Genomic DNA, 113288 nt, shown 5'->3' on the forward strand with positions numbered 1-113288 from the left:
CTTTCCGAGCCTGCCAGATGCCACTGAAAACTTTACGCCGAAGGCTCTAGAACGCCACTTTCAGCGATTTCACAAGTACAGTTCAAACGCCCGTTGAAAAATCCCCGGCGCCGGGGCGGACCCAGCAAAAGCGTTTGGTGATAAGCTCGCGCACCATGAATACCTACAGCTCCCGCCCCGTTGTCCTCTGTCTCTCCGGCCACGACCCCAGTGGCGGTGCCGGCTTGCAGGCAGATATCGAAGCCCTGATTGCGCAAGGCTGTCATGCCGCTCCGGCCGTGACCGCCCTGACCGTTCAGGATACCGTCAATGTCACTGACTTCCGTGTCCTCGACCGCGAGTGGGTACTGGCCCAGGCCAATGCCGTGCTTGCCGATTCGACCGTAGCGGCGGTCAAGCTGGGCATGCTCGGCTCGACCGAAATGGTCGATACCGTGGTCGAACTGCTCAGTGCCCACCCGCACCTGCCGCTGGTCTGCGACCCGGTCCTGCGCGCTGGCGGCGGTGGCCGCCTGGGCAAGGATGAAGTCGGCTACGCCATGCGCGAACGCCTGCTGCCGCTGGCAACCATTGCTACCCCCAACCTTCCCGAAGCGCGCATCCTGGCCGAGCTGCCCGACGGCAGCGCCGATGAATGCGCCGAAAAACTCCTGCCGTTTGTCAGACACCTGCTGATCACCGGCGGTCACGGTGACGAACACGAAATCCACAACCGCCTGTACAGCCGCGACGGCCAGCGTCATACCTGGACCTGCCAGCGCCTGCCCGGCAGCTACCACGGTTCCGGCTGCACCCTGGCCAGCGCCCTGGCCGGCCGCCTGGCCCTTGGCGAGCAACTGCAAAGCGCGGTGCGTTCGGCCCTGGACTACACCTGGCGGACCCTGCGCGACGCCGAGCAACTGGGCAAAGGCCAGTACGTGCCGCGCCGCCTGCCCCTGGATTTCTGTTCCTGATCTTCGCTTGAGGTCTACACCATGAAGTTACGCGGCCTGTATGCCATCACTGACAGCCAGTTGCTGGCCGGCAAGTTCCTGCCCTATGTCGAAGCGGCGCTTGAAGGCGGCGTGACCTTGCTGCAGTACCGTGACAAAAGCCAGGACGAGTCCCGTCGGCTGCGCGAAGCCGAAGCCCTGGCCGAGCTTTGCGCACGCTACAAGACCCAACTGATCATCAACGACGATGCCGAGCTGGCCGCGCGCCTGGGTGTCGGTGTGCACCTGGGCCAGACCGATGGCCCGCTGACGCCAGCGCGCACCCTGCTCGGCCGCGAAGCGATCATCGGCTCGACCTGCCATGCCCAGCTTGAGCTGGCCGAACAGGCCGCCCGCGAAGGCGCCAGCTACGTCGCCTTTGGCCGCTTCTTCAACTCGGTGACCAAGCCGGGCGTGCCCGCCGCCGACATCGCCTTGCTGGAACAAGCGCGCACCCGCATCAAGCTGCCGATCTGCGTGATCGGCGGCATCACCCTCGACAACGCCGCCCCGCTGGTCGCCCACGGCGCCGACCTGCTGGCGGTGATTCACGGCCTGTTCGGCGCCGACAGCACGCAGGAAGTCACCCGCCGTGCACGCGCCTTCAACGCCCTGTTCGCTTCTGCCTGATTGAGAGAGCCCATCATGTCTCGTTCCGAAACCCTGTTTGCCAACGCCCAGAAACACATCCCCGGTGGCGTCAACTCGCCGGTGCGGGCGTTCAAGAGCGTTGGCGGCACGCCACTGTTCTTCAAGCATGCCGCTGGCGCCTATGTCACCGATGAAGATGACAAACGCTACGTCGACTACGTTGGTTCCTGGGGCCCGATGATCCTTGGCCACAGCCACCCGGACGTGCTCGACTCGGTGCGCAAGCAGCTGGAACACGGCTTGTCTTACGGCGCGCCAACCGCCATGGAAACCGAAATGGCTGACCTGGTCTGCTCGATCGTGCCCTCGATGGAAATGGTCCGCATGGTCAGCTCCGGCACCGAAGCGACCATGAGCGCCATCCGTCTGGCCCGTGGCTACACCGGCCGCGACAGCATCATCAAGTTCGAAGGCTGCTACCACGGCCACTCCGACAGCCTGCTGGTCAAAGCCGGCTCCGGCCTGTTGACCCAGGGCGTGCCAAGCTCGGCCGGCGTGCCGGCAGCCTTTGCCAAACACACCCTGACCCTGCCGTTCAACGACATCGACGCGGTCGAGAAGATGCTCGCCGAAGTCGGCCAGGAGGTTGCCTGCATCATCGTCGAGCCGGTAGCCGGCAACATGAACTGCGTACCGCCGGCGCCGGGCTTCCTCGAAGGCCTGCGCACACTGTGCGACAAGCACGGCGTGGTGCTGATTTTCGACGAAGTGATGACCGGTTTTCGCGTCGCCCTGGGTGGCGCCCAGGCGCACTACGGCGTTACCCCGGACCTGTCGACCTTCGGCAAGATCGTCGGCGGCGGCATGCCGGTGGGCTGCTTCGGCGGCAAGCGCAAGATCATGGAACAGATCGCGCCGCTGGGCCCGGTCTACCAGGCCGGCACCCTGTCGGGCAACCCGCTGGCCATGGCCGCCGGCCTGACCACCCTCAAGCTGATCAGCCGCCCGGGCTTTCATGACGAGCTGAGCGCCTTCACCAGCCGCCTGCTCGATGGCCTGCAACAGCGCGCCGATGCTGCTGGCATCCCGTTCGTCACCACCCAGGCCGGTGGCATGTTCGGCCTGTACTTCAGTGGCGCCGACGATATCGTTACTTTCGATGACGTCATGGCCAGCGATGCCGAGCGCTTCAAGCGCTTCTTCCACCTGATGCTCGAAGGTGGCGTGTACCTGGCGCCAAGCGCCTTCGAAGCCGGCTTTACCTCGATCGCCCACGGTGACACCGAGCTGCAGATCACCCTGGATGCGGCTGAGAAGGCGTTTGCCAAGCTGTAATTCAGTGGACCATCGCGGGGCAATCGTGCGCCTGCAGGCGCACGATTGCCCCGCGATGGGGCCTTGCAAAGCAGAAAATCGAGTAAAGACTTTGTAAGGTAGGCGCTGCTTATCCCATAATGTGCCACCAGACACTTTGGCCGCAGCTTTGCAGAGGTATGTCGATCCCCATGAACCGCACCGGCCGCGCCCTCGCCCTGGGCTGCCTGTTGCTTCTTCAGCCCCTGCTGGCCACGGCAGGCGGTAACTCGTTGCTGATTCCGGCAACGGGCCGCTGCACCCTCGATTCCCAGCCCGAAGACCTGCCGCAAGCCCTCGCCGCCTGCCAGGACGCGGCAAAGTCCGGGGATGCCCAGGCCCAGTACGAGTTGGGTGAGTTCTACTACGAGGGCACCAACACCCCGCGCGACCTCAACCAGGCCCTGAGCTACTTCGAGCAAGCCTCGCTGCAAGGCCACGCCGAGGCGCAATACCGCCTGGGCAGCATGTTCTACAAGGGTGAAGGTGTGGCGGCCAACAATGTGCAGGCCTACATCGTGCTGAAGATGGCGGCGGTCAACGGCGCCGAAGATGCCCTGGACATGGCCGACGAGGTGTCTGCGAAGATGCCCCGCGATGAACTGGAAGTCGCCACCCAGGTACTGGGGCAGATTTTCCGCAAGTACCTGCTGGAGCTGCAGACCGCCGAAGGCCGCACGCCCTTCTCGCCGCTGCCCTGATCCCCGCTTACTTTTCCGGCATTGGCATCGGGAATGGCATTACATTGCCAGTACCGCGTGCTTCGCTGATCTTCGGCGTGCCCAGACGCTCCACCTCGTCGATACGCACGATCGAATGCATCGGCACAAAGCTGCGCACCACGCCTTCGAACTGGGCCTTGAGCTTTTCTTCGCTCGGGTCGACCACCACCTGGGTGCGCTCGCCAAAGACAAACTCCTCGACCTCAAGGAAGCCCCACAGATCGCTTTGGTAGATCTGTTTGGCGTACATCTCGTACACCTGGCCCTGGTTGAGAAAGATCACTTTGTAGATCGGAGCTTCGCGTTTGGTCATTTTGGGCGGGGACAATCAAGGGTGGTAAAGAAGTCGCAAACTATAACATAGGCACCGGGCCGACAACGCTAGGATCCACGGCGCCGGCCCCTTATAATGTGCGGTTCTTCGAATTACCAGATGATCTCCCATGGCCAAGAAGCTTTACATCGAAACCCACGGTTGCCAGATGAACGAGTACGACAGCTCGCGCATGGTCGATCTGCTGGGTGAACATCAAGCCCTTGAAGTCACGGCCCGCGCCGAAGACGCCGACGTCATCCTGCTCAACACCTGCTCGATCCGCGAGCGTGCCCAGGACCGGGTGTACTCCCAGCTGGGCCGCTGGCGTGAACTCAAGGACCTCAAACCGGACATGGTCATCGCCGTCGGCGGCTGCGTGGCCAGCCAGGAAGGCGAGTCGATCCGCAAGCGCGCGCCCTATGTCGACGTGGTCTTCGGCCCGCAGACCCTGCACCGCCTGCCGGAGATGATCGACGCCGCACGCACCACGCGCCTGCCGCAGGTCGATGTGTCGTTCCCGGAGATCGAAAAATTCGACCACCTGCCCGAGCCACGCATCGACGGCCCCACCGCCTATGTCTCAGTGATGGAAGGCTGCAGCAAGTACTGCACCTTCTGCGTGGTGCCCTACACCCGCGGCGAGGAAGTCAGCCGGCCGTTCGACGACGTGCTGGCCGAGGTCATCCACCTGGCCGAGAACGGCGTGCGTGAAGTCACCCTGCTGGGGCAGAACGTCAACGGCTACCGCGGCCAGACCCACGACGGCCGCCTTGCCGACCTTGCCGAGCTGATCCGCGTGGTCGCCGCCGTCGATGGCATCGAGCGCATCCGCTACACCACCTCGCACCCGCTGGAATTTTCCGACAGCCTGATCCAGGCCCACGCCGAGGTGCCGGAGCTGGTCAAGCACCTGCACCTGCCGGTGCAATCGGGCTCCGACCGGGTGCTGGCGGCGATGAAGCGCAACCACACCGTCCTCGAGTACAAGTCCAAGCTGCGCAAGCTCAAGGCGGCGGTACCGGGCATCTGCATCAGCTCGGACTTCATTGTCGGCTTCCCCGGCGAAACCGAGAAAGACTTCGAGCAGACCATGAAGCTGGTGGCCGACGTCGGTTTCGATTTTTCCTACTCGTTCGTCTACAGCCAGCGCCCGGGCACCCCGGCCTCGGACTTGCCGGACGAAACCCCGGAAGAACTGAAAAAAGAGCGCCTCAAGGCCCTGCAGCACCGCCTCGACACCCAGGGCTTCGAGATCAGCCGACAAATGGTCGGTACGGTCCAGCGCATTCTGGTCACCGACTACTCGCGCCGCGATCCTGGCCAGTTGCAGGGGCGTACCGAGAATAATCGTATCGTCAACTTTCGCTGCGACAATCCCAAGCTGATCGGCCAGTTCGTCGATATCCATATCGACGACGCGCGCCCACACTCGCTGTTCGGCTCGCTGGCCCACTGAGCTGTCCTGCCGGGCCTGGTTACAGGCCCGGCGACCCTTGATCGTTTCAGCGCTTTCGCCCTGCAGCGGCTAGGGTTATCCTTGAGACCATATCCTTTGCCGTTGGGCGGCTGAAAAACGACCTTGAACGCACCTATCGAACCACATCGTTTCATCCTCGAGCCTTTCGAGGCCCATCGCTTCGCCAACCTGTGCGGGCAGTTCGACGAGCATTTGCGCCTGATCGAACAGCGCCTGGCCATCGAAATCCGCAACCGCGGCAATCAGTTTGAACTGATCGGCGAACCCAAGCACACCTCCTCTGCCGAGCAACTGCTGCGCCGCCTCTATCGCGAGGCCAAGGCCACCGAGCTGTCGCCGGAAATGGTCCACCTGTACCTGCAGGAATCGGCCGTCGAAGAGCTGGAGAACCCGGCCGTCAACGAAGTCAGTGTTTCCTTGCGCACGCGCAAGGGCATGATTCGTCCGCGCGGGCTGAACCAGCAGCGCTACGTGAAGGAAATCCTCGGCAACGACATCAACTTCGGCATCGGCCCGGCCGGTACCGGCAAGACCTACCTGGCCGTGGCCTGCGCGGTTGATGCCCTGGAGCGTGAACAGGTGCGACGCATCCTGCTGGTGCGTCCGGCGGTCGAAGCGGGTGAAAAACTCGGCTTCCTGCCCGGCGACCTGGCACAGAAGATCGACCCGTACCTGCGCCCGCTGTATGACGCGCTGTACGAGATGCTCGGCTTTGAACACGTGGCCAAGCTGATCGAACGCCAGGTGATCGAGATCGCGCCGCTGGCCTACATGCGCGGGCGCACCCTGAACAACAGCTTCATCATCCTCGACGAAAGCCAGAACACCACGGTCGAGCAGATGAAGATGTTCCTCACCCGCATTGGGTTCGGTTCCACCGCGGTGATCACCGGTGACATCACCCAGGTCGACCTGCCGCGTGGCACCAAGTCGGGCCTGGCCCATGTCATCGAGGTGCTCAAGGGCGTGCCGGGCATCAGCTTTACGCACTTCCAGCCCAAGGACGTGGTCCGCCACCCGTTGGTGCAGCGCATTGTCGAGGCCTACGAGCGCTTCGACAGCCAGCAGCAGAACCCGACCGAAGGCAAACACCGCGATGCTTGAGCTCGATCTGCAGCTGGCAAGCGATGCGAACCACCCGACCGAAGATCAATTCCGCCAATGGTGCGAGCTGGCCCTGCGCCAGCGCACGGCCGACTCGGAAATGACCATCCGTCTGGTCGATGAAGCCGAAGGCCGCGAACTGAATCACACCTGGCGGCACAAAGACTACGCCACCAACGTGCTGTCGTTCCCGGCCGATGTGCCTGACGAGTTGCTCGACATTCCGCTGCTCGGCGACCTGGTGATCTGCATCGCCGTGGTCGAACGCGAGGCTGTCGAACAGGGCAAGGCGCTCGAGGCCCACTGGGCGCACCTGGTCATCCATGGCTGCCTGCACCTGCTGGGCTACGACCACATCGACGACGATGAGGCCGAGGAAATGGAAGCACTGGAACGAACGTTGCTTGCTGAACTGGGTCATCCGGACCCGTACGCCGACGACGAACACGACGACAATTCAACACTGATATCTGCAAAGGATCACGAGTAACCGCCATGAGCGAAGATCGATCGAGCAACGGGCAAAAGTCCTGGCTGGGCAAACTGACCCAGGCTTTTGCCCACGAGCCGAAAAACCGTCAGGAGCTGCTTGAGCTGCTGCGCGAAGCCCATCAGAACAAGCTGCTCGACAGCGAGGCGCTGACCATTGTCGAGGGCGCCATCCAGGTCGCCGACCTGCAGGTGCGCGACATCATGGTGCCGCGCTCGCAGATGATGAGCATCAAGGCGACCCAGTCGCCGCGTGAGTTCCTGCCGGCGGTGATCGACGCCGCCCACTCGCGCTACCCGGTGGTCGGCGAAAGCCACGATGACGTGCTCGGCGTGCTGCTGGCCAAAGACCTGCTGCCGTTGATCCTCAAGGAGAACGGCGACAGCGTCAACATCAAGGACCTGCTGCGCCCGGCCACCTTCGTGCCCGAGTCCAAGCGCCTGAACGTGCTGCTGCGCGAGTTTCGCGCCAACCACAACCACATGGCCATCGTCATCGACGAGTACGGCGGCGTGGCGGGCCTGGTGACCATCGAAGACGTCCTCGAGCAAATCGTCGGCGACATCGAAGACGAGCATGACGTCGAGGAAGACAGCTACATCAAGCCGCTGCCCAGCGGCGACTTCCTGATCAAGGCGCTGACGCCGATCGAGAACTTCAACGAGTTCTTCGACAGCCAGTTCTCCGACGACGAGTTCGACACCGTCGGCGGCCTGGTGATGAGCGCCTTCGGCCACCTGCCCAAGCGTAACGAGACCACCGAGATCGGCCCGTACCGTTTCCGTATTCTCAACGCCGACAGCCGCCGGATTCACCTGCTGCGTCTGACCCCTATCACCCGTTAAGGACAACCATGCGCTGGATCACCCGCCCCGGCTGGCCCGGTAACCTGCTGGCCGTGGCGGCCGGTGCAATCACCACCCTGGCCCTGGCGCCGTTCGACATCTGGCCGCTGGCATTGCTTGCGGCCGGCCTGTTCTACCTCGGCCTGCGCGAGCTCAGCCCGCGCCAGGCCCTGGGCCGCGGCTGGTGCTTCGGCTTTGGCCTGTACGCCGCCGGCACCAGCTGGATCTACGTCAGCATCAATACCTACGGCGGCGCCACGCCGCTGCTGGCCACCGGGCTGTTGCTGGCGTTCTTTGCCGCCATTGCCTGGTTCTTCGCCCTGCCCGCCTGGCTCTGGGCGCGCTGGCTACGGCGCAACGAGGCGCCGTTGGCCGATGCTCTGTGCTTCGCCGCCTTATGGGTCGGCCAGGAGGCGTTCCGCGGCTGGTTCCTTACCGGTTTCCCCTGGCTGTACTCCGGTTACAGCCAGCTCGACGGCCCGCTGTCGGGCCTGGCGCCGCTGGGCGGCATGTGGCTGATCTCGTTCTGCCTGGCGCTGTGCGCGGCGCTGCTGTGCAACCTGCCACGCCTGCGCGCGCGCACGTCGTTTCTGGCAGTGGCCGTGGTCTTGCTGCTGGCGCCCTGGGCCATCGGCCTGGCGCTGAAAAACCATGCCTGGACCAGCCCGGCGGGCAAGCCGCTGACCGTTGCTGCGCTGCAAGGCAACGTCGAGCAAGAAATGAAGTGGAACCCCGAACACGTCAACGCTCAACTGGCCCTGTACCGCGACATGAGCTTCAGTTCCAAGCCGGTCGACCTGCTGGTGTGGCCGGAAACCGCGGTGCCGATCCTCAAGGACCAGGCCCAGGGCTACCTGGACATGATGGGCAACTTCGCCGCCGAGCGTAATACCGCCTTGATCACCGGGGTTCCGGTACGTGAAGTGGTGCACGAGCAACGCCGCTATTACAACGGCATCACTGTCACCGGCGAAGGCGATGGCACCTACCTCAAGCAAAAACTGGTGCCATTTGGCGAGTACGTGCCGCTGCAGGACATGCTCCGTGGCCTGATCGCCTTCTTTGACCTGCCAATGTCGGACTTCGCCCGTGGCCCGGCCGATCAGCCACTGTTGCAGGCCAAGGGCTATCAAATCGCGCCGTACATCTGCTACGAAGTGGTTTATCCGGAGTTTGCCGCAAGCCTGGCGGCCCGCAGCGATATCCTCCTGACCATCAGCAACGACACCTGGTTCGGCACCTCGATCGGCCCCCTGCAGCATCTGCAAATGGCGCAGATGCGCGCCCTGGAAGCCGGCCGCTGGATGATCCGCGCCACCAACAACGGTGTCACCGGCCTGATCGACCCGTTCGGGCGCATCACCGCACAGATCCCGCAGTTCGAGCGTGGCATCCTCTATGGCGAAGTGGTGCCGATGCAGCAACTCACCCCGTACCTGCAGTGGCGCTCCTGGCCATTGGTGATTCTCTGCGCGCTGCTGCTGGGCTGGGCCCTGCTGGCCAGCCGGATCGCCAAGACCGTCTAGTAGAACAGCTTGTAGCCGAGCAGGCCGACTGCCTCATTGAGCAGTTGGCCGCTCTGCCACAACGACTTGCCTTCCGGCAGCCAGCCACCGAAGGGCCGGGCATGGTCACGACCCAGAAAGCCCACCGGTGCCGGCACCACGACAAACCCCGCCTGCTCGAAGCTCCAGCGTGAACGCTGCATGTGCCAGGCCTGGGTCACCACCACTACGCGCTTGATCCCCAGAGGCTGCAACAACTCGGCACTCATCTGCGCGTTTTCCCAGGTGGTACGGCTGCGTTCTTCCTTCCAGCGTACGCTCACGCCCAGATCGCGTTGCAACGAGTCGGCCATCAGCTGTGCTTCGCTGGGCGGCGTACCGTAATGCAGACCGCCGCTGGTCAATACTGGCAACCCCGAGGCCTTGGCCAGCTGCGCGGCGTAACGCATGCGCTCCATGGCCACGCCCGTGGGCTGGTCCTGCGAGTCCCAGGCAGGGTCGCCGCGCTCGCGCCCGGCCCCGAGGATGACGATGGCATCGGCCTGTTGCGCAAGCCCCACCCACTGGCTGCGGGCCAGTGCCGGCTCGCTTTCCAGTTGCCGGGCAGCCTGCTCCACCACGATCGGCAGGCTCATCAGCCACAAGCCGCCCAGGCCCAGGACAAAGCACAGGGTCGACAGCCGCGGCCAGGAATTGCGTAGCCACCAGGCAGCAATCAGCAAAAGAAACAGGATGCCGGGCGGCATGATCATTTGTTTGATGAGATAGCGAATGGGCACAGGACACCTCCTTGGAGGTGCGCAGCCTAAGAGGAACGGCACCTGGCAACAATAGTCAGGTGCCGCTCCGGGAAGTTTTTGCTGCAGTGGCGCACTCCGCCTTGCGCCGGAAAAACCCGAACAGCTACTTGAAATGCAGCGTCCTGGACTTCGCTGTGGTAGCGGAGCGCTTGTCCTTGAGCCAGACAACTCTGGCCGCAGGTGGCGTCTCCACGTGTGGCAATGCGCCGACGCGTCCATGCCCGCCCTCCGGAAGGGATTCCAGATAGGCCTTGATCACTTCGAATTCAGCGCGGCTCAAACCACGCAACTCCAATTCAGCAGGCACTTCATCGCGTAATCGAACGGAGGTTCTGGCGACCTCGAGGGCCAGGCCCAGACGATCGATCAGCCGTTCGTAAAGCTCCGGTTTGGTTACTTGTTGCTGCGACTCTCCCATCCGTTCACCTCATTGAAGATAAATATATCTCCCCCCACACATGAGCTTAGCGTTACTCGCAAAAGCAGCCGGACGCCGCGACCAACGGCCCGCCGCGCCAAAGGCGGTGCAATCAGGGTTTCCCTCGGTGGACAGGGGTCATGTATGCTAGGGCGTTCACCATACTTGACACCGGATTGCCGATGCAGCGGTTTGATCGCTGCCTGGATAAGGTCTCCCATTTCTCAGCGCAAAGTAGCCATGCACGAACTCTATCAGCCCCGCGAAATCGAAGCCGCCGCCCAGTCTTACTGGGATGAGCGAAAGTCTTTTGAAGTCAGTGAACAGCCAGGCAAGGACACGTACTACTGCCTATCGATGTTCCCGTACCCAAGCGGCAAGCTACATATGGGCCACGTGCGCAACTACACCATCGGTGACGTGATCGCCCGTTACCAGCGCATGCTCGGCAAGAACGTCCTGCAGCCAATGGGCTGGGACGCCTTCGGCATGCCGGCGGAAAACGCCGCGATGAAGAACAACGTCGCCCCGGCCAAGTGGACCTACGAAAACATCGACTACATGAAGACCCAGCTCAAGAGCCTGGGCCTGGCATTCGACTGGTCGCGTGAAGTCACCACTTGCAAGCCGGACTACTACCGCTGGGAACAGTGGCTGTTCACCCGCCTGTTCGAAAAAGGCGTGATCTACCGCAAGAACGGTACCGTGAACTGGGACCCGGCCGACCAGACCGTGCTCGCCAACGAGCAGGTCATCGACGGTCGCGGCTGGCGTTCGGGCGCGCTGATCGAGAAGCGCGAAATCCCGATGTACTACTTCAAGATCACCGACTACGCCGACGAGCTGCTGGAAAGCCTCGACGAGTTGCCGGGCTGGCCTGAGCAGGTCAAGACCATGCAGCGCAACTGGATCGGCAAGTCCCGCGGCATGGAAGTGCAGTTCCCCTACGACCAGGCCAGCATCGGCCACGCCGGGGTGCTGAAAGTCTTCACCACCCGTCCGGACACCCTGATGGGCGCCACCTACGTGGCCGTTGCCGCCGAGCACCCGCTGGCCACCCAGGCCGCCCAGGGCAACCCCGAGCTGCAAGCCTTCATCGATGAATGCAAGAGCGGCAGCGTCGCTGAAGCCGACATCGCCACCCAGGAGAAAAAGGGCCTGGCCACCTCGCTGTTCGTCGAGCACCCGCTGACCGGCGAGAAGTTGCCGGTGTGGGTCGCCAACTACGTGCTGATGCACTACGGCGATGGCGCAGTAATGGCGGTACCGGCACACGACGAGCGCGATTTCGAGTTCGCCCACAAGTACAACCTGCCAGTGAAGGCCGTGGTGCGCACCAGTGCCGGCGATGAAGTCGGCAACGAGTGGCTGGCCGCCTATGGCGAGCACGGCCAGCTGATCAATTCCGGCGAATTCGACGGCCTGGACTTCGCCGGCGCGTTCGACGCCATCGAAGTGGCGCTGATCAAGAAAGAGCTGGGCAAATCCCGCACCCAGTTCCGCCTGCGCGACTGGGGCATCAGCCGCCAGCGCTACTGGGGCTGCCCGATCCCGATTATCCACTGCCCGTCCTGTGGCGATGTGCCGGTACCGGAAGAGCAACTGCCGGTCATCCTGCCAGAAAACGTCGTGCCCGATGGCGCCGGCTCGCCGCTGGCGCGCATGCCCGAGTTCTACGAGTGCAGCTGTCCGAAATGCGGCACCGCGGCGAAGCGTGAAACCGACACCATGGACACCTTCGTCGAGTCGTCGTGGTACTTCGCCCGCTACGCCTCGCCAAACTACGAAGGCGGCATGGTCGACCCGAAAGCAGCCAACCACTGGCTGCCGGTCGACCAGTACATCGGCGGTATCGAACACGCGATCCTGCACCTGCTGTACGCGCGCTTCTTCCACAAGCTGATGCGCGACGAAGGCCTGGTCACCTCCAACGAGCCGTTCAAGAACCTGCTGACCCAGGGCATGGTCGTTGCCGAAACCTACTACCGCGTTGCCAGCAACGGCGGCAAGGACTGGTTCAACCCGGCCGACGTCGAGATCGAGCGCGACGCCAAGGCCAAGATCATCGGCGCCACGCTGAAAACCGACGGCCTGCCGGTCGAGATCGGCGGCACCGAGAAGATGTCCAAGTCCAAGAACAACGGCGTTGACCCGCAGGCGATGATCGAAGCCTACGGCGCCGACACCTGCCGCCTGTTCATGATGTTCGCCTCGCCGCCGGACATGAGCCTGGAATGGTCCGACTCCGGTGTCGAAGGTGCCAACCGCTTCCTGCGCCGCGTCTGGCGCCTGGCCCAGGCCCACGTGGCCCAGGGCCTGCCGGGCAAGCTGGATGTCGCCAGCCTCGATGACGGGCAAAAAGTGATCCGCCGCGCCATCCACGCAGCCATCAAGCAGGCCAGCACCGATGTCGGCCAGCACCACAAGTTCAACACCGCCATCGCCCAGGTGATGACCGTGATGAACGTACTGGAGAAAGCCCCGCAAGCCAGCGAACAGGACCGCGCCCTGCTGCAGGAAGGCCTGGAAGCTGTAACCTTGCTGCTGGCGCCGATTACCCCGCACATCAGCCACGAGCTGTGGCAGCGCCTGGGCCACCAGGACGCAGTGATCGATGCGGCCTGGCCGGTACTGGACGAGGGCGCCCTGGTCCAGGACAGCATCGTCCTGGTCATCCAGGTCAACGGCAAGCTGCGTGGCCAGATCGAAATGCCGGCCGCCGCCAGCCGTGAAGAAGTCGAAGCCGCCGCGCGCAGCAACGAGAACGTGCTGCGCTTCACCGAAGGCCTGAGCATCCGCAAGGTCATCGTGGTACCGGGCAAGCTGGTCAACATCGTCGCCAACTGACAGGAAAAGCCGGCCCGCCACAGCGCGGGCCGGCGCACAGAATCGGCCCACAAGGGAGCTACAACATGATCAAACGCAATCTGCTGGTAATGGGCCTGGCCGTTATGCTCAGCGCCTGCGGTTTCCAGCTGCGCGGTACCGGCAACACGGAACTGGCGATCAAGGAACTGGACCTGAGCGCGCGTAACGCCTACGGCGATACCGTGCTGCAGTTGCGCCAGGCATTGCAAAGCAACGGCGTCAATGTCCACGCCGGCGCGCCTTACAAGCTGGTGCTGACCAACGAACAAGAGTCCCAGCGTGCGGCAACCTACGCCGGTTCCGGGCGCTCGGCCGAGTACGAACTGACCACCGTGCTGAGCTACAGCATCGAAGGTCACAACGACACCAACCTGCTCAACGACAAGCTCGAAGTGCGCAAGATCTACGTGCATGACGGCAACAACATCACCGGTTCCGACCAGGAAGCCAACCAGACCCGCAAGGAAATGCGCCGCGACCTGGTGCAGAACATGCTCGTACGCCTGCAACTGCTGACCCCGAGCCAGCTTGAAGGCCTGCAACAAAAGGCTGACGAACGCGCGCAAGCCGAAGCCGACGCCCTGGAAGCTGCCCGCCGTGCCCAGGACGAAACGCCTCAGCAGTCGCCGCTGCAACTGCCGCGCAACTGAGACTGAACGGGGCACTTCGGTGCCCCGTCTGCCATCATGAAACTCACTCCCGCCCAGCTCAACAAACACCTGCAAGGCAGCCTCGCGCCGGTTTACGTGATCAGCGGCGATGACCCGCTGCTGTGCCAGGAAGCGGCCGACGCCGTGCGTGCCGCGGCGCGCCAGCAAGGCTTCGATGAACGCCAGGTGTTCAGCGCCGACGCCAACTTCGACTGGGGCACCCTGCTCCAGGCCGGGGCCAGCCTGTCGCTGTTCGCCCAGCGCCGCCTGCTCGAGCTGCGCCTGCCCTCCGGCAAGCCTGGCGACAAGGGCGCGGCAGCACTGATCGAGTACTGCGCCAAGCCTGCCGAAGACAACCTGCTGCTGATCAGCCTGCCCAAGCTCGATGGCAGTGCGCAGAAGACCAAGTGGGGCAAGGCCTTGATCGAAGGCCAGCACGTCCAGTTCGTGCAGATCTGGCCGGTAGACAGCCACCAGTTGCCGCAATGGATCAGCCAGCGCCTGTCCCAGGCCGGGCTGAGCGCCCAGCGCGACGCGGTTGACCTGATCGCCGCCCGGGTTGAAGGCAACCTGCTGGCAGCAGCCCAGGAGATCGAGAAGCTCAAGCTGCTGGCCGAAGGCAATCAGATCACGGTTGAAACGGTCCAGGCGGCAGTAGCCGACAGTGCCCGTTTCGATGTGTTCGGCCTGGTCGATGCGATCCTCAATGGCGAGGCAGCCCATGCTTTGCGCATGCTTGAGGGCTTGCGCGGCGAAGGGGTCGAGCCACCGGTGATTCTCTGGGCCCTGGCCCGGGAACTGCGCCTGCTGGCCGGGCTTGCCCAGCAGTTCAGCCAGGGCGTGCCGCTGGACAAGGCCTTCAGCCAGGCCCGGCCGCCGGTCTGGGACAAGCGCAAGCCGCTGATGAGCAAAGCCCTGCAACGCCATTCGGCGCAGCGCTGGAGCCAGTTGCTGCAGGATGCCCAGCGCATCGATGCGCAGATCAAGGGCCAGGCCCAGGGTTCGCCGTGGACCAGCCTGGCGCGCCTGTCGTTGTTGATGGCGGGGCAGCGCCTGGCTTTGCCGGCGGAGTGAAATGTATCGCGGGGCAAGCCCGCTCCTACCGATTTGTGTGGGAGCGGGCTTGCCCCGCGATAACTTCACACCTATATTGCGCCCCACACCCACCCTGCAGGACTCCCTGTCATGAGCAAAAAACCCGCAAAGCCCGGGCCCAACAAGGCCAAATCCATCGTCGCCCAGCCCTTGTTCCGCAGCCGCCAGGAACGCGCCGGCAAAGGCAAAGGCAGCTACCGCCGCGAAGCCTTCCAATCGAGAGATTGGGAGGCTTCTTACTTTTTGGCCGCATAAAGGCAAGAATCCGGCAGGCATGGTATGGTCGGCACCTGACCTGAAATACCTGGACCTGTGCATGCCCCTTTGTCTTTCCCGTCGCTGGCAACCTCGCCAGCTGATTGCCGCCTCCAGCCTCATCCTGCTTGTCGCCTGCGCGGAGAAACCCACCGCCGCCGATGCGCTGCCGCTGGCCCCTGCCCAACCGGCTCCAGTCGTCACCCTGCCCACCCCTGCCGTCGACACGCTCAGCGAGATCCAGCCGCTGCAAAGCTTCGCCCAATGGCAGGCGGGATTCCGCCAGCAAGCCCTGCAAGCGGGTATCAATGCCAGCACCTTCGACCGCGCATTCCTCGGTGTCACACCCGACATGGACGTGATCAAGGCCGACCGCAGCCAGCCTGAGTTTACCCGGCCGGTATGGGAGTACCTCGATGGTGCGCTGTCGCCACTGCGGGTACGCAACGGCAAAGGCCTGCTGGAAAAACATGCCGAGTTGCTGAGCCAGATCGAACAACGCTACGGCGTCGACCGCAATGTGCTGGTGTCGGTGTGGGGAATGGAGAGCAACTTTGGCCAGTTCCAGGGCAACAAATCGGTTATCCGCTCTCTCGCCACCCTGGCCTATGAAGGCCGCCGCCCGGCATTCGCCCAGGCGCAGTTGATCGCGGCGCTGCAAATCCTGCAAAACGGTGATATCCAGCCCGACGCCATGAAGGGCTCGTGGGCCGGGGCCATGGGCCAGACCCAGTTCATCCCCACCACCTACAACACCCATGCCGTGGATTTTGACGGCGACGGCCGCCGGGATATCTGGAACAGCTCGGCTGACGCCCTGGCCTCGACTGCGCATTACCTGCAGAGCTCCGGCTGGAAACGCGGCGAACCCTGGGGTTTTGAGGTGCAGCTGGCGCCTGGCTTCGACTACTGGCTGGCCGATGGCAGCCAGCGCAAGCCGGTATCGGAATGGCTGCAGATGGGCCTGAAACTGCCCGCCGGCGTACGTTTGCCAGCCGGCAGCGAGCAGCTGTCCGCCGCCCTGCTGTTGCCGGCCGGTTATCGCGGCCCGGCATTCCTGGTACTGGACAACTTCCGCGCGATCCTCAAGTACAACAACTCGTCGTCCTACGCCATGGCCGTCGGCCTGCTCGGCCAGCGCTTCGATGGCTCGGGCTACATTGCCGGCTCATGGCCCAAGGATGACCTGCCACTGAGCCGCAGCGAGCGTGTCGAGCTGCAGACCCTGCTCAGTGCCCGCAACTACGACGCCGGCGCCGCCGACGGTATCATCGGCGCCAACACCCGCAAGGCCATCCGCAGCGCCCAGCAGGCGCTGGGCTGGCCGGCTGATGGCTATCCGACGCACAAGCTGCTCGATAGCTTGCGTCAGCGCTGAAGCACCTCGCGGGGCAGGTCACTCTGACCTGCTCCGCGATGGCGCTCAAACAAATCCTGCTCCAGTCGCAAACACTTGCCATCGGCATCCAGGCACACCCTGGCCCCCATCGGCAACGTCAGGTTCGGGTCGCAATGACCACTGCGCCAGCCGGCCAGCACCGGCACCTGCAGCGGTGCAAAGAACTGGCGCAGCAAGGGCGCCAGCGCCTCTAGTGCAATCCCGGCAAAATCCCCGACCAGCACGCCACGAATCCCTTCGAGCTTGCCCGCCAGACGCAATTGCGTCAGCAGGCGGTCGACCCGGTACAGCGGCTCGTTGACGTCTTCGATAAACAGAATACCGCCATCACAGTGGAGTTCTGCCGGGGTGCCCAGGGTCGCGCACAACAACGACAGATTACCCCCCAGTAAAGGCCCGCTGGCAGTGCCTGGCAGGATGGTGGTCAATGGCCAGGCCTGAGGGTGCTCAAGACGGTCACCGGCGCCCAGCTGGCCGCGCAGCTGCTCGAACAGCGAAGAGAGTGTCGGCTCCTGCTTGTTGCCCAGCAGCTCCGACTTGAGCATGGCACCATGGAAAGACACAAACCCGGCATGACGGGCAATCGCCGTGTGCAGCGCGGTAATGTCGCTGTAGCCGACCAACGGCTTGGGATGCCGGCGCAGCAAGTCGAAATCGATGTTTTCCAGTAGGCGCATACTGCCGTAGCCACCGCGCAGGCAGATGATGGCATCGACATCCTTAGCAGCAAATGCACTGTGCAGGTCCTGCAGGCGCTGCGCATCGCTACCGGCCAGATAACCCTCGGCGGCGGTAACTCCCGGGTAGATCCGGCAGCGATAGCCGCGCGCCTCGAACCACTGGTTGACCTTGAGCGTATCGACCTGGGCGGGACCTGCCGGGGCGATGATTGCGATCAGCCCGCCAGCGGGCAAGGCCATGGGCAACGGCTGGGCGTGAGACAGCACATCGGCCTGATGGGTGAAGGGAAGGTTCATCCAGACGACTCCTTGTGTGGACAGGTCGGCAAACAAAAATGCCGATGTCGCTTTGCAGCAGACATCGGCATCGAGACAACCAGGCTGTCGATCAGAGCTTGATCTTGGCCTCATGCGCCTGCTGGTCGGCATGGTACGAAGAACGCACCAGCGGACCGGAAGCAACGTTCTTGAAGCCCATCTTGTAACCTTCTTCGGCGAACCAGGCAAAGGTGTCCGGGTGCACGAAACGCTGCACCGGCAAGTGGCTGCGCGACGGCTGCAGGTACTGGCCGAGGGTCAGCATGTCGATGTTGTGCTCGCGCATGCGATGCATCACTTCGATCACTTCTTCATCGGTTTCGCCAAGGCCCAGCATCAGCCCGGACTTGGTCGGTACGTGCGGCACCAGTTCCTTGAACTTCTGCAGCAAGGTCAGCGACCACTGGTAGTCCGAACCCGGACGCGCGGCCTTGTACAGGCGCGGTACGGTTTCGAGGTTGTGGTTGAACACATCCGGCGGGGTTTCGGCGGTAATCGCCAGGGCCACATCCATGCGCCCGCGGTAGTCCGGCACCAGGGTCTCGAGCTGCACACCCGGCGACAGCGCGCGGATCTCACGGATACAGTCGGCAAAATGCTGGGCACCACCGTCGCGCAGGTCGTCGCGGTCCACCGAGGTGATCACCACGTACTTCAGGCGCAGGTCGGCAATGGCCACGGCGAGGTTCTTCGGCTCGTCGACGTCCAAGGGCTTCGGCCGGCCATGGCCGACGTCGCAGAACGGGCAGCGACGGGTGCAGATGTCACCCATGATCATGAAGGTCGCGGTGCCGCCCGAGAAGCACTCGCCCAGGTTCGGGCAGGAGGCTTCTTCGCAGACGCTGTGCAGCTTGTGCTTGCGCAGCAGTTGCTTGATGCGGTCGACTTCCGGCGAAACCGGGATACGCACGCGAATCCAGTCAGGCTTCTTTGGCAGCTCGTCAGTGGGGATGATCTTTACCGGGATACGCGCGACTTTTTCCGCGCCACGCAGTTTGACACCCGCCTCGACCTTCGGCCGAGGCGCTGGCGTCACGCTTTGCACTGGTTCTTGCACAACAGTAGTCATATTCAGAAGATTCCGCCCGTAAGGGTCGTCTGCTCAGCATAGTCGAGGTGCTTGACCAGCTGCCCGCGCAGCCTTGCCCTTACCTCAGAGAGTTCGATCGAGCCTGCCTGGTCGCGCAGCTGGGTCATGGCCAGCCCCGCATACCCGCAGGGGTTAATCCGGCGGAATGGCGCCAGGTCCATGTCCACGTTCAAGGCAAGGCCGTGGAACGAACAGCCATTGCGAATCCGCAGGCCGAGCGAGGCGATCTTCGCCCCGTCGACATAAACGCCTGGGGCATCGGCCTTGGCCGCCGCCTCGACGTTGTAACTGGCCAGCAACTCGATCAGGCAGCGCTCGATGCGGCTGACCAGATCGCGCACGCCAAAACCCAGGCGGCGTACATCCAGCAGCAAGTACGCCACCAGCTGACCCGGGCCGTGATAGGTCACCTGGCCGCCGCGATCGGTCTGCACCACCGGGATGTCACCCGGTACCAGCAGATGCTCGGCCTTGCCGGCCTGGCCCTGGGTGAACACCGCCGGGTGTTCAACCAGCCATACCTCATCCGCGGTACCCGGGCCACGCTGGTCGGTAAACCGACGCATGGCCTCCAGCACCGGCTCGTAAGGCAGCAGGCCGAGGTCGCGAAAGCCGAGACACGCGGGCATCAGAGCACCATTTTCACGATTCCGGTCGCGCGCAGGGCGCTGTTGATATCGTGCAGCTGGTCTTCACCCGTGGCGATGATGTGCAGTTGCACCGTGGTGTACTTGCCTTCCTTGCTCTGACGTTCAGCCAGGGTACTCATGTCGACCGTGGCGTACTTCTTGAGGATCTCGATCACCGTGTCCTTGAAATTGACCACGGTGTCGCCGATGACCTTGATCGGGTAATCGGCGCAGGGGAATTCGATTTTGTGCGACTTGTCAGCTTCGGTCATAGCAGTAACGGCCTCGTAAGCCGTGGCAACAACAACGCCCCCGCATGAGTGGCGGGGGCGTGGCAGGTCACGATATCAGTTGAACAACCCGTAGAAGAATAGCCGAATGCTATCCCACACACGACGGAAGAAACCACCTTCCTCAACGCCATCCAGCGCGATCAGGTCGGCACTGTGGACAACCTTGTCATCCAGTTTGACTTCCACTTTACCGATCACGTCACCTTTGTTGATCGGAGCGATCAATTGCGGGTTCATGGTCATGCTTGCGGCCAGCTTTTTCAATTGGCCTTTAGGCAAAGTCATGGTCAGGTCTTCGGCGAGACCGGCTTTGACCTGATTGGTTGCGCCCTTCCAGACCGGTGCCTGGGCAAGCTCGGTACCCTTCTGGTAGAAGGTCTGGGTTTCGAAGAAGCGGAAGCCGTAGGTCAGCAGCTTCTGGGTTTCGGCCGCACGCGATTGCTCGCTGTTGGTACCGAAGACCACGGCGATCAGGCGCATGCCGTCACGTACTGCCGAAGACACCATGCAGTAGCCGGCTTCGTCGGTGTGGCCGGTTTTCAGGCCGTCGACGGTCTTGTCGCGCCACAGCAGCAGGTTGCGGTTAGGCTGCTTGATGTTGTTCCAGAAGAACTCTTTCTGCGAGTAGATCGCATAGTGAGCCGGGTCTTCGTGGATGATCGCGCGCGCCAGCACTGCCATGTCGTGGGCCGACGAGTAGTGCTCGGGGTTCGGCAGGCCGGTCGGGTTCATGAAGTGGCTGTTGCTCATGCCCAGGTCGCCGGCGGTCTTGTTCATCATGTCGGCGAAGGCGTCTTCGCTGCCGGCGATGTGCTCGGCGAGGGCGACGCTGGCGTCGTTACCCGACTGGATGATGATGCCGTGCAGCAGGTCGCTGACGCTGACCTGGGTGCCGACCTTGATGAACATCCGCGAACCGCCGGTGCGCCAGGCGTTTTCGCTGACGGTGACCGGGTCGTTTTCGCCGATCTGCCCGCGGCGGATATCCAGGGTCGCGATGTAGGCGGTCATCAGCTTGGTCAGGCTCGCCGGAGGCAGACGCTGGTCACCATTGTTCTCGACCAGGATGTTGCCGCTGGAGGCTTCCATGAGCACGTAGGACTTGGCAGCCAGTTGCGGCGGCGACGGCATCATTTGCTCTGCCGCGAAGGCGGCGGGGGCAATCATCAGCGGTACAAGCAGGCAAAGGCGTTTGGCAAAGCTGGTTATGTTCATCCGTCTCTCGAAATGGCTAATGGGCTCATGCCCTCATGGGCAAAACGTTTACAGGCGCATGGCCTGACGGGCAAAACCGCCATTGTACATGGCGGCTGCGCCCGGCTGCATGACAAACCGATCAGTCCCCCCGATCAGTCTGCCGTGACGACTTTGGGCTGCCCCAGATTGGCCAGGCGCACGCTGTCCTGCATCTGCTGGGCTTCACCCTGGCTGTTGATCGGCCCCAGGCGGACCCGGTGCAGGGTCTGCTGGTTGCGCACGATCGAACTGATGAACACCGGTGCGCTGACCATGCTGCTGAGCTTGGAGCGCAGCAGTTCGGCGGCATCGGGGTTGGCAAAAGCGCCGACCTGCAAGTAAAGACCATTGCTGGCCATCGTGTTGTTGCTGGCGACTTGCAGGGGTACGACCGCAGCGGCGTGCTGCTGCGGCGGTGGCGTCCATTGCTCGACCGTGCCGGTGCTGGCCGGCAGCGCCTGGGTCTGGGCCACTTGCGGCTGGTCGAGGACCATCGGCGCCGGCTGGCCGCGCTGGGCCCACCATTGTTTCGGGTCGATGCCTTCGACGCGCACCCGCGCGGTGCCGGTCTCGGCATAGCCGAGCTTCTTCGCCGCCGCGTACGACAGGTCGATGATGCGGTCGGAATAGAACGGCCCGCGGTCGTTGACCCGCAGGATCACGCTGCGCTGGTTGTCGAGGTTGGTAACCTTGACGTAGGCCGGCAGCGGCAGGGTCTTGTGCGCCGCGCTCATACCGTAGAGGTCATAGACCTCGCCGTTGGCGGTGTTCTGGCCGTGGAACTTGGTGCCGTACCAGGATGCCGTGCCCTCGGCGCGGTAGTTGCGCGAGTCGGGGATCGGGAAGTAGGTCTTGCCCAGCACGGTGTAGGGGTTGGCCTTGTAGTTGCCGGTGTGCACAGTCGGGGTCGCGTCGGGGATCTTCGAGACGTCGACGTCCCACCAGGGCGCGCCGTCCTTGTGGGCCCGGTTGATGTCCAGGCCGGGCTTGGCCCGCACGACATTGGCATTACCCTGGGTGGAGGTGCTCGGGCGGCTGCTCGAACAGCTCACCAGCACCAGGCCCAGGGCCGCGCAACCCAGCAGTTTCAGCGATGTAGCGGAGAACATTACGCGCATTACTTGGCGCCCCGTGCTTGAACCAGCAGGTCCGAGAGCTGATGCACTGCCATGGCATACATCACGCTGCGGTTATAGCGAGTGATCGCGTAGAAGTTTTTCAGGCCCAGCCAGTATTCCGGGCCGTTGTCACCTTCGAGCCGGAAGGCGGTGACCGGCAGATCATCGCGCAGCGCATCATGACTCGACCAGCCCAGTGCCCGCAACTCACCGACCGTCTTGACCGCGTCGATGCCCGGGCTCAGGCCTTCGTCGACGCGTTCGCCACGCACCGTGGCGCGGCTGACCACCTGTTCGCCGGCTACCCAGCCATGACGCTTGAAGTAGCTGGCAACGCTGCCGATGGCATCGTCCGGGTTGTTCCAGATATTGATGTGGCCGTCGCCGTCAAAATCCACGGCGTAGGCGCGAAAGCTGCTCGGCATAAACTGCGGCAAGCCCATGGCCCCGGCGTAGGAGCCCTTGAGGGTCAGTGGGTCAACCTGCTCTTCACGGGCCAGCAACAGGTACTCGCGCAGCTCCTTGCGGAAGAATTCGGCACGCGGCGGATAATCGAAGCCCAGGGTCGACAGCGCATCAATCACCCGGTAATTGCCGGTGTTGCGGCCAAAGAAGGTTTCAACGCCGATGATCGAGACGATCACCTGGGCCGGCACGCCGTATTCCTGTTCGGCGCGGGCCAGGGTGGCCTCATGCTGGCGCCAGAAGTCGACGCCGCGGGCGACCCGGGCGTCGGTGAGGAACATTGGCCGGTAGTCTTTCCAGGGTTTTACCCGTTCAGCCGGGCGCGAGATCGCGTCAAGGATCGACTGCTTGCGCTGAACCTCGCGAAACACCCCCATTAGTTGCTCACCGGCAAAACCGTAGTCGCGGGTCATTTCGCCGACGAACTCGGCTACCTGGGGCGAGCCGTCGTAGTCGCCGGCAGCAGCGCCTTGCGCTCCGCCGAGCAAACCTACAAAGCCGACCCAGGGCGCACAACGAGCCGCCCAGCCACGCATTGCTTGCATGTAATTCTTCACCTTATTCAAACCTGCGCAATCCATTTGCGATGCGTATGGATCGACATTAAAACCCCAAACGCTGACAGCAGCGTCACCAACGAAGTTCCGCCATAACTAATGAAGGGCAGCGGCACCCCCACCACGGGCAACAAGCCGCTGACCATACCGATATTGACGAACACATAAACAAAGAAGGTCATGGTCAGGCTGCCGGCCAGCAACTTGCCGTAGAGCGTCTGGGCCTGGGCGGTAATCACCAGGCCGCGGCCGATCAGCAGCAGGTAGATCAAAAGCAGCGCGCAGATGCCGACCAGGCCGAACTCCTCGCCAAGCACGGCGATGATGAAGTCGGTGTGGCTTTCCGGGAGAAAGTCCAGGTGCGACTGGGTGCCCAGCAGCCAGCCCTTGCCGAACACCCCGCCCGAGCCGATCGCCGCTTTCGACTGGATGATGTTCCAGCCGGTGCCCAGCGGATCGCTTTCCGGGTCGAGAAAGGTCAGTACCCGCTGTTTCTGGTAGTCGTGCATGACGAAGAACCACATCGCCACCGCCACCGGCACTGCCGCCGCCACCACGCTGAGGATCCAGCGCCAGCGCAGGCCGCCCATGAACAGCACGAAGGCGCCGGAGGCGAGGATCAGCAAGGCGGTACCCAGGTCTGGCTGGCGCACGATGAGGATGAACGGCAGGCCGATCAGGATCAGGCTGATCACCACGTGCTTCAAATGCGGCGGCAGCGAGCGCTTGGCCAGGTACCAGGCGATGGTCGCCGGCATGATGATCTTCATGAACTCCGAGGGCTGGAAGCGGATCACCCCGGGAATGTTGATCCAGCGCGTGGCGCCCATGGCGTTGTGGCCCATAACGTCGACCACCACCAGCAGGATCACCCCGACCACATAGGCAAGGGGCACCCAGCGCGCCATGAAACGTGGTTCGAGCTGGGCAATGACGAACATCGACACCAGGCCGATGCCGAACGAACTGGCTTGCTTGAGCAGCAGGTCCCAGTTCTTGCCGCTGGCCGAATAGAGCACGAACAGGCTGCCGGCAGCCAGGGTCAGCAGCAGGATCAGCAACGGGCCGTCGACATGGATGCGCTGCAGGAAGCTTGCGCGACGACGCATTACGTCCTCGCTGGAAAGCATGCGATCGAAATTGTTCTTCACTGGGCCGATTCCTGAACGACGGTGGCGGGAGCGAACTCGGATTTGAGCCGGCCATGCTCGTCGAGCAACCAGGCGTCCATTACCTGACGCATCACCGGCGCCGCGACGCGGCCACCCGCTTCGCCGTTTTCGATCATCACCGAAACCACGATCTTCGGGTTCTCTGCCGGGGCGAAGCCGACGAACAGGGCGTGGTCGCGGTGGCGTTCCTGAACCTTGTTGCGGTCGTACTTCTCGCCCTGCTTGATCGCTACCACCTGGGCGGTACCACTCTTGCCGGCAATCCGGTACTGGGCACCGGCGGCGGCGGCGCGGGCGGTACCGCGGGCGTTGTGCATCACCTGCTCCATGCCATGGGTGACCCTGGCCCAGTCGGACTTGTCACGCAAGACGATGTCTTCCATCGGGTTCTCGTCCACCGGTGGCTGGCCTTCGATGGTCTTGGCCAGGTGCGGACGGTTCCACTTGCCCTTGCTGGCGATCAGGGCGATGGCCTGGGCCATCTGCAGCGGCGTGGTCTGCATGTAGCCCTGGCCGATACCGAGGATCAGCGTCTCGCCCGGGAACCAGGCCTGGCGGCGGGTGGCGCGCTTCCATTCGCGAGTCGGCATCAGGCCGGCGGACTCCTCGAACATGTCGAGGGAGACTTTCTGCCCGAGGCCGAACTTGTTCATGTAGCTGGACAGACGGTCGATGCCCATCTTGTGCGCCAGGTCGTAGAAGTAGGTGTCGTTGGAGCGCATGATCGCCAGGTCGAGGTCGACCCAGCCGTCGCCGCTGCGGTTCCAGTTGCGGTACTTGTGGTCATAGTTGGGCAGTTGGTAGAAGCCCGGGTCGAACACCCGGCTGCTGGCGGTGACCACGCCACTGTCGAGGCCGGCGATGGCCACTGCCGGCTTGATGGTCGAACCCGGCGGGTACAGGCCACGCAGCACGCGGTTGAACAGCGGTCGGTCGATCGAATCGCGCAGCTCGGCATAGGCCTTGAAGCTGATGCCGGTGACGAACGGGTTGGGGTCAAAGCTTGGCTGGCTGACCATCGCCAGTACTTCGCCGGTATTTGGGTCGAGTGCGACAATGGCGCCGCGGCGCCCGCCCAGCGCGGCCTCGGCAGCTTCCTGCAGCTTGATGTCGAGGCTCAGGACGATGTCTTTGCCGGGGATCGGGTCGGTGCGCTTGAGCACCCGCAATACCCGGCCACGGGCGTTGGTCTCAACCTCTTCGTAACCCACCTGGCCGTGCAGTTCCGGCTCGTAGAAGCGCTCGATGCCGGTCTTGCCGATATGGTGGGTGCCGCTGTAGTTGACCGGGTCGAGGGTCTTCAGCTCTTTCTCGTTGATCCGCCCGACATAACCGACCGAGTGAGCAAAGTGCGCTCCCTGCGGGTAATGGCGCACCAGTTGGGCGACCACCTCGACGCCGGGCAGGCGGAACTGGTTTACCGCAACCCGGGCGATCTGCTCTTCGGTCAATTCGAACAGGATCGGCACCGGCTCGAACGGCCGGCGGCCCTGGCGCATGCGCTTTTCAAACAGGGTGCGGTCGTCCGGGGTCAGCTCGAGCACCTCGACGATCACATCGAGTACCTGCTGCCAGTCGCCGGAGCGCTCACGGGTCATGGTCAGGCTGAAGCTTGGCCGGTTATCGGCGACGATCACCCCGTTGCGGTCGAAGATCAGCCCGCGAGTCGGCGGAATCGGCTGCACATGCACCCGGTTATTTTCCGACAGGGTCGAGTGATAGTCGTACTGGATCACCTGCAGGTAATACAGGCGGGCGATCAACACGCAAATCAGCAGGACGATCGCCACTGCACCGACCACGACGCGGCTACGCACCAGACGGGCGTCTTTCTCGTGATCCTTGAGGCGAATCGGCTGCGACATTGAAAAGGCTTAAGGCTTATTTGTGGTAGGGGTGCCCGGACAATACGGTCCAGGCGCGGTACAGCTGTTCGCCGATCAGTATCCTTACCAACGGGTGGGGCAGTGTCAGCGGCGACAGCGACCAGCGCTGCTCGGCCCGCGCACAGACTTCCGGCGCCAGCCCTTCGGGGCCGCCGACCATGAAGTTGACGGTACGCGAATCCAGCCGCCAGCGGTCCAGCTCGACCGCCAGTTGCTCGGTACTCCAGGGCTTGCCATGGACCTCCAGGGTGACAATCCGTTCCCCTGGCTGGACCTTGGCAAGCATGGCCTCACCCTCCTGACGGATCAGGCGGGCGACGTCGGCATTCTTGCCCCGGGTATTGAGCGGTATTTCCACCAGCTCCAGCGACAGCTCCGCGGGCAGGCGCTTGGCATATTCATGCCAACCGTCCTCGACCCACTTGGGCATGCGCGAGCCGACCGCGATCAGACGCAGACGCACGAGCCTTCCTTATTCCCGATCTTTCAGCTTGTCTGCAAAGTCGTGGGTGTTTTCCGGGCTGTGGTGCTTGCCATCGGCGGCACGGCTCTGCTCGGCACCCATCCACAGACGCTCAAGGTCGTAGAACTGACGGGCAGCGGCAGTCATCATGTGGACGATGACATCATTCAGGTCCAGCAGTACCCAGTCGCTGTCGCCCTTGCCTTCTTCGCCCAACGGCTGCACGCCCTTGGCCTTGACCTGCTCACGGACCTTTTCCAGCATCGCGCTGATCTGGCGGTTGGAGGTACCGGTGGCGATGATCATGTAGTCGGTCAGGCTGTGCTTTTCTTTTACGTCGATAACCTGGATGTCCTGGGCCTTGACGTCTTCCAGGGCGGACTTGGTCAGTTCGACCAGCTCTTCGGCGCTGACGTTGTGTTTTTGCTTGGTCATATAAAACTCATTCAACTCAATAGTATGAGGCGCTTCTCAGCACCCTCAGTTCGGCGCACGGTAAAGGTTGTGCGCATCGATGTAGGCCAGTACTGCGTCCGGCACCAGAAACCGCACCGACTTGCCGCTGGCCAGCAGCTGTCGGATCTGCGTGGCTGACACCGCAAGCGGCGTCTGCCAGACGAATGCAATATTCCCGGCAGGCCCTTCAAGGGCCTGCGGATCACTGACCGAACGTGCGGCCAGCAGGTTGCGCAAGGCATCCGGCGGCTCGACGTCGGCATCCGGGCGTTGCAGCACCAGGATGTGACAGTGTTGCAGCAATTCTTCCCAACGGTGCCAACTGGGCAGGCCGCAGAACGCGTCCCAGCCCAGCAGCAGAAACAGTTGCTCCGAGGCGGCCATTTCAGCACGCATCAGTTCCAGCGTTTCGATGGTGTACGACGGCTTGTCACGGGCCAGTTCGCGGGCATCGACCGACAGCGTAGGCACGCCCTGAACCGCGCACTGGACCATCGCCAGCCGGTCCTGGGCCGACACTTGCGGCGTATCACGGTGCGGCGGGCGGGCGTTGGGCATCAGCCGCAGCTCGTCGAGCGCCAGCACTTCGGCGACCTCCAGCGCACTGCGCAGGTGTCCGATGTGCACCGGGTCGAAAGTCCCGCCGAGCACGCCGATGCGCCGGGCGGGCGACATCGTCGAGACTGGGGCGAGCGGTTTGCGCTCGGCCAAGTCAGAGCGACTCCTGTCCGCGCAGCTGACCGTCGCCGATCACCACGTATTTTTCGCAGGTCAGGCCTTCCAGGCCAACCGGGCCTCGGGCGTGCAGCTTGTCGGTGGAAATCCCGATCTCCGCGCCCAGACCGTACTCGAAACCGTCGGCAAAGCAGGTCGGGGTGTTGATCATTACCGACGACGAATCGACCTCGGCCATGAACTGGCGAGCCTGCGCCTGGTGTTCGGTGACGATCGAATCGGTATGGTGCGAGCCATAGCGATTGATGTGTTCGATGGCCTGGTCCAGACCGTCCACTACGCGGATCGACAGAATCGCCGCGAGGTATTCGGTGTTCCAGTCCGTTTCGGTCGCCGGCAGCGCCTCGATGATTTTCAGCGTGCGCTCACAACCGCGCAATTCGACGCCTTTTTCCCGAAATTGTCGGGCCATTTCCGGCAGGAACTCGGCCGCGACCGACTGATCGACCAGCAGGGTTTCCATCGCCCCGCAGATGCCGTAGCGGTAGGTCTTGGCGTTGAAGGCGATGCGCCGGGCCTTGTCCAGCTCGGCGTGCTCAGCCACATAGACGTGGCAGATACCATCGAGGTGCTTGATCACCGGCACGCGCGCGTCGCGGCTGATGCGCTCGATCAGGCCCTTGCCGCCACGCGGCACGATGACGTCGACGAACTCCGGCATGCTGATCAATGCGCCGACCGCCTCGCGATCGGTGGTTTCGACCACTTGCACCACCGCCGCCGGCAAGCCGGCCTCGGCCAGGCCGCGCTGGATGCAGGCGGCAATGGCACGGTTTGAGTGGATGGCTTCGGAGCCGCCGCGCAGGATGGTGGCGTTGCCCGACTTCAGGCACAGGCTGGCAGCGTCGATGGTCACGTTCGGACGCGATTCGTAAATGATGCCGATCACCCCCAGCGGCACGCGCATCTTGCCGACCTGGATACCCGATGGCCGGTAGCTCATGTCGCGGATCGCGCCGACCGGGTCCGGCAGGCTGGCCACCTGGCGCAGGCCGACGATCATGCCGTCGATGCGTGCCGGGGTCAGCGCCAGGCGCTCGAGCATGGCCGCTTCCAGGCCATTGGCGCGGCCAGCAGCGAGGTCCAGCTCGTTGGCGGCGGTCAGCTCGGCGCGGGCAGCGTCCAGGGCGTTGGCGGCGGCTTGCAGGGCGCGGTTCTTTTGCGCAGTGCTGGCACGGCCGATCACGCGCGACGCCGCGCGGGCAGCGCGACCCAGGCGGGTCATGTAGTCAAGAACGGACTCAGTCATGGGCTCAGTGGTCTTGGCGAAGGGGAAAATCGGATGATTATAACTGTCGTGTGGCCCCACGCCCAGCGGTGACAGGCGGATGGTCGAAAAGAGTGCCGGCCCCTCGCTTCATAATGGCCATTCAGGGTTGGTTAAGACAGAAATTGCTATCATCGCCCACCTGTCCACCCGCGAACCTGCCCGCATGCCAGACTCCGCCCCCTGCCCGCCCAAGGCCCTGCCCGACAGCTTCTTCGACCGCGACGCTGGCGTATTGGCCAGGGCCCTGCTGGGCAAGGTCATCCGCCACCGCCACGGTCCGTACTGGCTGGCGGCACGGATTATCGAGACCGAGGCCTACTACCTCAGCGACAAGGGCAGCCACGCTTCGCTCGGCTACACCGAAAAACGCCGGGCGCTGTTTCTCGACGGCGGGCACATCTACATGTATTACGCCCGCGGCGGCGACTCGCTGAACTTCAGCGCCCACGGGCCGGGCAATGCGGTGTTGATCAAATCGGCCTACCCCTTCGTCGATGCCTTGTCGGATGACAACAGCCTGGCACAGATGCAACTGAACAACCCTGACGCCAGCGGCCAGGCGCGCCCGCCCGAACGCCTGTGCGCCGGCCAGACCCTGCTGTGCAAGGCCCTGGGCCTGAAAGTGCCGCACTGGGACGGCAAACGCTTTGATGCCGAGCAGCTGTTTGTCGAGGACTGCGGTATCAAAGTGAAACAAATTATCCAGACCACCCGCTTGGGGATTCCCCACGGCCGCGATGAACATCTGCCCTACCGTTTCGTCGACGCCGACTTTGCCCGCCATTGCACACGGAACCCGCTGCGCCGGGGCCAAGTCGAAGGCCGGGACTACTTTTTACTGACACAAGGAAACTGACACGATGGGCCCATGGCTCGACAGCCTGACCACCTGGCTCAGCGCCAACCCGCAGTGGCTGGGATTAGCGATTTTTCTGGTGGCCTGCGTGGAATGCCTGGCGATTGCCGGGATTATCGTCCCCGGCACCGTTTTGCTGTTCGCCGTCGCGGTACTGGCCGGCAGCGGTGCCTTGAGCCTGGGCGAAACCCTGTTGCTGGGCTTTGCCGGTGGTTTGCTCGGCGACGCGATCTCCTACACCTTAGGCCGGCGCTTTCACCAGAACATCCGCCGCTTGCCGCTGCTGCGCCACCATCCGGAATGGATCGGCAGCGCCGAAACCTACTTTCAGCGCTATGGTATCGCCAGCCTGCTAGTCGGGCGCTTCATCGGCCCGCTGCGGCCGATGCTGCCCATGGTCGCCGGCATGTTCGACATGCCGCTGCCGCGTTTTATCGCCGTCAGCCTGCTGGCCGGGGCCGGTTGGGCAGTGGCTTACCTGCTGCCGGGCTGGGCAACCGGCGCGGCCATGCGCCTGCCGTTGCCGGAAGGCTTCTGGCCACAGGCTGGGGTAGTGATGGGCGGCCTGGCGGTGCTGGTCGGCCTGAGCATCAACAGCAGCCTGCGCAGCATGCGCCGCGGCACCCGGCTGATTGCCGGGATGAGCTTGCTGGCCCTGACCGGGCTGTTTCTCGGCTGGCCATACCTGACCCAGTTCGACCAGGGCCTGATGACCCTGATCCAGGAGAACCGCAGCCGCGCCATCGACGGCACGGTGGTGCTGATCACCCGCCTCGGCGATTTCCGAACCCAGTTCTTCCTCGGCGGCCTGCTCACCGGCCTGTTATTGCTGGCCCGCCAGTGGCGCCCGGCGATTTTCGCCGGCAGCACCCTGATCGGCACGGCCCTGGCCAATGGCAGCCTCAAGTGGCTGTTTGCCCGGGCGCGCCCGGAGGTACTCACTGATCCGCTGACCACCTACAGCATGCCCAGCGGCCACAGCTCGGCGTCGTTTGCGTTCTTCCTGGTACTGGCGGTGCTGGCCGGGCGCGGGCAGCCGCCGCGCATGCGCCTGACCTGGATCATGCTGGGCTGCATTCCCGCGCTGGCGATCGCGCTGTCACGGGTGTACCTGGGGGCGCACTGGCCGACCGACATCCTCGCCGGCGCCATGCTCGCCTGCTGCGTGTGCGCTACCAGCCTGACCCTGACCCAATACCGGCAACCGCTCACCGCCCTGCCGCTACGGGTCTGGTGGCTGATCCTGCCGGCCTGCGTCGCCCTGCTGGCGTTCTTCGCCCTGCACTCGCTGCCGCACGCCTTGCTGCGCTACCAGTACTGAGGCATCAGGCGAACAGCTCGCCTTGCAGCCGGTCAAGCAGCGCCTGGATAGCCTCCAGGCGCTTGTGCGGTGAGTCGATGGCCAGCAGGTCGAGTTTGTCTTCATCAACGAACGGCAGCAGGTAGGCGAGCTGGTTGGCCAGGGCCTGCTGGCCGTGGACCGTCACCGGCATGCCCAGCGCCTCGACCATCGGGTGCTCGCCCAGGGCTTGCAGCAGCGCCAGCAAGTCGTGATGGTCATCTTCCAGCGGCTCGTCGGCAAGCTCCGGCAGCCACGACACATCAGCGACCAGCAACTGGTCCTTCTGCACCTCGAACGGCCCGACACGAAAGCGCCGGGTGCCTTCGACCCGAATCCCCAGCAGGCCGTTGTCCTGCTGCTGAAAATCGCGAATCAGCGCCTCGCAGCCAACCTGCGAGAAACCGCTGGGCGCAGCGCCAACCTGCTCGCCCTCAAGGATGCACACCACGCCAAAACCGCCGCCCTGCTTCATGATGCGACCGATCATGTCCAGGTAACGCGCCTCGAAGATCTGCAGATCGAGAAAGCAGCCCGGGAACAGCACGGTATTGAGCGGAAACAGGGGTAACGTCATTGCAACTCCTCAAGCAACCAGGCTAACCGCCAGTGGCAGGAATACCGCCGTGGCAACCCCCATCAGGCTCATCGCCAGGGCCGCGAAGGCCCCGCATTCTTCACTTTCCTGCAGCGCTACCGAAGTACCAACCGCATGCGCAGTCACGCCTAAAGCCATGCCGCGCGCTTCAGGGCTGTGCACACCACAACGCGACAGCAGCGCCGGGCCGAAAATCGCCCCGATCACCCCGGTGATCAACACGAACACCGCCGCCAGCGCGGCCACGCCGCCAATCTGCTCGGCCACCAGCATGGCAATCGGCGAGGTCACCGATTTTGGCGCCATGGTCATCAGGATCATGTGCTCGGCGCCAAACCACCAGCCCAGCAACAGGCAGGCGCCGGTGGCGAACACCCCTCCGATTACCAGCGTAGTAAAGGTCGGCCAGAACAGCTGGCGAATGCGCCGCAGGTTGAGATAGAGCGGCACCGCCAGGGCCACGGTCGCCGGGCCCAGGAGGATGTTCATGATCTCGGTGCTTTTGCGATATTCGCTGTAAGTCAGGCCACAGCCCAGCAGTACGCCAATGACTACCAGCATCGACACCAGCACCGGCTGCAGGAAGATCCAGCGGGTTTTCTCGTAGGCCGCCAGCACCAGCTGGTAGGCGCCCAGGGTGATGCCGATGCCAAACAGCGGATGGTGAATGACGGCGTTGACGGCGCCGCTCCAGTCCAGGCTCATGGCTGCTCCTCATGGCTGCCCTGGCGGGCCATCAGCTTGTGCATCAGCACGCCGACGAACACCAGGGTGAGCAGCGCCGACAGCACCAGGGCGCCGACGATGGCCCAGAAGTCGGCGGCGATATCTGCGGCATAGACCATTACCCCCACCGCCGGCGGCACCAGCAGCAGTGGCAAGTAGCGCAGCAGGCTGTTGGCCGCCTCGCTCAGGGGCGCGCCCACCTCGCCACGCAGCATCAGGTACACCAGCAGCAACAGCAGGCCGATGATCGGCCCGGGGAGGATCGGCACCACCAGGTGATTGATCGCCGTTCCGAGCAACTGGAACAGCACCAGCCAGGTCAAACCACGCAACAGCATAAGCATCTCCTTGAGGCCTGGCGGCCATTATAAGCACGCTAACGACCGGGCTATAAGCCGATCTTCGCCGACTTGACCACTTCCTGCAGGCGTGCTGATCTTAGACTTTCGAATCTGCCGAAGTCATAACAAAACCAAAGACAATCTGGAGAGTCACAATGCCCTATGTACCTGTTGCAGAGCTTTCGCAGTACGTTGGAAAGGAACTGGGACGTTCCGAATGGCTGACCATCGATCAACAGCGCATCAACCTGTTTGCCGAGGCGACCGGCGACTTTCAGTTCATCCATGTCGACCCGGACAAGGCGGCAAAAACGCCATTTGGCAGCACCATCGCTCACGGTTTTCTCACCCTGTCGCTGATCCCCAAGTTGATGGAAGGCATTCTGGTTGTGCCTGAAGGCCTGAAAATGGCCGTCAACTATGGCCTGGACAGCGTGCGTTTCATCCAGCCGGTGAAAGTCGACAGCAAGGTGCGGCTCAAGGTCGATCTGGCCGAGGTGACCGAGAAGAAACCCGGACAGTGGCTGCTCAAGGTCACCGCCACCCTGGAAATCGAAGGCCAGGAAAAACCTGCCTACATCGCCGAACCGCTGTCGCTCTGCTTCATCTGAGCCAGGCACTGGGTGAAACCGTCCTGGCGACTGTTTCACCCCCCGCGTTCTACGGCATACTCGGGGCCTCACTTGTCCGGACCCCGCCATGCGCCCACTCGTTCCCCTTGCCCTGACCCTGCTACTGGCCGCTTGCGGTGACGGCGAACCCCTGTCGCCGCCCGATGCGCGCCTGCCCGATGGCGGCCGCTATCGGGGCGAGGTGGTCGACGGCCTGCTGCAAGGTGCCGGGCGCATCGACTACCCCAACGGCAGTTGGTACAAGGGCAACTTCCTCAATGGCCAGTGGCATGGCCAGGGTGAATGGCATGGTAGCAATGGCGAGGTCTACCGCGGCGGGTTCCAGCAGGGCCTGTTCCACGGCCTGGGCACCCTGAAAACACCGGGCAGCAGCTACACCGGTGGGTTCAAGCTCGGCCGCCGCGACGGCGAAGGCACCCTCAAGGAACCCGGCCTGCTTTACCGTGGCCAGTTCAAGGACGACCAGTACCACGGCGCCGGCCATCTCGAACTGGCTGACGGCAGCCAGTACCAGGGCCTGTTCGCCCGCGGCAAACCCAATGGCGAAGGCATCCGCAGCGACGCCAGCGGCAACCAGTTCAGCGGCCGTTTCGTCAACGGCCAGCTCGAAGGCAGCGGTACCTTCAACAGCGCCGAAGGCGACCAGTACATCGGTGCCTTCCATGACAACCGCCTGGAAGGCCGCGGCCGTTACGAAAACACTGATGGTGACGTGTGGATCGGCCAGTTCAAGGACGGCTCGCTCAGCGGCAAGGGCGAGCTGATCGGCAGCGACGGCAGCCACTACAAGGGTTATTTTCGCGACTGGCGGTTTTCCGGTAACGGGCGCCTGCAGTTGCCGGACGGCAGTGTCTATGTCGGCGGCTTCGAGAACGACACCTACCAGGGCAACGGCCGCCTGACCCTGCTCGACGGGCGCAATGAAAGCGGCCAGTGGCTCAATGGCCAGCGCGTGCGCGACGAGCACGGCAAACTGCTGCCCGACCCGCTGGAACTGGCGCTGCTCAACCAGGGCGGCCTGCTCGACCAAGCGCTGGCCAAGGTGCCGGCCTCGACCCCGGACATCGAACTCTACAGCCTGGCCCTGGGGGGCGATGGCAAACAGAGCGTGTTCCTGCGCGAGGCCGATTACGTCAGCAACATGCTCAAGAGCCGCTTTGGCGCGGTCGGCCAGATCAGCCTGGTCAACCACCGCGACCACCTCAGCGACCGGCCCATGGCCACCCGCGAGAACCTTGCCCGCGCCGTGCGCACCCTGGCCGAACGCAGCGGCCCGGAAGACCTGGTGTTCATCTACCTGACCAGCCACGGCAGCCACGAGCACGAACTGGTACTCGACCAGCCGCGCCTGCAACTGGCAGACCTGCCCGCCGATGCCCTGGCCACGACCCTGGCGCCCTTGAAAGACCGCGACAAGATCATTGTCATCTCGGCCTGTTATTCAGGTGGCTATATCGCCCCGCTCAAAGACGAGCGGACCCTGATCATGACCGCCTCGCGCGCCGACCGGGTGTCGTTCGGCTGCTCCGAAGAAGCCGACTTCACCTACTTTGGCGACGCCCTGTTCGCCCAGGCCCTGAACCAGACCGACGACCTGCAGCAGGCCTTCGAGCGGGCCAGCGCCAGCGTCTCCGAGCGCGAGGCCATTGAAGGCTTCGATGCCTCCGAGCCGCAGATCTGGGCACCCAAGGGCGTACTCGATCACTGGCAGCGCCTGCGCCAGCAACAAGCGCGCAAAGCCTTGCAAAGTGATGCGGGCAAGCAACAGGCCGAGCATGCAAAAAATGCTGGCAACCACTAAGCTGACTGTATCAAGGGAGAGACATCATGTACTTGACGCCTCAGCACATCCTGCTTGCCGGAGCCACCGGTCTTACCGGTGAACACTTACTTGATCGGCTGCTCAACGAGCCCACCGTCAGCCGCGTATTGGCCCCCACCCGTCGCCCACTGGCCGAACACCCGCACCTGGAAAACCCGGTGGGTGACCCGGCGGTGTTCCTCCCGCAACTGGCAGGTCGCGTCGACATCGCCTTCTGCTGCCTGGGCACCACGATCAAGCAGGCAGGGTCCGAGCCGGCCTTTCGCGCGGTCGACCTGGACATGGTCGTCGCCTTCGGCAAGCGCGCCCGGGAGATGGGCGCGCGGCACCTGCTGGTGGTCAGCGCCCTGGGCGCCGACCGCAGATCGCCGATCTTCTACAACCGGGTCAAAGGCGAAATGGAGGCCGCATTGAAGGCCCAGGACTGGCCGCAACTGACCATCGCCCGGCCTTCGCTGCTGCTGGGTGACCGCATCGAACCGCGGATGTCGGAACGCTTGGCCGGGCCGCTGTCGAAGCTGATCCCGGGCAAGTACCGGGGCATCGAGGCCTGCCAACTGGCCAGGGCGCTGTGGCGTTTGGCGCTGGAAGAGCAGGACGGGATCCGGATTGTCGAGTCGGATGAATTGCGCCGGTTGGGCAAGTAGCAATCGCGGGGCAAGCCCGCTCCCACAGAGTGTGTGGGAGCGGGCTTGCCCCGCGATCAGGCCAGCCGCTACAACCCGCCCGTCGCCTGAAAGCCAATCCCCAGCGCGGTCAATACCGACAGCGGTAGCAGCACGGTATCAAGCAAGGCACTGCCCGGCAGGTCCAGCCCGGGATACTTCGGCGCCTCGGCGCCAAAGCGGTCAATGGCGCAACAACCGCCCTGCAACGCATACAGATCCAGGCGCGTACCGGCATATACCACCGGCGCCCCCGGTTTGGCCGCATCCAGGGTGCGCACGCTGGCGCAACCGCTAGCCATCACGCACAGCAGCATCACGCCCAGCAGGCGCTTCATTCATCCGCGCCCAGATGATGCTCGCCCCAACGCGGCAGCATGTCCTGGGGAATGTTCAGCAGGTTGAGGATCCGTGCGACAACAAAGTCGATCAGGTCGTCGATGGTTTGCGGCTGATGATAAAAGCCCGGCGCCGCCGGCAGGATCACCGCGCCCATGTTCGACAGCTTGAGCATGTTCTCCAGGTGGATGGTCGAGAACGGTGCCTCACGCGGCACCAGGATCAACTGCCGACGCTCCTTCAGGGTCACGTCTGCAGCCCGCTCGATCAGATTGTTGCAGGCGCCGGTGGCAATCGCCGACAAGGTCCCGGTCGAGCACGGCACCACCACCATCGCCGCCGGCGCGCCAGAGCCCGAGGCGACCGGCGACATCCAGTCTTCCTTGCCATACACGCGGATCTGCCCGGCGGCAGCGCCGGTGTACTCGGTGAGGAAGGCTTGCATGGCTTGCGGTTTGGCCGGCAGCAACACATCAGTCTCGGTGGCCATCACCAGTTGCGCGGCCTTGGAGATCAGAAAATGCACCTCGCGGTCTTCGCGCACCAGGCAATCGAGCAGGCGCAGCCCATACTGCGCCCCCGAAGCCCCGGTCATGGCCAGGGTGATGCGTTCCGGCCCGCTCATTTCAGCGCCTCGGCCAGCTTGCCGTGCAGGCCGCCGAAGCCGCCATTGCTCATGATCACCACCTGAGTGCCGGGCTTGGCCTGGCTCTTGACCCGTTCGATGATCGCTTCAAGGCTGTCGGCCACCACAGCCGGCACCTTGCATTCGGCGGCGGTGGCGGCCAGGTCCCAGCCCAGGTTCGGCGGTGCGTACCAGATCACCTGGTCGGCATCGTTGACGCTCTCGGGCAGGCCATCGCGGTGGGCGCCGAGCTTCATCGAGTTGGAGCGCGGCTCGATCACGGCAATCAGCGGAGCATCGCCGATGCGTTTGCGCAAGCCATCGAGGGTGGTGGCGATAGCGGTCGGGTGGTGAGCGAAGTCGTCATAGATGGTCACGCCCTGTACTTCAGCGACCTTTTCCATCCGCCGCTTGACGCTCTTGAACGCGCACAATGCGGCAATACCCATGGCCGGTACCACGCCGACATGACGTGCAGCCGCCAAAGTAGCCAGGGCGTTGGCGACGTTGTGCTGGCCGGTCAGCTCCCACTCGACCACGCCCTGGGTTTCGCCTTCGAAGCTGACTTCGAAACGCGAACCGTCGGCGCTGAGCAGTTTGACCTGCCACTGCCCGCCTTCACCGGTGGTCTGCACCGGCGTCCAGCAGCCCATCTTGATCACGCGCTCAAGGGCCGGCTCGGTGGTCGGATGGATCACCAGGCCTTCGCTTGGAATGGTTCGCACCAAGTGGTGGAACTGTCGCTCGATGGCGGCCAGGTCAGGGAAGATATCCGCATGATCGAACTCAAGGTTATTGAGGATCGCGGTACGGGGACGGTAGTGCACGAACTTCGAGCGCTTGTCGAAGAAGGCGCTGTCATATTCGTCGGCCTCGACCACGAAGAACGGCGTGCCGCCCAGGCGCGCCGAGACCGAGAAATTCTGCGGCACGCCGCCGATCAGGAAGCCCGGGCTCATGCCGGCGTGCTCCAGCACCCAGGCAAGCATGCTGCTGGTGGTGGTCTTGCCATGGGTGCCGGCAACCGCCAGCACCCAGCGGCCTTGCAGCACGTGGTCGGCCAGCCACTGCGGGCCCGACACGTAGGGCAGGCCCTTGTTCAGTACGTACTCGACTGCCGGGTTGCCCCGCGACAGGGCGTTGCCGATCACCACCAGGTCGGGCGCCGGGTCCAGTTGGGCGGCGTCATAGCCCTGGGTCAGTTCGATGCCCTGGGCTTCAAGCTGGGTGCTCATCGGTGGGTAGACGTTGGCATCGGAGCCGGTGACCCGATGTCCAAGCTCCTTGGCCAGCACGGCCAGCGAACCCATGAAAGTGCCGCAAATACCGAGAATATGAATGTGCATGATCGACCTCGCAAAACGTCGAGGCAGGGTAGCCTAGGGCGCGACAAATCGCATCCTGTGTTTCGCTCAGGCGTCCCGGGCGATGCCGTGTTTGCGAAGTTTTCGATACAAGGTATTACGGCTAACCCCCAACTGCGCGGCGACATGGGTCATGTGCCAGCGCTGCTGCTCCAGCACTGCCAGCAAGGCGTTGCGCTCGGCGCTGTCCAGCAGCGGCGCGGGGTTATCCACAGGTGAGGAGCTTTTGATAAGTGCCGGCGGCTGGCGAACGACCGCCGGCAGGTCGGCAAACTCGATGTGCCCCTCTTCGCTCAGCGCCACCAAGGTACGCAGGACGTTGCGCAGCTGGCGCACGTTGCCCGGCCAGGCGAAATCGAGCAACGCCCGGCGCGCCGCAGGGTCGAGGCTTACGCTTTGCTCACCGGCCTCTTCGGCCAGGATGAAGTCGAGCAACTGCGACTTGTCGCTGCGCTCGCGCAAGGCCGGCAGATCGATTTCCAGGCCGTTGAGACGGTAGTAAAGGTCTTCGCGGAAACTGCCATCCTCGACCCGCTCGAGCAAGTTGCGGTGGCTGGCGCTGATGATGCGCACGTTGACGGCCTGCGGTTCGCCGCCGATGGGCACCACCATGCGGTCTTCCAGCACCCGGAGCAAACGGGTCTGCAGGGCCAGCGGCATGTCGCCGATCTCGTCGAGCAATAGCGTGCCACCGTCGGCCTGCTGCAGCTTGCCGCGCATGCCCTCTTTGCGCGCCCCGGTAAAACTGCCGCCGCGATAGCCGAACAACTCGCTCTCGATCAGGCTCTCGGGGATCGACGCACAGTTAAGCGCAACAAACGCCTTGCTGCTGCGTTGGCTGGCCTGGTGCACGGCTTTGGCGAAGGCCTCCTTGCCGCAGCCGGTCTCGCCGCGCAGCAGCAATGGCACATCGCGTTCGAACACACGAACGGCCCGGCGAAAATCGTTCTGCAGGGCCGGATCGACCAGGCAGATACCACCGGGCTGCGAGGTTTTCGCCGGGGCAACAAACGGCGCCGCTGCCGGCGGCAGCGAACGCACCTGGCCGCGCAGACTGGCGAACAATACCCGGCCATCGCGGGTGCGTAATGGCCAACTGGTGTTGGCCTGGGCAGTGGCGCGGCTGAACAACTCATCCTGCGCACAATCGAAGAACATATCCACAGGCTTGCCGAGCACACCGCCACGGATGGTGCCCAGCAGGTTCAAGGCGCTCTGGTTGACCGCGCAGATCCGCCCGTCGCCATCAAAGGCCAGCAGCCCTTCGCTGAACATCCCTACCGATTCGGCCTGCAGATGAAAGCGCAGGAGGAACTGGTTATCGAAATAGCGCAAAAAGTAGCTGCTCTCGATCATCTTCGCCGAGAGGTTGACCAGCGCCATGGTGTGAAACTGGCTCTGGCGCGAAACATCAGCGCGGGCAGACGAGACATCGAGCACCGCCAGCAACTCGCCGTGCGGGTCGAACACCGGGCTGGCCGAGCAGGTCAGGCCGGTATGACGGCCACGAAAGTGCTCATCCTGGTGGATGGTTACCGCCTGGCGCTCGACCAGGCAGGTGCCGATGCCGTTGGTACCTTCACGTGCCTCGCTCCAGTCGGCACCCAGCCACAGCCCGGCGCGCTCGAAGATGCGCCGTTCGGTAGGCGCGGTGACGCAATTGAGGATGACCCCGCGGGCATCGGTGAGCAGCACCGCATGGCCGGCACCGGACAGCTGCTGGTGCAGGCTGTTCATCTCGTTGCCGGCGATCTGCAGTACCTGCTGCAAGCGCTCGCGGCTTTCCAGCACGCGGCCGTGCTCGAGCACGGTCGGGGCCATGCTCTGGGCCGGATCCAGGTGATAGTCCTCAAGGCAACGCAGCCAGGAACGGGCAATCGACGGATCGCTGCCGGGGCCCTGTGCCAGGGCCTTGCCCTGGGTCACGGTGAGGACTTGCCGGGCATGCCGGCTAAGGTGATTGCTCTGCACTTTTTATTGTTCTCCGCAGACGAGATAAGCCCAGCATCCTCCACCCGTCGGCGCAATGCAATGCTGGCTTGACCGCTGGGTCACGCTTTGTGTCAGCAACGGTACAAAGTGTCACCCAGGCTGTACCGGCGCTGCTACAGCGCCCTTCCTGCACCTGCGTAAAAACCTGCCAAGCCCTTGATTTAACTGGGGTCGACCACACTGGCCCAACCCTTGCTCTATGCTTTACATCCTCCCCAACAAGCACAATAGCCAGGAGAAACATCATGCGTTATGCACATCCCGGTACCGAAGGCGCCAAGGTTTCCTTCAAGAGCCGTTACGGGAACTACATCGGTGGCGAGTTCGTTGCCCCAGTCAAAGGCCAGTACTTCGAAAACACCTCGCCGGTGAACGGCCAGCTGATCGCCGAATTCCCCCGCTCGACTGCCGAAGACATCGAAAAAGCCCTGGATGCCGCCCACGCCGCCGCTGATGCCTGGGGCACAACCTCGGTGCAGGCACGTTCGCTGATCCTGCTGAAAATCGCCGACCGTATCGAACAGAACCTCGAACTGCTGGCCATCACCGAAACCTGGGACAACGGCAAGGCCATCCGCGAAACCCTCAACGCTGACATCCCGCTGGCTGCCGACCATTTCCGCTACTTCGCCGGTTGCCTGCGCGCCCAGGAAGGCAGCGCCGCCGAAATCGACGGCAACACCGTTGCCTACCACATCCATGAACCATTGGGTGTGGTCGGCCAGATCATCCCGTGGAACTTCCCGATCCTGATGGCCGCGTGGAAACTCGCCCCGGCCCTGGCCGCCGGCAACTGCGTGGTACTCAAGCCGGCCGAGCAAACCCCGCTGGGCATCAGCGTACTGCTGGAGGTGATCGGCGACCTGCTGCCGCCTGGCGTGCTCAACGTGGTGCAAGGCTATGGCCGCGAAGCCGGTGAAGCCCTGGCCACCAGCAAGCGCATCGCCAAGATCGCCTTTACCGGCTCTACCCCGGTCGGTTCGCACATCATGAAATGCGCCGCCGAAAACATTATTCCGTCGACCGTCGAACTGGGCGGCAAGTCGCCGAACATCTTCTTCGAAGACATCATGCAGGCCGAGCAGAGCTTCATCGAGAAAGCCGCCGAAGGCCTGGTGCTGGCATTCTTCAACCAGGGCGAAGTGTGCACCTGCCCATCGCGAGCACTGGTGCAGGAGTCGATCTACCCGGCGTTCATGCAAGAGGTGATGAAGAAGATCAAGCAGATCAAGCGCGGCGACCCGCTGGACACCGACACCATGGTCGGCGCCCAGGCCTCCGAGCAACAGTTCGACAAGATCCTCTCGTACCTGGAAATCGCCGAGAAGGAAGGCGCCGAACTGCTCACCGGCGGCAAGGTGGAAAAACTCGAAGGCAGCCTGTCGACCGGCTATTACATCCAGCCGACCCTGCTCAAGGGCACCAACCAGATGCGCGTGTTCCAGGAAGAAATCTTTGGCCCGGTGGTGAGCATCACCACCTTCAAGGACGAAGCCGAAGCCCTGGCGATTGCCAACGACACCGAGTTCGGCCTCGGCGCCGGAGTCTGGACCCGCGACATCAACCGCGCCTACCGCATGGGCCGCGGCATCAAGGCCGGTCGCGTCTGGACCAACTGCTACCACCTGTACCCGGCCCACGCCGCGTTCGGTGGCTACAAAAAGTCCGGCGTCGGCCGTGAAACCCACAAGATGATGCTCGATCACTACCAGCAAACCAAAAACCTGCTGGTCAGCTACGACATCAACCCGCTGGGCTTCTTCTAAACGAGATACAGCGCGGCTTCGAACCCGGGCCGCGCTGGCTCGCTTCCTGCAAGACCATCACCAGACAAACCGGCACCCGCCGGTATTGATAAAAACAACAGGTGAATCCTATGCCAAGCGATCATACCGGCAGCGTGCCGGCAGGCTCTTCTGTCGACTTCGAAAAAGTCGGCTCCGACTATTTCCAACAACGTGAACTGAAAAAGGGCGCCGCCGGCTGGGTATTGCTGGTGGGCCTGGGCGTTGCCTACGTGATTTCCGGCGACTATGCCGGCTGGAACTTCGGCCTGGCCCAGGGTGGCTGGGGCGGCATGTTCCTCGCCACCTTGCTGATGGCGACCATGTACCTGTGCATGTGCTTCTCGCTGGCCGAGCTGTCGTCGATGATCCCTACCGCCGGTGGTGGCTACGGTTTTGCCCGCAGCGCCTTCGGGCCCTGGGGCGGGTTTCTCACCGGCACGGCGATCCTCATCGAATACGCGATTGCCCCGGCGGCCATTGCCGTGTTCATCGGCGCCTACTGCCAGTCGCTGTTCGGCATCGGCGGCTGGATGATCTACCTGGCCTTCTACATCATCTTCATCGGCATCCACATTTTTGGGGTCGGTGAAGCGCTCAAGCTGATGTTCATCATCACCGCCGTGGCCGCCATTGCCCTGGGCGTGTTCCTGGTGGCGATGGTGCCGCACTTCGACGTCAACAACCTGTTCGATATTGCCCAGACCGACGCCGTCGGCGCCAGCAGCTTCCTGCCGTTCGGCTATGTCGGGGTATGGGCGGCGATCCCTTACGCGATCTGGTTCTTCCTCGCCGTCGAAGGTGTGCCGCTGGCTGCCGAAGAAACCAAGAACCCCAAGCGCGACCTGCCCCGCGGCCTGATCGGCGCCATGCTGGTGCTGCTGGCCTTTGCCCTGCTGATCCTGGTGGTCGGACCGGGTGGTGCCGGTGCCGAGGCGCTCAAAGCCTCCGGTAACCCGTTGGTGGAGGCGCTGTCGAAAGCCTACGGCGGTTCGACCTGGATGGGCGGTTTCGTCAACCTGGTGGGCCTGGCCGGCCTGATCGCCAGCTTTTTCTCGATTATCTACGCCTATTCGCGGCAGATTTTTGCTTTGTCGCGTGCCGGCTACTTGCCACGCAAGCTCTCGGAAACCAATAAGAGCAAAGCGCCGGTACTGGCCCTGGTGATCCCCGGGATCATCGGCTTTGGCCTGTCGCTGACCGGCCAGGGCGACCTGCTGATCCTGGTCGCGGTGTTCGGCGCTACGCTGTCTTATGTACTGATGATGGCCGCGCACATCACCCTGCGCATCCGTCGGCCGAAAATGGAGCGGCCGTATCGCACCCCGGGCGGCATCTTCACTTCGGGCGTGGCCCTGGTGCTGGCCTGCATCGCGGTGGTGGCGGGCTTTCTGGTCGACCCACGGGTAGTGATTGGCGCCGCGGCGATTTATGCGGTATTGATTGCCTACTTTGCTTTCTACAGCCGGCACCACCTGGTCGCCGGGACCCCGGAAGAAGAATTCGCCGCGATCCAGAAGGCCGAAGAGGCCCTGCACTGATCAACGCCACCTACGCCGCAGGCCAGCCCTGCGGCGTTCTGGAGAGTCTGTATGGCAAGTTTTGTTCACACGGCAGGCAACCAGACCTACCGTTTCGACAGCCTCAAGGAAGTCATGGCCAAGGCCAGCCCGGCGCGTTCGGGTGACTTTCTCGCCGGTGTCGCCGCCAGCAACGACGGCGAACGGGTGGCGGCGCAGATGGCCCTGGCCGACATCCCGCTCAAGCATTTTCTGACTGAAGCGCTGATCCCCTACGAAGACGATGAAGTCACCCGGCTGATCATCGACACCCATGATGCCAATGCCTTTGCCGCCGTCAGCCACCTGACCGTCGGCGGGCTGCGTGACTGGCTACTCAGCGAAGCCGCCGATGAAGACAGCCTGCGTGCCCTGGCCCCGGGGCTGACCCCGGAAATGGCTGCGGCCGTGTCGAAAATCATGCGCGTGCAGGACCTGGTGCTGGTGGCGCAGAAGATCCGCGTGGTCACCCGCTTTCGCGGCACCATGGGCCTGCGCGGGCGGCTTTCGACCCGCCTGCAGCCCAACCACCCGACCGACGAGCCGGCCGGGATTGCCGCGAGCATTCTCGACGGCCTGCTCTACGGCAACGGCGATGCAATGATCGGCATCAACCCGGCCACCGACAGCATTGCCTCGATCTGCGCCCTGCTGGAGATGCTCGACGCCATCATCCAGCGCTATGACATCCCCACCCAGGCCTGTGTGCTGACCCACGTGACCACCTCGATCGAGGCGATCAACCGCGGCGTGCCGCTGGACCTGGTGTTCCAGTCGATTGCCGGCACCGAAGCGGCCAACGCCAGCTTCGGCATCAACCTCAATGTGCTCAAGGAGGGTTACGACGCAGGTCTGAGCCTCAACCGCGGCACCCTCGGGCAGAACCTGATGTACTTCGAGACCGGCCAGGGCAGCGCCCTCTCGGCCAACGCCCACCATGGCGTCGACCAGCAGACCTGCGAAACCCGCGCCTACGCCGTGGCCCGTCACTTCAAGCCGTTTCTGGTCAACACCGTGGTCGGCTTCATCGGCCCGGAGTACCTGTACAACGGCAAGCAGATCATTCGCGCCGGGCTTGAAGACCACTTCTGCGGCAAGTTGCTGGGCGTGCCCATGGGCTGCGACATCTGCTACACCAACCATGCCGAAGCCGACCAGGACGACATGGACATGCTCCTGACCCTGCTGGGTGTGGCCGGTATCAACTTCATCATGGGCATCCCCGGCTCCGACGACATCATGCTCAACTACCAGACCACTTCATTCCATGATGCGCTCTACGCCCGCCAGACCCTGGGCCTCAAGCCTGCGCCGGAGTTCGAAAGCTGGCTGGCGCGCATGGGTATCTTCACCCAGGCCGACGGCCGGGTGCGTTTCGGTGACAACCTGCCACCGGCCTTCCGCCAGGCCCTGGCGCAACTGGGATAAGCGAGTCGACTATGGCCAATACTCCCCAACACGACAACAGCGCCAATCCCTGGCTGGAACTGCGCCGCCTGACCCCGGCGCGCATCGCCCTGGGCCGCACCGGCACCAGCCTGCCGACCGGCGCCCAGCTGGACTTTCAGTTCGCCCACGCCCAGGCCCGCGACGCCGTGCACCTGGCCTTCGACCATGCCGGCCTGCGCCAGCAATTGAGCGAGCGCGGACGTGAAAGCCTGCTGCTGCACAGCGCCGCCGCCGATCGTCACAGCTACCTGCAACGCCCCGATCTGGGGCGCCGCCTGCACGAAGATTCAGCACAACGGCTGCGCGAACACGCCCAGGCCAACCCCGGCGGCGTCGATTTGGCCATCGTCGTTGCCGACGGCCTCTCGGCCCTGGCCGTGCATCGCCATACCCTGCCGTTTCTCGCCCGCCTGGAAGAACAGAGCGCCGCCGACGGCTGGTCGACCTCTCCGGTGGTGTTGGTCGAACAAGGCCGGGTGGCGGTGGCCGATGAAGTGGGCGAGCTGCTCGGGGCGAAAATGACCGTGATCCTGATCGGCGAACGCCCGGGCTTGAGCTCGCCGGACAGCCTCGGGCTGTACTTCACCTACAACCCCAAGGTCGGCCTCACCGACGCCTACCGCAACTGCATCTCCAACGTGCGCCTGGAAGGCCTGAGCTACGGCATGGCCGCCCACCGCCTGCTGTACCTGATGCGCGAGGCCTGTCGGCGGCAGTTGTCGGGGGTCAATCTGAAGGATGAAGCCCAGGTGCAAACCCTTGAGTCAGACACCGATACGCCGAAAAGCGGAAATTTCCTGTTGAGTAAACCTTGAGATCGTAGATTGCGCTTTCTAATTGCTTTCAGGCAGCATCTGCCAAGGCTGCCGGCGATTCGCCGCAAACTCCCATGGACCCTGAGGCCTGCTTATGCGAATCATCAAAGCAACCCTGGAACATCTGGACCTGCTTGCCCCGCTGTTCGTCAAATACCGCGAGTTCTACGGCCAGCTGCCCTACCCGGATTCCTCGCGCTCGTTCCTGAAAAAACGCCTGGAACGTGGCGAGTCGACCATCTACCTGGCCCTGCCGGACGATGACGACAGCAAACTGATGGGCTTTTGCCAGCTCTACCCGAGCTTCTCGTCGCTGTCGCTCAAGCGCGTGTGGATCCTCAACGACATCTACGTCGCCGAAGACTCCCGACGCATGCTGGTGGCCGACCACCTGATGCGCGAAGCCAAGAAGCTGGCCAAGGAAACCAACGCCGTGCGCCTGCGGGTATCGACCAGCAGCGACAACGAAGTGGCGATGAAAACCTACGAGTCCATCGGTTTTCACGAAGACACCGAGTTCAAGAGCTACATCCTGCCTATCAACTCGGACTGATCCGGGCGCAACGGCAGGCGCGACGCCTGCCGTTCACATTCATTCGACATCCGCCGCTACAAACTGCGCAGGCACAATCTGTTCGTGGCCGTATAATGCGCCTCTTCATTGTGTGTGAAACTTTACCCATCTTCCGGGTAGCGACCGTCCGCATTCGCACTGCCAGCCATCGCAAGCCCGTCGCCCGGGTCAAGAACACAAGGTGCTGTACATGGATTTCAACCCGCTGGACCTTATTCTGCATCTCGACGCTTACCTGGACCTGTTGGTCAACAACTACGGCCCGTGGATCTACGCGATCCTGTTCCTGGTGATCTTTTGCGAGACCGGTCTGGTGGTCATGCCGTTCCTGCCGGGTGACTCCCTGCTGTTCATCGCCGGCGCCGTGGCCGCAGGCGGCGGTATGGACCCGGTGCTGCTCGGCGGCCTGCTGATGGCGGCGGCAATCCTGGGCGACAGCACCAATTACGTGATTGGCCGAACAGCAGGCGAACGCTTGTTCCGCAACCCCAACTCGAAGATCTTCCGCCGCGACTACCTGCAGCAGACCCACGACTTTTATGAGCGTCATGGCGGCAAGACCGTGACCCTGGCGCGCTTCCTGCCGATCCTGCGCACCTTTGCGCCGTTCGTCGCCGGCATCGCCAAAATGCACTACCCGCGTTTCGTCGGTTTCAGCGTCGCCGGCACCGTGCTCTGGGTAGGCGGCCTGGTCACCCTCGGCTACTTCTTCGGCAACGTGCCGTTCATCAAGCAGAACCTGTCGCTGATGATCGTCGCCATCATCCTGCTGTCGCTGGTGCCGATGATCATCGGCATCGTGCGCAGCCGCATGGGCCGCAACGAAGCCAAGGTTCACTAAGCCCGGTTTATGTGGTCGCTGAGCGCCTGGCGCCGTCGCCGCACCCTGGCCCGACACCCGCTCGACCCGCAGCGCTGGCAGCGGGTGCGCGAGCGCCTGCCGATGCTCGATGGCCTGAGCGAAGAAGAAGACCAATGGCTGCGTGAAGCCTGCGTATTGTTCCTCGATCACAAGCACCTGACCGCCCTGCCCGGGGTAGAGCTGGACGGCGAGCAGCGGCTGTTTCTTGCCGCCCAGGCGCAACTGCCGCTGCTGCACCTGGGCGAGCTGAACTGGTACCAGGGTTTTCACGAAATCATCCTCTACCCCGACGACTTCGTAAGCCCCCAGCGCCATCGCGACGCCAGCGGCATCGAGCACGAATGGGACGGCGAGCACAGCGGCGAAGCCTGGCAGCAGGGCCCGGTGATCCTGGCCTGGCCTGGCGTGCTGGCCAGTGGCGGCTGGGAAGGCTACAACCTGGTGATCCACGAACTGGCGCACAAGCTCGACATGCTCAATGGCGATGCCAACGGCCTGCCGCCGCTGCACAGTGACCTGCGCGTCAGCGACTGGGCCCAGGTCATGCAAGCGGCCTTTGACGACCTCAACGCCCAGCTCGACCGCAACCCCGACGCCGAAACCGCCATCGACCCCTATGCCGCGGAAAACCCGGCAGAATTCTTCGCCGTCACCTGCGAATACTTCTTCAGCGCCCCGGACCTGCTCAACGACGCCTACCCCGCGGTGTACCAGCAATTGCGCGGCTTCTACCGCCAGGACCCGCTGGCCCGCCTGCAGCAGTTGCAGCGCCACCACCCGCATTACCAGGACGCGCAGGACTGAGCCTGCCGGACATCCGCCCGGGCGTGGCAAGCGCGCTGGAATGTGCCTATAATCGCGACCAATTTTTGGCCAAACATGGGGGCACTGCCCAATGAGCTACAGCAAGATTCCGGCTGGCAAAGACCTGCCGAACGACATCTACGTCGCCATCGAGATTCCAGCCAACCACGCGCCGATCAAATACGAGATCGACAAGGACAGCGACTGCCTGTTCGTTGACCGTTTCATGGCTACCCCGATGTTCTACCCGGCCAACTACGGCTACATCCCCAACACCCTGGCCGACGACGGTGACCCCCTCGACGTGCTGGTTGTTACCCCGTACCCGGTAGCGCCAGGCTCGGTAATCCGCGCCCGTCCGGTCGGCATCCTGAACATGACCGACGACGGCGGCGGCGACGCCAAAGTCATCGCCGTACCGCACGACAAACTGTCGCAACTGTACGTCGACGTCAAAGAATACACCGACCTGCCAGCCCTGCTGATCCAGCAGATCGAGCACTTCTTCGCGAACTACAAAGATCTCGAGAAAGGCAAGTGGGTCAAGATCGAAGGCTGGGATGGCGCTGACGCCGCCCGCGCTGCGATCACCAAGTCGGTTGCCGCTTACAAAGGCTAAGCAAGCGCTTGAGCAAAAAGCCCCGCACACGCGGGGTTTTTTTATGTCTGGCTGAAAAAATTCCTACAGCATCCTAAGCCAACGCCTGTAAACCGATCACATTCCCCGGCAAAAGAAGAACTTTGCGTTTATTTCCCGCAGCCGATAAGCCCACTAAACTCGGGCCTCATGAATACATCCGGTGATCGTCTCAAAGCGCTCCTGAGCGAGTGCAACCTGTCCCCTTCCGACTTTGCCGCGCAGCGCAAGGTTACGCCGCAGCACGTCAACAACTGGTTCAAGCGCGGCGTGCCCCTGGCCCGGCTGGATGAAATCGCCGAACTGCTGTGCGTGCGCAGCCGCTGGCTGCGCAACGGCGAAGGCCCCAAGCACCCCAACCCCTTGCCGCGCCTCAACAGCCAGGCCGCCCGCCCAGGCGTTGAAGGCCCCGATGCCAGCGCGCTGGCGGCACACAGCTACAACGACATCCAGGTGCCGTTCTACAGCATCCAGACCCGCCAGCTAAAACCGGTCGAAGACCGTTACCTGCGCCTGCCGCTGCGTGCCCTCGACGCCGTCGGCGTCGACCCGGGCGATGCCCTGTGCCTGAGCATGCCCGGGCACAACATGAGCCCGCTGCTGCCACGCGGCACCACCCTGGCCGTCGACCGCAGCCTGACCCGGGTGGTCGAAGGCGAAATCTATGCCTTGCTGCACAACGGCCGCCTGCGCATCAACAGCCTCAGCCGCCGCGCCAACGGCGCCTTGCGCCTGCACAGCCAGGACAGCGACGAATACCCCACCGAAACCTACAGCCCGGCACAACTGAAAACCCAGCGTCTGGAAGTACTGGGCTGGGTATTCTGGTGGGGCCACCTGCGCGACAGCCGCCCGGGCTGAGCACCGGCCAGTGATTTTTTGCTGGGCATCGCCGGCCAATCCCAGTATGCTACGCCGCACATTTAGCCCGACGGCCCAGCCCGTCCGCGGCCCTGGCGCGGCACCCCACAGCTTGCCCGCCACCTCCCGGCCCCAGCGCCGGAGCAACGATTTTAAGGCGGTTGCGGCTTACCAAAAATTAGCCAAGCCCGTCCCCGGAAGCCGGCCACAAGCCGGCTTTTTAATGCCTGAAACATTCCCCTGCGCACACCTGAGCTGCCAAGCCTACACTTCGAGCCACACCGGGAAAAACTCGACTACTTTTACTCGGTCGTAACCTGTTCTCACTGGAGTGGTCATGAAATTCATCGGCATGCTCGATTCCCCCTACGTGCGCCGCGTCGCGGTATCGCTGGAGCTGTACGGCATCAGCTTCGAACACCAGGCGCTGTCGGTGTTTCGCAATTTTGCCGAGTTCGCCGCGATCAATCCGGTGGTCAAGGCGCCGAGCCTGGTGCTGGACGACGGCACGCTGCTGATGGATTCGACGCTGATTCTGGATTACTTCGAAGCCCTGGCCGTACCCGCCAAAAAGTTATTGCCACAAGACCCGCTGGCCCGCGCCAGCGATTTGCAGGTAATCGGCCTGGCGCTGGCGGCCAGTGAGAAGTCGGTGCAGATCTACTACGAGCACAACCTGCGCCCGCAAGAGAAGCTGCACACGCCCTGGCTGGAGCGGGTGACCGGGCAGTTGCAGGCGGCGTATGCGCGGCTCGACGGCTTGCTCGCCGAACAGCCGAGCAAGTGCCCCACCCTGCCCTTGAGCCAGGCAGAAATCACCACGGCGGTGGCCTGGTCGTTCACCCAGTACGTATGCGCCGAGGTGGTTGCGGCCAGCGACTATGCGCATGTGCAGCGTCTGGCGCAGAAGATCGAAGGGCATCCGGCGATGCTCAAGTACCCGATCGAATAGCGTCCGGCGCCAACCCCTCGCGCAGCATCTGCACGAAGGCATCCCGGGCCGGATGCCTTGCTGCCTGGGCATGCCAGTAGAAGGCGTTGCTGATGGCCTTGAGTTCGGCGAACTCATGGCCGCTCCAGCCGGCGCCCTTGCGGTATTGCTCGAAGATGCCCCTGGGCACCAGCGACACTCCGGCGCCAGCACTGACGCAACTGACGATGGCGCCATAGCTGGCAATGCCGACAATCGGCAGTTTTTGCCCCTGTTCGAGCAACCAGTGCTCCAGAGCCGCGCGGTATGGGCAACCTTCCGGCCACATGAAGATGGCCTTGCCCTGCAGGTCTTCAGCACCGCGAATCGGCCCCAGCGATTCAGGCGCGATCAGCACCAGGTCTTCCTGGTACATGGGCGTGCGCTTGAGCAACGGCCGCTCGACCTCCACTGCGACAATCGCCCCGTCGAGGCGATGGTTGAGCACGTCATCGAGCAGTTGCGACCAGGTGCCCGTGCTCAATTCCAGTGATACCTGCGGGAAGCGCGCATGGTATTCGGCCAGTAACCGCGGAAGCCGGCCACTGGCCGAGGACTCGATGGCGCCGATACGCAGGCGCCCGCTGGGCATGGCTTGCGGGCTCAGAGCGGCCTTCGAGGCTTCGACCAGGGCGAGCATCTGGGTGGCGTATTCAAGGAAGGTTTCGCCTGCCGGGCTGATCTTCAAACCGCGACCATGGCGAAAGAACAGCGCCACGCCCAGCTCTTGTTCAAGCGCCTTGATCCGCGCAGTGATGTTCGACGGCACGTAGTGCAACACCTCGGCCGCACGGGCGATGCTGCCGGTGTCGTAGACCGTCTTGAACATGCGAATCTGCATCAGCTCCATACATCACCCAAAGTGAACGATACGCTCAGTATAAGTCGATTGTGGTGAGCATAGGCCTTTCTGATACTGAAGCTCCCAGCCCCCCGGAGCCTCTTGCGATGCCACGCGCCCAATCCCTGAAAATCGTCCTGGCGACCCTGTTCGTGGTGCTGTGCTGGGCCTACTCACCCACGGGCATCCATATCGCCCTGCAAGGCTACGAACCGGGCCATCTGGCCTTGGCGCGGTTTATCGTGGCGTCGGTATTCATGGCCTTTGTCGCACTGTGGCGAGGGATCAGCCTGCCCCGGCTCAAGGACTTGCCGCTGTTGATGCTGCTCGGTTTTTTCGCAGTGTTTGCCCACCATGTGGCGATCAACTTCGGCCAGCGCGGGATCAGTGCCGGGGCATCCAGTGTGCTGGCGCAATCCACACCATTGTTCAGCCTGTTGATCGGCTGTTTTGTTCTGCGTCAGAAGGCCAGCGCCTGGCACTGGGGCTGCCTGGTGCTGGGCATGCTTGGCGCGGCGATGGTGGTTGCCGGGGATCACGGGCCAGGCGCACTGAACGCCCACGGCCTGCTGGTGCTGTTGGCCGCGCTGTCGTGGAGTATCTACTTCACCCTGCAGAAACTTCATGGCCATCGGTACGACGGCCTGACCATGGTCTGCTACACCATCTGGGCCGGCACCGCCTTGCTGCTGGTGTATCTGCCGGGCCTGGCCGGCGCCGTGAAGGCCGCGCCACTGCAGGCAGACCTGGCGGTGTTGATGCTGGGCGTATTTCCCAGCGCCCTGGCCTACCTGGGCTGGGCCTTTGTACTGAGCCACACGCAGGTCAGCCGGGCAACCATGGCGCTGTACCTGATCCCGCCCTGCGCCATGCTGATCGCGGCCTCGCTGCTCGGCGAGCAGCCTTCGCTGATGGTGATAGTCGCAGCGGTGGTCGTGTTGATCAGTGTGCTGGCCTTGAACATTCCATCACGGCGGCGCATTCAACGGCCTGAACAGTTGCACCAATAGCCGGCCAAGTATGTAGAACAGTGGTACCGCGAACAGCAGGCTGAACAGCACGATGTTCATCGCTTCACCGGCAATGACCTGCGGATCGCAACTGATCGGCCCGCTATTACCGCGCCCAAGGCGGATACACCCGGACTTGGGGTGGGCCGTCCAGTACGCCGCCGCGATGCACAAGCCGACCATCACTGAAAGCAGCAGCATCACCACCTGATCGCTGCCGCTTATCTGCAACCGTCGCCAGCGTTCTCTCACGCGCAGCTTCAGCATGCCGCGCTCTGAATCACGTCCTTGTTCATGCTCAACTCCTTTGCGTAACGGCGCACCGTCAGGCCGCCTCGGCAAATTTCACCTTGAAGTAATCCAGCAGGGTTTTGCCCCGGTAAAAAACCTCGCGTACCTCGGCACTTTCTTTGAGCAGCGCCTCACTGGGGAGCGCATGCTGATCTGCCGGCAAGGGCCGGGACCACTCCTGCACCGCTTTGGGGAACAGGGCCCTGGGGCGATTGTTGACCCAGTTGGAGATATGGCACGGCAAGGTCCAGCCACCGAACGCCTGGACGAACAGAAAGCCGAACACGTACTGCAGCCACGGGAAATTTTCCCGATAGCCGAGGCGCGCCATGTGGAAAAACGCCACCGTGCCCTCTTCGAATTCTTCTGACGGTGGCGCCGGCAAGGCTGCCGGGCCCTCTTCCATGTAGGCGCGAATCGCCTCCCACTCGGCCACTGCAGCGCGCAGGCTGCCGCAGGCCACAGTCAGCCAGAGGACGTTACCGCTGGCGGCGTCACGCAGGCCGATCATCAGTTTGAACTCGGGCAGCACCGCGTATTCGGTGACCAGTTTGCCGGCCGAGACACAGGCGATAACCTCTTCCCACGGCACATAATGGGGGGCTGCACCTTTCTTCGGCACCATCGCCACTTCGCGTCGCTGGCGGTTGAAACGGATCGGCGGCTGGACTCTGAGCTCGCGCACGGTCTTGCAGAAAATGAACACGTACATCAGCGCCAACGCGCCGATAAAGCCCCAGATCGGCGGCGAGGCGAGAAAGTCGAGAACACCCGACCAGAACGGCTCGTACTTGCGCCGTGCCCAGCCCGCGAGCAGCGCCGTCATCACAAAACTGGTGATCACGCCCATGACCGCGGCAATGCCGCAGCGGGCCATGAACTCGAAGTTGCCCCGGCCGATGCCGAAGTCCAGGTAGACCTCGTTGGCATCACGGTGCAGGAGCTGGTAGCTGTAGGCCTCGACGCCCGTGGGCAAGGGTTTGGGCGACAGGTAGACAATCTCGGTGCCAGAGACTTGCTCGAAGTCTCCGGCATGGGGCAGGCGTTGGTACTTACTGTCAGGCATGAAAACGGTCCGAGTCCTTTCGACAAGGAAGGCACGCCAAGGCGCGCCTCCTATGAATAACGCCGCACAGTATCGCGCAAATAGTCATCTAGCTGTTGCGTATCACCGCGCAGCCGCGGCAAGGCTGGTGAAGTTTCTGCACGCAGCAGCTCACTGTCGATGAACTGCTGCAGCACCACCCTTCGCGGCCCGTAATCGGCCTCGACCGCCTGGCGCTTGATGCGCAGCAATTCATCGATCTCGGAAAGCATCTGTGGCTCGTTCAAGGTGCCTGCCAAGAGGTCGGCAAAGGCCGTCGGCGGCATGCCCAGGCCCAGGTCGATCCAGCGCACCGCCAACAGCGAACGCAGCACGTAAAGGTACTTCTTGAAGCGCACCTGCTCGCCCTGGAGAAAGTCGCGGTGGTTCTTTTTCGCCATCGACAAGTAGTGATGCCGCGCCGCCCGGGCGCTGTAGAAGTTCAGCGCCAGCGCCCGCAGCGACTCGACCGCACCGGGCTCGGCGCGATACACCAGCGGCGAGCCGAGCCATTCGAGCAGGGTCGGGTTGGAGTTGCGCAGCAGCTTCAGGGTCTTGCGCAACTCCCAACCGCTGATGTCCAGCTCGTCGGTCAGCGGCCGTTCGATCACGTCGCGCGGCTCGTCGACACGCAGGTACCAGTCCTGGCGCGGGACGTAGATGAAGCGCACGTCGAAATCGCTGTCGGTGGAGGCAAAGCCCCAGGCACGGCTGCCGGATTCGCAGGCGTAGAGCACGCGCACATCGTGTTCAAGCTCGACCCGGCGCAATTCTTCAAGCACCCACTCGCGCATGGCGCCCGGCAGTGGGTGACGGTCTTCCTTGTTCATGGTGTATCCCTTCCTATCCCTTTACGCACACCACCTGACGCAGGGTGTGCACTACTTCCACCAGTTCGCGCTGGGCCTGCATCACCGCGTCGATGTCCTTGTAGGCCATGGGGATCTCGTCGATCACGTCCTTGTCCTTGCGGCATTCGACATGGGCAGTGGCGCGGCGCTGATCCTCAACGGTGAACGCCTGCTTGGCCCGGGTACGGCTCATCACCCGCCCGGCGCCATGGCTGCAGGAGCAGAACGCCTCTTCGTTGCCCAGGCCACGAACGATGAAACTCTTGGCGCCCATGGAGCCGGGAATAATCCCCAGCTCGCCCTTTTGCGCCGACACTGCGCCCTTGCGGGTGACCAGCACGTCGTGGCCAAAGTGATGCTCGCGCTGCACATAGTTGTGGTGGCAGTTGACCGCTTCGAGGTTGGCCTCAAAGGGTTTGCCGAGCACCTTGCGTGTAGCGGCGATCACCGCGTGCATCATCAGCGCACGGTTCTGCCGGGCGAAATCCTGAGCCCACTCCACCGCCTCGACGTAGTCGGCAAAGTGCCGGCTGCCTTCTTCGAAATAGGCCAGGTTGCGGTCCGGCAGGTTGGCGATGTGCTGGCGCATGTCGGCCTGGGCCAGTTCAATGAACAGGTTGCCGATGGCATTGCCGACCCCGCGTGAACCGCTGTGCAACATGAACCAGACGCGGTTGGCTTCATCCAGGCAAACCTCGATGAAATGATTGCCGCCGCCGAGGGTGCCCAGGTGCTGGCGGTTGTTGGTTTTCTCAAGCTTCGGGTACTTGTCGGTGATCGCCTTGAAGCGCGCCGCCAGGTCGTGCCAGGCACGGTCGGCCATGGCCGGCACGCTGTCCCAGGCGCCCTGGTCGCGGCGGCCGAAGGTCTTGCCGTGGGGCACAGCCTTTTCGATCGCCGAGCGCAGGCCGTGCAGGTTGTCCGGCAGGTCGCTGGCGGTCAGCGAGGTGCGCGCGGCAATCATGCCGCAGCCGATGTCGACGCCAACCGCCGCCGGGATGATCGCGCCCAGGGTCGGGATCACGCTGCCGATGGTCGAGCCCTTGCCCAGGTGCACATCGGGCATCACCGCCAGGTGCTTGAAGATGAACGGCATCTTCGCGGTGTTCAGCAGTTGCTCACGGGCGCCCTCGTCCACCGGGACGCCGTCGGTCCAGAGCTTGATCGGCTTGCCGCCGGCCACTTCGAGTATGTTCATGTCGGTACTTCCATTTTTATCTGTTGCTGCCGGGCTGCTTGAGCCCGGCAACGCTCATCCGGCCTTGATGCTGACCAGTCCATTCAACACCTGATCCAGGCCGCCGAACACCGAAATCCGGTCGATGCGCTCGGCCACCCGCTCCAGGGTCTCCAGTTCCTTCAGGCGCAGGGCCGTCGGGTTGTCTTCCATGACTTTGGCGGTGTTGAGCAGCGATCGGGTCGCCGAGGTCTCTTCACGGCGGCGGATGACGTTGGCTTGCGCCGCTTTCTCTGCCTCCACCACCTGCGCCAGCAGGGTTTTCATCTCGCCTGGGAGGATAATGTCGCGCACCCCCAGGCCGCTGACTTCGATGCCGCTGCCAGCGAGTTTTTCCTGCAGGTACTGGCTGACCGAATCGTCGATCAACTGCTTGTTTTCCAACAGCTCATCGAGGGTGCGGGTACCCACCGCCGCCCGCAGGCCGAACTGCACCTCGCGGTACAGATGCTCCAGCGGTTTGCTCAACTGCGCGAACGCACCGAGCACATCGCTGTAGCGCCAGTTGGCCGCAAGATTCAGGCGCAGGCTGACCTTGTCGCGGGTGAGAATTTCCTGCCCGCTGATTTCCATGGCCTGGATCCGCATGTCGACCAACTCGACACTCACCTGACGGTTGAAGCGCCAGAAGCCGTACTGCCCGGCACCCAGCAACTCTTCCACCACGCCATCGACCTTCAATACACCGACATGGAACGCCGGCACCGCCGCCAGCAACACCGCATCCAGCCCGGCCAGGCTGCGACCGCGCAGTTTAGGCTGGTTGAGCTGGGCTACCAGGGCGCTATCCAGGCGATAGGTCTGGCTCAGGTCGATGCGCTGCAGGGTCTGCGCGCTCTGGCCCTTCCAGTACAGCTGGCGGCTGCCCGGAGCCAGCAATTCGACCAGGGCACCGTCCTCAAAACGCAGGCCGGCTTCGTTTTCCGCCAGGTCCATGCGCTCGAAATACTGCTCGACCAAGGCCGGCTCGCTCTGACGCAGGTAGCCCGCCAGGCGATGTTCGAACAGCGAAGTATTGAGGCTGAAGGTTTCTACCGTCAGCCGGTTGTGCAGGTCGAAACGCTTGTGCACGCCAGGTTCGAGGATCGACACAAAGTCGCCTTCGCAGAACAGCAGGCCGCGTTCGTTCTTTTTCACGATAAAGCGTTTCAACAGTTTCATCTTGATCATCCTGTGCAATTAAGTCCTTGGTGCCGGTGTTGCCAAAGCGCCGAGCGTTGCGGGCGTGGCCCGGAGGAGGCAGTTGCCGGGACTTCCTGTCCACTGACCGCATCCTGCGGTGCGGCAACTGCCTTGCTCCGGGCCCGGCCGGCAAGCCGGGCAAATCGGCGGTGGGCGTGTGCGCTCCGTGCGCACCTTGCAGCCTTGCCTGGCTACGCCCCACCGGCGGGTACAACATTCGAATACCTTGGAGGGTATGTAAGGTTCGAGTCAGGCCTCGAGACCAGCGTCTCCGTGAGGAGCCACGCTATCGACTGCACGTTGCGGCGGCGGCATGCACGACACCTACACCAGGGGTGGGCTCGTGCACCGGCGGGGACATAAACCCCGTCCCGTTGGCCAGCTTGGCGATGCGGTCGGGGAAGAGATTGCGAGGGGCGTGCCAGGTTTTGAATCAGGTCCGATATTAATTTTTAACTTGTTGATTTATAAGGTTTTTATTTTTACCAACAGAAAGCCACGACTTTTCTCAGCCTACACCAGACAATATTTTTATATATTATGGGATACATATTTATCTATTGAGCTAAACAGCAATGAGCAAGCGCAGCGTCGCCATCGGCTTTCTCGGCACCACCCTGGATCGCAACGGCAAAGGCGCGGCGCGCTGGCAGCGCTGGCGGCCGACCATCAGCCTGTGCCAGCAGGCACAAACCCCCATCGACCGCCTGGAGCTGATCCACGGCACCAGCGCTCGCGACCTGGGCCTGGCCGAGCGCATTCGCGAAGATATCCAGAGCATCTCGCCGCACACCGAGGTGCGTTTGCAGCCGATGGTTCTGCGTAACCCTTGGGACTTCGAGGAGGTCTATGGCGCGCTGCACGACTTTGCCAGCGCCTACCCCTTCGATACCGAGCACGAGGACTACCTGGTGCATATCACCACCGGTACCCACGTGGCGCAGATCTGCTGGTTCCTGCTGACCGAGGCGCGCTACCTGCCGGCGCGGCTGATCCAGACCTCGCCAGCGCGCGGCAAGGAAGACATCGCCGACCCGGCCGGCACCAGCACGCTGATTGACCTCGACCTGTCGCGCTATGACCACATCGCATCGCGCTTTCAGCGCGAACAGGCCGACAGCCTGAATTTTCTCAAGGCCGGCATCGCTACCCGCAACGCCGCCTTCAACCGCTCCATCGAGCAGATCGAGCGGGTGGCGCTGCGCTCACGGGCACCGATGCTGCTGGTCGGCCCGACCGGCGCTGGCAAGTCGTTCCTGGCTCGGCGCATCTATGAGCTCAAGCGCGGCCGCCATCAGCTGGAGGGACGCTTCGTTGAAGTGAACTGCGCCACCCTGCGCGGCGACGGCGCCATGTCGACACTGTTTGGCCATAGCAAAGGCGCCTTCACCGGCGCCCAGAACGCCCGCGAAGGTCTACTGCGCGCCGCCGATGGCGGCATGTTGTTCCTTGATGAAATCGGCGAACTGGGCGCTGATGAACAAGCCATGCTGCTCAAGGCCATCGAAGAAAAACGCTTCTTCCCGCTGGGCTCGGACCGTGAGGTAGAGAGCGACTTCCAGCTGATCGCCGGCACCCACCGCGACCTGCGCAGCCGGGTCGCCGAAGGGCTGTTTCGCGAAGACCTGTACGCGCGCATCAACCTCTGGACCTTCGCCCTGCCAGGCCTGGCAGGGCGCCGCGAAGACATCGAGCCGAACATCGATTTCGAACTGCAGCGCCATGCCCGCGAACAGAACCGCCAGGTGCGCTTCAACCTCGAAGCCAAGCGCCGCTACCTGGCCTTTGCCAACTCGCCGCAAGCGCGCTGGACCGGTAACTTTCGCGAGCTGTCGGCGTCGATCACGCGCATGGCCACCCTCGCCGACAGCGGCCGTATCGACGAGCCGCTGGTACTGGAAGAAATCGAGCGCCTGCAACACGCCTGGGGCCTGGAGCAAGGTGCCGACCCACTCGACGCCTTGCTCGGCGACCAGGCCCTTGACCAGTTCGACCGTCTGCAACTGCAGGCGGTACTCAAGGTGTGCGGCAACGCCCGCACACTGTCCGAGGCCGGGCGCCAGTTGTTCGATGTCTCGCGCCTGGAAAAAGAAAAGCCCAATGACGCCGACCGTTTGCGCAAATACCTGGCACGCTTTGGCCTGGACTGGAATCAACTCAAGGGCTGAACAGGGTGCTAGAATCCGCGCCCTCTTCGGCCGCACCTGGCCGAGCACTACCGAAAAAGGACTCTCGGCCATGTCATTGCTGACAGCGACCCGCCTGCACCTCTGCTCCTTCGGCCTGCTGGCCGGCCTCAGCCTCACCGCAACCACTGCTTTCGCCGACGAGGCCACCGACCAGGCCCTGCACAAAGGCCGCTGGCAAGGCATGGCCGCCATGGCCAACCTGTACCTCAACAACGCCACCCCGGCCGAGTTCATGGATGCCGGTGACAAAGAGAAGAGCGAGCACGACAACTATGCCGGCGCCCTGGCCTTCTACCTGACCGCCGCCCGCCTCGACCCGAAGAACGCCTTCGCCGCGTACCAGGCCGCTGCCGCGCTGTCGTCCATGGACAGCCCGGAACTGGCCGCGCAATACCTCGACGAGGCCCGCGAGCGCGGCTTCTGGCAAGCGGTGATCCTCAAGGAAGACGACGAACTGGAGCCGATGAAAAACGACCCGGCCTACCAGAAGCTGCTGCAAGCGGCCGAGAAGAACTACCCGACCCAGGCCAAGGACGCCGGCCTCGCCGCCTTCAGCATCCCTGAAGGCAAGGCCCCGGCTGGCGGCTGGCCGGTGGTGGTGTGGCTGGCAGGCTTTGGCACCGAAGGCGTCAAGGGCACCAACATGCGCGCCGACCTGGTCGGCGACAAGGCCGTGCTGGTGGCCCTGAACGGTACCCTCAAGCGCGACGAGCATCAGTTCATGTGGCAGCAACAGTCGGTCGAGCCGACCGAACAAGCGGTGGCCGCAGCGCTGAAGAAGCTGGAAAAAGACACCCGCATCGACCGCTCGAAAGTCGCCCTGATCGGCTTCTCCCAGGGTGCTGAACACGCCGCCCACCTGATCGCCCAGTACCCGCAGAACTACAGCGGTGCGGTGCTGCTGTCGCCGGGCGGCTTCAAGATCCCGTTCACCGTGCAGAAGGCCAAGGACAAGCGCCTGGTCGTGGTCCACGGCGCTCAGGAGCATGAAAGCAACCTGCAACTGACCGCCACCACCGAAAAAGCTTTCGCCAGCAACAACAAGGTGCAGAGCCACGAACACCCTGAAGGCCACACCTTCCAGGACGACTGGCGCAAGGCCTACCCAGGCTACCTGGACTACGCCCTGGGCCTTTGAGTGCGCGCCAGGCAGCCCCGGAAAGCACCTGAGAAATAATCTGTTCGAGAAAATTTACAGCCCTGCAGACAGCTACTAAGGTGAATGCAGAGGAATGAACCGCGACTGATTCAAGGCAGTCGCATCGTGCTGAGCGGGGGCGGTTGCACGCCCCCGGGTTTGCCTCTGTTAAGGGGCGGGAAGACGACTTCATGGGGCGCCGCAAGCCAACCCTGAGTCGTCCCCGCCTCTACTTTTTTCTGCCCTACTTCAAGCCCAGCTGGTTGCGCAGAAACTCGTGCAGGCCGGCCGCGCTTTTCTTGTAGCCATCAGCCGTCAGGTGCACCAGATCACCACGGGCCAGGCCCGACGCCTGCCAGCCGACAATCGAGCACTGCCCGCCCATGTACGCCTGCCAATCCCAGAACAGCGCATTGGCCTGATTGGCCGCCTGGCGCTGGATGCGGATCACCTGGGCCAGTTGCTGCGGCTGGCGCGCACTGCAGCTACGAGCCTTGCGCTGCTTGATCGAGTCCGGCGGGCCGACCAACAATATCACCGCGCGCGGCAGATCCTGGCGCAGGCGCTTGAGGGTGTTGCGCAGTTGCGTCTGGTACAGGCCAAGATCAAGGGTGTCATCGAAGGCTTCGTTGGTGCCGTAGGCGAGAATCACCAGGTCCGGGCGCAGGGTCTTGAGGTTGTCCTGCCAGCCGGCCTGCCATTTATCCTGCACTTCCAGGCGCGCGCCATTGATGCCCAGCGCCGAGTAGATCACCCCGGCATTCTTCTGGCCCTGGATATACCAGCCACCCAGCAGCGTGCCCGGGCGGTTGCTGACGCTCAGGTCCAGCGGCAGAGCCAGGTTGCTGACTTGCGGGCCGAAGCGCCACTGCCCGCCGGTGGCCGCCAGCAGGCGCTGGTTGCGCCCACGGCCATCGCGCAGCACCAGGGTGCTGTTTTCCCGCGCCTGGTACAGCGCCTGCACCCGATAGCGTTGCGCCGTAGGCTCGCGGGCTTCGATGCGCACGCTGGGGTTGGCCGCCATCGGCACCGACAGGTAACCGCCAAGCGGGAATTGCGTGCTCTGCTGGTTGCGCGCCGACACCAGCTCCCACTGGCGCTTGGCGGTTTTCAGGATCACCTGGTCGTAGCGGGTGCCGGGCACCGGCGTGGCGGCAATCAGGCCGATACCGCCATCGCCATAACGCGCCTGCAGCAGGCGGCGCATCTCGCCGCTGAAGAGGTCGGCAGCGGTGTGCGAATCGCCGAACTGGATGATGTTGACCGGTGCGCGGTTGGCGTTCTTGAACTTGCCCGCCAGTACCGCCAGGTTGCCATCGACGCGGCTGGCCGGGGCCTTGGCCGCCGTATTGGCAGGCTTGGCCGAGGTGTTGACCGCCGCCACCGGGCTACAGCCCGGCAACGCGCAGATCAGCAGGGCCAACCCCAGAATGTTGTGCAGTCGAGGCATCAGTGTCCCGTTACAGTGAGGCCGGGAAAGGCGATCAACGAGAGAATCCGTTCCGAGATCAGCTTCTGTCCGGTGGTAGTGAAATGGATGCCGTCATCGACCCGGGTCTTGATCCGTTTGCCCTGAGCGTTCTGCAAGGTATAGGAGAAACTGTCGTCGTTGTAACCCAGGACCGGGTTGGCCGAAACGTAATGCTGCTGATACAGGCCGGTCTGTTGCTCGTACAGCCCGCTCAGGTAAGCCATGGCCGTAGACAGCTTGGGCTTTTGCATGTTCGGCGGCCCGACCCAGATCACCTGCACATTGTGCTCACGGGCCTGGTCGAGGATCGAGTCGATACGCTGGCGATAGGTGACTTCCCACTCCGGCGACTTGAAGCGCAAAAACGGCTTGCCCTTGCCCTGGGGCATGTCCCACGGGTCGTTGGGGCCGAGGAAGATCACCATCAGGCGGATGTTCGGCTCGCTTTCCAGGGTCTTGGCCACAGTCTGCGGCCAGTTGAAGAAACCGGGATAGGCAAGGCCGGTGCTCTGCTTGCTGAGGTTGACGCTCTTGATCTGGTAACGCTTGCGCAGGCTGTTGGCCAGGTGCGGAGCGACGCCCTGCATCAGTGAGTCGCCGACCAGGAAGACTTCGTCACCCGCCGCCAGGGACACCACGGTGCCGGCTTGCAAAGGTGCCTGGGCAACTTGCGCTGCGGGTTGCGGCACTGGCGTAGCCACTGTTGCCGGCACACGCGCAGACGTTGTCGCAACCTTGACTGGCACCGGGTGAGCCGCAACCGGCGGCTTGTCCAGGTGCACCGGGACCACAGGAATCGGCGCTGGCAGCTCCACGGTGTCGTTGGTCTCAACCTTGGCCACCAGCACCTGCTCGCTGCGTTTTTCCAGGCTGTCGATAAAGCTGTCGCGAGCATCGCCCAGGGCATGGGTGAGGTTGCCACCCATGCGCCAGGCCGGGCTCTGGCCAAGTACCGGCAGCTCGCAGCTCTGGTGATACTTCTGCTGGCAATACAGGCTGATCGAATCCTGGTTCAGCCAGAACAGCAACAGCGTGGTGATGACAACGGCGTAGAAAGCCTTGGCCGCGCCCAGTTGCGACGACAGCAAACGACCGGCATTAGAAGCTTGCATAGATGAACCCCGGTACGCCCGATTGCGAAGCAAAAATGACCAAGGAAATGAACAACCCCAGCGGTATTGGATACAGCTGCCAGGGCAAGCGCGTGGTGGTAGCAAAGAACTGGCGCAGCAGCACCAGCAACTGCGGGTAGACGGCGACATACAACACGCTCGCCAGCAACAGCAGGCCGGTACTGGAGAACAATCCATCCAGGCTCAAGCCGCCGATACCGGCGAGCATGTCCATGGCTTCATCAAGGCTGGCGCTACGGAAGAAGATCCAGGCGAAGGCCACGTAGTGGAAGGTCAGCAGGCGCGCCGCCAGGCCGGCGCCCGGCCAGCGCATCGGCTGCGGCAGGATGTAGGTCGAAGCCTTGTACAGCGCCAGGCCAATACCATGCAGCGCCCCCCAGATGATGAAGTTGATGCTCGCCCCGTGCCACAGGCCGGAAATCAGCATCGCCAGCAGCATGTTCAGGTTGCCGCGCCACACCCCCTGGCGATTGCCGCCCAGCGGAATGTAGACATAGTCGCGAATGAACAGCGACAGGCTGATGTGCCAGCGGCCCCAGAACTCCTTGAGGTTGTGCGCGGCATAAGGCGCATTGAAGTTGTCGGGCAGGCGAAAGCCCAGCAGCAAGGCAATGCCGGTGACCAGGTTGGTGTAACCGCTGAAGTTGAAATAAATCAGAAAGCTGTAGCCATACACGCTCAGCAGTATCTGCTCGGGCGAATAGCTGCCCGGCGTCTCGAACACCGGGTCAACCCACTCACTGGCCAGCCAGGCACTGCAGAAGAACAGCTTGACCACCGCCAGGGCAATCAACCCCAGGGCCCGTTGCGGCTCCAGCACTTCACGGATAGTACTCGTGCGAATCTGCGGCAGCATGTGGCTGGCGCGGTTGACCGGGCCGGCGATCAGACTGGGGAAGAACGCCAGGTACAGGGCCAGGTCGAACGGCGAAGCCGAGGGCATCTCGCGGCGGTTGATCGACACCAGGTAGCTGACCGAGTGAAAGGCGTAGAACGACAGGCCGATCGGCACCAGCACTTCCAGCACCGGCAGCGACACGTCCAGCCCGGCACTGGCCAGGGCGCCCTGCACGCCGCCGACAAAGAACTCCTGGTACTTGAACAGGTAGAAACAGCCCAGCACCAGCAGCAACACCAACAAATAGCTGAAGCGCCGCCCGGGATAACGCTCACCGACCAGGCCGAGCAGATACACCAGGGCGCTGTAGCCCAGCAGGATGTACAGGGAGTTGAAGCTGAAACTGGCCACCAGGCCGTAACTGGCGGCCAGCAGCAGGACGTTCTGCAAGCGAACGCTCCAGCACAGGCTCCAGTAAACGATGAAAAACAGTGTGAAGCAGAGGCCGAACTCGATCGAAAGGAAGCTCACAACGTAGTCCATTACGTGACAACAGAAATAGGAGGCGTTACCGCCGCAGAGCCGCGGGGCAAAGCGGGCGCGATTATGGCAGAGAGCCACAAGCCCTCACAATGCGAGCCCTGTAGAAAAATCAAGACTTCACCGTGGGCCTTTGTGCAACAGAATGCGACGAAAGATCGACCCTATCGATTTGCTCCCCCCGCCCCGCTCTGCTAGTGTCGCGCCGTTTATACTGCCACCGAGACAGCCGCCATGGCCCGAAAAAAAGCCTCCATTGATTTCGAGCAATCCCTCGCCGACCTGCAGGTCCTGGTCGAGCGCCTGGAGAACGGCGAGCTGTCGCTGGAAGACTCGCTGACTGCCTTCGAGCAAGGCATCAGCCTGACCCGCGACTGCCAGAGCGCGCTGGCCCAGGCCGAACAGAAGGTCCAAGTGCTGCTCGAGCGCGATGGCGAACTGGCGGCCGAGCCTTTCGATGCGGAACAGCCGGAATGATCGCCGCCTACCAGGCCAGTTGCCAGGCGCGGGTCGACGCCGCCCTCGAACACCTGTTCATCGCCCCCTCGGTTGAGCTCAGCCGCCTCTATGAGGCCATGCGCTACAGCGTCATGAATGGCGGCAAACGGGTACGCCCGCTGCTCGCCTATGCCGCCTGCCAGGCCCTCGGTGCTGCACCGGAGCAGGCCAACGGCGCGGCCTGCGCGGTCGAATTGATTCACGCCTACTCGCTGGTGCACGACGACCTGCCGGCGATGGACGATGACGACCTGCGCCGCGGCCAGCCGACCACCCACAAGGCCTTCGATGAAGCCTGCGCGATCCTCGCTGGCGACGGTTTGCAGAGCCTGGCCTTCAGCGCCCTGCTCGACCCGCAATTGAGCCCGCAGCAAGACAGCATCCGCCTGGCCATGGTCCAGACCCTGGCGCTGGCTGCAGGGCCTGCCGGCATGGTCGGCGGCCAGGCCATCGACCTGGGCTCGGTGGGCCTCAAGCTCGACCAGACGGCGCTGGAGTTCATGCACCGGCACAAGACCGGCGCGCTGATCGAAGCCAGCGTCAAGCTCGGCGCCCTGGCCAGCGCCCGCGCCGACCAGACCCAGCTCAAGGCCCTGCAAACCTATGCACAGGCCATCGGCCTGGCCTTCCAGGTTCAGGACGATATCCTCGACGTCGAGAGCGACACCGCCACCCTGGGCAAGCGCCAGGGCGCCGACATCGCCCGCGACAAGCCGACCTACCCGGCCCTGCTCGGCCTCGAAGCAGCCAAGGCCTATGCCCTGGAACTGCGCGACCAGGCCCTGCATGCCCTGCGTCCGTTTGACGCGGCAGCCGAGCCGCTGCGCGAACTTGCGCGGTACATCGTTGAGCGCCGTAACTAAGCAGCGCGGGTATCGCGGGGCAAGCCCGCTCCCACAGCGATCACTGTAGGAGCGGGCTTGCCCCGCGATTAGCTCAAATGGGCAGCCAACACCGCAATAAGGTAAACTGCCGCCACTTCATATCTATAACGATTCGCCTGATGCCCACGACGTTTCAAGAGTTCCCCCGCGAACGCCCGGTCACGCCGCTGCTTGACCGTGCCGATACGCCTGCCGGCCTGCGCCGCCTGGCTGAAGCCGACCTGGAGAACCTGGCCGACGAGTTGCGCCAGGAATTGCTCTATACCGTTGGTCAGACCGGCGGGCATTTCGGTGCCGGCCTGGGCGTCATCGAGCTGACGATCGCCCTGCACTACGTCTTCGACACCCCGGACGACCGTCTGGTGTGGGACGTCGGTCATCAGGCCTATCCGCACAAGATCCTCACCGGTCGCCGCCAGCGCATGCACACCCTGCGCCAGAAGGACGGCCTGGCCGCCTTCCCGCGCCGCGCCGAGAGCGAGTACGACACCTTTGGCGTCGGTCACTCCAGCACCTCGATCAGTGCGGCCCTGGGCATGGCCATCGCCGCCCGTCTGCAGAACGATCCGCGCAAGTCGATTGCCGTGATCGGTGACGGCGCGCTGACCGCCGGCATGGCCTTCGAGGCGTTGAACCACGCCCAGGAAGTCGACGCCGACATGCTGGTGATCCTCAACGACAACGACATGTCGATTTCGCGCAATGTCGGCGGCCTGTCCAACTACCTGGCCAAGATTCTTTCCAGCCGCACCTACTCGAGCATGCGCGAGGGCAGCAAGAAGGTCCTCTCGCGCCTGCCCGGCGCCTGGGAAATCGCCCGCCGCACCGAAGAGTACGCCAAGGGCATGCTGGTACCCGGCACCCTGTTCGAAGAGCTGGGCTGGAACTACATCGGCCCGATCGATGGCCACGACCTGCCGACCCTGGTCACCACCCTGCGCAACATGCGTGACCTCAAGGGCCCGCAGTTCCTGCACGTGGTCACCAAAAAGGGCAAGGGTTTCGCCCCGGCCGAAGTCGACCCGATCGGCTACCACGCGATCACCAAGCTTGAGCCTGTGGACAAACCCGCCGCCGCGCCGAAACAGGCTGCCGGACCGAAGTACTCCGCAGTGTTCGGCCAATGGCTGTGCGACATGGCGGCTGCTGACCAGCGCCTGGTCGGCATTACCCCGGCCATGAAGGAAGGCTCCGACCTGGTGGCCTTCAGCGAGCGCTATCCGGATCGCTACTTCGATGTCGCCATCGCCGAGCAGCACGCGGTCACCCTGGCTGCGGGCATGGCCTGCGAAGGCGCCAAGCCGGTGGTGGCGATCTATTCGACCTTCCTTCAGCGCGCCTACGACCAGTTGATCCATGACGTCGCGGTGCAGAATCTCGACGTGCTGTTCGCCATCGACCGCGCCGGCCTGGTCGGCGAAGACGGCCCGACCCACGCGGGCAGCTTCGACCTGTCGTTCCTGCGCTGCATCCCCGGCATGCTGGTGATGACCCCGAGCGACGAGAACGAACTGCGCAAGATGCTCAGCACCGGCCACCTGTACAACGGCCCGGCCGCCGTGCGTTACCCACGTGGCAGCGGCCCGAACGCAACCATCGAGAGCAACCTTGAGCCACTGGAAATCGGCAAGGGCATCGTCCGCCGCCAGGGCAGCAAGGTCGCCTTGCTGGTATTCGGCGTGCAGCTGAGCGAAGCCCTCAAGGTTGCCGAGCAGATCGATGCCACCGTGGTCGACATGCGTTTCGTCAAACCGCTGGATGAAGCCCTGGTGCGCGAGATTGCCGGTAGCCACGAACTGCTGGTGACCATCGAAGAGAACGCCATCATGGGCGGCGCCGGTGCGGCAGTGAGCGAGTTCCTCGCCCGCGAAGCGGTGCTCAAGCCAGTGCTGCACCTGGGCCTGCCGGATGTGTATGTCGAGCATGCCAAGCCTGCGCAGATGCTCGCCGAGTGCGGCCTGGATGCCGCCGGCATCGAGGCTTCGGTGCGTCAGCGGATGCAACTGCTCGGTCTTTGAGACCGCATCGCGGGTCAAGCCCGCTCCTACAGGTTTTGTGGGAGCGGGCTTGACCCGCGATAGCAATGGAACTGCCCATGAAATCTCTGCGTCTTGCCCCCCTCCTGCTATTGCCAACCACCCTGCTGGCCGACCCGATCGACCGCGAAAGCGCCCTGAAGCTGCCCAACACGCTGATCAGCGCCAACCGCCAGGTCGAAGACCGCACGCAAACCAGCGCCGCCAATACGGTGTTCACCCGCGACGACATCGACCGCCTGCAGCCTTCCAGTGTTACTGACCTGCTGACTCGGGTGCCGGGGGTTCAAATTTCGCGCACAGGCGGGCGTGGCAGCTTGCCCGGCATTTTCATTCGCGGCACCAAGTCGGCCCAGAGCCTGGTGCTGGTCGATGGCGTACGTATTGCCAACACCTCGTCCGGCGACAGCGGCCTGCAGTTTCTCAACATTGATCAGATCGAGCGGGTCGAAGTGTTGCGCGGTTCGCGCTCGGCGATCTATGGCAGCGATGCGATTGGCGGGGTGATCCAGATCTTCACCCGCCGCGCCAGCAAGCCCGGCCTGCAACCGCGCCTGCACTTGGCCGGTGGCAGCAACAAGACCTGGCAGCGCGATGTCGGCCTGTCCGGAGGTGACGAGCGCACTCGTTTCAACCTCGCCGCAGGTCTGGACGAAACCGACGGCATCAACGCTACCCGCGAGTCATTCCCGGCCAACGGCGATCATGATGCCTACAGAAACAAGAGCCTGAGCCTGAACCTCAGCCATGTTGCCAGCGACTCCCTGGAACTGGGCCTGAATCTGCTCGACAGCCGCGGACGCAGCGAATACGACAACCTGTTTGGCGACCACAGCCAGCCCTACACCGATTTCACCGTCAGTAGCCTCGGCACCTATGCCGACGCACAGCTCAGTGAGATGTGGCATTCACGCCTGGAGCTGGGCCACAGCGAGAACCGCGATACCAAGCGCGACTCGCTGCAGCCGGGCGGTAGCGAGTTCAACACTTACCGCGACTCGATCAACTGGCAGAATGACCTTAGCTTCGACGAGCGCAACAACCTGTTGCTCGGTGGCGACTGGTATCAGGATCGCCTGCATGGCAGCACGACCTTTGACGAAGACAGCCGCTGGAACCGCGCCGCTTTTGTCCAGCATCGCTACAAAGGCGACAGCTTCAACACCGAAATCGGCGTGCGCCGCGACCAGAACCAGCAATTCGGCAGCCAGAACAGCTGGAGCGCCAGTCTCGGCGTGCCGCTCAACGTCGACAACGACCTGCTTCTGTCCTACAGCGAAGGCTTTCGCGCACCGACGTTCAACGACCTTTACTACCCGGATTTCAGCAACCCCGACCTCAAGCCCGAGCGCTCGAAGAGCTACGAGCTGCAATGGCGCAGCCAACTGACCGACAGCACCCGGCTGGAGGCCTCGCTGTACCGCACCGACCTGCGCAATGCGATCTCCCTGGGCCCCAACTTCATTCCACACAATGTCGGCTCGGCACGCATCAATGGTTTCGAAGCCAGTCTGCATCAGCAGTGGTTTGGCTGGCAGAGCAGCCTCGGCCTGGCACTGATCGACCCGCGTGACCGCGATTCCGGGCACACCCTCGAACGTCGCGCCCGCCGTACCCTGAACCTGGACCTGGATCGCCAGTTCGATCGCCTCGGCCTGGGTGCCAGCTGGCAGGCAGTCAGCAGCAGTTACGCCGACGCCGACAACAAGCGCTCACTCAGCGGCTACGGTCTGCTCGGTTTGCGCAGCAGCTGGAACCTGAGCCGCGAGGTTCGTCTGGAGCTCAAAGCCGATAACCTGCTGGATAAAACCTACAGCCGTGCGCAGTACAGCTACGGCACAGGCTATGCCGATTACCGCGAAGAAGGCCGCACCTGGCTATTGGGCGTCACCTGGACACCGGCGCTTTAGCCTGCAGCAGTTCGCACAGCTTGGCCGTCGCTTCGATCATCTGCCCGCTGGGGCGCTCCAGGCCTTTGTCCGGCACCTGCAGCAACAGGCCATCACGCACGGCAGCGACGTGCGGCCAGGCCTTCCAGGCCTCGAGCTGGAGCTGATCAGGGGCAAGGATCACCTGCGGGTTGCGCGCCAGCACGGTCTCCAGGTTAACCTGCGGCGCCGGCTGGGGGAGGTCGGCAAACACATTGCGCGCGCCGCAGACACTCAGCGCATCGGAGATGATCTGGTAACCACCAACCGTATACAGCGGCTTGTCCCAGACCTGGTAGAACACCGTCAGCGCCTGCTCGCGATGGTACTGCTGGCGCAACGCGGCAAGGCGCTGGCGCAAGGCTGTGGATAACTGCCCGCCCTGCGCCTTGCGCCCGATCCGCAGGCCAATTTCGTCCACCTGCGACACCAGGTCATCCAGCTCGTGCACATCGACGCTGTATAGCGGGATACCCAGGCGTTCGAGCTGGTCGCGCTGGGCCGCCGGCACGCTGCCCGGCCAGTACAGCACCAGGTCCGGGCGCACGCTGAGCAGGCGCTCCATGTCCAGTTGGCCATAACGGCCCACCAACGGTACGGTGCTTAACTGCGTCGGCCGTTCGTGCCACTCGGCCATGCCCACCAGCAGGTCGCCGGCTTGCAGCTCGAGGATGATTTCAGTGATCGAGGGCGCCAGGCTGACCACCCGCGGCGCCGCGGCCAGCGGCATACCGAAGGCCAGCAGCAACAGCCACAGGTAGCGACGCATCAGCCGAGCTGGCGAGGAATGCGATAGAGGTAGAGCAGGACCACGCTGGAGATTGCCAGGAGGATCTGCGGCACCGCCTCAAGGCCAACGAATACCGACAACGCGGCGACCCAGGCCGGCAGGCAGGCGAACAACATGCCCAGGCGGCGGATACGTGCCAGCTCGATCCAGGCCGCAGGTTCATCGTCGCTGTTCAGGGCTTTCTGGGTGGCGATCAGCCCGTGCTTGTAGGCGCCAAAGCGCGGCAGGCTGAGAAACATCGAGGCCACGCCGGCGATAAACATCGGCATGGCCAGGATCGGAATCAACGCCTGCACGCCACCGAAGGCCCAGGCAAACACCAGCAACGGCGCCAGCGCCACCGCCAGGTACTGCCACCAGGCCAGCTCCAGGCGACGGCGAACCTGGGCGCGGGTCACGCCCGACCGGCCTCGCCCTGGTGCTCGTTGCCCATCATGTGGCCGAGCTTGCCGGCTTTGGTCGCCAGGTAGTGTTTGTTATGCGGGTTGTGGCCGGTGTGCAGCGGCACCCGCTCGGCAACCGGAATGCCCATGCCGGTCAGTGCCTTGACCTTGCGCGGATTGTTGGTCATCAGCCGCAGCGACTTGACACCCAGGTGCTCGAGCATCGGCTGGCACATGCCGTAGTCACGCTGGTCGGCGGCAAAGCCCAGGCGTTCGTTGGCTTCGACGGTGTCGGCGCCGCCATCTTGCAGCTCGTAGGCGCGGATCTTGTTCAACAGGCCAATGCCACGGCCTTCCTGACGCAGGTACAGCAGCACGCCGCGGCCTTCGCGGGCGATCGCCTGCAGGGCCGCTTCGAGTTGCGAACCGCAGTCGCAGCGCTGGCTGAACAAGGCGTCGCCGGTCAGGCATTCGGAATGCAGGCGCCCCAGCACCGGCTGCCCATCGGCCACATCACCCAGGCTGAGCACGACGTGCTCGCGGCCGGTGGCTTCATCGAGAAAACCATGCATGGTGAAGGTCGCAAACGGGGTAGGCAGCTTGGAAGCGGCAACAAAAACGACGGGCACGTTGTGCTCCTGATCAGTAACTTGAAAATTGACGTGGGCCGATTGTATCAGCAGCGTGGCGCCGCTGCTTAGGCTGAATTATTGGGCAAACAGATCGACAAGTTCGATATCAGCTACGGCCGCTTGCCCTCGCCGTCGAACGGATAGGGCTGCTTCCAGTGCTCGAAGATCGCCCGCAACTCGCCACTGGCCACCAGCTTGTCCATGCGCTGGTCGAACAGCGCGCGCAACGCCTTGCCCTCGGCGGTGCGGCCAAAGGCCAGGTACAGCGGCAGCTCCGCCAGGTGGCTGCGGCGAAACAGCTTGGGATCGGGGGCCTGGCCGAGCACATAGTCGACTTCGGTCAGGGCATCGATGTAGTAGTCGACGCGATCATGTTCAAGCATCGGCAAGATCCCCTCGCGGCGCTGGATTTCGCGAAAGTGACCGACATTGGGCAGATAGCTTTTGTAGTCATAGCCGCGCACCCAGGCCAGGCGATACTGGCCGAGGGTCTGCTGGGTCGGCACAGGGCTGGTGGCCAGGCCCAGGGCATAGATATGGTCCATATCGAAATGCCAGCGCGGATAGAGGTTGTCGGCGTTCTCTTCGTGATAGGAACCGACCCAGGCATCGGCCTCACCGCGTTTGACCAGGCCTACCGCGCGGCTGTACGGCGCACTCTGGGTGCGAACCTTGACGCCGGCCGGCTCGAACACCTTGCGCAGCACGTCCCAGGCCAGGCCGCTGCCGTCGGCGTTGGTGTAGTCGAGCCACTCTTCACTGACCAGACGAACCTGGCCAGGTGTCGCCGACGGCGCGTCCGCCGCCTTGACCACACCTGCCGCCAGGACCAGCAACACCAGCAACAGCCGCCATCCCGTCATCGCCCCGCTCCTTAGGTGAAACTCCATACCAGAACCTGCATGCCCAGCCAGGCAAACACCCCGGCCAGAACATCGTCGAGCATGATCCCGACCCCGCCATGCACATGACGATCAATCCAGCGGATCGGCCAGGGCTTGAGGATGTCGAAGAAACGGAACATCAAAAAGCCCGCCAGCAGCCACATCCAGCCCTCCGGCACCAGCCACAGGGTTATCCACATGCCGACCATTTCGTCCCAGACGATGCCCTCATGGTCGTGGACCTTGAGGTCATCCGCGACCTTGCCGCACAGCCAGAAGCCGAACAGCATGGTCAACCCGAGCATCAGCCAGTAGCCCCAATCGGGCAGCATCTGCCACAACGGGATAAACGGTAGAGCCACCAGCGAGCCCCAGGTTCCCGGCGCCTTGGGCAGGGTTCCGGAGCCAAAGCCGAATGCCAGGAAATGCCAGGGATTGCGCCAGACCGACGGCGGAACGAACTCCGCAGGCACCTGTTTGGGGTGATCGGTCACGGTGTCTCCTTAAAATGTTGATAGCCCCGGGTGTGCGGGGTGATGTCCTGGCCACTGCCATCAAGCAGGCGCACGCCGCTGCCGGCACTCACCCGCCCGACCACATGGATCGGCCAGCCGGCCGTCAGCAACGGTGCAAGCTCGGCTTCGGGCAAGGTGAAGGCCAGGACGTAATCGTCGCCGCCGGCCAATGCCGCCTGTTGCGCGCCTGCGCGACCGAAAAAGGCCAGCAGCGCCGCCGACAACGGTAGCCGCTCCAGCTCGACCTGCAATGCCACCTGCGACGCCTTGGCGATATGTCCGCAATCGGCGAGCAGGCCGTCGGAGATATCCAGCGCCGAGGTTGCCTTGCCGCGCAGCACCTGGCCCAGCGCCAGTTGCGGTTGCGGCGACCAGTAATGGGCCAGCAGCGGATCGGCCTGGGCCGCCTCGGCCATGCGCTCGCCCAGCACCAGCGGCAAGGCGCCGGCGGCATTGCCCAGCTCGCCGCCGACGCACAGCAGGTCACCGGCGCGGGCACCGTTGCGGGTCAGGGCCTGGCCGCCGGGTACGCGGCCAAACACGGTCATGGTCAGGCTCAGCGGGCCACGGGTGGTGTCGCCGCCGATCAAGCTCAGCTGGCAGCTTTCGGCCATCTGGTTCAAACCGCGGGCATAAGCCTGCAGCCAGTCGGCGCGAACCTCGGGCAGGGTCAGGGCAAGGGTAAAGCCGATGGGCGTGGCGCCCATGGCAGCCAGGTCACTGGCAGCGACGGCCAGCGAACGCTGACCGAGCAGAAAAGGGTCGCAGACAGCCGGGAAATGCACCCCGGCCACCAGCGTATCGGTGGAGATCGCCAGCTGTTCGCCGGCTGGCACGCTGAGCAAGGCGCAATCATCGCCAATGCCCAGGGCCACACCTTCGCCGCCTTGCGCACAGGACGCGGCGGCGAAGTAATGACGGATCAGCTCGAACTCACCCATTGGCACAGAGCGCCGGAATCAGCGCTTGAACGCCTTGACTTCGGCTTCACGCAGGCGTGGTGCAAGCTTGTCGAGCACGCCGTTGACGAACTTGTGGCCGTCGGTCGAACCGAACACCTTGGCCAGTTCGATACCTTCGTTGATCACAACGCGGTACGGAACATCAACGCGCATCATGAACTCCCAGGTGGACAGGCGCAGCACCGCCAGTTCAACCGGATCGAGCTCTTCAATAGTCAGGTCAAGGCACGGCTTGAGTGCTTCGTCGATTTCGACTTTCTTCGCCGGAACCCCATGGAGGATTTCGCGGAAGTAGGCGCCGTCGACATCGGTGAAATCGTTATCGACCCGGAACTGCGCTTCGATCTCGTTCAGCGACTGCTTGGCCATATGCCATTGGTACAGGGCCTGGGTCGCGAGCTGACGGGCTTCGCGACGCTTGGCGCTTTTCGATGGCTTGCCAGCATCCGCAGGTTTTGGATCGCGCGGGTTGAAACGATCGCTTTCGTCGCTAATCACTTGGCCTCCAACTGCGCCAGCAGGCTGACCATTTCCAGAGCGGACAGGGCAGCTTCGGCGCCCTTGTTGCCGGCCTTGGTGCCGGAACGCTCAATGGCCTGTTCGATCGAATCGACGGTCAGGACACCGAAGGAGACCGGCACGCCGAACTCCATGGACACCTGGGCCAGGCCCTTGGTGCATTCGCCCGCAACGTATTCGAAGTGCGGGGTACCGCCACGGATCACGGCGCCCAGGGCGATGATCGCGGCATATTCGCTTTGCTGGGCGACTTTCTGTGCCACCAGCGGGATTTCGAAGGCACCCGGGGCACGGATGATGGTGATGTCGCTTTCGTTCACACCGTGGCGAACCAGGGCATCAACGGCACCGCTCACCAGGCTTTCGACGACGAAGCTGTTGAAGCGGCCAACCACCAAAGCATAGCGACCTTTGGGGGCAATGAAGGTACCTTCGATGGTCTTCAGGGTCATTGCGGAGTTCTCATCTTAAAGAGCCAGGCCGCAAACGGGCGGCCTGTGGGTGTTTGGGACACGAATGGCAGCGCGAAAAACCGCCTGCTTTATTCGGAGGGCACGTATTCTACAACTTCCAGATCGAATCCGGATATCGCATTGAACTTCATTGGCGAACTCATCAGGCGCATTTTGCGCACGCCCAGGTCGCGCAGGATCTGCGAACCGGCACCGACGGTGCTGTAGGTGGTCGGGGTTTTCGCCTGGGCGCCAGCGTCGGCGCTTTCGCGAATGTGCGCCAGCAGCACGTCGCCATCGAGCGGGTGGCCGAGCAGCAGCACCACGCCGCTGCCGGCGTCTGCAACGGCGCTCATGGCCGCGCGCAGGCTCCAGCGGCCCGGTTGCTTGACCATCAGCAGGTCGCGCAGCGGGTCCATGTTGTGCACCCGCACCAGGGTCGGTTCTTCGGCGCAAATGTTGCCCAGGGTCAGCGCCATGTGCACGTCGCCTTCGACCGAATCACGGTAGGTGACCAGGTTGAAATGGCCCAGCTCGCTGTCCAGCGGCTGCTCGGAAACCCGCTGAACGGTACGTTCGTGGATCATCCGGTAGTGGATCAGGTCGGCAATGGTGCCGATCTTGATGTTGTGTTCGGCGGCAAAAGTCTCGAGTTCGGCGCGACGCGACATGGTGCCGTCGTCGTTCATCACCTCGCAAATCACCCCGCTCGGCTCGAAACCGGCCATGCGCGCCAGGTCGCAGGCAGCTTCGGTGTGGCCGGCACGGGCCAGGGTACCGCCAGGCTGGGCCATCAGCGGGAAAATGTGACCGGGGCTGACAATGTCTTCGGCCTTGGCATCACGGGCGGCGGCAGCCTGCACGGTGCGCGCGCGGTCGGCGGCGGAAATGCCGGTGGTGACGCCGGTGGCGGCTTCGATCGACACGGTGAACTTGGTGCCGAAACCCGAGCCATTGCGTGGCGCCATCAGCGGCAGCTTGAGCGTTTCGCAGCGCTCGCGCGACATCGGCATGCAGATCAGGCCGCGGGCGTGCTTGGCCATGAAGTTGATGTGCTCGGCCTTGCAGCACTCGGCGGCCATGATCAGGTCGCCTTCGTTCTCGCGGTCTTCGTCATCCATGAGGATGACCATTTTGCCTTGGCGGATGTCTTCGACCAGTTCTTCGATGCTGTTGAGCGCCACTCGGCACCCCCTTTCAAATCAGGATTTCAGGTAGCCGTTGGCGGCCAGGAAACTTTCGGTGATGCCGCTGCCTTTGCTTGGCTCGGCGGCCTTGTCACCCAGCAGCAGACGCTCCAGGTAACGTGCCAGCAGGTCGACCTCAAGGTTCACCCGACGACCTGGACGGTAGTCGGCCATGATGGTTTCGGCCAGGGTGTGCGGGACGATGGTCAGCTCGAACTCGGCGCCATCGACGACGTTCACCGTCAGGCTGGTGCCGTCGACGGTGATCGAGCCCTTGTGGGCAATGTACTTGGCCAGCTCCTTGGGTGCACGGATGCGGAACTGGATGGCGCGGGCGTTATCGCTGCGCGAGACCACTTCGCCGACGCCGTCGACATGGCCGCTGACCAGGTGACCGCCCAGGCGGGTGGTCGGCGTCAGGGCTTTTTCGAGGTTGACCCGGCTGCCGCTTTTGAGCTCGTTGAAGGCGGTGCAGTCGAGGGTTTCGCGGCTGACGTCGGCCCAGAAGCCATCGCCAGGCAGCTCGACCGCGGTCAGGCACACGCCGTTGACGGCGATGCTGTCGCCCAGCTTGACGTCGCCCAGGTCGAGCTTGCCGGTTTCGACATACACCCGCACGTCACCGCCTTTTGGGGTCAGGGAACGGATGCTGCCAATCGATTCGATGATGCCGGTGAACATGAAGTCCTCCTCGAGAACAGGGCTGCGCATGGCGCTAGCCGCAAATTATACGCCGGGCGCAGGCTTGGGTACTGCAGTGACTCGCCAGTCATCGCCTACTGCGCGCATTTCGGTGATCTGCAAATGGGGCGCCTGGCTCATTTTATCCAGGGGCCAGTCGAGCAACGGCCGGGCACTGGAGCCAAGGATGCGTCCGGCGACAAAAATCTGGTACTCGTCGATCAGTCCCTGCCGGGCAAAGGCGCCGACCAGGCCGGCACCGGCTTCGACCAGCACTTCGTTGACGCCACGCGCGGCCAGCTCAAGCATCAGCGCCGGCAGGTCGACGCGGCCAGCACTGCCGGGCAGGCTCAGCAGCTCATGACCGGCCTGGGCATAACGTGCGTCGGCTTCAGCGGCGGTGACCACCAGGGCCGGGCGGGCGGTAAAGAACGGCGCATCGAGCGGCACACGCAAGCGACCATCGATCAACACCCGCAAGGGCGGACGCGCCAGGGCCAGCGCGGTGGTTGCCGGGTCCAGGCCCAGTTCTTCGGCGCGCACGGTCATCCGCGCGTTGTCGGCCAATACGCTTTCGGCACTGGTCAGCACCACGCTGGAGCGGGCGCGCAAACGCTGCACTGCCGAGCGCGCCGCCGGGCCGGTAATCCACTGGCTCTCGCCGCTGGCCATGGCCGTGCGGCCGTCCAGGCTCATCGCCAGCTTGGCCCGGACGAACGGCAGGCCGTGTTCCATACGCTTGAGAAAGCCCGGGTTCAGGGCGCGGGCCTCGGCCTCCAGCACACCGCTGGCAACCTCGATACCCGCATCGGCCAGGCGCTTGAGGCCGTTGCCGGCGACTTGCGGATTGGGGTCCTGCATGGCCGCGACCACCCGCGCCACACCGGCCTTGACCAGCGCCTCGGCACACGGCGGCGTGCGCCCATGGTGGCTGCACGGCTCAAGGGTGACGTAGGCGCAAGCGCCGCGGGCCAGCTCGCCGGCCTGGCGCAAGGCATGCACCTCGGCATGCGGCTCGCCGGCGCGCACGTGCCAGCCTTCGCCGACCACCTGGCCGTCGCGGACGATCACGCAGCCCACGCGCGGGTTCGGGTGGGTGGAGTACAAGCCTTTGCGGGCTAGCTCGATGGCCCGGGCCATGTAGTGCGCATCAAGCACCGCGCGTTCGCTGGACATGCTCACTCTTTAGCCGGCACACGGGCCAGGCGGTCGATTTCTTCACGGAACTCGTTGAGGTCCTGGAAACGCCGGTACACCGAGGCGAAGCGGATATAGGCGACTTCATCGAGCTTTTGCAGCTCGGCCATCACCAGCTCGCCGACCACCAGCGACTTGATCTCGCGCTCACCGGTAGCCCGCAGCTTGTGCTTGATATGCGCCAGCGCCGCTTCCAGGCGCTCGACGCTGACCGGACGTTTTTCCAGAGCACGCTGCATACCGGCACGCAGTTTTTCTTCGTCGAAAGGCTGGCGGCTGCCGTCCTGCTTGATCAGCCGGGGCAGAACCAGTTCGGCGGTTTCGAAGGTGGTGAAGCGCTCACCGCAGGCTACGCATTCGCGCCGACGGCGCACTTGCTCGCCCTCGGCAACCAGTCGCGAGTCGATGACCTTGGTGTCGTTGGCACCGCAGAAGGGACAGTGCATGGTGGCAGGCAACAAAAAAAGGGAGGGCCATGGTAGCGCATCCCACTGGCAAGACAAGCCAAAGGGGTTACCATCCAGTGAGGAAATACGCCGCGAAGGAATTCCCCATGCCATCAAGAGCGCTTGTCGTGCTCAGTTTTGCTGCCGTGCTGAGCGCGTGCAGCAGCGATAAACCCCAGCCTGTGCCGGCGCCCAAAGCCCCGGTAGCCAGCAAACCGGCCAAGGAGCTCGGGCCGCTGCCGGCCTATCAACGCGAATTGAGCGGCACCTTGCAGAACATTCCGGCCGGCGCCGAAGTCGAACTGGCCCTGCTAGTGATCGATGAACGCGGGCGGCCGCAAGGCTTGCTAGCCAGCAGCACGTTCAGCGGCAATGGCCTGGACCTGCCGTTTCGCCTGCGCTTCAACCCCGAGGCCTTTCCCGCCGGGGCGCGGGTCGAGCTGCGCGGTCGCGCGAGCAAGTCCGGCCAGTTGATCCTGCACCTGCCGCCCCTGCGCATCGCCCAGGCGCAAACCCAGGCCACCGGCCCGCTGCGCTTCGAAAAGGCGCCATGATGGCGCCCGCTCCACTGCAACAGGCCTTGAGCGAGTTGCTTGGGGATGCGCAACTGGTGGTCAGCGACCTGCCCGAGTGCGCGCTCAAGTTGTGGCTGATCGATGCGCAGAACATGGACCGCGCCTTCAGCTCCGAAGAAACCCGGCGCATCCTTCACGAGCCGCCGTACTGGAGTTTCTGCTGGGCCAGCGGCCTGGCCATGGCCCGCTACCTGGATGAGCATCGGCATTGGGTCGAAGGCAAGCGCGTGCTGGACTTTGGCGCAGGCTCCGGGATTGCCGGTATCGCGGCAGCCAAGGCCGGCGCGCTGGAAGTGGTGGCTTGCGACCTTGACCCGCTGGCGCTGCAGGCCTGCCGGGCGAATGCCGAGCTCAATGAGGTGGAACTGAGTTATTCCAGCGATTTTTTCCAGGAGGCCGACCGTTTCGACCTGATCCTGGTCGCCGACGTGCTCTACGACCGCGCCAACCTACCGTTGCTGGACGAGTTTCTCAGCCGTGGCCAGCAGGCCCTGGTCGCCGATTCGCGGGTACGGGATTTCCGCCACCCGTTGTACCGGTCGCTGGGCGTGCTCGATGCCCTGACCCTGCCGGACCTGGCCGAGCCCCACGAATTCCGCCGGGTCAGCCTGTACCACGCCAGCCGCCAGCCTTTATAGTGATGCCATTCACGGATTTTCGAGAGTCGCGATGAACCCTGCTACCCCGTACATTTTCGATGCCACTGGCGCCGACTTCGAACAGTCGGTGATCCAGAACTCTTTCCATAAACCGGTACTGGTCGACTTCTGGGCCGAGTGGTGCGCGCCGTGCAAGGCACTGATGCCGCTGCTGGCGCAGATCACCGAGAGCTACCAGGGCGAACTGCTGCTGGCCAAGGTCAACTGCGATATCGAGCAGGACATCGTCGCCCGCTTCGGCATCCGCAGCCTGCCCACCGTAGTGCTGTTCAAGGATGGCCAGCCGGTCGACGGCTTTGCCGGTGCCCAACCCGAGTCGGCGATTCGCGCCCTGCTCGAACCCCATGTACAACTGCCGCCACCGGCTGCCGCCGACCCGCTGGAGCAAGCCCAGGCGCTGTTTGCCGAAGGCCGTTTCAGCGAAGCCGAAAGCACCCTCAAGGCGCTGCTCAGCGAAGACAACAGCAATGCCGGCGCGCTGATCCTCTACGCCCGCTGCCTGGCTGAGCGCGGCGAACTGGGTGAAGCCCAGACCGTGCTCGACGCGGTCAAGAGCGACGAGCACAAGGCTGCCCTGGCCGGTGCCAAGGCGCAGCTGACCTTTCTCGGCCTGGCCGCCAGCCTGCCGGAAGTCGCCGACCTTAAAGCGCGCCTGGCGCAGAATGCTGAAGATGACGAGGCCGCGTACCAGCTGTGCATCCAGCAGTTGTCGCGTCAGCAGTACGAAGCGGCGCTGGAAGGCTTGCTCAAGCTGTTCAAGCGCAATCGCAGCTATGACGGCGGGGTGGCACACAAGACCTTGCTGCAGGTGTTTGACCTGCTGGGCAACGACCATCCGCTGGTCGGCAGCTACCGTCGCAAGTTGTTTGCTGCCTTGTATTGAATTGATCGCGGGGCAAGCCCGCTCCTACTGATCTTGTAGGAGCGGGCTTGCCCCGCGATACCCTCATTACCCCACCCAGTGATAAACCGGCGCATCCGCCCCGCTTTGCACCTTCACCTCGGCACTGTGGCGCAGGCGCACCAGCAGTCGCTTGCCCGCCGCGGTATTGCCCGCCAGCCCTTCCAAGTGTTCAAGCAACTCCGGCCCGTTGAGCTGCCCGGCCTTGCGCAGTACCTCGCGCGCCGCCTGCCAGAGCGCATCATCCGGTCGCACCGCCGCAACCGCACTCGCCGCTGCTGCAGGCGCTGGCGTCACAGCGGCCAGCTGGCCGCCCAGTTGCGCCCATTCCGCCGGGTCCAGTTCCAGGGTCAGGTCTACCGGCCAGTCGCCGATGTGTCCGCGAATTCGCATGGGGGTGTCCTTGTGCGCAGTCAATGGGCCCATGCTCCCACGCCAACGCTTCATCGCCAAGCACACTGGCGCACGCCGAACAAGTTGTTATAACATTACCAAATCATTCCAGTGCCTCCGCGGAGTCAGCCCATGCGTCGTCTGTTGCTCGCCTTGCCGTTTGCCTTGTTGCCCCTGGCCGTCGCCCACGCCCATGAAGGCCACGACCACGATCATGACCACGCCCATGGCAGCCTCGGCGCCCATGAACACGGCGTCGCGCGCTTGAATGTGGTGCTCGACGACAAGTCCCTGGAACTGGAACTGGACAGCCCGGCGATGAACCTGGTCGGCTTCGAACACCCGGCCACCAGCGCCGCCGACAAAGCCAAGGTTGCTGCCGTGCGTTCACAATTGGAAAAACCATTGGCGCTGTTCGGCCTGGCCAAGGCGGCCAACTGCAGCGAAAGTGACCAGGAGCTGGAAAGCCCGCTGTTCGGCGACAAGCCGGCAGTCGATGATGACGGCGACGAGCACGAAGGCCATGAGCACAGTGAGGTCCATGCCCATTACCGGCTGACCTGCGACAAGCCCGCTGAGCTCAAGAGCCTCGACCTGACTCCGTTGTTCAAGGCCTTCCCCGCCACCCAGAAAATTACCCTGCAACTGATCGGACCCAACGGCCAGCAAGGTGTCGAAGCGACCCCGGCCAAGGCCACGATCAACTTCTGATAGCCCTTTTGCAGCGAAACGCCCGGGGTAACCCGGGCGTTCATTTATGAGCCAGGCACTGATTGAACTGACCGACCTGGGCTTCGCCTGGCCGGGCCAAGCCCCCCTGCTGGAGATTCCCGCCCTGCGCCTGGAAGCCGGCGAATCGTTGTTTCTCAAAGGCCCCAGCGGCAGCGGCAAGACCACCCTGCTGGGCCTTTTGGGCGGAGTGCAAAAGCCCGATCGCGGCAGCATCCGCCTGCTCGGCCAGGACTTGAGCGAACTGAAGCTGGCCGCCCGCGACCGTTTTCGCGTCGATCACACCGGCTACATCTTCCAGCAGTTCAACCTGCTGCCGTTTCTCTCGGTACGGGAGAACGTCGAACTGCCCTGCCGCTTCTCGCGCAGCCGCGCGCAACGCGCCGCCGAGCGCCATGGCAGCATCGACCAGGCCGCCGCCAGCCTGCTCGCCCACCTGGGCCTGAAAGACCCGGCGTTGCTTGCCCGCCGCGCGGGCAGCCTGTCGATCGGCCAGCAACAGCGCGTTGCCGCCGCCCGGGCCTTGATCGGCCAGCCGGAGCTGGTAATCGCCGACGAGCCAACATCAGCCCTCGACGCCGACACCCGCGAAGCCTTCATCCGCCTGTTGTTCGCCGAATGCCGTGCGGCCGGCTCGAGCCTGCTGTTCGTCAGCCACGACCAGAGCCTGGCACCGTTGTTTGACCGCCAGCTGTCCCTTGCCGAACTCAACCGCGCGGCCCGCCCGGCCAACGACCTGGAGGCCTGATGTACCTGCTCCGCCTTGCCCTGGCCAGCCTGGCCAACCGCCGCTTTACTGCATTTTTGACCGCCTTCGCCATCGCCCTGTCGGTGTGCCTGCTGCTGGCGGTCGAGCGGGTGCGCACCGAAGCCCGCGCCAGCTTTGCCAGCACCATCAGCGGCACCGACCTGATCGTCGGCGCCCGCTCGGGCTCGGTGAACCTGCTGCTGTACTCGGTGTTTCGCATCGGCAACGCCACCAACAACATCCGCTGGGAGAGCTTCGAACACTACGCCAGCGACAAACGGGTGAAATGGGCCATTCCCATCTCCCTGGGCGATTCCCATCGCGGCTACCGGGTGATGGGCACCGACGCGCGCTATTTCGAGCACTACCAGTACGGCCGCAAGCAGAACCTGCAACTGGCCGAGGGCCGCGCTTTCGCCAGCGACCCGTTCGAGGTGGTGCTTGGTGCCGAGGTGGCCGATGCCCTGCACTACAAGCTGGGCGACAAGCTGGTGCTGGCCCATGGCGTGGCGGCCATCAGCCTGGTCAAACACGATGACAAACCGTTCACCGTGGTCGGCGTGCTGCAACGCACCGGCACCCCGGTCGACCGCACCCTGCACATCAGCCTGGGCGGTATGGAAGCCATCCACATCGACTGGCACAACGGTATGCCGGCCCGCGGCGCCGGGCGTATCAGCGCCGATCAGGCGCGCAACATGGACCTCAAGCCCGCCGCCATCACCGCCTTCATGCTCGGCCTGAACAACAAGGTGGCCACCTTCAGCCTGCAACGGGAGATCAACGAGTACCGCAACGAGCCGCTGCTGGCGATCCTCCCGGGCGTGGCCCTGCAAGAGCTCTGGAGCCTGATGGGCACGGCCGAGCAGGCGCTGTTCGTGGTCTCGCTATTCGTGGTGCTGACCGGCCTGATTGGCATGCTCACGGCGATCCTCACCAGCCTCAACGAACGACGCCGGGAAATGGCCATCCTGCGCTCGGTCGGCGCGCGTCCCTGGCACATTGCCGGGCTGCTGGTGCTCGAAGCACTGGCCCTGGCGGTGGCCGGCATCATCGCCGGGGTGGCTTTGTTGTACGCCTGCATCGCCCTGGCCCAGGGTTACGTGCAGGCCAATTACGGCCTGTTGCTGCCGCTGGCCTGGCCCAGCGCCCATGAATGGACCCTGCTGGGCATCATCCTTGGCGCCGCCTTGCTGATGGGCAGCGTGCCGGCCTGGCGCGCCTATCGCCAGTCGCTGGCCGACGGCCTGTCCATTCACCTGTGAGTAACTCGATGAACCGCGCCTTGCTGCTGTTGCTGTTGTTGATTGCCTCGCCCCTGTGGGCCGCTGAACCGCGCACCCTGGAGTGGCAGCAACTGATCCCGGCCGGGGCGCCGGTGATCCAGCCGCAACTGGCGCCGCTGCACGACCTTTCGCAACTGAGCGACGCCCTGGCTGCCGAATCGGCACCCGCTGCGCGGCAAACCGCACCCAATGCCCCGGTGGTCAAGGCCCTGGATGGCCAGCAGGTCAAACTGCCGGGGTATATCGTGCCGCTAGAGGTCAGCGAAGAAGGCCGCACCACCGAGTTCCTGCTGGTGCCTTACTACGGCGCCTGCATTCATGTACCGCCACCGCCGTCGAACCAGATCGTTCACATCTTCAGCGAGATCGGCGTCAAGGTCGAAGACCTCTACCAACCGTACTGGATTGAAGGCCAGATGCAGGTCAAAGCCTCCAGCAGCGAGCTGGCCGATGCCGGATATCAGATGGAAGCCGAGAAAATCTACGCATACGAGCTAGAATGAATGGCCGCTTGTCAGCCTTTGACGATTTCATTGAGCTGCGTCAAAAGTCGCCGTCCGTCAGCTCCTTACCATTGGACTCATTAAATTCTAAACGTCCTTTGGGAGCTTCCATGAACAAGTCCTTGCTTGGCGCCTCGCTCGTTGCTCTGGCGCTTGCAGCCCCTGTTGCCCACGCCCACCAGGCTGGCGACTTCATCCTGCGTGCCGGTGCGATCACTACCGCTCCCAACGAGAACAGCGGCGACATCAAGCTCGACGGCACCAAGATGTCCGGCACCAAGGCTACTCTGGACAGCGACACCCAGCTGGGCCTGGCGTTTGCCTACATGCTGACCGACCACATCGGCCTCGAGCTGCTGGCCGCCACTCCGTTCCAGCACACCGTGGGCGTCAAGGGCCTGGGCGCTGGCCTGGATGGCAAGCTGGGCGACATCAAGCAACTGCCACCGACCCTGTCGCTGCAGTACTACCCGATGGAAGCTTCGTCGAAGTTCCAGCCTTACGCCGGTATCGGTCTGAACTACACCATGTTCTTTGACGAAGACCTGAGCAGCAACCGCAAGGCTCAAGGCTTCAGCAACATGAAGTTGAAGGATTCGGTCGGCCTGGCCGGTCAGTTGGGCATGGACTACATGATCAACGACAACTTCCTGATCAACGCCGCGGTCTGGTACGTCGACATCGACACCAAGGCCACCATCGACGGCCCAAGCGCCCTGGGCGTTGGCAAGACCAAGGTCGACGTCGATGTCGATCCATGGGTCTACATGGTTGGCGTGGGTTACAAGTTCTAAGCGTCTTCAAACGCACATCGCGGGGCAAGCCCGCTCCTACAGCGTGATGTAGGAGCGGGCTTGCCCCGCGCTGCTTTTCAGCGTCCTAAAAGTCGCGCCAGCCCCACCACCAGCGGCGTCGGCTCAGGGAAATCAAAACGCGCCAGCAAGCGCTGGTTGTTCGCCCGCGAATGGCGGATATCGCCCGAGCGCGCCGGCCCATGGCTGATCGCCGGCAAATCGCCAACCACCGACTTCAATGCCGCCAGCAACTGGTTCAGCGAAGTGGCCTGGTTCAGGCCGATGTTCACCGCGCCCTCCTCGACCTGTGCCAACTCCAGCGCCTGGACCATTACCGTGACCAGATCGCCAACATAGAGAAAATCGCGGGTCTGCTCACCGTCGCCAAACAGGGTGATCGGCGTGCCGTTCAGGGCGCGCTCGCAGAAGATGCTGATAACCCCGGAATACGGCGAGGAAGGATCCTGGCGCGGGCCGAAGATATTGAAAAAGCGGAACACCACCGGCTCCAGGCCATGCTGGCGGCGGTAGAAGTCCAGGTACTGCTCGCTGGCCAGTTTATCCACCGCGTAAGGCGTCAACGGCGCCTTGGGCGTGTCTTCGACAATCGACTGGCCTTCGCCATTGTTGCCGTACACCGCCGCGCTGGAGGCAAACAGCACGCGCTTGATGCCGTTCAGGCGCATGGCCTCGCACACGTTGAGGGTGCCGATGAAGTTGCTCTGGTGGGTTTTCACCGGGTCGTCCACCGAGGCCTGTACCGAGGCGACCGCGGCCAGGTGCACCACCGCCTGGCAACCGGCCGCGGCGCGCTTGACCAGTTCGGCGTCGGCGACATCACCTTCGACCAGTTGCAGCCGGGGGTTGTCGATCTGCAGGTTGCTGCGCTTGCCCGTCGACAGGTCGTCGAGGATACGCACGCTATAGCCTTTTTCCAGCAACGCATCGCTGAGGTGGGAACCGATGAAGCCGGCGCCACCGGTGATCAGAATAGGGGCATCAGCCATGACGATAGAAGCGATCCAGTAAGGGCGGCAAACCGGCGCGCCAGGCGCGGGGCTTGATGCCGAAGGTGTGGAGGATTTTCTTGCAGGCCAGCACCGCATGCTGCGGTTCTTCGCTGGCGTCCGGGCGCGCGGCGTGGGCCTGCGCGGTCGGGGCCTGTACCGCCAGCTTATGCAACTGGGCCGCTTCCGTGAGGATAGCCTGCCCCAGCGCCAGCGGCGTGGTCGCCTCGTTCCCGGCGTAGTGATAGGTGCCCCACAGGGGCGCGGCGCAATCGAGCTGCTTGAGCACCGAGAGGATTACCCGCGCAGCGTCGTCCACCGGCGTCGGGTTGCCGCGCCGGTCATCGGCCAGCAGCAGTTCCTGCGGTTGCTCGGCGCGGGTCAGGAAGCGGCCGAGGACGCCATCGATACTCTCGTCGAGCACCCAGCCAAAGCGCAGCAACACATGCTGCGGGCAGGTGGCGCGCACGCTCTGCTCGATGCGCCACAGGGCCTGGCCACGCAGGCCCAGCGGCACTGGCTCGTCCTTTTCGCTGTAGGCGGTCGCCCGCGAGCCATCGAAGACCCGGTAGCTGGACGGCTGGACAAGAATGATGTTGTGGTGCTGACACAGCTCGGCCAAGCGCTCGACGGCGCGCTCCTGCTGGGCCAGGCGCTGCTCGCTGACCGCTTCGGCCTGGAACCAGTCGAAGTAGTAAGCCAGGTTGATCAGCGCATCAGGGCGGGTGTCGTCGAGCAACTGGGTCAGGCTCGCCGGATCCCAGCCGCTGTCCGGCGGGCGCGGTGCCAGAAAGCCGATATCTTCCTCGGCCCCGAGTCGAATCAGCGCTTGCCCGAGGGCACTTCCACCACCCAACAGCATCAGGCGCATTCGCATAGAGTCAGCAGGTCCGATCAGATTATTGGAAGAAAGCCTTCATTTTGCGGTTTCCGGCAGGGGAAGTCCAACACAGGGGCGCCCGTCCTGCCCGGCGCGGCGCTGAAGGCAAGGTTTTTCCTGTGCTTACACAAATCCGGAAACTGCCTATACTGCGCCCGGAATGAGCTGACTCGCCTGAATGGATTAACCAGGAGAATAGTTAGCTTATTCGTTCGCCGGGGCGCAGCAGCACTTTCTGCACCCTGGCCGGCACGGATTGCCAGATAAAACCAATAACAAAGGAATGTTTCCCATGCAGGATTCGGAAGTCGCGTACCTGAGTTTCGACCAAGACCAGGCCCGTACGCTGGCAGCTGCCAGCCAGCACCTCGCCGAACTCGGCGGCCCTCAGGCCCGCGGAGTCGCCAACCAGGCGCGCCAGTGGGCACAACGCCTGCACCCTACCCTCGACGCCAGCCAGAAGGCCGTGTTGCAACGCTTTGCCGATGGCCAGTTGTCCGCCCTGATGTGCTCGCAGATGGCCTGCCTCGGCAGCGATCCGCTGCCCGAGCATCTGCCTGAGCTGGCCACCCTGGCTCAGAGCGAGCGCTGCCTGTACCTGGCCTCGCGCAACCAGTTGCTGCTGGAGCTGGTGAACTACCGGGCCTTTGCCTTCGATATCGACAACGAAGGCCAGATCATGCGGCTGGTCGGCAACTTCAAAGGCGGCGGCAGCGTGCCCCGCCCCGACGAACACCAGCACACCGAAGTCGAACTCAGCTCTCACGCCGGGTTGCGCCTGGGCCCGCATACCGAAGCGCCCTACAACTGTTCGGTTGCCGCCAGCGAGGGCCGCTCACCTGCGCCGTCAGCGCTGATCCTTTCCGCGCGCTGGAACCCGGCGGGCGAACCGACCCGGATCATCCCGCTGCGCGCCATCATCGAGCAACTGGGCAGCCTGCATGCGCTGGCGTTGACCTCGGCCTCCTTCGACTTCACCCGCAGCGAGTGCTTTGTCGCCGGTCAAGGCGAGGCCGGCCAGGCCACGTCGATGCTGCAGTTCGATCCCGACGGCGGTTTCAGCCTGCGCTACAACTCGTATCGTTTCTCGTTGAACGATCACGCCAGCGACGCCGCAGCCCGTGCCTTCGACGCCTTCCAGGCGCTGGTCCGGGACGCCCAGCCCTTGCCGTTCGTGCTCCAACCCGATAGCGCCTTGCTGATCAATAACTGCCGCGCCCTGCATGGGCGCGACATTCTCCAGGACAACCGGCGCCTGCTGGTGCGCCTGTTCGGCTACTCGCGATTCGCGCGCCCGATAGTCCTCAACGATGACCCGCTGCTGGTACGTGGCTGAACAAGGGAACCCCCCGATGATGGAAATTGATATCACCCTGCTGCTGACCCTGGCGTCGGTAGCGCTGATGGCCGGATTTTTCGATGCCATCGCCGGCGGCGGCGGGCTGATCACCCTGCCGGTGCTGTTCGTTGCCGGCATCGACCCGCTGGCAGCGATCGCCACCAACAAGTTCCAGGCCGCCTCGGCGACGGTCTCGGCCACCTTTGCCTTTGCCCGCAAGGGCATGATCGACTGGAAGCGCGGCCTGCCCATGGCGGCCATGGCTTTTGCCGGTGGCGCCCTCGGGGCGCTGTCGGTGAGCCTGGTGCCCAAGAGTTTCCTCCAGGCCTGCGTACCGGTGCTGCTGATCCTGGTGGCCGCCTACTTTGCCTTCAGCCCCAAGCCGGACGAGCAGCAGCGCAAGGCGAGGATCTCGATCAGCCTGTTCTGCCTGGCGGTGGCGCCAGTGATCGGCTTCTACGACGGGGTGTTCGGCCCCGGCGTTGGCTCGTTCTACATGGTGGCGTGCGTGGTTCTGCTCGGCCAGCCGATGCTGCGCGCGGTGTGCAACAGCAAACTGCTCAACGCCGCCTGCAACCTCGGTGCGCTGTCGGTGTTTTCCCTGAGCGGCGCGATCGTCTGGCCGCTGGCCCTGGCGATGGCTTGCGCGGCCTTCGTCGGCGCGCAACTGGGGGCTCGCTGCGCGGTGCATTTCGGTCCTAAACTGATCAAGCCGCTGCTGGTCTGCGTGTGCTGCATCATGGCCCTCAAGCTGCTGCTCAGCGCCGGCAACCCCCTTGGCGAATGGCTGCAACATCAGTTTCTATAGGCGGTGTCCATGCACCTGGAAGCAATTTCGACCCAACGTTCCACCTGGCAGTACGACGAACCCGCGCCGGCTACCGAGCGCTTCATCAGCGAAACCTTCGACGGTTTCCAGCAACAGGCGCGGCTGCTTATACCTGACCAGGAGCGCGCTGCGCCGATGTTCGTGATCGGTGGCGCGCGCTCGGACTTCACTCGCCTCAACCCGCTGCTGTATCGCCTGCAGCAGCAGGGGATCGGCTCGCTGACCGGCAACCTCTCCGGCCACAGCCTGGCCGCCGAGCCCGGCGCGACGCAGCCGTCGCTGACCACCAACCTGGAAGAAGCGCAGCGCTTTCACCGGCATATCGCCGAGCGCTGCCAGACCCTGCTCGGCCACAGCCTGGGCGGCGCCATCGCGTTGAAACTGGCAGCGCAAACGCCGGCCATCGACAAACTGGTGCTGATCTGCCCGGCGGTTTACCCGGACGCCGCCCACCAGGCGCCGTTCGGCCCGGCCTTCAGCGCAGCGATCCGCCAGCCCTACGGCTTTCTCGACTGCGACAGCTACGAGTTTCTGCGCTCGTTTGCGGGCCGAGTGCTGCTGGTGATCGGCGAATTCGACGGGCTCAACTCCAAAGCCTACGGGCAAGCCGAAGGCACCTCGGCCGGCACCTTGTGGCTGGCCGGCGCCCAGCGCTATAGCCCGATCCCTGAAGAAGTCACCCAGGCCCTGCTGCGCGCCGTGCCGGCACCGCACCTGGAATGCCTGCTGCTGACCGACTGCGATCACGGCATTGCCGCACACCTGCGCGACAAGCCGGCGGTGGCCAATCAGGTGGCGCAGGTGGTGGCCGAGTTCATTCTCGGCTAAGCGGGTTATTCAATCTCGAACAGGCCGTTGCGGATCGGCCCGGCGCTCAGGCGTTCACGCACGTCGTCGTCGATCCGTGGATCGTCCGGGCGGTACAGCTTGACCTGGCGGTAGGCGCTGATGCGGTTGATCTCGGTGCCGAGGAACTCCCACACCACCCGGGTGCAGGCCGGGGTGCGCCGGTCACCGCTGGAAACCCCGGTCTTGAGACCGTTGAGGCGGGTGATGCGGCTCTTGAAGCTGGGAATGAGGATGGTCTGGCTCATCTCGTTGACCGTCAGCGATTCGTAATCGAGCAGAAACAGGCGGTCCTGCAACTGGAACGCCGCGCCCAGGTAACGGCAGCGCACCCAGTCTTCGGCCTGCACATCGGTACTGCTGGAGCGCTCCTGACGCTCCTGGCGCTCGAACAGAAAACTGCCGCGCTCTTCGCGCAGGTGCACCAGCGACAGCAGGATGGAGCCGGGTACCGACATGCAGTTGGAGTATTCGAAGTAGTAACCGCAATAGCGCGACAGGTTGCCGGCGTGTTCGCGCAACGGCCGCAGCAGCTCGGCCAGCGGATCGTTGTGGCTGAGCGCCTGGTTGGCGGTACTGCGCGCACCAATCAGGCGCGCGAACTGCTCCGGCGGCAAACCCAGTTCGTAATCCTCGACACCGAAGAAATCGCCGATGCGCTTGAGGTTGTACGCCGTCGGCTGGCTTTGCCCGCTCAGGTACTTGTTGAACTGTGCACGATTGATCGACAGCTGCCGGCAAACTTCCGAGATAGAGCGGTAGTGGCTGCAGGCGAGCTTGAGATTGGCGCCGAGATGTTCGCTCATGTGAGCTGTTCCAGGTGATGCGACAGGCGCCAGTTTAGCATCAAGTCGCATCAACTGAGAGCAACCCGCGAAATTGTAACCAGTCTTGTCATGACCAACCATGCGCCCCACGGACACGGCGCATCGACGCCGACCTGTCGTCTTTCATGCGAAGAATAAGAATCGAGGTCATTTCATGCTCGAAGCGCTCAACGATTTCCTCTCGGGGAAACTCCTCATCGTGCTTATCGTCGGACTCGGCAGCTACTTCACCCTGCGCTCCCGTTTCGTCCAGTTCCGCCATTTCGGCCACATGTTCAGCGTCTTCAAGGAATCCCTACGCGGCCAGGCAGGCCAGCTGAGCTCGTTCCAGGCGCTGATGCTGAGCCTGGCCGGCCGCGTCGGTGCCGGTAACATCGCCGGTGTCGGCATCGCCGTGACCCTCGGCGGCCCGGGCGCGGTGTTCTGGATGTGGGTGACCGCGCTGGTGGGCATGTCCAGCAGCTTTTTCGAGTGCACCCTGGCCCAGGTCTACAAACGTAGCGACGGCGACGGCCTGTACCGTGGCGGCCCGGCCTACTACATCCAGCACGGCCTGAAGCTGCGCTGGATGGCGATGGTGTTCGCGATTCTGCTGCTGGTGACCTACGGCTTTACCTTCAATGGCCTGCAGTCCTACACCGTGACCCACTCGCTGCAGAACGCCTTCGGCTTCGAGCCGAAATACACCGGTATCGCCCTCGCCGCCCTGCTCGGCCTGGTGTTCATCGGCGGTATCAAGCGTATCGCCTCGGTGTCCGACCTGCTGGTCCCGGTCAAGACCCTGGCCTACATCGGCGTGACCCTGTACGTGATCTTCACCCAGATCGAACACGTGCCGGCCATGCTCGAAACCATCGTCAAGAGCGCTTTCGGCCTTGATCCGGCCTTTGCCGGCCTGCTCGGCAGCGCTATCGTCATGGGCGTCAAACGTGGCGTGTTCGCCAACGAAGCCGGCCTTGGCAGTGCACCGAACGTCGCCGCCGTGGCCGCGGTGAAACACCCGGCCGCCCAAGGTGTGGTCCAGGCGTTCAGCGTGTTCCTCGACACCTTCGTGATCTGCACCTGCACCGCACTGCTGATCCTGCTGTCGGGCTTCTACACCCCAGGCTTTGAAGGTGACGGCATCGCCCTGACCCAGAACTCCCTGGCTGCGGTAGTCGGTGACTGGGGACGGATTTTCGTCAGCGTCGCGCTGTCGCTGTTCGTCTTCACCTGCATCCTCTACAACTACTACCTGGGCGAAACCAGCCTGCAGTTCTTCACCCGCAACCGCCTGGTGCTGCTGGGCTACCGCGGCCTGGTACTGCTGCTGATTCTCTGGGGTTCGGTGCAAAACCTGTCGACCGTGTTCGCTTTCGCCGACATCACCATGACCTGCCTGGCGTTCGTCAACCTGGTAGCCCTGGCGCTGCTGTTCAAGGTCGGCCTGCGGGTGATGCGCGACTACGACGAACAGCGCCGCGCCGGTATCGCCCAGCCAGTGTTCGATGCGTCGAAGTTTTCCGACCTGGACCTGGACCCGGCCGCCTGGCCAGTGAATCCGCAGGTCGAGACCCGGACCGACGTCAACGTCGCCAACGCACAGACGCAGAGCTGACATGCGCGCCGTCAACAACCTTCTGGTGCTGTACACCGGCGGCACCATCGGCATGCTGCAAACCCCGCAGGGCCTGGCGCCTGCCGGCGGCTTTGAAGCGCGTATGCGCGAGCACCTGGAACAACTGGCCGATGCACCGCTACTGAGCTGGCGGCTGCGCGAACTGCGGCCATTGATCGACAGCGCCAACATGCAGCAAAGCAACTGGCTGGCCATGCGCGAGGCGATTGTCGAAGCGGTGGAGCGCGATGGCCACGACGGTATCCTGCTGCTGCACGGCACCGACACCCTGGCCTACACCGCAGCGGCGCTGTCGTTTTTGCTGCTCGGCCTGCCAGTACCGGTACTGCTGACCGGCTCGATGTTGCCGGCCGGCACCGCCGACAGCGACGCCTGGGACAACCTTTGCGGCGCCCTGCGGGTGATGGCATCCGGTATCGACAATGGCGTGCAGCTGTATTTCCACGGCCAGCTGCTGCACGGCGCGCGCACGTCGAAGCTGCGCAGCGAAGCCTTCGATGCCTTCGCCGCGCTGCCGCGTGAGCGCGATGGACAACGCGCCGAGTCGCTCCCGGCCTGCCTGGATTACCGCCAGCCACGCCAACCGGTAAACCTGATGGTGCTGCCGGTGTTCCCCGGGCTGCAGGTCGGCCATCTGCGCGGCCTGCTCTCTAGCGGCGTGCAGGGCTTGCTGCTGGAGTGCTACGGCAGCGGCACCGGGCCATCGGACGATCAGGACCTGCTCGATGCGCTGCACGACGCCCGCCAAGGCGGGGTGTTGATTGCGGCCATCAGCCAGTGTCCGGAAGGCGCGGTGCACTTCGACACCTATGCGGCCGGCAGCCGCCTGCGCGATACCGGCCTGGTCAGCGCCGGCGGCATGACCCGCGAAGCGGCGCTGGGCAAGATGTTCGCTTTGCTCGGTGCCGGGCTCGATGTGCAAGCGGCGGAACACTGGTTCGCCCAGGACCTGTGCGGCGAGCGCGCCCAGTAGAAATGGCGGAAGGCAGCGGGAGTCGAACCTGCCCGGGAACGGCTGCCGTCCCCAACCGGGTTTGAAGCCCGGCCGCGCCACCGGGCGCGATTGCCTTCCTTGAACGGGTTACTGCCCCGGCGCCTGGGCCAGGGCATTGTCGGCGCGAACCTGGCGTCGGTCACCGACACGCCGGGTCAGGCCGATACGGTCGAAGTACTCGAGTACCTGCACACTGCGCTTGCGCCCGATCCCCAGCACATCGCGAAACGCCGCCACCTGCACCACCGGATCGTCGCTGGCCAGCTGCAAGAGCATAGCCGCCATTTGCCGGATCGTGGCCTCAGGATAGAACAGATCGCGCACCACCTGGTGCACCTGGCCCAAACGCCCAAGCTTGCGCAGCAACAGGCGCACCTCGGCTTCATCGACTTGTAGCGACCTGGCCAGGTCGCGTACCCAGGGCGGGTCGAACAGCCCCTCGACCAGCAATGGCTGCACCTGGCTCCACAGCTGCGAGTCAGCATCGCTCAAGCGTATCTGGTGCTCGGGCAGGTGCAGCCAGGGCCCACTGCTGACCAACTTGCCGCTGGCGAGCAGTTCATCCACCAGGCTGATGAAGGCCGGGCGCTCAAGGGTCAGGCCAACAAAGCGACGCAAGCGATCACGATCAGGACCGAGCTGGTCCGGCTCCTGTTCATGAAACCGCGTCAGCCCCTCCAGCAACGCCGTTTGCAATGTTTGCCAATGCTCATCGGTGAACAGCAGCGGGCCTTGGCGAGTGGCGATTACCTGGACATTGGCCGGCAGTTGCCAGCGGCTGCGCAGGCGATTGAACTGGCGCTCCAGGCGTTGCGGGTCGAGGCCCAGGTCATCACTGGCCAGCAGCGCCGGCAAGGCCTGCTCAAGGCTGTCGGCGCCAGCCAGGGCCTGCAACTGGGCAATGCGCGCCTCGCTGCGGCGCTGGCGCGCAGGTGCAAAGGGATCGAGCACCCGGCCGCCACCGAGGGTACGTTGCGCACGCTGGTCACGCAGCACCAGGCGATCACCGTGCACCGCCTGTACCGGTGCATTGGTGAGCAGTTGGGCGAACATGCGCTTGCCCGGTAGCACATGCTCGCCCTGCAACAACGCTACCCGGGCGGTGACATCCTGGGTGCCCAGGTGCACATGCACCGGGCTGAAGTGCTCGAAGGCGCGCAGTTCGCTGGCCAGCAGTTGCAGCTCGATGTCCACGCGCTGGGTCGGCGCATGCAGCCACTCGGCAAGCAGCCAGTCACCGCGGTGAATCTGCTCAAGGGCCAGGCGCTCGGCACTGATGTTCAAGGCCACCCGCTGCCCAGCTTGGGCCTCGACGGCGGCCTGGTTCTGCGCATGCAGGCCACGCACCCGCACCGGCTTGCCGGCTTTGCCGAGCAGCAAGCTGTCACCCAGTTGCACACGCCCGTCCAGCGCCGTGCCGGTGACCACGATGCCGGCACCGGCAACCGCAAAAGCGCGGTCAATGGCCAGGCGAAAACCGCCCTGGCTGCTGCGCTGGCTAACCTCAGCCTGAGCCGCCAGCAAGGCCTGGCGCAGCGCCTCGATGCCCTCGCCAGTGACGCTGGAAACTGCAAACTGCAATGCCCCCGCATACGGCCCGGCAGCCAGCAGCACGCTGACCTGGGCTTGCACTTCCTGCAGCCGCTGCGGCTCGACCCGGTCGCATTTGCTGATCACCACCAAGGCCTGGGGAATGCCCAGCAGCTCGACAATCGCCAGGTGCTCGCGGGTCTGCGGCATCACCCCGTCATCGGCGGCCACGACCAGCAGCACCAGGTCGATGCCCTGGGCACCAGCGAGCATGTTGTGGATAAACCGCTCGTGACCGGGCACGTCGATAAAGCCGGTTAGAGCTGCGCCAGGGCTGAGGGCGGCATAACGATAACCGAGGTCGATGGTCATGCCGCGCTCGCGCTCTTCCCGGCGCTGGTCGCCCGCCTGGCCGGTCAGGGCCTCGAGCAAAGCGGTCTTGCCGTGGTCGATATGCCCGGCGGTACCGATAATCACGCCTGCACCTGCGCCAGTTGCGCCAGCCACGCGGCTTCATCATCGAGCTGGCGCAGGTCCAGCCACAGCGCATCGTCATCGATGCGCCCGAGCACTGGAATCGGCAAGGCCCGCAGCGCGCGTTCCAGGCCATGCAAGGCGCGACCGCGCAGGCGCTTGGACACCTGCGGGCGCACACACAAGGCCGCACTGGGCAAGCGCGCCACCGGCTGGCTGCCACTGCCGATCATGCCCAGTGCGGGCTCTGCGCTGACCGTCCACTGTTCGCCCAGCTGTTGCGCCAACGCTGGCTGCAAGCGCTCGGCCTGCTGGAGAATCTCGGCCTGCGGCCGGGTCAGCAGGCGCAGGCTGGGCAGGCGCTCGGCCAGTTGATCAGGATTACGGTACAAGCCCAGCACCGCCTCAAGCGCTGCGAGGGTGAGCTTGTCGACCCGCAAGGCGCGCTTGAGCGGGTTCTTTTTGATCCGCGCGATCAAGTCCTTGCGCCCGACAATGATGCCAGCCTGTGGCCCGCCCAACAGCTTGTCGCCGCTGAAGGTGACAAGATCGGCGCCATCGGCCAGGGCCTGGCGCACAGTCGGCTCGGCCGGCAGGCCCCAGCGGCTCAAGTCGAGCAGGCTGCCGCTGCCGAGGTCTTCGAGCAGGGGCAAATCATGGCGATGAGCCAAGCGCGCCAGTTCTGCGGTCGGCACCTGGGTGGTGAAGCCTTGAATGCTGTAATTGCTGCAATGCACGCGCATCAACAGGCCGCTGCGCGGGCCGATGGCCGCCTCGTAATCGCGGGCATGGGTGCGATTGGTGGTGCCCACCTCATGCAGCTTGACCCCGGCGCGGGCCATGATGTCGGGAATGCGAAAAGCGCCACCAATCTCGATCAACTCACCGCGCGAGATGATCCCCTCTTTGCGCGCACCGAGGCTGTTGAGCGCCAGCAGCACGGCCGCGGCGTTGTTGTTGACCACGGTGACGGCTTCGGCGCCGGTGAGTTCGCGGATCAAGCCTTCAATCAGGTCATCGCGATCGCCGCGCTTGCCGCTGGCCAGGTCGAACTCGAGGTTGAGCGGATAGCGGGCCGCCAGTTGCACGGCGTCGATGGCTTCCTCGGGCAGCAAGGCCCGGCCCAGGTTGGTGTGCAGCACCGTGCCGGTGAGGTTGAAGACCCGCCGCACCTGGCTGCGGTGGCGAACCACCAGGCGCTCGCCGGCGCGGCCGAGCAGCACCGGCGCGGCCAGTTCAGCGGCGTCCAGTTGGCCGAGCCGGGCGTCCTCGCGCAGGTCGTCGAGCAACTGGCGCAAGGTCGCCAGCAGCGCGTCGCGGCCATAGCGCTCGGTCAGCGGCTGGCTGGCGGGGTGACGCAACAGAGTGTCGATGGAGGGCAGGCGGATCGGGAGCTTGGCGAGGTTGGACGGCATTCAGACGGTTCTCAACTTCAGTGGGCGCTGGCCATGGGCAAAACCTCAGTGTAGACCCGATCTCACTCCCCTCCCGGCGCCAGCAAAAGGTTCGGCGCCAGGCGCTGGAAGCCTTCCTGATCCAGGCGCAGGTCCAGCGCCAGGCTGGCAAGGTCGGCCGACAGTGCTTCGGCATCGGCGTCGTTTTCCAGGTAGATATGCTTTAGGTAGGTGTTGCAGCCCGGACAGCATTCGGCCTGCAGCGGCGCCTTGGCGCTGGCGTAGCGGTCATCCTCGAAGCTGAAGTACTTGAGGCCCTTGCTCTGTTCGCAGTACACGCATTTGACCCGCACCACATGCCATTCGCAGGCACACAGCGAACACACCAGGTAACGTAGGCCGTTGTACTTGCCGCGATGGCGGATGACCCCGGCCATGGCCGGCGAGCCACAGGCCGGGCATTGGCAGAGGCTGTCCGCCGCTTTCAGTTCGACCCCCTGCAGGCTCAGCAGCCAATGGCTCCAGGCCGCCTGCAACGCCGCGCCCAGGAACGGCACCAGCGCCGCCGGCACCAGGCTGTACGAACCTGTGAGCAAGGCGATGGCCCACAGCTTGCGCTGCTCATCGGCGGCGCATTGCAGCACAGACACGGCATCGGCCACGGCGCCACTCGAAGCCGGATAGCGCTGCAACAACGCCTGTAGATAAGCCAGCCAGTGTCCGTCGCGCACCAGGCTGTCGGCAGCCAGCGGCGGCAAGCCATGCTCGACACACAGGCGCTGGCGTTCGCTGTCGCTGGGAGCTGCGGCAGGCGGCTGGTCGAGCAGGCTCTGTTGCACATGGCAGAGGCCGGCCAGCAGACGCAGGTAATCCACCAGCGGGTTGCCCTCGGCCAGTTGCTCCAGGCGCTGCGCACGCAGGGCGAACAGGTTCTTCGGCGGCAGGTAGAGAAACGGCGGCGTGCTGGCCGCCGCTTCGATCTGCCCGGGTTCCAGAAGAGTACTCAAGCGCTCATCCTTTTTTATTGATCGGCGGTGGCGGCTGTTTGTCGCCGGTCACTTCCCGATACCACAGCTCATGGTGTTTTTTCGCCCAGGCGCGGCTGACCCAGCCATGCAGCATGGCGCTGACCGAACCCTTGATCCAGATCCCGGCGTAAATATGGACGATGATGCTCAGCACCAGCACGAACGCCGCCAGGGCGTGCGCCAGGGTCGCCAGGCGAATCGAACCGATACCGAAATAACTGCTGAAGTAGGCCCGCCAGATCACCACGCCGCTGATCAACAGCACCAGCATGCACAGCAGCAAGGTCCAGAACAGCAGCTTCTGCCCGGGGTTGTACTTGCCGATTGGCGGTACGCCCTCCTCTTCGTTGCGCATCACCCGGTCGATACGCTTGAGCCATAGGCGGTCGTTGGCGATGAAGTAGTTCGCCCGCCAGAAACGCAGCACCAGGCCAACAAAAAACACGAACATCAATACGCCCATGAACGGATGCAAAATCCGTGTCCACGGCCCGCCGCCGAACAGATGGCTGAGCCAGAACAGTGCCGGGTGAAACAGTGCCAGCCCCGACAACCCGGCCATGATGAACAGGATCGCCACCAGCCAGTGATTGGTCCGTTCGTTGGCGTTGTAGCGCAGGATAGGTTTGTCGTTCATGGTCGTTCCTCCCCTTGCCCGCCCGGCCGGTTCGGGTCATAGACATGCACCGCCGGGTCGACCACCTGCACACTGGTATCCGCAGGGCTCGGGTGCTCGTCCTCTTCGACCCGCTGCGGGCCGACGCGCACATAGTGGAAGAACCCGGCGAGCACCGCCGCGCCCATGGCCAGCAGCGCCAGCGGCTTGGTCACGCCTTTCCACAGGCCTACCAGCGGGCTGATGATCGGCTGGTCCGGCAGGCCCGCGTACAAACGCGGGGTATCGGCATGGTGCAGCACGTACATCACGTGGGTACCGCCGACACCATCGGGATCGTACAGGCCGGCGTTGTCGAAACCCCGCGACTTGAGGTCGACGATGCGCTCGGCGGCGTGCTCCTTCATGTCCTGCTTGCTGCCGAAGACAATGGCGCCGGTCGGACAGGTTTTCACACAGGCCGGCTCCAGCCCCACCGACACCCGGTCGGAACACAGGGTGCACTTGTAGGCCTTGTGGTCCTTCTGCGAGATTCGCGGGATGTTGAACGGGCAGCCGGTGATGCAGTAGCCGCAGCCAATGCAGTGGTCCTGGTTGAAATCGACGATGCCGTTGGCATGCTTGATGATTGCCCCCGGGCTCGGACAGGCCTTCAGGCAACCGGGATCGGCGCAGTGCATGCAACCGTCCTTGCGGATCAGCCACTCCAGGTTGCCGTCGCCGGTTTCGTGCTCGGTAAAACGCATCAGCGTCCAGGTTTCGGCGCTCAGGTCCTGGGGGTTGTCGTAGGTGCCATGGTTGTGACCGACCTCGTCTCGCAGCTCGTTCCACTCCGAACAGGCCACCTGGCAGGCCTTGCAACCGATGCACTTGGTGGTGTCGATCAGCTTGGCCACCTCCTCCAGCTGGCGGATCGACGAGGGCGGTGTGGTGGTGGCCGAACGGGCGATGATGTCTTGGCTAGCCATCAGATTTTCTCCACGTTGACCAGGAACGACTTGGATTCCGGCGTCTGCGTATTACCATCACCGAGGAACGGCACCAGGGTGTTGGTCAGGTAGCCGTGGCGGGTACTGCCGGTGAAGCCCCAGTGCAGCGGAATGCCGATCTGGTGCACGGTCTGGTTGTTGACCTGCAACGGCCGGATGCGCTTGGTGACCACCGCCACCGCCTCGATATGCCCGCGCTTGCAGGTGACCCGCACGCGGTCGCCGGCGACGATGCCCTTCTCTTGCGCCAGCACTTCGCCGATCTCGACAAACTGCTCGGGCTGGGCAATGGCGTTGAGCTTGCAGTGCTTGCTCCAGAAGTGGAAATGCTCGGTCAGCCGGTAACTGGTCGCCGCGTAAGGGAAATCCTTGGCCTGGCCAAGGGTGTCCCACACCGAATCGAAGATGCGCCCGGCCGGGTTGCTGGTCGCCTGCTTGTTGTTCGGGTGCAGCGGGTTGATGCCGATCGGCGTTTCGAAAGGCTCGTAGTGCTCGGGGAACGGGCCTTCGGTCATCTTGTCGACGGCAAAGAAGCGCGCCACCCCTTCAGGGTTCATGATGAACGGGTTCATGCCGGCCTCTGGCGGCACGTCTGCCTTGTAGTCCGGGGTATCGGTGCCGCCCCAGGCTTTGCCGTTCCACCACACCAGGCGCTTGTTCGGGTCCCACGGCTTGCCTTGCGGGTCGGCCGAGGCGCGGTTGTAGAGGATCCGCCGGTTGGCCGGCCAGGCCCAGGCCCAGCCGAGGTTCTGCTTCATGCCGAATGGGTCGCTGTTGTCGCGCCGGGCCATCTGGTTACCCTGCTCGGTCCAGCTGCCGCAGAAGATCCAGCAGCCAGAAGCAGTACTGCCGTCATCCTTGAGCTGGGCAAAACCGGACAACTGCTGGCCGGCCTTGAGGGTAGCGCCAGTGGCATCAGTGAGGTCGCTGACGGCGTTGCCGTTGAGCTCCCTGGCCAGTTCTTCGGGCGACGGTTCATCGGCTACCTTGTAGGGCCAGCTGAGGTTCAACAGCGGCTCGGCAAAGGCGCCGCCTTCGGTCTGGTAGCGTTTGCGCAGGCGCAGGAACAGCTCACTCATGATGCGCACGTCGGTGCGGGTTTCCCCCGGGCCGTCGGCGCCCTTCCAGTGCCATTGCAACCAGCGGCTGCTGTTGACCAGCGAGCCGTCCTCTTCGGCAAAGCAGGTGGTGGGCAGGCGGATGACTTCGGTCTGGATAGCCTCGCTCTGCACGTCGTTATAGGGCCCGACGTTGCGCCAGAACTCCGAGGTCTCGGTGGCCAGCGGGTCCATCACCACCAGCCACTTGAGCTTGCTCAGGGCCGCAGTCACGCGGTTTTTGTCCGGCAACGCGGCAATCGGGTTAAAGCCCTGGCACATGTAGCCGTTGACCTTGCCCTGGCCCATCAGGTCGAACATCTTCAGCACGTCGTAACCGGGAATATCCAGCTTCGGCAGCCAGTCGTAGCCCCAATGGTTCTCGGCGCTGGCATTGGCGCCATACCAGGCCTTCATCAGGCTGACGTGGAACTTGCCGTAGTTCTGCCAGTACGACAGCTGCCCCGGCCGCAACGGTTTGAGCGCCCGCTTGGCGATGTAGGCGTCGTAGTCCTGCTCGGCATCGCCCGGCAGGGTCAAGTAGCCCGGCAGCGAGTTGGACAGCAGGCCGAGGTCGGTCAGGCCCTGGATGTTGGAGTGCCCGCGCAGGGCATTGACGCCGCCACCGGGCATGCCGACGTTACCCAGCAGCAGTTGCACCATCGCCGCACTGCGAATGATCTGCGCACCGATCGAGTGCTGGGTCCAGCCCAGGGCATAGAGGATCGTCATGGTCTTGCCCGGTTGCGAGCAAGTGGCGATCTCTTCCCAGATCTTCAGCATGCGGTCTTGCGGCATGCCGCAGGTCATGCTCGCCAGTTCCGCGGTGTAGCGGCTGTAGTGCAGCTTCATCAGCTGGTAGACGCAGCGCGGGTCCTGCAGGGTCGGGTCGACCTTGGCAAAGCCGTCCTCGCCCAGCTCGTAACCCCAGCCGGACTTGTCGGTGTAGCTGCGCTTGGCCGCGTCATAGCCACTGAACAGGCCATCCTCGAAGCCAAAGCCGGCTTTGACGATAAACGACACGTCGGTGTAGTTGCGCACGTACTCGTGCTGGATCTTGTCGTTACTCAGCAGGTAATTGATCAGGCCCCCCATGAAGGCGATATCGCTACCGGTGCGAATCGGCGCGTAGTAATCGGCCACCGACGCGGTACGGGTAAACCGCGGGTCGACCACGATCAGCCGGGCCTTGTTATGGGCCTTGGCTTCGGTCACCCATTTGAAGCCGCACGGGTGCGCTTCTGCAGCGTTGCCGCCCATCACCAGGATCAGATTCGCGTTGGCGATATCGGTCCAGTGGTTGGTCATGGCACCACGGCCGTACGTCGGGGCAAGACTTGCCACCGTCGGGCCATGTCAGACACGCGCTTGGTTATCGAACCCCAGCATGCCCAGGCTGCGAATGACCTTGTGGGTCAGGTAACCGGCTTCGCTGGACGCCGCCGATGCTGCCAAAAAACCCGTGGTCAGCCAACGGTTGACCGTCTGCCCCTGGGCGTTCTTCTCGATGAAGTTGGCGTCGCGGTCGGTCTTGACCAGATCGGCGATACGGTCCAGCGCCTCATCCCAGGACACCCGCGTCCACTCGCTGCTGCCGGGCTTGCGCACTTGCGGGTACTGCAGGCGGCTGGGGCTGTGGATAAAGTCGAGCAGGCCGGCGCCTTTCGGGCACAGCGTACCGCGGTTCACCGGATGGTCGGCGTCGCCTTCGATATGGATGATGTTCTGCGCAACGTTCTTGCCGCCGTCCCCCTGGCTGTACAGGATCAGGCCACAGCCGACCGAGCAATAGGGGCAGGTGTTGCGCGTTTCCTTAGTGTGCGCCAGCTTGAAGTGGCGCACCTGCTCGGCGAAGGCAGGTGTCGGGGCCATGCCCAACGCTGCCAGGCTCGAGCCTCCAAGGCCAACTGCTGCGACCTTGAAGAACTGCCGACGGTTGAGATCCATCGTGCACTCCTGATCAGGTGGTGGACGCGCGGGACGTTGCCGGCGTCTCTTGAAACGATCACGGTGGCGGCAGATTGATGGCTGCCAACTGTCACTCTAGTCAAGATTCCCGGGAGCGGGATGAAAACGGATTGTCGGTCGACAAAAAGCAAAACGCCCGATGCGATGCACCGGGCGTTTTGAGGGTATTGCGGTCAGCGTGGCGAATCAAAAGGGTTCTATTCACCAAAAAAGCGTCAACAGCTCAGATTTCCCTTGTGAGTCAACATATTGAAAATCAGGTGCGCATCATTTTCCAAAAAAACGTAAACACCACCAGGTTTTGAAGCACCGTTGTTTACACTTTTCTACCATGCTGAAGCCGGTCGAGCACCTGGGTTAAGACCAGAAAGGTCGGGCTTGCCAGCCTGGGACTAGACCTAGCTCTGCAGTAGTTAAGCCAGCCTTCGCCAGCACCGCCGTTGGTAGCGTCGTCAACAGGTGCTTGAAACGCGTTTTCCAATCGGAAGTAGGATCGATCTTGGCAAGCAGGGCCTACACAACCACCGCCCGGGCAAAAATCCGACCGCAGTCATTTTGGGAGGGGATTTCGAACTTGACAGCATTGGCAACTTCTGACCCAGCACCGGTAGACCTGATCGTGATCCTGCAATATCAATGCAGCATTTTGATCGCCAGCTCAAACGAATACACTCGCATGAGGCAAGGTGCCACCAACCAGTTACGCTACGGATACCCGCATGGATTACACACGCATCAGGGGCATGGAATCAGGACAGCGCCTCGCCTTCGAAGAGCTTATCTGCCAGCTAGCTCGACGGGAAAGGCCAGCCGCTGACGCGGAATTCAGGCGAATAGAAGGTGCCGGCGGGGACGGGGGAATCGAGGCATATTGGTTGCTCGATGATGGAAGCGAGATCGGGTATCAAGCCAAATACTATACGAAGTCTCGAGAAATAAGTTGGGCAAACATTGATGACTCTGTAGAGACCGCTCTAAAGGCTCACCCAGAACTGACAAAGTACGTCATTGCGCTCCCATGTGATCTTACTGACAAAACTGGAAAGCAAGGTCGTGGCAACACAGGTTGGAATTCTTGGAATACACGAAAAGCTAAATGGGCTGAACTTGTTGCGCCAGGAAAAAGCATAGAGTTCATTGTTTGGACAGCCTCTGATATCACTGACCGGCTAACCCATCCGTCAGCAGAAGGCCTCCGCCGCTTCTGGTTTGGAGATTTTGAGTTCTCGGCCCGTTGGTTCTCTGACCACATCGCTTTGGCCATCAAGTCGCTGGATGAAAGATATCACCCTGAAGACCATGTAGAGGTCGGGATACAGCGAGTATTTCGAATAGCGTTACGCGCCCCCTGCATCATCACAGAGATCCAAGAACAGATCGCCAAGATTTACGCTGCAGCTCAACTCAAATCCGTTGGAAAAACCTTAGGTGGCCAGGCCGACCAAATAGAAAAAATCGAGCGGGAAATTGGTTCGCTCGAAAGGCTTTCTCAGCAATTCACAACCGACGCTTGGAAAAATTGGCCCCTAAGGGAAGTCGTACAAACCGTTGAGAATATCTCGGAAAACGTCCACGACTTAGAACGGGCCGTGTGGAATTTGCGAGAGTCAACGCCGGAGCAGCCAAAGTCCGGATTCTCCGCGCTGGACTCAGCAGACCAGTCACTGAGAAAGCTTAGCGATGCGGCTTACATTTTCAGATCATTTATTCAGAACCGCCATTTCTCCGCCGAGTACCGACGCAGCATTTTCATATATGGAAAAGCAGGAACAGGAAAATCACATCTGTTAGGGAGCATCGCCGAAAGCGCCATATCGGAAGGTCGGCCTGTCTTCTTCATCCTTGGCCAGCATTTAACAGCAGAAAATATCTGGACTCAGATATCCAGACGGCTCGGTATAGATGAGATCAATCCTGATGCTTTACTGCAGGCGCTAAGCGCGGCAGCTGATGCCAGCGGAAAGCGCGGTTTAATTTTGGTAGATGCGGTCAATGAAGGCGCGGGGTTGACGCTTTGGCGTAATGAGCTAGCTGAGTTCATCGCCAGGGTTGAGCGCTACGCCAATCTCCTACTAGTGTTCAGTTGCAGAACTGAGTACAAGCCTTATGTCGTCCCTAGAACTGTAGAGGAGACGATTCCATCGTTCAGAATTCAAGGATTCGAAACTAAGGAAGAGCAATCACGAGCAGCGAGAATATACCTAGGCGGACGTGGTATCTCTCAACCAAATACCCCATGGCTGGCAGCGGAATTCGTTAATCCGCTCTTCCTGCGCAGCGCTTGTGTGGCTCTGAAGCGAGAAGGCCTCAGACATTTCCCTAAGGGACTGGTGGGTACGAAGCAGGTATTCTCTTTCTACACAAGAAGCATTGCCCGGAACTTGGGAGTAGGAAGGGATGGCAGCGACGAGCTGGTCATACCCACCAACCAGGCACTCGCTGCAATTGCTGCTTATATGGCAGCCCATAGGCGAGACTTTGTACCTCACATTGATGCTATTCGAATCGTAGGAGAAAAGTTTCACGCGTATCCTACCCCCCCTGGGATAACTTGGTTCGAGGCCCTTCAGAGAAACGGACTTTTCAGACTAGATCCTAATCCCAGAGGCTGGGATGCTGATCCGTTCGCAGTTCCGGAGGACATAGTTCGTTTTAGCTTTCAACGCCTTCAGGACTATCTAATGGCCTCTGGCCTTCTGAAGGAGGTTAATGACCCATCGGAAGCATTGCGAGCTGGCACCCTTCAATTTATCCACGATGGCGAGAGTATTCACGGCGAATGGGCCGGGCTTACAGATGCACTTTCCGTGCAGCTACCTGAGCTATTTCATCAAGAGTTACTTGATCTACTACCTGGAGACATCGGGGTTTGGGCAGATGACTACGCCGTTGGCAACGCATTCATCGAAAGCCTAAGATGGAGGAATAATGACTCTTTCACTGAGCGCACCCTAGAAATATTCGAGGCGTTCGTAAAAGCTGAAGAGGAACACTTCGATATTATTGTCCAGGTAAGCGCGAGTGTGGGGCACCCATGGAACGCTAGGGTACTTCACAAAAAGTTGATCAACCGAAGCATGGCAAATCGGGATGCATACTGGACTGTACTTGTTAACGGGCTTCCCTTGGGCGAGGGTGATACCGCACGGAAACTGATCGAGTGGAGTGCCCTTGAGCAAAATGACCATACTGATCCGGAAGTTCAGCACCTCTGCGCGATAACTCTCACGTGGTTCCTCGCGAGTTCAAACCGCGAGCTACGTGATAAATCAACCAAGGCGCTCACGTCCTTGATGATCCGCAACCTATCCCTTTATGCGAAGCTCTCTCAAGCCTTTTACGAAGTCGACGACCTTTATGTGCTGGAGCGCCTCCACACAGCCGCTTACGGCGCGTGTTGCATCAGAAATGACGAGCAAATTCTACGTGAATTTGCTGCCGTGGCTTACAAGACCGTATTTAGTCGTGAAGATGTTCCCGCATCCATTCTGCTCAGAGATGCTGCTTTCGGAATCATTGAGCTTGCACACGCCAGAGGCTACCTGCCCAGTACCGTAGACATGCTGCAATCAAGGCCGCCCTATACCTCCAAGGTAATTCGCCTGGCAGTGACTGAGGAAGCGCTGGATAAAGCGGCCAATCGAGCGGGCGACTCCCAAATACAAGACTCTTGCGCTCAGTGGGGAGGTGATTTTGGATGCTACGAGATACGCCCGCGCGTTAGCTCATTTGCGAACGTGTCCCTGAGCAAGGCAGAGCCTCTCACTCCGACCGAACGGTATGAAGTCTTCGAGCAGGAAGTCATAGATCATTGCCCTTTACGTGTCGAGCTCCTGGAGCTGATGCGTAGCTTCGCACCCAATCGCTTCCGAGATCTCGCCATGCGTCGGAAGGGCAAAGCAGCAAAAGACTACTCAGAACACTTCAGAGACTGTGAAGGGCTGCTTCTGATGCAATTGAGCACAAAGGAAAAAGCCCGGTATCACAAGGAGTACAGGCCACGTTTCAACAATGAAGATAGGCGACCAGATCCTTTGCCGCACATCGACATAGCCGCTGCCCAACTCTGGGTTGCCAATCGAGCCTACGCACTGGGGTGGACGAAAAAGCTCTTCCCCAATGACCGAAGCAGGCGGCATGACTACAGCCGAGACCGGCCTCTCGTCGAGCGGATCGGCAAGAAGTACCAGTGGCTGGCTTTGGATGAGCTCCTCTGCAGCCTTGCTGACAATAAATGGATGTCGGAGCGAGCCCTCCACGGGTCGCGCCAGTATGCAGGGCCACTCGACATCGGCTTCCACCGAGACATTGATCCCACGATCCTGCTTCCTGCCGACCTCCCAGCCAAGCCCGGAGACTCTATTGCGAGGTGCGAGATCAGCATGCGAGAGACTTCCGAGGCAGAGCTTGGCAAGTGGCCGTTTGAAGAGAATCCCGCGACGAACATGCCAAACCTATTGGTCAGGAAGGATTCGACTGGCCAGGACTGGGTGGTTCTGCACGAGCATCGCTCGGAGACAGAGCGTTATAAGGACAGATCCGACCGCGAGCACGGGCAAAGAAAGCAGGAATGGCGATTTCTGTTGCCAGTAATTGTCAGGCAGGAAGACGAGGAGGCCCTCATAAAGTACATCCGCCTGCAGAAAGAGATCCGGGTGGACAATTGGTCGACGCGCAACTCAACGGACAATGGCTATCTCCTGGAGGCCCCATGGCGCTCAACTTGGGATCAGGAGCAGTGGTCAATTATGGACTTTTACAACATCGGCGAGGTTGAGGTTGCTTACCCTTGTTTCCGCTACCACTGGGAGTCACACCTGGACGCCTCGCTGACGGACGGCGCCCATGCTCTGATGCCTGCGCCCTGGTTAGCCAAACGCCTCGGCCTGAAACCAGATCACGCAAACCCGAATATTTACGTTGGTACTTCCGGTACTCCTCTCTTCGTGAGTGGGCAGAGCAGAGATGACGGCTCACACGCCTTCATTGACCGAGATCTATTCAATACCTTCCTTGAGGAAGATGGTTTCTCGTGCATATGGGTGTTCGTCACCGAACGTGGAGCTTGGCCTGATGGAGGAAACCACCATGCGTCCTGGCGCCGTTCTGAAGGCGTCGTCTGGCACAGCAAGGGGAAACCCCAGATCCTTCACTGGAAACGGGACACCGACAAGAGTGAGAAAGTGGAGCCGCTTGATTTTTAGTCGTGAGATCAGAGGTGTGAAACAGGCTGATTGACCTGAACTCAGCTCGGTTTCGCTTCACGCCTCACCTCGAATTGATTGTATGAAACAACTCGATCCGATGGATAAGCAACCAAGGAGGAACTCATGTCAAAGAAAAAGAAAAAAACGCATCGCCCCGGCAAGATCACTACCCCCCTGGCCGGTCACAAGAAGATAGGGAAAGCCTTGGTTCCTCCGTTCATGCAGCTCCCCGGCATGAGCTTTTCCTCTTGGGCAAATGATCGCCTTCCAGACATGTTGTGGGCATGCCTAGTCATCACCGTCATCCCTCGAGAAGAGGCGATTGAGGTCTTCCGAGACATTGCTGGTATCGGTCTTAAGTATCGACAGGATGATGAGCTCCAACAGGGTGCAGAGCCCAAGCAAGCTCGCGGTTGGACACTTCGCCATGCTGACTTGCCAAATCAGCCTATAGAGCTATTCAACGCATTGGTGGCTCGGGTGCTCCGTTGTCACGCTGGCCTTCAGGCACTACGACCGCTTTTGCTCCTCGACAACCTTCCGGTGCTGCAGTGGTGGAAGGCGGCACTGGACATTGATCCTGTAGATGATGATTGGCAGACCCTGGGGGAAGCGGTACTCAAAACTTTCGACCATCAATCGCAAGAAGCTACGGATGTGCGCTGGTTGAGTGGTCTTTTCAAGATCGGGCTGGGCGAGCTGCTTGTTTTCGAAGGCCTGAGGGAGCGAGTACAAGAGCTCATTGAATATCCATACCGTGGCGAAATGAGATCCGTCCGCCCCTCAATTCGGTCAATGGAAATGGCGGTCACTACTCTGAAGCCAGATCAAGCGCCCAATCTGTGGCCCGAGTCATTCTGGGCCTACATGCTTGAGCATACCGATTGCCTGCCAGCTCCTCTGGAGTCGAGAGGCCGCGCTAGTCACGACCCGCTGGCTTTAGTAAAGGCCATCAATGACGTTCGAGAGGCGCTGCTCGAGCATTGGTACACGTCCCTAAGCACATCAGGTTTGAATCCCAAGCATGATGGCGTCTTCGGGTTCGGTTTCTACGCGCTGGCCTGTCTCGCCGAGATGGGTATGGGGCCTATGAGCTCGGCAATCACAGGCCGCCTGCTACTCCGCTCGCTCACAGAATGCCGAATATCGCTGGCCTACCTTGTTCGAAACGGCACCGACGAGATGTGGAAGAAGTTCCGATCTTATGGCGCCGGCCAGGCCAAGCTAGCTTTGTTGAAGCATGAGGAAATGTGTGGGCAGAAGCCTCGGTTCGTTACCCTGGAAACGCTTGAGGCGCTGGCGAACGAAGACTACTTCCAGGAGTACGTGGAAATCGACCTAGGGCACTGGTGCGGGAAAGATCTTCGCCGGCTGGCAGAGGAGTCTGGAACGAAGGAGGACTACGACCGCTACTACGGCTGGGCCTCTGGCTTTGTCCACGGCCAATGGGGAGCGATGCGCGACACCAACTTCACTCACTGCCTGAACCCTTTGCACCGTTTCCATCGCATCCCACTACCGTTCCACCGCATGTTGGAGCCCACGATTGACGACGCGTTGCATCTCGTGAACTGCGTACTCGACGAGGTGAACACAGCCTATCCAGGCTTCAACGCTCGCTTCTCTGTCGAGGATGCACCAGGGGGCGAAGAAGAGAGCGCTGAAGCACCTGCTGAGCCGGCTTGAAGCCTATTTCGCACACCGCCCGACCAAGCCTCGGAGGAGCGAGCACTGGTTGGCAGGCGGCCTTAAAATTCGTCCATACAACATAGGTCAAGAATTGCACATATCCGCTGGGATTCGCCGCAAGCGCCAATAACGGCATAATGAACGCCGCCTCTCGAGGCGGTTGCGACGCTAGGTGCATAGCTACGGCTTACGGAGCTCGCTGATCGAATAGTTTTTCAAGGATGGTAGATGCGACTGAATTCAATCCCAAACAAGGTAGTCTTCTCAACTATTCTTGGAGTGCTGTTTTTAATTTGTATAGCCACGATGTATTACGGCGTGAATGATGCCTTTTTTGAGCTTACCGAAAACCAAATAATGTATTTGTATTCGACTTCGGCTCAGGTCTTGGCCGCTGTGTACGGTTTAACACTGACAGGCTATATATTTTTCCGGGGCGAGCTCGGGCGAGAAGCTAGGGCTGACGCCACCCGTACCGAGCCGATTGCGAAGCTCGAACATAGATATTTCCAGCAGTTGGCTGTCATCACCGCACTCGTCATGTTCACGATGCTATTTACAAGCCTTGTGTTCGCCTATGAGAACTCTTCCAACACTTTGCTACTGACCATTCTGCTGAACCTCGCCCAATCACTCTTCGCTGTGTCCTTCATCACCATTGCGTTTTTTGTTGTGGACATTGTTGAGCCCGATGGGCTTGAGTCTGCCAGTATCGCACTCCAAAATGAGATTGACCCTAAAAATCAAGCAGGGGAGAGGAACGGAAAGCTAGATGATTTCGTTAAGAACTACAATCAGATTGAAGGCCTTTTAGCTTCAGCCACCAATTTCGAAACGATGGTCATGGCAGTAGCAGAGCCCTTTAAAAACAATAAGCGAACCTCTAATAGCCGGCTGGCTAGGCTTTTGCTCCAGAGCGAAAAAATTACGGCAGAACTGTACAACAAACTAAGAGAACTCATTTCACTTAGAAATGCGATTATCCATGGTGCAGACCCAAAAGTTAGCCACCACATGGTGGTGCAATCCTCGGAAGTCCTTAAAGAACTTCAGGACTCCCTCGGCGAGCCTTCTTCGCTATGATGGCTAATCTGAGCCCAGGCTGTTCATAGGGTGAGTGCAAACCTTCAGTGCAAGCCGCTCGATTTCTTGGATAGGTCCCTGCTCATCAACCGCTCTCTGAATCCCCCCGCGCAGGTAACACTTATGGGTTTTCCCACAGTGCCTCAAGATTGACATCATCACTCGCGGGCCTGTGCCCTTCCAGCAGTGGATCTACCTTCAGGATCATCGGCAAGTCGAAGGCCGTTCCAGTGAGTACGCAGCACCCTTTGGCCAAGGTAGGTATCAATGATTTGGACGAAACGTCCAATGTACTGATCGTATTATCGAGCAACATCAAGTCACGCTCGTTGACCAGACGATGAATGAAGAAATTATGTATTTGGGAGACGATAGTGGGAGAAATGTCCGCAGGCCGTTGGCTGGAGAGCGTCAGGTACACACCATATTTTCGTCCTTCCTTGATTATTTCCTCAAACAGCTCCAAGCGATAATCCTTCCAGATTTCATGCTCTCGTGTTGATTGCTCTGAAAGAATGTTATGCGCCTCATCAATGATCAGGTGCAGGGTTTTCGTCGGAGGGCTGTTCAACCCTTCAGCTTCCTTGTGATTCACATAAAAATTCTTGGCAATGAGCATCGGCAGAATTTTTTTCACATCGGTCTTACATTTCTTCAGCGAGATGACATGCAACAGAGCGGGCTGCGGTGCGTCATCGACGATATGCAGGACGTTACGCAATCCCGCCAGAGATGACCTCGCCCTGGCCAATACGGGCTGGATATGCTCGTATTGCGCGTAGCCCATCACCACATCATTGCAAAGCTGTAGATAACACCGCAAAAGTAGCTCATCGAATTGATCCAGCGCCTCCAGGTTCACATGCTCGGCGAGGAAAGGTTTCAAAAAATCAGAAAATGATTTTCCATCTGAATCGTAGTAATGCCCCTCCAGCGCTCTGAAGTATTTATTTTGCGCATGGTATTTGACCCCGGCCAAATGGTGTTGCAACGCTTCCGACTCAACAATTCAGGCGACCTCGCGCGCCAACTCAAGCGCTTCAGGCTTAGGCTCTGCGGCAGCAAACACCCGCTCAAAGGTTTTGACCAAGAAATGCGAGAGCGGAATGTCTTTAAACTTCTCCCTCCCTGATAGGACCCGCCGCAGAAACGGAGCCTGCGTGTTCGTGGTTGCCTGAAAAAGTAGGCTGAGGGTTTCTGCATCCCAGAAGTGAGCGCTCTCCAACGTGAACTTTTGCGCGCCTTTCTTGGAATCTAAAACCGTCACTTTTTTATCTGCGGTGGCCAGGATCTGGCCGCCCGTGTACTCACCATTGAAGTCAATGATAACGAACTGACTCTTCCCTTTTAACCCCTCAAGCTTTTCCCGAAACAAGGTCGTGTAGAGCTTGGCCAACGTGTTCGATTTCCCACTGCCCGTGTTGCCAAAAATGCCCAAATGACTGTTAAACAGCCGCGTCCAAGGAAGGCTGATAGGTACGTTTTCCTTGAGCATCGCACCGATGGTGAAGCTGGTCCCATCGTTCACACCGTAGATCTTCCCGACCATCTCCTCACTGAGCAGAGAGGCACGGTCTCTGATCATCGGCAGATACTTCACGCCTTCATAGAACTGATGATCGGCCACGTAGCCGATGGGCCGGACATCGACTCTCCTGATGTAGGCAGTTTTTTCGGCGGATTCGTCCAGCTTGCGCTCATCGAGGTATTCACCTTCGACCAGACAGACGATATCGATGAACCCGCGCTGGATCAGCAAATGCTCTCTGATTGACACCCCTCTGTACTTCACCCCATCGTGAAACAGAGTCTCCTGGTTGGAATCCTCGAATATCCTCAAGGTAATCCTGACGCCGCTGACGGCGATAACCTCACCTACAGAGATAGTCATCAGTGAGCATCTCCGGGCTCGTAGCTTTGAGGACTGAGCGAAAGCACATGCTTATTGAAATTGGCAAAATTCAAGTCAGCCCCCTCGGGCGGGCCGATGACCTTGACGTTTCTCCAGGCCCCAAACTCGTCGCGCATCTTCTGCGCGCCCCGCTGGCTATAGGCACAGACAAACGTCTGGAGCTTGGGGTTTGACAGCGAGCGCTGAACGAGTTTGAGGATGTGCTCATCCGCAAAGGAGAACCCGAACGTGATCAGGATCGAGTTAGGTCGCTCCAGCTCGTAGCTGAGGAGCCTGAGCATTTGATAGTAGTGCTCTTCAAAAACCGTCTCGTGAAACTTCCATTTTGTAGGATTCACGATGGGCAACTTGTTGTATTCGTACCAAAATCTATCCATCTGATGATGGGTGAGCTTCACCATCGGGACCTCGTCAGTGACGCCTCCTTTGGTAACTAGATACTTTGAAAACTCCGAAATCTTGTTTTCGACGTGTGGAGTGAGCAAGTTCTTGAAGTCATTCTTGTAGCTCACCTCAATCTTGTCACCGCTCTTGGCCCAGTAAACCGAGCCATGCAAGTTAATAATATTGAGCTGCGGGACGCCATAAGCGGCACGCTCGAAGACCCCGGTCTGGCATTGAAACGTGTTGAAATTTTTGGCGTGCAAATGCTTCTTATAGAACCCTGAGGTTCCATCGTTCACAACAAATTCATGCGCCCCTTTCACGAGTAGGCGATCAGCTGCGTGCGCCA

The 113288-nt window shown here is 62.7% G+C and carries 109 protein-coding genes and 1 tRNA gene (1 of these 110 cut by a window edge); 52 read left to right on the forward strand and 58 right to left on the reverse strand.

All coding sequences use genetic code 11. From position 1 onward, the window contains the following. Positions 1-155: 155 nt before the first annotated feature. The 4 genes from LOY22_RS23315 (at position 156) to LOY22_RS23330 (ending at position 3616) form a co-directional block, all read left to right on the forward strand. Entirely contained in the window at positions 156-953 is a 798-nt protein-coding gene (locus LOY22_RS23315; protein WP_045199832.1) for a hydroxymethylpyrimidine/phosphomethylpyrimidine kinase, read from the forward strand. A gap of 21 nt (positions 954-974) precedes the next feature. Next, complete coding sequence (gene thiE / locus LOY22_RS23320; protein ID WP_093379204.1) at positions 975-1601, forward strand: thiamine phosphate synthase; 627 nt, start codon at positions 975-977, stop codon at positions 1599-1601. A 15-nt stretch (positions 1602-1616) separates the two neighbouring features. Beyond that, entirely contained in the window at positions 1617-2897 is a 1281-nt protein-coding gene (hemL, locus tag LOY22_RS23325) for a glutamate-1-semialdehyde 2,1-aminomutase (protein ID WP_045199836.1), read from the forward strand. Between the two features lie 170 nt (positions 2898-3067). After that, complete coding sequence (locus LOY22_RS23330; protein WP_045199838.1) at positions 3068-3616, forward strand: tetratricopeptide repeat protein; 549 nt, start codon at positions 3068-3070, stop codon at positions 3614-3616. A gap of 7 nt (positions 3617-3623) precedes the next feature. On the opposite strand, the gene LOY22_RS23335 is transcribed toward LOY22_RS23330, so the two are convergent. Beyond that, complete coding sequence (locus tag LOY22_RS23335) at positions 3624-3950, reverse strand: DUF1820 family protein (RefSeq protein ID WP_010222917.1); 327 nt, start codon at positions 3948-3950, stop codon at positions 3624-3626. A 130-nt stretch (positions 3951-4080) separates the two neighbouring features. Here LOY22_RS23335 and miaB point away from each other — a divergent pair, with 130 nt between their 5' ends. From miaB to lnt, 5 genes are all read left to right on the forward strand, one after another. Continuing rightward, positions 4081-5409, forward strand: a complete 1329-nt coding sequence (gene miaB, locus LOY22_RS23340; RefSeq protein ID WP_045199840.1) for a tRNA (N6-isopentenyl adenosine(37)-C2)-methylthiotransferase MiaB — start codon at positions 4081-4083, stop codon at positions 5407-5409. Positions 5410-5532: 123 nt separating this feature from the next. Continuing rightward, entirely contained in the window at positions 5533-6534 is a 1002-nt protein-coding gene (locus LOY22_RS23345; RefSeq protein ID WP_045199842.1) for a PhoH family protein, read from the forward strand. After that, on the forward strand, positions 6527-7024 hold the full coding sequence (ybeY, locus tag LOY22_RS23350) for an rRNA maturation RNase YbeY (RefSeq protein WP_045199843.1): 498 nt from the start codon (positions 6527-6529) through the stop codon (positions 7022-7024). Before LOY22_RS23345 ends, ybeY begins: the two co-directional genes overlap by 8 nt. A 5-nt stretch (positions 7025-7029) precedes the next feature. Next, complete coding sequence (locus LOY22_RS23355; RefSeq protein ID WP_258595008.1) at positions 7030-7869, forward strand: HlyC/CorC family transporter; 840 nt, start codon at positions 7030-7032, stop codon at positions 7867-7869. An 8-nt stretch (positions 7870-7877) separates the two neighbouring features. Next, positions 7878-9395 (forward strand): apolipoprotein N-acyltransferase, encoded by a 1518-nt coding sequence (gene lnt / locus LOY22_RS23360; protein ID WP_045199845.1) that lies wholly within the window; start codon positions 7878-7880, stop codon positions 9393-9395. On the opposite strand, the gene LOY22_RS23365 is transcribed toward lnt, so the two are convergent. Together LOY22_RS23365 and LOY22_RS23370 are read right to left on the reverse strand one after the other, a co-directional pair. Further along, a complete protein-coding gene (locus LOY22_RS23365) occupies positions 9392-10153 on the reverse strand; it encodes a YdcF family protein (protein ID WP_258595010.1) in 762 nt (253 codons plus the stop codon). The two genes, lnt and LOY22_RS23365, sit on opposite strands and share 4 nt — an antisense overlap. Positions 10154-10277: 124 nt before the next feature. Then, a complete protein-coding gene (locus tag LOY22_RS23370) occupies positions 10278-10592 on the reverse strand; it encodes a hypothetical protein (RefSeq protein ID WP_045199850.1) in 315 nt (104 codons plus the stop codon). A 240-nt stretch (positions 10593-10832) separates the two neighbouring features. Here LOY22_RS23370 and leuS point away from each other — a divergent pair, with 240 nt between their 5' ends. The 5 genes from leuS (at position 10833) to LOY22_RS23395 (ending at position 16838) form a co-directional block, all read left to right on the forward strand. After that, positions 10833-13439, forward strand: coding sequence for a leucine--tRNA ligase (leuS, locus tag LOY22_RS23375; protein WP_093379194.1), 2607 nt, complete (start codon positions 10833-10835; stop codon positions 13437-13439). A 65-nt stretch (positions 13440-13504) separates the two neighbouring features. Further along, positions 13505-14110, forward strand: a complete 606-nt coding sequence (lptE, locus tag LOY22_RS23380) for an LPS assembly lipoprotein LptE (protein ID WP_045199854.1) — start codon at positions 13505-13507, stop codon at positions 14108-14110. 36 nt (positions 14111-14146) lie between these two features. Further along, positions 14147-15184 carry a DNA polymerase III subunit delta gene (holA, locus tag LOY22_RS23385; protein ID WP_258595013.1) on the forward strand — a complete coding sequence of 346 codons (1038 nt, stop codon included), beginning with the start codon at positions 14147-14149 and terminating at the stop codon, positions 15182-15184. A gap of 111 nt (positions 15185-15295) precedes the next feature. Next, positions 15296-15460, forward strand: coding sequence for an alternative ribosome rescue factor ArfA (arfA, locus tag LOY22_RS23390; RefSeq protein ID WP_045199858.1), 165 nt, complete (start codon positions 15296-15298; stop codon positions 15458-15460). A gap of 61 nt (positions 15461-15521) precedes the next feature. Then, complete coding sequence (locus tag LOY22_RS23395; RefSeq protein ID WP_045200053.1) at positions 15522-16838, forward strand: lytic murein transglycosylase; 1317 nt, start codon at positions 15522-15524, stop codon at positions 16836-16838. On the opposite strand, the gene LOY22_RS23400 is transcribed toward LOY22_RS23395, so the two are convergent. The 13 genes from LOY22_RS23400 to LOY22_RS23460 all read right to left on the reverse strand — a co-directional run bounded on the left by LOY22_RS23400 (position 16829) and on the right by LOY22_RS23460 (position 29206). Then, entirely contained in the window at positions 16829-17836 is a 1008-nt protein-coding gene (locus LOY22_RS23400; protein WP_093379188.1) for an LD-carboxypeptidase, read from the reverse strand. The genes LOY22_RS23395 and LOY22_RS23400 overlap by 10 nt on opposite strands. A gap of 91 nt (positions 17837-17927) precedes the next feature. Then, positions 17928-18926 carry a lipoyl synthase gene (gene lipA, locus LOY22_RS23405; protein ID WP_010222903.1) on the reverse strand — a complete coding sequence of 333 codons (999 nt, stop codon included), beginning with the start codon at positions 18924-18926 and terminating at the stop codon, positions 17928-17930. Between the two features lie 2 nt (positions 18927-18928). After that, positions 18929-19576, reverse strand: coding sequence for a lipoyl(octanoyl) transferase LipB (gene lipB / locus LOY22_RS23410; RefSeq protein WP_045199863.1), 648 nt, complete (start codon positions 19574-19576; stop codon positions 18929-18931). Next, the gene (locus tag LOY22_RS23415; protein ID WP_045199865.1) at positions 19576-19848 is read right to left on the reverse strand and encodes a DUF493 domain-containing protein; all 273 of its coding nucleotides are present in this window, start codon (positions 19846-19848) and stop codon (positions 19576-19578) included. The genes lipB and LOY22_RS23415 overlap by 1 nt, the downstream gene beginning before the upstream one ends. A gap of 75 nt (positions 19849-19923) precedes the next feature. Continuing rightward, complete coding sequence (locus LOY22_RS23420; RefSeq protein WP_045199868.1) at positions 19924-21084, reverse strand: D-alanyl-D-alanine carboxypeptidase family protein; 1161 nt, start codon at positions 21082-21084, stop codon at positions 19924-19926. A 134-nt stretch (positions 21085-21218) separates the two neighbouring features. Further along, positions 21219-22223, reverse strand: coding sequence for a septal ring lytic transglycosylase RlpA family protein (locus tag LOY22_RS23425; RefSeq protein ID WP_045199870.1), 1005 nt, complete (start codon positions 22221-22223; stop codon positions 21219-21221). Continuing rightward, positions 22223-23233 (reverse strand): lytic murein transglycosylase B, encoded by a 1011-nt coding sequence (mltB, locus tag LOY22_RS23430; protein WP_045200056.1) that lies wholly within the window; start codon positions 23231-23233, stop codon positions 22223-22225. The genes LOY22_RS23425 and mltB overlap by 1 nt, the downstream gene beginning before the upstream one ends. 17 nt (positions 23234-23250) lie before the next feature. Beyond that, the gene (gene rodA / locus LOY22_RS23435) at positions 23251-24354 is read right to left on the reverse strand and encodes a rod shape-determining protein RodA (protein ID WP_045200058.1); all 1104 of its coding nucleotides are present in this window, start codon (positions 24352-24354) and stop codon (positions 23251-23253) included. 38 nt (positions 24355-24392) lie between these two features. Next, positions 24393-26282: a penicillin-binding protein 2 gene (gene mrdA / locus LOY22_RS23440; RefSeq protein ID WP_045199872.1), complete on the reverse strand. Its 1890-nt coding sequence runs from the start codon at positions 26280-26282 to the stop codon at positions 24393-24395. A 16-nt stretch (positions 26283-26298) separates the two neighbouring features. Then, positions 26299-26766: a 23S rRNA (pseudouridine(1915)-N(3))-methyltransferase RlmH gene (gene rlmH / locus LOY22_RS23445; RefSeq protein WP_045199875.1), complete on the reverse strand. Its 468-nt coding sequence runs from the start codon at positions 26764-26766 to the stop codon at positions 26299-26301. A gap of 9 nt (positions 26767-26775) precedes the next feature. Next, positions 26776-27201, reverse strand: a complete 426-nt coding sequence (gene rsfS, locus LOY22_RS23450) for a ribosome silencing factor (protein WP_045199877.1) — start codon at positions 27199-27201, stop codon at positions 26776-26778. 45 nt (positions 27202-27246) lie between these two features. After that, on the reverse strand, positions 27247-27897 hold the full coding sequence (gene nadD, locus LOY22_RS23455) for a nicotinate-nucleotide adenylyltransferase (protein WP_050990013.1): 651 nt from the start codon (positions 27895-27897) through the stop codon (positions 27247-27249). A gap of 37 nt (positions 27898-27934) precedes the next feature. Then, complete coding sequence (locus LOY22_RS23460; RefSeq protein ID WP_045199881.1) at positions 27935-29206, reverse strand: glutamate-5-semialdehyde dehydrogenase; 1272 nt, start codon at positions 29204-29206, stop codon at positions 27935-27937. Between the two features lie 184 nt (positions 29207-29390). On the opposite strand from LOY22_RS23460, the gene LOY22_RS23465 reads away from it, so the two are divergent. Together LOY22_RS23465 and LOY22_RS23470 are read left to right on the forward strand one after the other, a co-directional pair. Continuing rightward, the gene (locus LOY22_RS23465) at positions 29391-30083 is read left to right on the forward strand and encodes a DNA-3-methyladenine glycosylase (protein ID WP_258595021.1); all 693 of its coding nucleotides are present in this window, start codon (positions 29391-29393) and stop codon (positions 30081-30083) included. A gap of 4 nt (positions 30084-30087) precedes the next feature. Next, on the forward strand, positions 30088-31404 hold the full coding sequence (locus LOY22_RS23470) for a bifunctional DedA family/phosphatase PAP2 family protein (RefSeq protein ID WP_045199883.1): 1317 nt from the start codon (positions 30088-30090) through the stop codon (positions 31402-31404). A 4-nt stretch (positions 31405-31408) separates the two neighbouring features. Here the strand turns inward: LOY22_RS23470 and LOY22_RS23475 are convergent, their stop codons facing one another. Genes LOY22_RS23475 through LOY22_RS23485 form a run of 3 tightly spaced genes read right to left on the reverse strand, consistent with a single transcriptional unit; the run spans position 31409 to position 33084 of the window. Beyond that, complete coding sequence (locus LOY22_RS23475; RefSeq protein WP_258595023.1) at positions 31409-31999, reverse strand: LON peptidase substrate-binding domain-containing protein; 591 nt, start codon at positions 31997-31999, stop codon at positions 31409-31411. 9 nt (positions 32000-32008) lie between these two features. Next, a complete protein-coding gene (locus tag LOY22_RS23480; RefSeq protein ID WP_045199887.1) occupies positions 32009-32725 on the reverse strand; it encodes an LrgB family protein in 717 nt (238 codons plus the stop codon). Continuing rightward, the gene (locus LOY22_RS23485; RefSeq protein WP_045199889.1) at positions 32722-33084 is read right to left on the reverse strand and encodes a CidA/LrgA family protein; all 363 of its coding nucleotides are present in this window, start codon (positions 33082-33084) and stop codon (positions 32722-32724) included. The genes LOY22_RS23480 and LOY22_RS23485 overlap by 4 nt, the downstream gene beginning before the upstream one ends. A gap of 158 nt (positions 33085-33242) precedes the next feature. Between LOY22_RS23485 and LOY22_RS23490 the strand changes: the two genes are divergently transcribed. The 3 genes from LOY22_RS23490 (at position 33243) to LOY22_RS23500 (ending at position 36188) form a co-directional block, all read left to right on the forward strand. Continuing rightward, the gene (locus tag LOY22_RS23490) at positions 33243-33698 is read left to right on the forward strand and encodes a MaoC family dehydratase (RefSeq protein WP_045199890.1); all 456 of its coding nucleotides are present in this window, start codon (positions 33243-33245) and stop codon (positions 33696-33698) included. Between the two features lie 88 nt (positions 33699-33786). Continuing rightward, a complete protein-coding gene (locus tag LOY22_RS23495; RefSeq protein ID WP_093379172.1) occupies positions 33787-35520 on the forward strand; it encodes a C13 family peptidase in 1734 nt (577 codons plus the stop codon). A 26-nt stretch (positions 35521-35546) separates the two neighbouring features. After that, entirely contained in the window at positions 35547-36188 is a 642-nt protein-coding gene (locus LOY22_RS23500) for an oxidoreductase (protein ID WP_045199893.1), read from the forward strand. Between the two features lie 68 nt (positions 36189-36256). Here the strand turns inward: LOY22_RS23500 and LOY22_RS23505 are convergent, their stop codons facing one another. The 4 genes from LOY22_RS23505 to LOY22_RS23520 form a co-directional block, all read right to left on the reverse strand. Then, entirely contained in the window at positions 36257-36544 is a 288-nt protein-coding gene (locus LOY22_RS23505; protein WP_093379169.1) for a YceK/YidQ family lipoprotein, read from the reverse strand. Next, positions 36541-37170, reverse strand: a complete 630-nt coding sequence (ubiX, locus tag LOY22_RS23510; protein WP_045199899.1) for a flavin prenyltransferase UbiX — start codon at positions 37168-37170, stop codon at positions 36541-36543. The genes LOY22_RS23505 and ubiX overlap by 4 nt, the downstream gene beginning before the upstream one ends. Continuing rightward, positions 37167-38516 carry a UDP-N-acetylmuramate:L-alanyl-gamma-D-glutamyl-meso-diaminopimelate ligase gene (mpl, locus tag LOY22_RS23515; RefSeq protein WP_258595026.1) on the reverse strand — a complete coding sequence of 450 codons (1350 nt, stop codon included), beginning with the start codon at positions 38514-38516 and terminating at the stop codon, positions 37167-37169. The genes ubiX and mpl overlap by 4 nt, the downstream gene beginning before the upstream one ends. A 66-nt stretch (positions 38517-38582) precedes the next feature. Further along, positions 38583-40505 carry a sigma-54-dependent Fis family transcriptional regulator gene (locus LOY22_RS23520; protein ID WP_258595028.1) on the reverse strand — a complete coding sequence of 641 codons (1923 nt, stop codon included), beginning with the start codon at positions 40503-40505 and terminating at the stop codon, positions 38583-38585. Positions 40506-40771: 266 nt separating this feature from the next. Here LOY22_RS23520 and LOY22_RS23525 point away from each other — a divergent pair, with 266 nt between their 5' ends. From LOY22_RS23525 to LOY22_RS23570, 10 genes are all read left to right on the forward strand, one after another. Then, entirely contained in the window at positions 40772-42292 is a 1521-nt protein-coding gene (locus LOY22_RS23525) for an aldehyde dehydrogenase family protein (RefSeq protein WP_123565105.1), read from the forward strand. A gap of 110 nt (positions 42293-42402) precedes the next feature. After that, on the forward strand, positions 42403-43851 hold the full coding sequence (eat, locus tag LOY22_RS23530) for an ethanolamine permease (RefSeq protein WP_045199911.1): 1449 nt from the start codon (positions 42403-42405) through the stop codon (positions 43849-43851). 51 nt (positions 43852-43902) lie between these two features. Then, complete coding sequence (locus LOY22_RS23535; protein WP_045199913.1) at positions 43903-45297, forward strand: ethanolamine ammonia-lyase subunit EutB; 1395 nt, start codon at positions 43903-43905, stop codon at positions 45295-45297. Between the two features lie 11 nt (positions 45298-45308). Further along, complete coding sequence (eutC, locus tag LOY22_RS23540) at positions 45309-46133, forward strand: ethanolamine ammonia-lyase subunit EutC (RefSeq protein WP_093379147.1); 825 nt, start codon at positions 45309-45311, stop codon at positions 46131-46133. A 94-nt stretch (positions 46134-46227) separates the two neighbouring features. Continuing rightward, entirely contained in the window at positions 46228-46686 is a 459-nt protein-coding gene (locus LOY22_RS23545) for an N-acetyltransferase (protein ID WP_093379143.1), read from the forward strand. Between the two features lie 211 nt (positions 46687-46897). Beyond that, on the forward strand, positions 46898-47548 hold the full coding sequence (locus LOY22_RS23550) for a DedA family protein (RefSeq protein WP_258595032.1): 651 nt from the start codon (positions 46898-46900) through the stop codon (positions 47546-47548). Between the two features lie 9 nt (positions 47549-47557). Further along, positions 47558-48373, forward strand: coding sequence for a zinc-dependent peptidase (locus tag LOY22_RS23555; RefSeq protein ID WP_093379141.1), 816 nt, complete (start codon positions 47558-47560; stop codon positions 48371-48373). Positions 48374-48464: 91 nt separating this feature from the next. Then, a complete protein-coding gene (ppa, locus tag LOY22_RS23560) occupies positions 48465-48992 on the forward strand; it encodes an inorganic diphosphatase (RefSeq protein ID WP_007933577.1) in 528 nt (175 codons plus the stop codon). A gap of 168 nt (positions 48993-49160) precedes the next feature. After that, positions 49161-49871 carry an XRE family transcriptional regulator gene (locus LOY22_RS23565; RefSeq protein WP_093379139.1) on the forward strand — a complete coding sequence of 237 codons (711 nt, stop codon included), beginning with the start codon at positions 49161-49163 and terminating at the stop codon, positions 49869-49871. A gap of 337 nt (positions 49872-50208) precedes the next feature. Next, a complete protein-coding gene (locus LOY22_RS23570; RefSeq protein WP_258595036.1) occupies positions 50209-50823 on the forward strand; it encodes a glutathione S-transferase family protein in 615 nt (204 codons plus the stop codon). On the opposite strand, the gene LOY22_RS23575 is transcribed toward LOY22_RS23570, so the two are convergent. Then, entirely contained in the window at positions 50804-51691 is an 888-nt protein-coding gene (locus LOY22_RS23575) for a LysR family transcriptional regulator (protein WP_258595038.1), read from the reverse strand. The genes LOY22_RS23570 and LOY22_RS23575 overlap by 20 nt on opposite strands. 98 nt (positions 51692-51789) lie before the next feature. Between LOY22_RS23575 and LOY22_RS23580 the strand changes: the two genes are divergently transcribed. Then, a complete protein-coding gene (locus LOY22_RS23580) occupies positions 51790-52692 on the forward strand; it encodes a DMT family transporter (protein WP_195885123.1) in 903 nt (300 codons plus the stop codon). On the opposite strand, the gene LOY22_RS23585 is transcribed toward LOY22_RS23580, so the two are convergent. Genes LOY22_RS23585 through LOY22_RS23605 form a run of 5 tightly spaced genes read right to left on the reverse strand, consistent with a single transcriptional unit; the run spans position 52651 to position 57316 of the window. Then, positions 52651-52959 (reverse strand): hypothetical protein, encoded by a 309-nt coding sequence (locus LOY22_RS23585; RefSeq protein ID WP_258595040.1) that lies wholly within the window; start codon positions 52957-52959, stop codon positions 52651-52653. The two genes, LOY22_RS23580 and LOY22_RS23585, sit on opposite strands and share 42 nt — an antisense overlap. A gap of 58 nt (positions 52960-53017) precedes the next feature. Next, complete coding sequence (locus LOY22_RS23590; RefSeq protein ID WP_093379088.1) at positions 53018-54049, reverse strand: hypothetical protein; 1032 nt, start codon at positions 54047-54049, stop codon at positions 53018-53020. A 50-nt stretch (positions 54050-54099) separates the two neighbouring features. Further along, positions 54100-54897 carry a nucleotidyltransferase domain-containing protein gene (locus tag LOY22_RS23595; RefSeq protein WP_258595044.1) on the reverse strand — a complete coding sequence of 266 codons (798 nt, stop codon included), beginning with the start codon at positions 54895-54897 and terminating at the stop codon, positions 54100-54102. Positions 54898-54910: 13 nt separating this feature from the next. Next, complete coding sequence (locus LOY22_RS23600) at positions 54911-56116, reverse strand: RtcB family protein (protein WP_093379082.1); 1206 nt, start codon at positions 56114-56116, stop codon at positions 54911-54913. A 54-nt stretch (positions 56117-56170) separates the two neighbouring features. After that, positions 56171-57316, reverse strand: coding sequence for a slipin family protein (locus LOY22_RS23605; protein ID WP_093387259.1), 1146 nt, complete (start codon positions 57314-57316; stop codon positions 56171-56173). Positions 57317-57912: 596 nt separating this feature from the next. On the opposite strand from LOY22_RS23605, the gene rtcR reads away from it, so the two are divergent. After that, the gene (rtcR, locus tag LOY22_RS23610) at positions 57913-59505 is read left to right on the forward strand and encodes an RNA repair transcriptional activator RtcR (RefSeq protein ID WP_258595046.1); all 1593 of its coding nucleotides are present in this window, start codon (positions 57913-57915) and stop codon (positions 59503-59505) included. Positions 59506-59575: 70 nt separating this feature from the next. Next, a complete protein-coding gene (locus LOY22_RS23615) occupies positions 59576-60664 on the forward strand; it encodes an alpha/beta hydrolase (RefSeq protein ID WP_093379076.1) in 1089 nt (362 codons plus the stop codon). A gap of 244 nt (positions 60665-60908) precedes the next feature. On the opposite strand, the gene LOY22_RS23620 is transcribed toward LOY22_RS23615, so the two are convergent. From LOY22_RS23620 to LOY22_RS23630, 3 genes are read right to left on the reverse strand one after another with little or no spacing between them, the layout of a single operon-like run. Then, a complete protein-coding gene (locus LOY22_RS23620) occupies positions 60909-62114 on the reverse strand; it encodes an SGNH/GDSL hydrolase family protein (protein ID WP_258595048.1) in 1206 nt (401 codons plus the stop codon). Beyond that, a complete protein-coding gene (locus LOY22_RS23625) occupies positions 62114-63247 on the reverse strand; it encodes a DUF459 domain-containing protein (RefSeq protein WP_258595050.1) in 1134 nt (377 codons plus the stop codon). The genes LOY22_RS23620 and LOY22_RS23625 overlap by 1 nt, the downstream gene beginning before the upstream one ends. After that, entirely contained in the window at positions 63234-64637 is a 1404-nt protein-coding gene (locus LOY22_RS23630) for an MBOAT family protein (RefSeq protein WP_045199950.1), read from the reverse strand. Before LOY22_RS23630 ends, LOY22_RS23625 begins: the two co-directional genes overlap by 14 nt. A gap of 243 nt (positions 64638-64880) precedes the next feature. On the opposite strand from LOY22_RS23630, the gene LOY22_RS23635 reads away from it, so the two are divergent. The 4 genes from LOY22_RS23635 to LOY22_RS23650 all read left to right on the forward strand — a co-directional run bounded on the left by LOY22_RS23635 (position 64881) and on the right by LOY22_RS23650 (position 69974). Further along, positions 64881-65123 carry an exodeoxyribonuclease VII small subunit gene (locus tag LOY22_RS23635; RefSeq protein WP_045199952.1) on the forward strand — a complete coding sequence of 81 codons (243 nt, stop codon included), beginning with the start codon at positions 64881-64883 and terminating at the stop codon, positions 65121-65123. Beyond that, positions 65120-66007: a (2E,6E)-farnesyl diphosphate synthase gene (ispA, locus tag LOY22_RS23640; RefSeq protein WP_093379067.1), complete on the forward strand. Its 888-nt coding sequence runs from the start codon at positions 65120-65122 to the stop codon at positions 66005-66007. The genes LOY22_RS23635 and ispA overlap by 4 nt, the downstream gene beginning before the upstream one ends. Before the next feature lie 140 nt (positions 66008-66147). Beyond that, positions 66148-68046 carry a 1-deoxy-D-xylulose-5-phosphate synthase gene (gene dxs / locus LOY22_RS23645; protein WP_258595053.1) on the forward strand — a complete coding sequence of 633 codons (1899 nt, stop codon included), beginning with the start codon at positions 66148-66150 and terminating at the stop codon, positions 68044-68046. Positions 68047-68123: 77 nt separating this feature from the next. Further along, the gene (locus LOY22_RS23650; RefSeq protein ID WP_258595055.1) at positions 68124-69974 is read left to right on the forward strand and encodes a TonB-dependent receptor domain-containing protein; all 1851 of its coding nucleotides are present in this window, start codon (positions 68124-68126) and stop codon (positions 69972-69974) included. On the opposite strand, the gene LOY22_RS23655 is transcribed toward LOY22_RS23650, so the two are convergent. The 12 genes from LOY22_RS23655 to nrdR form a co-directional block, all read right to left on the reverse strand. After that, positions 69952-70761: a cobalamin-binding protein gene (locus LOY22_RS23655; protein ID WP_093379058.1), complete on the reverse strand. Its 810-nt coding sequence runs from the start codon at positions 70759-70761 to the stop codon at positions 69952-69954. The two genes, LOY22_RS23650 and LOY22_RS23655, sit on opposite strands and share 23 nt — an antisense overlap. Continuing rightward, positions 70761-71180, reverse strand: coding sequence for a hypothetical protein (locus tag LOY22_RS23660; protein WP_045199962.1), 420 nt, complete (start codon positions 71178-71180; stop codon positions 70761-70763). Before LOY22_RS23660 ends, LOY22_RS23655 begins: the two co-directional genes overlap by 1 nt. Further along, a complete protein-coding gene (gene ribA / locus LOY22_RS23665; RefSeq protein WP_010222848.1) occupies positions 71177-71794 on the reverse strand; it encodes a GTP cyclohydrolase II in 618 nt (205 codons plus the stop codon). Before ribA ends, LOY22_RS23660 begins: the two co-directional genes overlap by 4 nt. Positions 71795-71907: 113 nt before the next feature. After that, complete coding sequence (locus tag LOY22_RS23670; RefSeq protein WP_045199964.1) at positions 71908-72660, reverse strand: ABC transporter substrate-binding protein; 753 nt, start codon at positions 72658-72660, stop codon at positions 71908-71910. A gap of 11 nt (positions 72661-72671) precedes the next feature. After that, positions 72672-73175, reverse strand: coding sequence for a phosphatidylglycerophosphatase A (locus LOY22_RS23675; RefSeq protein ID WP_045199966.1), 504 nt, complete (start codon positions 73173-73175; stop codon positions 72672-72674). Further along, complete coding sequence (gene thiL / locus LOY22_RS23680; protein ID WP_258595057.1) at positions 73172-74137, reverse strand: thiamine-phosphate kinase; 966 nt, start codon at positions 74135-74137, stop codon at positions 73172-73174. Before thiL ends, LOY22_RS23675 begins: the two co-directional genes overlap by 4 nt. 18 nt (positions 74138-74155) lie before the next feature. Then, the gene (gene nusB, locus LOY22_RS23685) at positions 74156-74656 is read right to left on the reverse strand and encodes a transcription antitermination factor NusB (RefSeq protein WP_093379052.1); all 501 of its coding nucleotides are present in this window, start codon (positions 74654-74656) and stop codon (positions 74156-74158) included. Beyond that, on the reverse strand, positions 74653-75129 hold the full coding sequence (gene ribE, locus LOY22_RS23690) for a 6,7-dimethyl-8-ribityllumazine synthase (RefSeq protein ID WP_010222842.1): 477 nt from the start codon (positions 75127-75129) through the stop codon (positions 74653-74655). The genes nusB and ribE overlap by 4 nt, the downstream gene beginning before the upstream one ends. Before the next feature lie 89 nt (positions 75130-75218). Then, positions 75219-76313 (reverse strand): bifunctional 3,4-dihydroxy-2-butanone-4-phosphate synthase/GTP cyclohydrolase II, encoded by a 1095-nt coding sequence (gene ribBA / locus LOY22_RS23695; RefSeq protein WP_038998529.1) that lies wholly within the window; start codon positions 76311-76313, stop codon positions 75219-75221. Positions 76314-76331: 18 nt separating this feature from the next. Beyond that, entirely contained in the window at positions 76332-76997 is a 666-nt protein-coding gene (locus LOY22_RS23700; protein ID WP_010222840.1) for a riboflavin synthase, read from the reverse strand. 45 nt (positions 76998-77042) lie between these two features. Then, on the reverse strand, positions 77043-78173 hold the full coding sequence (ribD, locus tag LOY22_RS23705; protein WP_258595061.1) for a bifunctional diaminohydroxyphosphoribosylaminopyrimidine deaminase/5-amino-6-(5-phosphoribosylamino)uracil reductase RibD: 1131 nt from the start codon (positions 78171-78173) through the stop codon (positions 77043-77045). 2 nt (positions 78174-78175) lie between these two features. Further along, on the reverse strand, positions 78176-78640 hold the full coding sequence (gene nrdR, locus LOY22_RS23710; protein ID WP_010222838.1) for a transcriptional regulator NrdR: 465 nt from the start codon (positions 78638-78640) through the stop codon (positions 78176-78178). 107 nt (positions 78641-78747) lie between these two features. Here nrdR and LOY22_RS23715 point away from each other — a divergent pair, with 107 nt between their 5' ends. From LOY22_RS23715 to trxA, 3 genes are read left to right on the forward strand one after another with little or no spacing between them, the layout of a single operon-like run. Beyond that, positions 78748-79194, forward strand: a complete 447-nt coding sequence (locus LOY22_RS23715; protein WP_093379042.1) for a YbaY family lipoprotein — start codon at positions 78748-78750, stop codon at positions 79192-79194. Then, positions 79194-79853 carry a methyltransferase gene (locus tag LOY22_RS23720; protein WP_045199977.1) on the forward strand — a complete coding sequence of 220 codons (660 nt, stop codon included), beginning with the start codon at positions 79194-79196 and terminating at the stop codon, positions 79851-79853. The genes LOY22_RS23715 and LOY22_RS23720 overlap by 1 nt, the downstream gene beginning before the upstream one ends. 31 nt (positions 79854-79884) lie before the next feature. Continuing rightward, positions 79885-80757 carry a thioredoxin gene (trxA, locus tag LOY22_RS23725; RefSeq protein ID WP_258595064.1) on the forward strand — a complete coding sequence of 291 codons (873 nt, stop codon included), beginning with the start codon at positions 79885-79887 and terminating at the stop codon, positions 80755-80757. 66 nt (positions 80758-80823) lie between these two features. On the opposite strand, the gene LOY22_RS23730 is transcribed toward trxA, so the two are convergent. Further along, entirely contained in the window at positions 80824-81168 is a 345-nt protein-coding gene (locus LOY22_RS23730; protein ID WP_045199981.1) for a hypothetical protein, read from the reverse strand. A gap of 132 nt (positions 81169-81300) precedes the next feature. Between LOY22_RS23730 and LOY22_RS23735 the strand changes: the two genes are divergently transcribed. The 5 genes from LOY22_RS23735 to LOY22_RS23755 all read left to right on the forward strand — a co-directional run bounded on the left by LOY22_RS23735 (position 81301) and on the right by LOY22_RS23755 (position 85228). Beyond that, positions 81301-81879 (forward strand): DUF2796 domain-containing protein, encoded by a 579-nt coding sequence (locus LOY22_RS23735; protein WP_045199983.1) that lies wholly within the window; start codon positions 81301-81303, stop codon positions 81877-81879. 46 nt (positions 81880-81925) lie between these two features. Continuing rightward, positions 81926-82645, forward strand: a complete 720-nt coding sequence (locus LOY22_RS23740) for an ABC transporter ATP-binding protein (protein WP_123565079.1) — start codon at positions 81926-81928, stop codon at positions 82643-82645. Continuing rightward, positions 82645-83910, forward strand: coding sequence for an ABC transporter permease (locus LOY22_RS23745; protein WP_045199986.1), 1266 nt, complete (start codon positions 82645-82647; stop codon positions 83908-83910). Before LOY22_RS23740 ends, LOY22_RS23745 begins: the two co-directional genes overlap by 1 nt. Before the next feature lie 8 nt (positions 83911-83918). Further along, the gene (locus LOY22_RS23750; RefSeq protein ID WP_093379026.1) at positions 83919-84434 is read left to right on the forward strand and encodes a DUF3299 domain-containing protein; all 516 of its coding nucleotides are present in this window, start codon (positions 83919-83921) and stop codon (positions 84432-84434) included. Positions 84435-84544: 110 nt separating this feature from the next. Further along, entirely contained in the window at positions 84545-85228 is a 684-nt protein-coding gene (locus LOY22_RS23755) for an OmpW family protein (RefSeq protein WP_038998518.1), read from the forward strand. Between the two features lie 77 nt (positions 85229-85305). Here LOY22_RS23755 and LOY22_RS23760 read toward each other — a convergent pair whose 3' ends face one another. Both LOY22_RS23760 and LOY22_RS23765 read right to left on the reverse strand, forming a co-directional pair. Then, entirely contained in the window at positions 85306-86235 is a 930-nt protein-coding gene (locus LOY22_RS23760) for an NAD-dependent epimerase/dehydratase family protein (protein ID WP_045199989.1), read from the reverse strand. Continuing rightward, positions 86228-87112, reverse strand: a complete 885-nt coding sequence (locus tag LOY22_RS23765; protein ID WP_045199991.1) for a sugar nucleotide-binding protein — start codon at positions 87110-87112, stop codon at positions 86228-86230. Before LOY22_RS23765 ends, LOY22_RS23760 begins: the two co-directional genes overlap by 8 nt. Positions 87113-87407: 295 nt before the next feature. On the opposite strand from LOY22_RS23765, the gene LOY22_RS23770 reads away from it, so the two are divergent. Genes LOY22_RS23770 through LOY22_RS23780 form a run of 3 tightly spaced genes read left to right on the forward strand, consistent with a single transcriptional unit; the run spans position 87408 to position 90111 of the window. After that, complete coding sequence (locus LOY22_RS23770) at positions 87408-88451, forward strand: TauD/TfdA family dioxygenase (RefSeq protein WP_258595069.1); 1044 nt, start codon at positions 87408-87410, stop codon at positions 88449-88451. 16 nt (positions 88452-88467) lie between these two features. Continuing rightward, positions 88468-89262 (forward strand): TSUP family transporter, encoded by a 795-nt coding sequence (locus LOY22_RS23775; protein WP_045199995.1) that lies wholly within the window; start codon positions 88468-88470, stop codon positions 89260-89262. 9 nt (positions 89263-89271) lie between these two features. Next, positions 89272-90111, forward strand: coding sequence for an alpha/beta hydrolase (locus LOY22_RS23780; RefSeq protein WP_258595071.1), 840 nt, complete (start codon positions 89272-89274; stop codon positions 90109-90111). A gap of 5 nt (positions 90112-90116) precedes the next feature. Here the strand turns inward: LOY22_RS23780 and LOY22_RS23785 are convergent, their stop codons facing one another. Next, positions 90117-90935, reverse strand: a complete 819-nt coding sequence (locus tag LOY22_RS23785; RefSeq protein WP_045199998.1) for a helix-turn-helix transcriptional regulator — start codon at positions 90933-90935, stop codon at positions 90117-90119. A gap of 175 nt (positions 90936-91110) precedes the next feature. Here LOY22_RS23785 and LOY22_RS23790 point away from each other — a divergent pair, with 175 nt between their 5' ends. Beyond that, complete coding sequence (locus LOY22_RS23790; RefSeq protein ID WP_045200000.1) at positions 91111-92553, forward strand: sodium:alanine symporter family protein; 1443 nt, start codon at positions 91111-91113, stop codon at positions 92551-92553. Between the two features lies 1 nt (position 92554). Beyond that, positions 92555-93547 (forward strand): asparaginase, encoded by a 993-nt coding sequence (locus LOY22_RS23795; protein WP_258595073.1) that lies wholly within the window; start codon positions 92555-92557, stop codon positions 93545-93547. A gap of 3 nt (positions 93548-93550) precedes the next feature. Here LOY22_RS23795 and LOY22_RS23800 read toward each other — a convergent pair. The 7 genes from LOY22_RS23800 to fdnG all read right to left on the reverse strand — a co-directional run bounded on the left by LOY22_RS23800 (position 93551) and on the right by fdnG (position 102643). Then, positions 93551-93646, reverse strand: a tRNA-Sec gene (locus LOY22_RS23800). Positions 93647-93655: 9 nt separating this feature from the next. After that, positions 93656-95575 (reverse strand): selenocysteine-specific translation elongation factor, encoded by a 1920-nt coding sequence (gene selB, locus LOY22_RS23805; RefSeq protein WP_258595075.1) that lies wholly within the window; start codon positions 95573-95575, stop codon positions 93656-93658. Further along, positions 95572-96987 (reverse strand): L-seryl-tRNA(Sec) selenium transferase, encoded by a 1416-nt coding sequence (gene selA / locus LOY22_RS23810; protein ID WP_258595077.1) that lies wholly within the window; start codon positions 96985-96987, stop codon positions 95572-95574. Before selA ends, selB begins: the two co-directional genes overlap by 4 nt. Positions 96988-97049: 62 nt before the next feature. Beyond that, positions 97050-97973, reverse strand: coding sequence for a formate dehydrogenase accessory protein FdhE (gene fdhE / locus LOY22_RS23815; protein WP_045200008.1), 924 nt, complete (start codon positions 97971-97973; stop codon positions 97050-97052). A gap of 4 nt (positions 97974-97977) precedes the next feature. Continuing rightward, positions 97978-98631, reverse strand: coding sequence for a formate dehydrogenase subunit gamma (locus tag LOY22_RS23820; protein ID WP_045200010.1), 654 nt, complete (start codon positions 98629-98631; stop codon positions 97978-97980). Continuing rightward, on the reverse strand, positions 98628-99578 hold the full coding sequence (fdxH, locus tag LOY22_RS23825; RefSeq protein ID WP_045200013.1) for a formate dehydrogenase subunit beta: 951 nt from the start codon (positions 99576-99578) through the stop codon (positions 98628-98630). The genes LOY22_RS23820 and fdxH overlap by 4 nt, the downstream gene beginning before the upstream one ends. Continuing rightward, a complete protein-coding gene (fdnG, locus tag LOY22_RS23830) occupies positions 99578-102643 on the reverse strand; it encodes a formate dehydrogenase-N subunit alpha (RefSeq protein ID WP_258595080.1) in 3066 nt (1021 codons plus the stop codon). Before fdnG ends, fdxH begins: the two co-directional genes overlap by 1 nt. An 896-nt stretch (positions 102644-103539) precedes the next feature. Here fdnG and LOY22_RS23835 point away from each other — a divergent pair. The 3 genes from LOY22_RS23835 to LOY22_RS23845 all read left to right on the forward strand — a co-directional run bounded on the left by LOY22_RS23835 (position 103540) and on the right by LOY22_RS23845 (position 110643). Then, entirely contained in the window at positions 103540-107868 is a 4329-nt protein-coding gene (locus LOY22_RS23835) for an ATP-binding protein (RefSeq protein ID WP_258595082.1), read from the forward strand. 126 nt (positions 107869-107994) lie between these two features. After that, positions 107995-109557, forward strand: coding sequence for a DUF5677 domain-containing protein (locus LOY22_RS23840; RefSeq protein ID WP_258595084.1), 1563 nt, complete (start codon positions 107995-107997; stop codon positions 109555-109557). 231 nt (positions 109558-109788) lie between these two features. Further along, positions 109789-110643 (forward strand): hypothetical protein, encoded by an 855-nt coding sequence (locus LOY22_RS23845; protein WP_258595086.1) that lies wholly within the window; start codon positions 109789-109791, stop codon positions 110641-110643. A gap of 121 nt (positions 110644-110764) precedes the next feature. On the opposite strand, the gene LOY22_RS23850 is transcribed toward LOY22_RS23845, so the two are convergent. The 3 genes in view from LOY22_RS23850 to LOY22_RS23860 are tightly spaced (at most 18 nt apart) and all read right to left on the reverse strand, a layout consistent with a single transcriptional unit that may run on beyond the window. Beyond that, the gene (locus tag LOY22_RS23850) at positions 110765-111634 is read right to left on the reverse strand and encodes an ATP-binding protein (protein WP_258595087.1); all 870 of its coding nucleotides are present in this window, start codon (positions 111632-111634) and stop codon (positions 110765-110767) included. 18 nt (positions 111635-111652) lie between these two features. Next, positions 111653-112534 (reverse strand): helicase HerA domain-containing protein, encoded by an 882-nt coding sequence (locus LOY22_RS23855; protein ID WP_258595089.1) that lies wholly within the window; start codon positions 112532-112534, stop codon positions 111653-111655. Then, positions 112534-113288 carry the 3' portion of a hypothetical protein gene (locus tag LOY22_RS23860; RefSeq protein ID WP_258595090.1) on the reverse strand. 376 nt of this gene lie beyond the right edge of the window, so 755 of the gene's 1131 nt are visible here — the last part of the coding sequence; its start codon lies off the right edge, out of view; the stop codon is at positions 112534-112536. The genes LOY22_RS23855 and LOY22_RS23860 overlap by 1 nt, the downstream gene beginning before the upstream one ends.

Origin of the sequence: Pseudomonas sp. B21-035 (assembly GCF_024748945.1) — a bacterium.
Lineage (GTDB): Bacteria > Pseudomonadota > Gammaproteobacteria > Pseudomonadales > Pseudomonadaceae > Aquipseudomonas.

Excerpts from the sequence above, each read along its gene's own strand:
- LOY22_RS23315 (WP_045199832.1), top strand. The coding sequence starts at position 156 with ATGAATACCTACAGCTCCCGCCCCGTTGTCCTCTGTCTCTCCGGCCAC.
- thiE (WP_093379204.1), top strand. The coding sequence starts at position 975 with ATGAAGTTACGCGGCCTGTATGCCATCACTGACAGCCAGTTGCTGGCC.
- hemL (WP_045199836.1), top strand. The coding sequence starts at position 1,617 with ATGTCTCGTTCCGAAACCCTGTTTGCCAACGCCCAGAAACACATCCCC.
- LOY22_RS23330 (WP_045199838.1), top strand. The coding sequence starts at position 3,068 with ATGAACCGCACCGGCCGCGCCCTCGCCCTGGGCTGCCTGTTGCTTCTT.
- LOY22_RS23335 (WP_010222917.1), bottom strand. The coding sequence starts at position 3,950 with ATGACCAAACGCGAAGCTCCGATCTACAAAGTGATCTTTCTCAACCAG.
- miaB (WP_045199840.1), top strand. The coding sequence starts at position 4,081 with ATGGCCAAGAAGCTTTACATCGAAACCCACGGTTGCCAGATGAACGAG.
- ybeY (WP_045199843.1), top strand. The coding sequence starts at position 6,527 with ATGCTTGAGCTCGATCTGCAGCTGGCAAGCGATGCGAACCACCCGACC.
- LOY22_RS23355 (WP_258595008.1), top strand. The coding sequence starts at position 7,030 with ATGAGCGAAGATCGATCGAGCAACGGGCAAAAGTCCTGGCTGGGCAAA.
- lnt (WP_045199845.1), top strand. The coding sequence starts at position 7,878 with ATGCGCTGGATCACCCGCCCCGGCTGGCCCGGTAACCTGCTGGCCGTG.
- LOY22_RS23370 (WP_045199850.1), bottom strand. The coding sequence starts at position 10,592 with ATGGGAGAGTCGCAGCAACAAGTAACCAAACCGGAGCTTTACGAACGG.
- leuS (WP_093379194.1), top strand. The coding sequence starts at position 10,833 with ATGCACGAACTCTATCAGCCCCGCGAAATCGAAGCCGCCGCCCAGTCT.
- lptE (WP_045199854.1), top strand. The coding sequence starts at position 13,505 with ATGATCAAACGCAATCTGCTGGTAATGGGCCTGGCCGTTATGCTCAGC.
- holA (WP_258595013.1), top strand. The coding sequence starts at position 14,147 with ATGAAACTCACTCCCGCCCAGCTCAACAAACACCTGCAAGGCAGCCTC.
- arfA (WP_045199858.1), top strand. The coding sequence starts at position 15,296 with ATGAGCAAAAAACCCGCAAAGCCCGGGCCCAACAAGGCCAAATCCATC.
- LOY22_RS23395 (WP_045200053.1), top strand. The coding sequence starts at position 15,522 with ATGCCCCTTTGTCTTTCCCGTCGCTGGCAACCTCGCCAGCTGATTGCC.
- LOY22_RS23400 (WP_093379188.1), bottom strand. The coding sequence starts at position 17,836 with ATGAACCTTCCCTTCACCCATCAGGCCGATGTGCTGTCTCACGCCCAG.
- lipA (WP_010222903.1), bottom strand. The coding sequence starts at position 18,926 with ATGACTACTGTTGTGCAAGAACCAGTGCAAAGCGTGACGCCAGCGCCT.
- lipB (WP_045199863.1), bottom strand. The coding sequence starts at position 19,576 with ATGCCCGCGTGTCTCGGCTTTCGCGACCTCGGCCTGCTGCCTTACGAG.
- LOY22_RS23415 (WP_045199865.1), bottom strand. The coding sequence starts at position 19,848 with ATGACCGAAGCTGACAAGTCGCACAAAATCGAATTCCCCTGCGCCGAT.
- LOY22_RS23420 (WP_045199868.1), bottom strand. The coding sequence starts at position 21,084 with ATGAACATAACCAGCTTTGCCAAACGCCTTTGCCTGCTTGTACCGCTG.
- LOY22_RS23425 (WP_045199870.1), bottom strand. The coding sequence starts at position 22,223 with ATGCGCGTAATGTTCTCCGCTACATCGCTGAAACTGCTGGGTTGCGCG.
- mltB (WP_045200056.1), bottom strand. The coding sequence starts at position 23,233 with ATGCAAGCAATGCGTGGCTGGGCGGCTCGTTGTGCGCCCTGGGTCGGC.
- rodA (WP_045200058.1), bottom strand. The coding sequence starts at position 24,354 with ATGCGTCGTCGCGCAAGCTTCCTGCAGCGCATCCATGTCGACGGCCCG.
- mrdA (WP_045199872.1), bottom strand. The coding sequence starts at position 26,282 with ATGTCGCAGCCGATTCGCCTCAAGGATCACGAGAAAGACGCCCGTCTG.
- rsfS (WP_045199877.1), bottom strand. The coding sequence starts at position 27,201 with ATGACCAAGCAAAAACACAACGTCAGCGCCGAAGAGCTGGTCGAACTG.
- nadD (WP_050990013.1), bottom strand. The coding sequence starts at position 27,897 with ATGTCGCCCGCCCGGCGCATCGGCGTGCTCGGCGGGACTTTCGACCCG.
- LOY22_RS23460 (WP_045199881.1), bottom strand. The coding sequence starts at position 29,206 with ATGACTGAGTCCGTTCTTGACTACATGACCCGCCTGGGTCGCGCTGCC.
- LOY22_RS23465 (WP_258595021.1), top strand. The coding sequence starts at position 29,391 with ATGCCAGACTCCGCCCCCTGCCCGCCCAAGGCCCTGCCCGACAGCTTC.
- LOY22_RS23470 (WP_045199883.1), top strand. The coding sequence starts at position 30,088 with ATGGGCCCATGGCTCGACAGCCTGACCACCTGGCTCAGCGCCAACCCG.
- LOY22_RS23475 (WP_258595023.1), bottom strand. The coding sequence starts at position 31,999 with ATGACGTTACCCCTGTTTCCGCTCAATACCGTGCTGTTCCCGGGCTGC.
- LOY22_RS23480 (WP_045199887.1), bottom strand. The coding sequence starts at position 32,725 with ATGAGCCTGGACTGGAGCGGCGCCGTCAACGCCGTCATTCACCATCCG.
- LOY22_RS23485 (WP_045199889.1), bottom strand. The coding sequence starts at position 33,084 with ATGCTGTTGCGTGGTTTGACCTGGCTGGTGCTGTTCCAGTTGCTCGGA.
- LOY22_RS23490 (WP_045199890.1), top strand. The coding sequence starts at position 33,243 with ATGCCCTATGTACCTGTTGCAGAGCTTTCGCAGTACGTTGGAAAGGAA.
- LOY22_RS23495 (WP_093379172.1), top strand. The coding sequence starts at position 33,787 with ATGCGCCCACTCGTTCCCCTTGCCCTGACCCTGCTACTGGCCGCTTGC.
- LOY22_RS23500 (WP_045199893.1), top strand. The coding sequence starts at position 35,547 with ATGTACTTGACGCCTCAGCACATCCTGCTTGCCGGAGCCACCGGTCTT.
- LOY22_RS23505 (WP_093379169.1), bottom strand. The coding sequence starts at position 36,544 with ATGAAGCGCCTGCTGGGCGTGATGCTGCTGTGCGTGATGGCTAGCGGT.
- ubiX (WP_045199899.1), bottom strand. The coding sequence starts at position 37,170 with ATGAGCGGGCCGGAACGCATCACCCTGGCCATGACCGGGGCTTCGGGG.
- mpl (WP_258595026.1), bottom strand. The coding sequence starts at position 38,516 with ATGCACATTCATATTCTCGGTATTTGCGGCACTTTCATGGGTTCGCTG.
- LOY22_RS23525 (WP_123565105.1), top strand. The coding sequence starts at position 40,772 with ATGCGTTATGCACATCCCGGTACCGAAGGCGCCAAGGTTTCCTTCAAG.
- eat (WP_045199911.1), top strand. The coding sequence starts at position 42,403 with ATGCCAAGCGATCATACCGGCAGCGTGCCGGCAGGCTCTTCTGTCGAC.
- LOY22_RS23535 (WP_045199913.1), top strand. The coding sequence starts at position 43,903 with ATGGCAAGTTTTGTTCACACGGCAGGCAACCAGACCTACCGTTTCGAC.
- eutC (WP_093379147.1), top strand. The coding sequence starts at position 45,309 with ATGGCCAATACTCCCCAACACGACAACAGCGCCAATCCCTGGCTGGAA.
- LOY22_RS23545 (WP_093379143.1), top strand. The coding sequence starts at position 46,228 with ATGCGAATCATCAAAGCAACCCTGGAACATCTGGACCTGCTTGCCCCG.
- LOY22_RS23550 (WP_258595032.1), top strand. The coding sequence starts at position 46,898 with ATGGATTTCAACCCGCTGGACCTTATTCTGCATCTCGACGCTTACCTG.
- LOY22_RS23555 (WP_093379141.1), top strand. The coding sequence starts at position 47,558 with ATGTGGTCGCTGAGCGCCTGGCGCCGTCGCCGCACCCTGGCCCGACAC.
- ppa (WP_007933577.1), top strand. The coding sequence starts at position 48,465 with ATGAGCTACAGCAAGATTCCGGCTGGCAAAGACCTGCCGAACGACATC.
- LOY22_RS23565 (WP_093379139.1), top strand. The coding sequence starts at position 49,161 with ATGAATACATCCGGTGATCGTCTCAAAGCGCTCCTGAGCGAGTGCAAC.
- LOY22_RS23570 (WP_258595036.1), top strand. The coding sequence starts at position 50,209 with ATGAAATTCATCGGCATGCTCGATTCCCCCTACGTGCGCCGCGTCGCG.
- LOY22_RS23575 (WP_258595038.1), bottom strand. The coding sequence starts at position 51,691 with ATGGAGCTGATGCAGATTCGCATGTTCAAGACGGTCTACGACACCGGC.
- LOY22_RS23580 (WP_195885123.1), top strand. The coding sequence starts at position 51,790 with ATGCCACGCGCCCAATCCCTGAAAATCGTCCTGGCGACCCTGTTCGTG.
- LOY22_RS23585 (WP_258595040.1), bottom strand. The coding sequence starts at position 52,959 with ATGCTGAAGCTGCGCGTGAGAGAACGCTGGCGACGGTTGCAGATAAGC.
- LOY22_RS23590 (WP_093379088.1), bottom strand. The coding sequence starts at position 54,049 with ATGCCTGACAGTAAGTACCAACGCCTGCCCCATGCCGGAGACTTCGAG.
- LOY22_RS23595 (WP_258595044.1), bottom strand. The coding sequence starts at position 54,897 with ATGAACAAGGAAGACCGTCACCCACTGCCGGGCGCCATGCGCGAGTGG.
- LOY22_RS23600 (WP_093379082.1), bottom strand. The coding sequence starts at position 56,116 with ATGAACATACTCGAAGTGGCCGGCGGCAAGCCGATCAAGCTCTGGACC.
- LOY22_RS23605 (WP_093387259.1), bottom strand. The coding sequence starts at position 57,316 with ATGAAACTGTTGAAACGCTTTATCGTGAAAAAGAACGAACGCGGCCTG.
- rtcR (WP_258595046.1), top strand. The coding sequence starts at position 57,913 with ATGAGCAAGCGCAGCGTCGCCATCGGCTTTCTCGGCACCACCCTGGAT.
- LOY22_RS23615 (WP_093379076.1), top strand. The coding sequence starts at position 59,576 with ATGTCATTGCTGACAGCGACCCGCCTGCACCTCTGCTCCTTCGGCCTG.
- LOY22_RS23620 (WP_258595048.1), bottom strand. The coding sequence starts at position 62,114 with ATGCCTCGACTGCACAACATTCTGGGGTTGGCCCTGCTGATCTGCGCG.
- LOY22_RS23625 (WP_258595050.1), bottom strand. The coding sequence starts at position 63,247 with ATGCAAGCTTCTAATGCCGGTCGTTTGCTGTCGTCGCAACTGGGCGCG.
- LOY22_RS23635 (WP_045199952.1), top strand. The coding sequence starts at position 64,881 with ATGGCCCGAAAAAAAGCCTCCATTGATTTCGAGCAATCCCTCGCCGAC.
- ispA (WP_093379067.1), top strand. The coding sequence starts at position 65,120 with ATGATCGCCGCCTACCAGGCCAGTTGCCAGGCGCGGGTCGACGCCGCC.
- dxs (WP_258595053.1), top strand. The coding sequence starts at position 66,148 with ATGCCCACGACGTTTCAAGAGTTCCCCCGCGAACGCCCGGTCACGCCG.
- LOY22_RS23650 (WP_258595055.1), top strand. The coding sequence starts at position 68,124 with ATGAAATCTCTGCGTCTTGCCCCCCTCCTGCTATTGCCAACCACCCTG.
- LOY22_RS23655 (WP_093379058.1), bottom strand. The coding sequence starts at position 70,761 with ATGCGTCGCTACCTGTGGCTGTTGCTGCTGGCCTTCGGTATGCCGCTG.
- LOY22_RS23670 (WP_045199964.1), bottom strand. The coding sequence starts at position 72,660 with ATGACGGGATGGCGGCTGTTGCTGGTGTTGCTGGTCCTGGCGGCAGGT.
- thiL (WP_258595057.1), bottom strand. The coding sequence starts at position 74,137 with ATGGGTGAGTTCGAGCTGATCCGTCATTACTTCGCCGCCGCGTCCTGT.
- ribE (WP_010222842.1), bottom strand. The coding sequence starts at position 75,129 with ATGACCCTGAAGACCATCGAAGGTACCTTCATTGCCCCCAAAGGTCGC.
- LOY22_RS23700 (WP_010222840.1), bottom strand. The coding sequence starts at position 76,997 with ATGTTCACCGGCATCATCGAATCGATTGGCAGCATCCGTTCCCTGACC.
- ribD (WP_258595061.1), bottom strand. The coding sequence starts at position 78,173 with ATGTCCAGCGAACGCGCGGTGCTTGATGCGCACTACATGGCCCGGGCC.
- nrdR (WP_010222838.1), bottom strand. The coding sequence starts at position 78,640 with ATGCACTGTCCCTTCTGCGGTGCCAACGACACCAAGGTCATCGACTCG.
- LOY22_RS23715 (WP_093379042.1), top strand. The coding sequence starts at position 78,748 with ATGCCATCAAGAGCGCTTGTCGTGCTCAGTTTTGCTGCCGTGCTGAGC.
- LOY22_RS23720 (WP_045199977.1), top strand. The coding sequence starts at position 79,194 with ATGGCGCCCGCTCCACTGCAACAGGCCTTGAGCGAGTTGCTTGGGGAT.
- trxA (WP_258595064.1), top strand. The coding sequence starts at position 79,885 with ATGAACCCTGCTACCCCGTACATTTTCGATGCCACTGGCGCCGACTTC.
- LOY22_RS23730 (WP_045199981.1), bottom strand. The coding sequence starts at position 81,168 with ATGCGAATTCGCGGACACATCGGCGACTGGCCGGTAGACCTGACCCTG.
- LOY22_RS23735 (WP_045199983.1), top strand. The coding sequence starts at position 81,301 with ATGCGTCGTCTGTTGCTCGCCTTGCCGTTTGCCTTGTTGCCCCTGGCC.
- LOY22_RS23740 (WP_123565079.1), top strand. The coding sequence starts at position 81,926 with ATGAGCCAGGCACTGATTGAACTGACCGACCTGGGCTTCGCCTGGCCG.
- LOY22_RS23745 (WP_045199986.1), top strand. The coding sequence starts at position 82,645 with ATGTACCTGCTCCGCCTTGCCCTGGCCAGCCTGGCCAACCGCCGCTTT.
- LOY22_RS23750 (WP_093379026.1), top strand. The coding sequence starts at position 83,919 with ATGAACCGCGCCTTGCTGCTGTTGCTGTTGTTGATTGCCTCGCCCCTG.
- LOY22_RS23755 (WP_038998518.1), top strand. The coding sequence starts at position 84,545 with ATGAACAAGTCCTTGCTTGGCGCCTCGCTCGTTGCTCTGGCGCTTGCA.
- LOY22_RS23760 (WP_045199989.1), bottom strand. The coding sequence starts at position 86,235 with ATGGCTGATGCCCCTATTCTGATCACCGGTGGCGCCGGCTTCATCGGT.
- LOY22_RS23765 (WP_045199991.1), bottom strand. The coding sequence starts at position 87,112 with ATGCGAATGCGCCTGATGCTGTTGGGTGGTGGAAGTGCCCTCGGGCAA.
- LOY22_RS23770 (WP_258595069.1), top strand. The coding sequence starts at position 87,408 with ATGCAGGATTCGGAAGTCGCGTACCTGAGTTTCGACCAAGACCAGGCC.
- LOY22_RS23775 (WP_045199995.1), top strand. The coding sequence starts at position 88,468 with ATGATGGAAATTGATATCACCCTGCTGCTGACCCTGGCGTCGGTAGCG.
- LOY22_RS23780 (WP_258595071.1), top strand. The coding sequence starts at position 89,272 with ATGCACCTGGAAGCAATTTCGACCCAACGTTCCACCTGGCAGTACGAC.
- LOY22_RS23785 (WP_045199998.1), bottom strand. The coding sequence starts at position 90,935 with ATGAGCGAACATCTCGGCGCCAATCTCAAGCTCGCCTGCAGCCACTAC.
- LOY22_RS23790 (WP_045200000.1), top strand. The coding sequence starts at position 91,111 with ATGCTCGAAGCGCTCAACGATTTCCTCTCGGGGAAACTCCTCATCGTG.
- LOY22_RS23795 (WP_258595073.1), top strand. The coding sequence starts at position 92,555 with ATGCGCGCCGTCAACAACCTTCTGGTGCTGTACACCGGCGGCACCATC.
- selA (WP_258595077.1), bottom strand. The coding sequence starts at position 96,987 with ATGCCGTCCAACCTCGCCAAGCTCCCGATCCGCCTGCCCTCCATCGAC.
- LOY22_RS23820 (WP_045200010.1), bottom strand. The coding sequence starts at position 98,631 with ATGAACGACAAACCTATCCTGCGCTACAACGCCAACGAACGGACCAAT.
- fdxH (WP_045200013.1), bottom strand. The coding sequence starts at position 99,578 with ATGGCTAGCCAAGACATCATCGCCCGTTCGGCCACCACCACACCGCCC.
- LOY22_RS23840 (WP_258595084.1), top strand. The coding sequence starts at position 107,995 with ATGTCAAAGAAAAAGAAAAAAACGCATCGCCCCGGCAAGATCACTACC.
- LOY22_RS23845 (WP_258595086.1), top strand. The coding sequence starts at position 109,789 with ATGCGACTGAATTCAATCCCAAACAAGGTAGTCTTCTCAACTATTCTT.
- LOY22_RS23855 (WP_258595089.1), bottom strand. The coding sequence starts at position 112,534 with ATGACTATCTCTGTAGGTGAGGTTATCGCCGTCAGCGGCGTCAGGATT.